The sequence below is a fragment of the Gallaecimonas pentaromativorans genome (assembly GCF_003751625.1).
GTDB classification, from domain to species: Bacteria; Pseudomonadota; Gammaproteobacteria; order Enterobacterales; family Gallaecimonadaceae; genus Gallaecimonas; species Gallaecimonas pentaromativorans.
Window position 1 is genome coordinate 282,163 of record NZ_RJUL01000001.1, and the last position, 115,343, is coordinate 397,505.

At 58.5% G+C, this 115,343-nt stretch carries 95 protein-coding genes and 1 pseudogene (2 of these 96 only partly in view); 36 read left to right on the top strand and 60 right to left on the bottom strand.

Going from position 1 to position 115,343, the window contains the following annotated elements; translation table 11 throughout:
- Nucleotides 1–92: the final stretch of a DP-EP family protein gene (locus EDC28_RS01305; protein WP_170163990.1), read on the top strand. Its footprint begins 340 nt before the window's first position; only the last 92 of its 432 coding nucleotides appear in the window; its start codon lies beyond the left edge, outside the window; the stop codon is at nucleotides 90–92.
- Between the two features lie 28 nt (nucleotides 93–120).
- Entirely contained in the window at nucleotides 121–570 is a 450-nt protein-coding gene (locus EDC28_RS01310) for a DP-EP family protein (RefSeq protein WP_244946521.1), read from the top strand.
- 37 nt (nucleotides 571–607) lie between these two features.
- On the opposite strand, the gene EDC28_RS01315 is transcribed toward EDC28_RS01310, so the two are convergent.
- Complete coding sequence (locus EDC28_RS01315) at nucleotides 608–2,674, bottom strand: TonB-dependent receptor (protein WP_244946522.1); 2,067 nt, start codon at nucleotides 2,672–2,674, stop codon at nucleotides 608–610.
- A gap of 260 nt (nucleotides 2,675–2,934) precedes the next feature.
- Here EDC28_RS01315 and EDC28_RS01320 point away from each other — a divergent pair, with 260 nt between their 5' ends.
- Nucleotides 2,935–3,888 carry a GGDEF domain-containing protein gene (locus EDC28_RS01320; RefSeq protein WP_123420408.1) on the top strand — a complete coding sequence of 318 codons (954 nt, stop codon included), beginning with the start codon at nucleotides 2,935–2,937 and terminating at the stop codon, nucleotides 3,886–3,888.
- Here EDC28_RS01320 and EDC28_RS01325 read toward each other — a convergent pair.
- Together EDC28_RS01325 and EDC28_RS01330 are read right to left on the bottom strand one after the other, a co-directional pair.
- A complete protein-coding gene (locus EDC28_RS01325) occupies nucleotides 3,872–4,216 on the bottom strand; it encodes a hypothetical protein (RefSeq protein ID WP_123420409.1) in 345 nt (114 codons plus the stop codon). The genes EDC28_RS01320 and EDC28_RS01325 overlap by 17 nt on opposite strands.
- A 2-nt stretch (nucleotides 4,217–4,218) precedes the next feature.
- Nucleotides 4,219–5,214, bottom strand: coding sequence for an LLM class flavin-dependent oxidoreductase (locus tag EDC28_RS01330; RefSeq protein WP_123420410.1), 996 nt, complete (start codon nucleotides 5,212–5,214; stop codon nucleotides 4,219–4,221).
- Nucleotides 5,215–5,419: 205 nt separating this feature from the next.
- Between EDC28_RS01330 and EDC28_RS01335 the strand changes: the two genes are divergently transcribed.
- Complete coding sequence (locus EDC28_RS01335) at nucleotides 5,420–5,842, top strand: fascin domain-containing protein (protein ID WP_123420411.1); 423 nt, start codon at nucleotides 5,420–5,422, stop codon at nucleotides 5,840–5,842.
- A gap of 27 nt (nucleotides 5,843–5,869) precedes the next feature.
- Here the strand turns inward: EDC28_RS01335 and dctM are convergent, their stop codons facing one another.
- The 3 genes from dctM to EDC28_RS01350 are packed head-to-tail and all read right to left on the bottom strand — an operon-like array spanning nucleotide 5,870 to nucleotide 8,799.
- Nucleotides 5,870–7,153, bottom strand: a complete 1,284-nt coding sequence (dctM, locus tag EDC28_RS01340; RefSeq protein ID WP_050657863.1) for a C4-dicarboxylate TRAP transporter large permease protein DctM — start codon at nucleotides 7,151–7,153, stop codon at nucleotides 5,870–5,872.
- Complete coding sequence (locus EDC28_RS01345; RefSeq protein ID WP_050657864.1) at nucleotides 7,150–7,797, bottom strand: TRAP transporter small permease; 648 nt, start codon at nucleotides 7,795–7,797, stop codon at nucleotides 7,150–7,152. The genes dctM and EDC28_RS01345 overlap by 4 nt, the downstream gene beginning before the upstream one ends.
- Before the next feature lie 9 nt (nucleotides 7,798–7,806).
- A complete protein-coding gene (locus EDC28_RS01350; protein ID WP_123420412.1) occupies nucleotides 7,807–8,799 on the bottom strand; it encodes a TRAP transporter substrate-binding protein in 993 nt (330 codons plus the stop codon).
- Nucleotides 8,800–8,985: 186 nt separating this feature from the next.
- Between EDC28_RS01350 and EDC28_RS01355 the strand changes: the two genes are divergently transcribed.
- From EDC28_RS01355 to EDC28_RS01365, 3 genes are read left to right on the top strand one after another with little or no spacing between them, the layout of a single operon-like run.
- Nucleotides 8,986–9,348, top strand: coding sequence for a winged helix-turn-helix transcriptional regulator (locus EDC28_RS01355; RefSeq protein WP_050657866.1), 363 nt, complete (start codon nucleotides 8,986–8,988; stop codon nucleotides 9,346–9,348).
- Complete coding sequence (locus EDC28_RS01360) at nucleotides 9,348–9,767, top strand: secondary thiamine-phosphate synthase enzyme YjbQ (RefSeq protein ID WP_123420413.1); 420 nt, start codon at nucleotides 9,348–9,350, stop codon at nucleotides 9,765–9,767. Before EDC28_RS01355 ends, EDC28_RS01360 begins: the two co-directional genes overlap by 1 nt.
- Nucleotides 9,768–9,772: 5 nt before the next feature.
- Complete coding sequence (locus tag EDC28_RS01365; protein ID WP_083445757.1) at nucleotides 9,773–9,970, top strand: hypothetical protein; 198 nt, start codon at nucleotides 9,773–9,775, stop codon at nucleotides 9,968–9,970.
- Here EDC28_RS01365 and EDC28_RS01370 read toward each other — a convergent pair.
- The 3 genes from EDC28_RS01370 to dnaB all read right to left on the bottom strand — a co-directional run bounded on the left by EDC28_RS01370 (nucleotide 9,967) and on the right by dnaB (nucleotide 13,381).
- Entirely contained in the window at nucleotides 9,967–10,701 is a 735-nt protein-coding gene (locus EDC28_RS01370; protein WP_148049776.1) for a hypothetical protein, read from the bottom strand. The two genes, EDC28_RS01365 and EDC28_RS01370, sit on opposite strands and share 4 nt — an antisense overlap.
- Before the next feature lie 197 nt (nucleotides 10,702–10,898).
- Complete coding sequence (gene alr, locus EDC28_RS01375; protein ID WP_050657870.1) at nucleotides 10,899–11,972, bottom strand: alanine racemase; 1,074 nt, start codon at nucleotides 11,970–11,972, stop codon at nucleotides 10,899–10,901.
- A gap of 5 nt (nucleotides 11,973–11,977) precedes the next feature.
- The gene (dnaB, locus tag EDC28_RS01380) at nucleotides 11,978–13,381 is read right to left on the bottom strand and encodes a replicative DNA helicase (RefSeq protein WP_050657871.1); all 1,404 of its coding nucleotides are present in this window, start codon (nucleotides 13,379–13,381) and stop codon (nucleotides 11,978–11,980) included.
- Nucleotides 13,382–13,458: 77 nt separating this feature from the next.
- Between dnaB and EDC28_RS01385 the strand changes: the two genes are divergently transcribed.
- From EDC28_RS01385 to EDC28_RS01405, 5 genes are all read left to right on the top strand, one after another.
- The gene (locus tag EDC28_RS01385) at nucleotides 13,459–14,442 is read left to right on the top strand and encodes a phospholipase A (RefSeq protein ID WP_050657872.1); all 984 of its coding nucleotides are present in this window, start codon (nucleotides 13,459–13,461) and stop codon (nucleotides 14,440–14,442) included.
- Between the two features lie 43 nt (nucleotides 14,443–14,485).
- Nucleotides 14,486–16,648: a S46 family peptidase gene (locus EDC28_RS01390; RefSeq protein WP_123420415.1), complete on the top strand. Its 2,163-nt coding sequence runs from the start codon at nucleotides 14,486–14,488 to the stop codon at nucleotides 16,646–16,648.
- A 159-nt stretch (nucleotides 16,649–16,807) separates the two neighbouring features.
- On the top strand, nucleotides 16,808–18,883 hold the full coding sequence (locus EDC28_RS01395) for an AsmA family protein (protein ID WP_170163991.1): 2,076 nt from the start codon (nucleotides 16,808–16,810) through the stop codon (nucleotides 18,881–18,883).
- A 126-nt stretch (nucleotides 18,884–19,009) separates the two neighbouring features.
- Nucleotides 19,010–21,331: a M48 family metallopeptidase gene (locus EDC28_RS01400; protein WP_123420417.1), complete on the top strand. Its 2,322-nt coding sequence runs from the start codon at nucleotides 19,010–19,012 to the stop codon at nucleotides 21,329–21,331.
- Between the two features lie 267 nt (nucleotides 21,332–21,598).
- Nucleotides 21,599–23,299, top strand: coding sequence for a fibronectin type III domain-containing protein (locus EDC28_RS01405; RefSeq protein WP_123420418.1), 1,701 nt, complete (start codon nucleotides 21,599–21,601; stop codon nucleotides 23,297–23,299).
- A 59-nt stretch (nucleotides 23,300–23,358) separates the two neighbouring features.
- Here the strand turns inward: EDC28_RS01405 and EDC28_RS01410 are convergent, their stop codons facing one another.
- From EDC28_RS01410 to tagH, 22 genes are all read right to left on the bottom strand, one after another.
- Nucleotides 23,359–23,847: a hypothetical protein gene (locus EDC28_RS01410; protein ID WP_123420419.1), complete on the bottom strand. Its 489-nt coding sequence runs from the start codon at nucleotides 23,845–23,847 to the stop codon at nucleotides 23,359–23,361.
- Entirely contained in the window at nucleotides 23,844–28,211 is a 4,368-nt protein-coding gene (locus EDC28_RS01415) for an RHS repeat-associated core domain-containing protein (protein WP_123420420.1), read from the bottom strand. Before EDC28_RS01415 ends, EDC28_RS01410 begins: the two co-directional genes overlap by 4 nt.
- A 1-nt stretch (nucleotide 28,212) precedes the next feature.
- Nucleotides 28,213–28,902 (bottom strand): hypothetical protein, encoded by a 690-nt coding sequence (locus tag EDC28_RS01420; protein WP_123420421.1) that lies wholly within the window; start codon nucleotides 28,900–28,902, stop codon nucleotides 28,213–28,215.
- Complete coding sequence (locus EDC28_RS01425; protein WP_123420422.1) at nucleotides 28,887–29,756, bottom strand: hypothetical protein; 870 nt, start codon at nucleotides 29,754–29,756, stop codon at nucleotides 28,887–28,889. Before EDC28_RS01425 ends, EDC28_RS01420 begins: the two co-directional genes overlap by 16 nt.
- On the bottom strand, nucleotides 29,756–31,561 hold the full coding sequence (locus EDC28_RS01430) for a type VI secretion system Vgr family protein (RefSeq protein WP_123420423.1): 1,806 nt from the start codon (nucleotides 31,559–31,561) through the stop codon (nucleotides 29,756–29,758). The genes EDC28_RS01425 and EDC28_RS01430 overlap by 1 nt, the downstream gene beginning before the upstream one ends.
- An 84-nt stretch (nucleotides 31,562–31,645) precedes the next feature.
- Nucleotides 31,646–32,125 (bottom strand): Hcp family type VI secretion system effector, encoded by a 480-nt coding sequence (locus tag EDC28_RS01435; RefSeq protein WP_050657883.1) that lies wholly within the window; start codon nucleotides 32,123–32,125, stop codon nucleotides 31,646–31,648.
- Between the two features lie 81 nt (nucleotides 32,126–32,206).
- Nucleotides 32,207–34,801, bottom strand: coding sequence for a type VI secretion system ATPase TssH (gene tssH, locus EDC28_RS01440; protein ID WP_050657884.1), 2,595 nt, complete (start codon nucleotides 34,799–34,801; stop codon nucleotides 32,207–32,209).
- 4 nt (nucleotides 34,802–34,805) lie between these two features.
- Nucleotides 34,806–35,783 carry a type VI secretion system baseplate subunit TssG gene (gene tssG / locus EDC28_RS01445; RefSeq protein WP_123420425.1) on the bottom strand — a complete coding sequence of 326 codons (978 nt, stop codon included), beginning with the start codon at nucleotides 35,781–35,783 and terminating at the stop codon, nucleotides 34,806–34,808.
- Nucleotides 35,780–37,591 carry a type VI secretion system baseplate subunit TssF gene (gene tssF / locus EDC28_RS01450; protein ID WP_050657886.1) on the bottom strand — a complete coding sequence of 604 codons (1,812 nt, stop codon included), beginning with the start codon at nucleotides 37,589–37,591 and terminating at the stop codon, nucleotides 35,780–35,782. The genes tssG and tssF overlap by 4 nt, the downstream gene beginning before the upstream one ends.
- A complete protein-coding gene (tssE, locus tag EDC28_RS01455; RefSeq protein ID WP_050657887.1) occupies nucleotides 37,588–38,049 on the bottom strand; it encodes a type VI secretion system baseplate subunit TssE in 462 nt (153 codons plus the stop codon). The genes tssF and tssE overlap by 4 nt, the downstream gene beginning before the upstream one ends.
- Nucleotides 38,039–38,818 (bottom strand): type VI secretion system accessory protein TagJ, encoded by a 780-nt coding sequence (locus EDC28_RS01460; RefSeq protein ID WP_123420426.1) that lies wholly within the window; start codon nucleotides 38,816–38,818, stop codon nucleotides 38,039–38,041. Before EDC28_RS01460 ends, tssE begins: the two co-directional genes overlap by 11 nt.
- 11 nt (nucleotides 38,819–38,829) lie before the next feature.
- The gene (gene tssC / locus EDC28_RS01465) at nucleotides 38,830–40,344 is read right to left on the bottom strand and encodes a type VI secretion system contractile sheath large subunit (RefSeq protein WP_123420427.1); all 1,515 of its coding nucleotides are present in this window, start codon (nucleotides 40,342–40,344) and stop codon (nucleotides 38,830–38,832) included.
- A gap of 39 nt (nucleotides 40,345–40,383) precedes the next feature.
- Nucleotides 40,384–41,877, bottom strand: a complete 1,494-nt coding sequence (tssC, locus tag EDC28_RS01470; RefSeq protein ID WP_050657890.1) for a type VI secretion system contractile sheath large subunit — start codon at nucleotides 41,875–41,877, stop codon at nucleotides 40,384–40,386.
- Nucleotides 41,874–42,380 (bottom strand): type VI secretion system contractile sheath small subunit, encoded by a 507-nt coding sequence (gene tssB, locus EDC28_RS01475; protein ID WP_050657891.1) that lies wholly within the window; start codon nucleotides 42,378–42,380, stop codon nucleotides 41,874–41,876. Before tssB ends, tssC (EDC28_RS01470) begins: the two co-directional genes overlap by 4 nt.
- A gap of 41 nt (nucleotides 42,381–42,421) precedes the next feature.
- On the bottom strand, nucleotides 42,422–43,546 hold the full coding sequence (tssA, locus tag EDC28_RS01480) for a type VI secretion system protein TssA (protein ID WP_123420428.1): 1,125 nt from the start codon (nucleotides 43,544–43,546) through the stop codon (nucleotides 42,422–42,424).
- 31 nt (nucleotides 43,547–43,577) lie between these two features.
- Entirely contained in the window at nucleotides 43,578–44,360 is a 783-nt protein-coding gene (locus EDC28_RS01485) for a PP2C family protein-serine/threonine phosphatase (RefSeq protein ID WP_050657893.1), read from the bottom strand.
- Nucleotides 44,361–44,364: 4 nt separating this feature from the next.
- Nucleotides 44,365–45,036 (bottom strand): type VI secretion system-associated protein TagF, encoded by a 672-nt coding sequence (tagF, locus tag EDC28_RS01490; RefSeq protein WP_050657894.1) that lies wholly within the window; start codon nucleotides 45,034–45,036, stop codon nucleotides 44,365–44,367.
- Between the two features lie 9 nt (nucleotides 45,037–45,045).
- Nucleotides 45,046–48,555: a type VI secretion system membrane subunit TssM gene (gene tssM / locus EDC28_RS01495; protein ID WP_170163992.1), complete on the bottom strand. Its 3,510-nt coding sequence runs from the start codon at nucleotides 48,553–48,555 to the stop codon at nucleotides 45,046–45,048.
- 19 nt (nucleotides 48,556–48,574) lie between these two features.
- A complete protein-coding gene (gene tssL, locus EDC28_RS01500) occupies nucleotides 48,575–49,870 on the bottom strand; it encodes a type VI secretion system protein TssL, long form (RefSeq protein ID WP_050657896.1) in 1,296 nt (431 codons plus the stop codon).
- 24 nt (nucleotides 49,871–49,894) lie between these two features.
- Nucleotides 49,895–51,217 carry a type VI secretion system baseplate subunit TssK gene (gene tssK, locus EDC28_RS01505; protein ID WP_050657897.1) on the bottom strand — a complete coding sequence of 441 codons (1,323 nt, stop codon included), beginning with the start codon at nucleotides 51,215–51,217 and terminating at the stop codon, nucleotides 49,895–49,897.
- A gap of 11 nt (nucleotides 51,218–51,228) precedes the next feature.
- Nucleotides 51,229–51,693: a type VI secretion system lipoprotein TssJ gene (gene tssJ, locus EDC28_RS01510; RefSeq protein WP_050657898.1), complete on the bottom strand. Its 465-nt coding sequence runs from the start codon at nucleotides 51,691–51,693 to the stop codon at nucleotides 51,229–51,231.
- Between the two features lie 4 nt (nucleotides 51,694–51,697).
- Nucleotides 51,698–52,873, bottom strand: coding sequence for a type VI secretion system-associated FHA domain protein TagH (tagH, locus tag EDC28_RS01515; RefSeq protein WP_123420430.1), 1,176 nt, complete (start codon nucleotides 52,871–52,873; stop codon nucleotides 51,698–51,700).
- Between the two features lie 227 nt (nucleotides 52,874–53,100).
- Here tagH and EDC28_RS01520 point away from each other — a divergent pair, with 227 nt between their 5' ends.
- Nucleotides 53,101–55,041: a serine/threonine-protein kinase gene (locus EDC28_RS01520; RefSeq protein WP_123420431.1), complete on the top strand. Its 1,941-nt coding sequence runs from the start codon at nucleotides 53,101–53,103 to the stop codon at nucleotides 55,039–55,041.
- Nucleotides 55,042–55,086: 45 nt separating this feature from the next.
- On the opposite strand, the gene EDC28_RS01525 is transcribed toward EDC28_RS01520, so the two are convergent.
- On the bottom strand, nucleotides 55,087–56,325 hold the full coding sequence (locus EDC28_RS01525) for an SO_0444 family Cu/Zn efflux transporter (RefSeq protein ID WP_050657902.1): 1,239 nt from the start codon (nucleotides 56,323–56,325) through the stop codon (nucleotides 55,087–55,089).
- A 163-nt stretch (nucleotides 56,326–56,488) separates the two neighbouring features.
- Here EDC28_RS01525 and purH point away from each other — a divergent pair, with 163 nt between their 5' ends.
- The 3 genes from purH (at nucleotide 56,489) to EDC28_RS01540 (ending at nucleotide 59,776) form a co-directional block, all read left to right on the top strand.
- Nucleotides 56,489–58,051: a bifunctional phosphoribosylaminoimidazolecarboxamide formyltransferase/IMP cyclohydrolase gene (gene purH / locus EDC28_RS01530; RefSeq protein WP_123420432.1), complete on the top strand. Its 1,563-nt coding sequence runs from the start codon at nucleotides 56,489–56,491 to the stop codon at nucleotides 58,049–58,051.
- A gap of 9 nt (nucleotides 58,052–58,060) precedes the next feature.
- A complete protein-coding gene (gene purD, locus EDC28_RS01535) occupies nucleotides 58,061–59,341 on the top strand; it encodes a phosphoribosylamine--glycine ligase (RefSeq protein ID WP_123420433.1) in 1,281 nt (426 codons plus the stop codon).
- Nucleotides 59,342–59,437: 96 nt separating this feature from the next.
- The gene (locus EDC28_RS01540) at nucleotides 59,438–59,776 is read left to right on the top strand and encodes a hypothetical protein (RefSeq protein WP_123420434.1); all 339 of its coding nucleotides are present in this window, start codon (nucleotides 59,438–59,440) and stop codon (nucleotides 59,774–59,776) included.
- Here EDC28_RS01540 and eutC read toward each other — a convergent pair.
- The 3 genes from eutC to EDC28_RS01555 form a co-directional block, all read right to left on the bottom strand.
- Nucleotides 59,773–60,522, bottom strand: a complete 750-nt coding sequence (gene eutC, locus EDC28_RS01545) for an ethanolamine ammonia-lyase subunit EutC (RefSeq protein WP_123420435.1) — start codon at nucleotides 60,520–60,522, stop codon at nucleotides 59,773–59,775. The genes EDC28_RS01540 and eutC overlap by 4 nt on opposite strands.
- A 3-nt stretch (nucleotides 60,523–60,525) precedes the next feature.
- Nucleotides 60,526–61,911 carry an ethanolamine ammonia-lyase subunit EutB gene (locus EDC28_RS01550; protein ID WP_123420436.1) on the bottom strand — a complete coding sequence of 462 codons (1,386 nt, stop codon included), beginning with the start codon at nucleotides 61,909–61,911 and terminating at the stop codon, nucleotides 60,526–60,528.
- A gap of 99 nt (nucleotides 61,912–62,010) precedes the next feature.
- Entirely contained in the window at nucleotides 62,011–62,988 is a 978-nt protein-coding gene (locus tag EDC28_RS01555) for a quinone oxidoreductase family protein (RefSeq protein WP_123420437.1), read from the bottom strand.
- Nucleotides 62,989–63,148: 160 nt separating this feature from the next.
- Here EDC28_RS01555 and EDC28_RS01560 point away from each other — a divergent pair, with 160 nt between their 5' ends.
- Nucleotides 63,149–63,835 (top strand): YebC/PmpR family DNA-binding transcriptional regulator, encoded by a 687-nt coding sequence (locus EDC28_RS01560; RefSeq protein WP_123420438.1) that lies wholly within the window; start codon nucleotides 63,149–63,151, stop codon nucleotides 63,833–63,835.
- 26 nt (nucleotides 63,836–63,861) lie between these two features.
- On the opposite strand, the gene EDC28_RS01565 is transcribed toward EDC28_RS01560, so the two are convergent.
- The 3 genes from EDC28_RS01565 to EDC28_RS01575 all read right to left on the bottom strand — a co-directional run bounded on the left by EDC28_RS01565 (nucleotide 63,862) and on the right by EDC28_RS01575 (nucleotide 66,189).
- Nucleotides 63,862–64,728 carry a lipase secretion chaperone gene (locus EDC28_RS01565; RefSeq protein ID WP_170163993.1) on the bottom strand — a complete coding sequence of 289 codons (867 nt, stop codon included), beginning with the start codon at nucleotides 64,726–64,728 and terminating at the stop codon, nucleotides 63,862–63,864.
- A gap of 1 nt (nucleotide 64,729) precedes the next feature.
- A complete protein-coding gene (locus EDC28_RS01570; protein ID WP_050657911.1) occupies nucleotides 64,730–65,656 on the bottom strand; it encodes a triacylglycerol lipase in 927 nt (308 codons plus the stop codon).
- 122 nt (nucleotides 65,657–65,778) lie between these two features.
- Entirely contained in the window at nucleotides 65,779–66,189 is a 411-nt protein-coding gene (locus EDC28_RS01575; RefSeq protein WP_050657912.1) for a hypothetical protein, read from the bottom strand.
- A 122-nt stretch (nucleotides 66,190–66,311) separates the two neighbouring features.
- On the opposite strand from EDC28_RS01575, the gene recC reads away from it, so the two are divergent.
- The 5 genes from recC (at nucleotide 66,312) to EDC28_RS19925 (ending at nucleotide 76,019) form a co-directional block, all read left to right on the top strand.
- Entirely contained in the window at nucleotides 66,312–69,575 is a 3,264-nt protein-coding gene (recC, locus tag EDC28_RS01580; protein WP_123420580.1) for an exodeoxyribonuclease V subunit gamma, read from the top strand.
- A complete protein-coding gene (gene recB / locus EDC28_RS01585) occupies nucleotides 69,572–73,180 on the top strand; it encodes an exodeoxyribonuclease V subunit beta (protein ID WP_123420440.1) in 3,609 nt (1,202 codons plus the stop codon). The genes recC and recB overlap by 4 nt, the downstream gene beginning before the upstream one ends.
- Nucleotides 73,173–75,053: an exodeoxyribonuclease V subunit alpha gene (recD, locus tag EDC28_RS01590; protein WP_123420441.1), complete on the top strand. Its 1,881-nt coding sequence runs from the start codon at nucleotides 73,173–73,175 to the stop codon at nucleotides 75,051–75,053. Before recB ends, recD begins: the two co-directional genes overlap by 8 nt.
- Before the next feature lie 51 nt (nucleotides 75,054–75,104).
- Complete coding sequence (locus tag EDC28_RS01595; RefSeq protein ID WP_123420442.1) at nucleotides 75,105–75,479, top strand: hypothetical protein; 375 nt, start codon at nucleotides 75,105–75,107, stop codon at nucleotides 75,477–75,479.
- A gap of 135 nt (nucleotides 75,480–75,614) precedes the next feature.
- A complete protein-coding gene (locus EDC28_RS19925) occupies nucleotides 75,615–76,019 on the top strand; it encodes a hypothetical protein (protein ID WP_148049778.1) in 405 nt (134 codons plus the stop codon).
- Between the two features lie 259 nt (nucleotides 76,020–76,278).
- On the opposite strand, the gene EDC28_RS01600 is transcribed toward EDC28_RS19925, so the two are convergent.
- The 6 genes from EDC28_RS01600 to EDC28_RS01625 all read right to left on the bottom strand — a co-directional run bounded on the left by EDC28_RS01600 (nucleotide 76,279) and on the right by EDC28_RS01625 (nucleotide 82,896).
- Nucleotides 76,279–76,815 carry a hypothetical protein gene (locus EDC28_RS01600; RefSeq protein ID WP_123420443.1) on the bottom strand — a complete coding sequence of 179 codons (537 nt, stop codon included), beginning with the start codon at nucleotides 76,813–76,815 and terminating at the stop codon, nucleotides 76,279–76,281.
- A 546-nt stretch (nucleotides 76,816–77,361) separates the two neighbouring features.
- A complete protein-coding gene (locus EDC28_RS19930) occupies nucleotides 77,362–79,185 on the bottom strand; it encodes a hypothetical protein (RefSeq protein WP_148049779.1) in 1,824 nt (607 codons plus the stop codon).
- 69 nt (nucleotides 79,186–79,254) lie between these two features.
- Nucleotides 79,255–79,968, bottom strand: a complete 714-nt coding sequence (locus EDC28_RS01610) for a phospholipase D family protein (protein WP_123420445.1) — start codon at nucleotides 79,966–79,968, stop codon at nucleotides 79,255–79,257.
- A gap of 856 nt (nucleotides 79,969–80,824) precedes the next feature.
- Complete coding sequence (locus tag EDC28_RS01615) at nucleotides 80,825–81,385, bottom strand: hypothetical protein (RefSeq protein ID WP_123420446.1); 561 nt, start codon at nucleotides 81,383–81,385, stop codon at nucleotides 80,825–80,827.
- A 31-nt stretch (nucleotides 81,386–81,416) separates the two neighbouring features.
- Nucleotides 81,417–82,097 carry a tetratricopeptide repeat protein gene (locus EDC28_RS01620; protein ID WP_123420447.1) on the bottom strand — a complete coding sequence of 227 codons (681 nt, stop codon included), beginning with the start codon at nucleotides 82,095–82,097 and terminating at the stop codon, nucleotides 81,417–81,419.
- Nucleotides 82,098–82,233: 136 nt separating this feature from the next.
- Nucleotides 82,234–82,896 (bottom strand): type 1 periplasmic-binding domain-containing protein, encoded by a 663-nt coding sequence (locus EDC28_RS01625; protein ID WP_123420448.1) that lies wholly within the window; start codon nucleotides 82,894–82,896, stop codon nucleotides 82,234–82,236.
- A 337-nt stretch (nucleotides 82,897–83,233) separates the two neighbouring features.
- On the opposite strand from EDC28_RS01625, the gene EDC28_RS01630 reads away from it, so the two are divergent.
- The 3 genes from EDC28_RS01630 to EDC28_RS01640 all read left to right on the top strand — a co-directional run bounded on the left by EDC28_RS01630 (nucleotide 83,234) and on the right by EDC28_RS01640 (nucleotide 86,046).
- A complete protein-coding gene (locus EDC28_RS01630; RefSeq protein WP_123420449.1) occupies nucleotides 83,234–84,784 on the top strand; it encodes a jacalin-like lectin in 1,551 nt (516 codons plus the stop codon).
- 185 nt (nucleotides 84,785–84,969) lie between these two features.
- Nucleotides 84,970–85,374, top strand: a complete 405-nt coding sequence (locus tag EDC28_RS01635) for a thiol-disulfide oxidoreductase DCC family protein (RefSeq protein ID WP_123420450.1) — start codon at nucleotides 84,970–84,972, stop codon at nucleotides 85,372–85,374.
- Nucleotides 85,375–85,779: 405 nt separating this feature from the next.
- Nucleotides 85,780–86,046: a hypothetical protein gene (locus EDC28_RS01640; protein ID WP_123420451.1), complete on the top strand. Its 267-nt coding sequence runs from the start codon at nucleotides 85,780–85,782 to the stop codon at nucleotides 86,044–86,046.
- Between the two features lie 129 nt (nucleotides 86,047–86,175).
- On the opposite strand, the pseudogene EDC28_RS01645 reads toward EDC28_RS01640, so the two are convergent.
- The 3 genes and pseudogenes from EDC28_RS01645 to EDC28_RS01655 all read right to left on the bottom strand — a co-directional run.
- A pseudogene (locus tag EDC28_RS01645) lies at nucleotides 86,176–87,468 on the bottom strand (2-hydroxycarboxylate transporter family protein); the annotation flags it as partial.
- 294 nt (nucleotides 87,469–87,762) lie between these two features.
- The gene (locus tag EDC28_RS01650) at nucleotides 87,763–88,854 is read right to left on the bottom strand and encodes an acyltransferase family protein (protein ID WP_211355708.1); all 1,092 of its coding nucleotides are present in this window, start codon (nucleotides 88,852–88,854) and stop codon (nucleotides 87,763–87,765) included.
- 209 nt (nucleotides 88,855–89,063) lie between these two features.
- Nucleotides 89,064–89,543 (bottom strand): hypothetical protein, encoded by a 480-nt coding sequence (locus tag EDC28_RS01655; protein WP_123420454.1) that lies wholly within the window; start codon nucleotides 89,541–89,543, stop codon nucleotides 89,064–89,066.
- Nucleotides 89,544–89,764: 221 nt separating this feature from the next.
- Between EDC28_RS01655 and EDC28_RS01660 the strand changes: the two genes are divergently transcribed.
- Complete coding sequence (locus tag EDC28_RS01660; RefSeq protein ID WP_050657924.1) at nucleotides 89,765–90,187, top strand: DUF3192 domain-containing protein; 423 nt, start codon at nucleotides 89,765–89,767, stop codon at nucleotides 90,185–90,187.
- A 177-nt stretch (nucleotides 90,188–90,364) separates the two neighbouring features.
- The gene (locus EDC28_RS01665; protein ID WP_123420455.1) at nucleotides 90,365–90,865 is read left to right on the top strand and encodes a lysozyme; all 501 of its coding nucleotides are present in this window, start codon (nucleotides 90,365–90,367) and stop codon (nucleotides 90,863–90,865) included.
- A 61-nt stretch (nucleotides 90,866–90,926) separates the two neighbouring features.
- Here the strand turns inward: EDC28_RS01665 and EDC28_RS01670 are convergent, their stop codons facing one another.
- Nucleotides 90,927–92,537 carry a methyl-accepting chemotaxis protein gene (locus tag EDC28_RS01670; RefSeq protein ID WP_123420456.1) on the bottom strand — a complete coding sequence of 537 codons (1,611 nt, stop codon included), beginning with the start codon at nucleotides 92,535–92,537 and terminating at the stop codon, nucleotides 90,927–90,929.
- 170 nt (nucleotides 92,538–92,707) lie between these two features.
- Here EDC28_RS01670 and EDC28_RS01675 point away from each other — a divergent pair, with 170 nt between their 5' ends.
- Nucleotides 92,708–93,196: a YgjP-like metallopeptidase domain-containing protein gene (locus EDC28_RS01675; protein WP_123420457.1), complete on the top strand. Its 489-nt coding sequence runs from the start codon at nucleotides 92,708–92,710 to the stop codon at nucleotides 93,194–93,196.
- A 23-nt stretch (nucleotides 93,197–93,219) separates the two neighbouring features.
- Here the strand turns inward: EDC28_RS01675 and EDC28_RS01680 are convergent, their stop codons facing one another.
- From EDC28_RS01680 to EDC28_RS01690, 3 genes are all read right to left on the bottom strand, one after another.
- Complete coding sequence (locus EDC28_RS01680) at nucleotides 93,220–93,855, bottom strand: DsbA family protein (RefSeq protein WP_123420458.1); 636 nt, start codon at nucleotides 93,853–93,855, stop codon at nucleotides 93,220–93,222.
- Between the two features lie 79 nt (nucleotides 93,856–93,934).
- Complete coding sequence (locus tag EDC28_RS20395) at nucleotides 93,935–95,266, bottom strand: methyl-accepting chemotaxis protein (RefSeq protein WP_123420459.1); 1,332 nt, start codon at nucleotides 95,264–95,266, stop codon at nucleotides 93,935–93,937.
- Nucleotides 95,267–95,429: 163 nt separating this feature from the next.
- Nucleotides 95,430–96,338, bottom strand: a complete 909-nt coding sequence (locus tag EDC28_RS01690; RefSeq protein ID WP_170163995.1) for a GGDEF domain-containing protein — start codon at nucleotides 96,336–96,338, stop codon at nucleotides 95,430–95,432.
- A gap of 140 nt (nucleotides 96,339–96,478) precedes the next feature.
- Here EDC28_RS01690 and dbpA point away from each other — a divergent pair, with 140 nt between their 5' ends.
- Nucleotides 96,479–97,864 (top strand): ATP-dependent RNA helicase DbpA, encoded by a 1,386-nt coding sequence (gene dbpA, locus EDC28_RS01695; protein ID WP_123420461.1) that lies wholly within the window; start codon nucleotides 96,479–96,481, stop codon nucleotides 97,862–97,864.
- A 72-nt stretch (nucleotides 97,865–97,936) separates the two neighbouring features.
- Complete coding sequence (locus tag EDC28_RS01700) at nucleotides 97,937–98,122, top strand: hypothetical protein (protein WP_050657932.1); 186 nt, start codon at nucleotides 97,937–97,939, stop codon at nucleotides 98,120–98,122.
- A 40-nt stretch (nucleotides 98,123–98,162) separates the two neighbouring features.
- On the opposite strand, the gene EDC28_RS01705 is transcribed toward EDC28_RS01700, so the two are convergent.
- From EDC28_RS01705 to sbcD, 4 genes are all read right to left on the bottom strand, one after another.
- Nucleotides 98,163–99,518 (bottom strand): DEAD/DEAH box helicase, encoded by a 1,356-nt coding sequence (locus tag EDC28_RS01705; protein WP_050657933.1) that lies wholly within the window; start codon nucleotides 99,516–99,518, stop codon nucleotides 98,163–98,165.
- A 117-nt stretch (nucleotides 99,519–99,635) separates the two neighbouring features.
- A complete protein-coding gene (tpx, locus tag EDC28_RS01710) occupies nucleotides 99,636–100,133 on the bottom strand; it encodes a thiol peroxidase (protein WP_050657934.1) in 498 nt (165 codons plus the stop codon).
- A 125-nt stretch (nucleotides 100,134–100,258) separates the two neighbouring features.
- Entirely contained in the window at nucleotides 100,259–103,588 is a 3,330-nt protein-coding gene (gene sbcC / locus EDC28_RS01715; protein ID WP_123420462.1) for an exonuclease subunit SbcC, read from the bottom strand.
- The gene (sbcD, locus tag EDC28_RS01720) at nucleotides 103,585–104,778 is read right to left on the bottom strand and encodes an exonuclease subunit SbcD (RefSeq protein ID WP_123420463.1); all 1,194 of its coding nucleotides are present in this window, start codon (nucleotides 104,776–104,778) and stop codon (nucleotides 103,585–103,587) included. Before sbcD ends, sbcC begins: the two co-directional genes overlap by 4 nt.
- 179 nt (nucleotides 104,779–104,957) lie before the next feature.
- On the opposite strand from sbcD, the gene EDC28_RS01725 reads away from it, so the two are divergent.
- The 3 genes from EDC28_RS01725 (at nucleotide 104,958) to EDC28_RS01735 (ending at nucleotide 108,461) form a co-directional block, all read left to right on the top strand.
- The gene (locus EDC28_RS01725; RefSeq protein ID WP_123420464.1) at nucleotides 104,958–107,165 is read left to right on the top strand and encodes a bifunctional diguanylate cyclase/phosphodiesterase; all 2,208 of its coding nucleotides are present in this window, start codon (nucleotides 104,958–104,960) and stop codon (nucleotides 107,163–107,165) included.
- Nucleotides 107,166–107,273: 108 nt separating this feature from the next.
- Entirely contained in the window at nucleotides 107,274–107,468 is a 195-nt protein-coding gene (locus EDC28_RS01730; protein ID WP_050657938.1) for a heavy-metal-associated domain-containing protein, read from the top strand.
- A 195-nt stretch (nucleotides 107,469–107,663) separates the two neighbouring features.
- Nucleotides 107,664–108,461 (top strand): response regulator, encoded by a 798-nt coding sequence (locus tag EDC28_RS01735; RefSeq protein ID WP_050657939.1) that lies wholly within the window; start codon nucleotides 107,664–107,666, stop codon nucleotides 108,459–108,461.
- A 382-nt stretch (nucleotides 108,462–108,843) separates the two neighbouring features.
- On the opposite strand, the gene EDC28_RS01755 is transcribed toward EDC28_RS01735, so the two are convergent.
- The 4 genes from EDC28_RS01755 to EDC28_RS01770 all read right to left on the bottom strand — a co-directional run bounded on the left by EDC28_RS01755 (nucleotide 108,844) and on the right by EDC28_RS01770 (nucleotide 112,356).
- Nucleotides 108,844–109,734 carry a DMT family transporter gene (locus EDC28_RS01755; protein ID WP_050657940.1) on the bottom strand — a complete coding sequence of 297 codons (891 nt, stop codon included), beginning with the start codon at nucleotides 109,732–109,734 and terminating at the stop codon, nucleotides 108,844–108,846.
- 59 nt (nucleotides 109,735–109,793) lie between these two features.
- Nucleotides 109,794–110,336 (bottom strand): DUF922 domain-containing protein, encoded by a 543-nt coding sequence (locus EDC28_RS01760; RefSeq protein WP_050657941.1) that lies wholly within the window; start codon nucleotides 110,334–110,336, stop codon nucleotides 109,794–109,796.
- Nucleotides 110,337–110,406: 70 nt separating this feature from the next.
- Nucleotides 110,407–111,228: an S-formylglutathione hydrolase gene (gene fghA, locus EDC28_RS01765; RefSeq protein ID WP_050657942.1), complete on the bottom strand. Its 822-nt coding sequence runs from the start codon at nucleotides 111,226–111,228 to the stop codon at nucleotides 110,407–110,409.
- Nucleotides 111,229–111,237: 9 nt separating this feature from the next.
- A complete protein-coding gene (locus tag EDC28_RS01770; RefSeq protein WP_464949434.1) occupies nucleotides 111,238–112,356 on the bottom strand; it encodes an S-(hydroxymethyl)glutathione dehydrogenase/class III alcohol dehydrogenase in 1,119 nt (372 codons plus the stop codon).
- 86 nt (nucleotides 112,357–112,442) lie between these two features.
- Here EDC28_RS01770 and EDC28_RS01775 point away from each other — a divergent pair, with 86 nt between their 5' ends.
- A complete protein-coding gene (locus tag EDC28_RS01775) occupies nucleotides 112,443–113,315 on the top strand; it encodes a LysR family transcriptional regulator (RefSeq protein WP_050657944.1) in 873 nt (290 codons plus the stop codon).
- Here the strand turns inward: EDC28_RS01775 and EDC28_RS01780 are convergent.
- A complete protein-coding gene (locus tag EDC28_RS01780; protein ID WP_211355709.1) occupies nucleotides 113,312–113,914 on the bottom strand; it encodes a hypothetical protein in 603 nt (200 codons plus the stop codon). The genes EDC28_RS01775 and EDC28_RS01780 overlap by 4 nt on opposite strands.
- 160 nt (nucleotides 113,915–114,074) lie before the next feature.
- Here EDC28_RS01780 and EDC28_RS01785 point away from each other — a divergent pair, with 160 nt between their 5' ends.
- Both EDC28_RS01785 and rsmE read left to right on the top strand, forming a co-directional pair.
- Complete coding sequence (locus EDC28_RS01785) at nucleotides 114,075–114,764, top strand: endonuclease (protein ID WP_123420581.1); 690 nt, start codon at nucleotides 114,075–114,077, stop codon at nucleotides 114,762–114,764.
- Nucleotides 114,764–115,343: the 5' portion of a 16S rRNA (uracil(1498)-N(3))-methyltransferase gene (gene rsmE / locus EDC28_RS01790; protein ID WP_123420467.1), read on the top strand. 149 nt of this gene lie beyond the right edge of the window; the window shows 580 of its 729 coding nt (coding positions 1–580); the start codon lies at nucleotides 114,764–114,766; its stop codon lies beyond the right edge, outside the window. Before EDC28_RS01785 ends, rsmE begins: the two co-directional genes overlap by 1 nt.

Consider the following 115,343-nt stretch of genomic DNA (forward strand, 5'->3'; position numbering starts at 1 on the left):
TAGATGGAGAGGAATACAATCACCTTTTACTGATAAGCTCAGACCCCGAAGTATCAAACAAAGGTGAAAACTGCCCCCCTCCTAGCCATTAATTTCATATTAAAAAGAAAAGGACTTTCCATGACCCATTTAAGAACACTGCTTGGCGCGGCTTTGTTACTGAGCGCACCGGCGATGGCTGAGGATCTGGCGCCTTGTGCGGCGGGTAGCGCCATTGACTTGGCGGTAACCATCGATAGCAGCGGCCAGCCGCAGTTTAATTATTCCCAGTTTGGGCAAAGCTGTAGCGGCGATGTGGAAGTGAGCGAGGCGGGTACCATCACCTATCGCCTCATCAACCTGGAGCAGGCCCCGCAAGGGCTGCGCTTTGTGGGCGCCGGCTTCGCCAACCCCTTTAACGGGGTGGTGGACAAAGTAGAGGTAAGCAGCGATGGCAAGACCTTGCAGCTTTATGACAGCAAGCAGGTGTCGGGCCCCGGCAAGTTCCAGTTTATTTTCAGCAGCAGCGAGAATGGGCTGCTATTGCTAAGCCCGGATCCTGAAGTTGTCAATGAAGGAATACCAACCTAAATATCAAAAAGGCGCCCTACGGCGCCTTTTTCTTTGCTTAAAAACGATAACGCGCACTAAGGTTCAGCGACCGCCCTTCCCCGTTAAGCTGGCCAAAACCATTGGCCGGGTCTTGGCGGTAATCGGCGATGCTGACGCCGCCAAGGGGCAGCTGGTAGTTTTTATCCAGCAGGTTGGTGATTGCCAGGGTCAGGGTAAGGGGCTTGAGGTCCCACTGGGAGCTGGCATTTAACAGGCCATAACCGGCGGTTTTATTTTCAAGGCGGTTGCTGTCCACCCGGTTTTTATCGCTCACCCACTGCCATTCCAGTTTGTTGCTGGCCCGGCCCCACTGCTGGCTGAGCGCCAGGCTGCCGTTAAAGGGCATGATTTGGTAAAGCGGGGTGTGGCTGCCTTGGCGCTCGCCGTGGGTGTAGCTGGCCTTGGCCGCCAGTTGCCACTGGCCAAAGGCGGTATCGGCCAGCAGCCAGGCGAGCTTGGCATCCACCCCGTAGAGGCGAGCATCGACGTTAGCAAACTCCAGGATATGGCGGGTGGCCGCGCCGCTATTAAAGCGGCCAATCACATCGGCATCGATAAAGTCATGCACCTTGGTGTAGAAGGGGCTGATGCTGCCTTGCAAGCTGTCGCCCAGGTACTGGTATTTGGCGCTTAGGGTGTAGGCGGTTTCGGGCTTGAGGTTGAGGTTGCCCACATAGCCGTTGGCGTCGCCGTTCCAGCCAATCATGGTGGTGGCCATGGTGGTGCGGCCCCAGGAGTAGCGCTCGTAAAGGTTGGGGGCGCGGTTTTTACGGGCCAGGCCAAATTGCAGCTGCTGGCGCTCGTCTAGCTGATAACTGGCGCTGGCGCTGATATCCACCAGGTTGTCGGTTTTGCGGCGGTCACTTTGGTTAAAGGCGGCAGCGGCGGCGTTGTCGGCGGCCATCATCATCGAACCGTAACCTTGCACGGCGCCGGTGTTGGTGTGCACGCGCTCAAAGCGCAGGCCGTAGTTTAGGTGCCAGGCGCTTAGCTGCTGGTCCATCTCGGCAAAGGCAGCAAGGCGCTGGCGTTTGCCGTGGTTGATATTGATGTAGGTATTGGGCCCCATCATCATCGAGCCGGGCACCGCCGGCCAGTTGTCGTCGAGGCGAAAATCGTACAACTCCTGGCCCAGTTTCAGGGTATTGCCGCTGCCAAGGGGCTGGCTCCAGTGCAGCTGGTAGCTGCGGTCTACCCCTTTGGTGTCCATGGGCATGGTGCCGGCCTTCTCGGCGGTGAAAAAGCCCATTTCATGTTTGACCCGGTGCCAGTTGAGGCGGGCGTCCAGTTGGCCGGCGCTGAACTGGCGCTGGTACTGGGCGTTGACGCCAAAGCTTTGGTTGTCGGTCATGTCCATGTACTGGTTGGGAAAGCCCTGGAAGGGAATGGACTGGTGGGTCAGCTTTACCGCCAGCAGCTGGGTGTCGTCACGGTAGGCGGCGGTCAGGGCATGGTTTTGGGCGCGGTAGAGGGTGTCCAGCACCTTGTCGCCGTTGCCGTCTTGATAGCTGTTGGCATCTTCATAGGCGCCGTCGTATTTGAGGCTCAGTTGCTTGCTGGCAAGCTCGGCGCCAGCGCCATAGGTTTGCACATTGCCGTTACTTTTATAGCCACCCGAGAGATACCCGCCCTGCCAGCCAAGCGCATCACTTTTTGAAAAGTGCGGGTTGATGGTGGTGAGGCTTATTACCCCGGCGATGTTGTCGCCGCCCATGCTCACCGGCGTTACCCCGGCCATCACCTCTACCTGGCTGATTTGGTTGCCAGACACATAAGAGAGCGGCGGGTTCATCTCGTTGGCGCAGGCGCTGGAGATGTCGGCGCCGTCAATCAGCACCTTGACCCTGTCGCTCATCATGCCGTTCAAAATGGGTAGTGCCGAGACACCGCCAGCGGCAGAAAAATCCACTCCGCTGTTAGCCAGCAGATCGTCGGTAGAACCGGCAACGCTCTGGGGCAGGCTTTGGCCATGCACTTCGATGACTTCGAGGTTGTCGTCGGCGTGGGCGCTTTGCAGCAGGCTGGCGGCAACGATAATGGCCAGCGGCGAAAGGGGGAGGATACGGGTAGCAAAAGGGCTCACGGCCAGGCTCTCTTTTTGAAATTTGCCGCGAGTATAGAGAGCCGGGCCGGGCCTGCGAATGCGACAAATTGTCGCACCCTGCCCTGCAACAAGCGCTAGAAACACCTGAAGGGCCTTGCCAAAGGGCCTAGAAGGTTAAAATAAAACCCTTTATATTCAAACAGATGAAAGAGAAGAAAGCCAGAAGGTAACAGTATAAGAAGAAACCTAGAGTTATCCCCATCAACACGGCTTGGGAAGAGCCCAGGGGAGCGAGCCAGATGCCACACTCAACCAAACCACCGGCCACAGTGACCAACGCGGACACCTTCTTCTTGTCCGCCGCCAACGAAGAAGACTTGCTGCGCATGGTAGTGCGCCAAATGCAGGAAGCCACGCTGCAGTTGGACACCGATGGCACCGTGCTTTGCGTGAATACCGCGGCAGAGGGGCTGCTGGGAAAAGACGCATCGCACTTTGTTGGCCGGCCTTGGCAGCAGTGGCTGAGCTCGCCCTGGAAAGAGCAACTAGAGGCCATCTTTGCCCAGCAAAACAATAAGCTGAACCACCAGATCATCGAACCAACAGAGATGACGGTGACGTTCGGCGACAGGGACATCCTGCCGGTTAATTTGTCGTTGTCTTTTATCCCGGCCAAGACCGCCTGCTTTTTGGTGAATTTGCAGGATCTGAGCCGCCATAAAGACGAGGTCAACGAACTGTTTCGCCTGGCCTCAACCGACAGCCTGACCGGCCTTGCCAACCGCCGCACCTTTTTGGACGTACTGGAGCAGCAGTGGCAAAGCTACACCGCCAAACGGCGGCCGGTCAGCGCCATCATGATCGACGTGGATCACTTCAAGACCTTCAACGACTGCTATGGCCATATCAACGGTGACAAGTGCTTGCAACGCATCGCCCGCGAAATAAGCCAAGCGCTGCCGGACAAGGAATGTCTGGCAGCCCGCTACGGCGGGGAAGAATTTACCGCCCTGCTGCCCGGTTACAACCGCCAGCAGGCACAAAGCGTGGCCCACCTTATTCGCCAGCGTATCAACGCCCTGGACTTTGCAGCCGCCGGATTGGGCTGCGATGTGCGGGTGAGTGTCAGCCAGGGCATCGCCACCGAGGTGAACGGCCAGTTCCGTACCGCCGAGGCCCTGCTGTTTGCCGCCGATACCGCCCTGTACAGGGCCAAGGCCGAGGGGCGAGACCGCATCAACCTTTCTTGCTAAGGGCCAGGTGCAGCGCCGCCCAGGCGCCAGCCAGCACGGCCAGTGGCACCAGCGGTTTAAGCCAGGGCCAGGGCAGCTGCCACAGTGCCCAGGCGCCTAACAGCCAAAGCACCAGCCAGCTAAGGCCGATTTTACCCAGGTGGGCCACCCCGGCCCCCATGGGCCAAGCAACCAAACCCACCAGGGCCAAAGCATTCATCATGGCGCCAGCCAGCATCGCCGGCCACCAGGCGCCGCCAAAGGGAGGCAGCGGCCAGAGCCCGGCGCCCAAAAAAGGCACCAATAGCAAGGCCAGCCAAGACAGGTGTTCCCTCACCTTATTTGCCAAGCCTACTCCTTGACCGACATCAGGATGGACAGTGCCTTGAGGCGCTGGGCCGGGTCAAACAGGTCATTGGTGAACATCAGCTCGTCGACCTCAAGCTCTTCGACAATGGCTTCGAGCCGCGCCTTGATGGTGGCGGGCCCGCCCAAAACCTGCAGGCCCAAAAAGGCGTTAACCGAGGCCTTTTCGGGCTCGCTCCACAGCCTGTCCATGCTCTCTACCGGCGGTTTGAGCCACAACGGCTGGCCGCGCATCAGCGCCAGGATGCGCTGTTGGGAACTGGTGCCGATAAAGGCCGCCTCTTCATCGGTATCGGCCGCCACCAACGGCAGCCCCAGCATCACGTAGGGTTTATCCAATACCGCAGAAGGCTGGAACTGGCTGCGATAGAGGCGAATGGCGTCATACACGAAGCGCGGCGCAAAGTGGCCGGCAAAAGCGTAAGGCAGGCCACGCTGCGCCGCCAACTGGGCGGCAAAGAGGCTGGAACCCAGCAGCCAGATAGGCACATGGGTACCTTCACCGGGAATGGCCCGTACCTGCTCGGCGCCCTGTTTGGGGCCAAGCAGGCGCTGCAACTCGGCCACCTCTTGTGGGAACTGCTCGGCCCGCATCGGGTCCCGGTTCAAAGCGCGACTGGTAACAGGGTCAGAGCCCGGTGCCCGGCCAAGGCCGAGATCGATACGCCCCGGATAGAGGCTTTCAAGGGTGCCAAACTGTTCGGCCACCACCAGCGGCGGGTGGTTGGGCAGCATGATGCCGCCGGAGCCCACCCGAATACGTTCGGTGCCGCCGGCAATATAGCCAATCAGCACCGAGGTGGCGGCGCTGGCGATGCCTTCCATGTTGTGGTGCTCGGCCAGCCAGAAGCGGTTAAAACCAAGGCACTCAGCCTGGCGTGCGTAATCAAGGCTGTGGCGCAAGGTGTCGCCCACGCTCTGGCCCTGGCGGATGGGTGCCAGCTCCAACAGGGAAAAGGGGATATCGCGAAGCAAAGACATAAGGCCTCCTGTTAACTGCCCTCAGTCTAAGCCCCTGGGCACCGCCAGAACAGTAGGCACCCGGCTGGGAACTAGGCACAAAAAGGTAACCATTGCCGTTAAAAAATAGCCAATAACAGCCACTTGCACCTGCAGAGTAACGGAAGGCTCTGGCCGGTTGCCAGATCTAGGGTTAAGGCTGTCATCTTTATTTTGAGAAAGCCAAATGAACGCAGAAAACGGCTACAACCTGGTCTCTGTGTGTTTTGCCGACAGCGTCTTAAGAACCGATGGCCATATGGTGAACTGCCAATATGGCGCCGGCCCTTGGGAACGCTGGCAGTTTCTGCCAGCCAGCCGGGCACCGGGCTATTACCTGCAATCGGTGCAGTTTTTGGGGCGTTATTTGTGCGTGCTGGGGGATAACCTGGGCATGACCAGCTCCGAGCAGGAGGCCACCGCCTTTACCCTAGTGTGCTGCGACCCGGACGACCCCAGCCTGCTGGCCCTGCAAGGCCCTAACGGCGACTTTTTAGCCATCACCAGCGGCATGGTGGCGCCTTACGGCCCCGGTGGTGGCAAGGTGCAGATGAGCTCCTTTAGCGAACTGGCGGTGCTCAGATTACAGATAGCCCAGCCCAGTGCATGAAAAAAGCCGCCCGAGGGCGGCTTTTTATCAGGGCATGCCCAGGAAGTTGGGTAGCCACAGGGATACGGCGGGGATGTAGGTCACTATCATCAAGAAGCCCAGCAGCAGCAGCAACCAGGGCAAGGCTGCCCGGATGGTCTGCCCCAAAGGCATACCGGTGACCGCCGAGGTCACAAAGAGGTTGAGCCCCACTGGCGGCGTGATAAGGCCTATCTCCATGTTCACCACCATCACTACCCCCAGGTGGATGGGGTCGATGCCGAGGTTAACGGCGATGGGGAACAGGATCGGCGCCAAAATCAGGATGATGGCCGACGGCTCCATAAAGTTACCGGCCAGCAGCAGCACGATGTTGACGATCAGCAGGAACATCCAGGGCGACAGGCCAAGGCCGGTTACCCAGGCCGCGATGGTCTGGGGAATTTGCTCTGTGGTCAGTACGAAGGCAAACACCATGGCGTTGGCGATGATAAACATCAGCATGATGGTGAGTTTGCCAGCGTCCAGCAGTACCCGGGGGCACTCGCTTATTTTCATGTCTTTGTAGACAAAGAGCGCCACAAAACCGGCGTACACCGCCGCCACGGCGGCCGCCTCGGTGGGGGTGAACATACCGGAATAGATACCGCCGAGGATGATCACCATCAGCAGCAGGCCCCAAATGGACTTGCGGCCGCTGGAGAGCCACTCGCGCAGGCTGACCCTCGGCATTGCCGGCAGGTTCTTCTTACGGGCCACCACATAAATGGCCACCATCAGCCCCAGGCCCAGCAGCAGGCCGGGGATAACCCCTGCCATAAAGAGCTTGCCTACCGAGGTTTCGGTAGCGGCGGCGTAAACCACCATCACGATGGACGGCGGAATAAGGATGCCCAGGGTACCGGCGTTACAAACGATACCGGCACCGAACTCTTTGGGGTAACCGGAGCGCACCATGCCGGCAATGGCAATGGAGCCAACCGCCGCTACCGTGGCCGGTGAAGAACCGGACAGCGCCGCAAACAGCATACAGGCCAGCACGGCGGCAATGGCCAGACCGCCACGAATGTGGCCCACCGAGGCATTGGCAAAATCAATCAGCCTTCGTGCTACGCCGCCGCTGGTCATAAAAGCGCCGGAGAGCAGGAAGAACGGAATGGCCAGCAGGGTGTAATGCTCTGAGGTTTCAAAGAGCTTGATGGTCAAAGACCGTACCGAGTCCTGGCTGAAAAAGAGGATGGTCAGCGCCCCGGACAAACCCAGGGAGATGGCGATAGGCACCCCTATCAGCATCAGCAGGAACAGCATGAAAAAGAGGAACAGGATGGTCATTTATGCTCCTCCCCGTCGACAACGTGTTTCAGGGCATCGCCGGCCTCATCGGCCAGGCCAAGCCCGGTTTGCAAACCACGAATAATGCGCACCAGCACCTCGGCAAAACGCAGCCATACCAGGGCAAAGCCCACCGGCACCACGGCACCGATATACCAGAGCTTGATGTGGATTTGCTCCAAGTCTTCGGCATAGAGGTTGGCGTTAAACAGGGTTTTTACCCAGTCAAAGCTGGCGTAAAACATCATGGAGGCGTACAGCAGGCAGGCCAGGGCCGCCACTATGGCCAGCACCTTTTGCACCGGCTTGGAGCACAGCTTCACTACGGCATCCACGCCGATATGGCCGGCAGTACGTACCCCATAGGCCATGCCCAGAAACAAAAGCCAGGCAAACAGGGCCTTGGTCAGGGCGGTGGACCAGGTCATCTCCTGGGCCAGGCCGATAAAGAAATCGCCGACCTTCAGAAAGAAATCACTGGAGGCGGTCCAGTCCTTATCCGCCAGCCAGTCTGAAAGATCGTAGAACGGGGTGTAGAGGTTATTCAGGACCACATAGACAAATGTCACCAGGGTCATGGATGCCAAAAGGAAGGCGATAGCGCCTTCCTCCAGCTTGGACCAGAACTTATAGACAGCAGCCATCAATAGACCTTATTTTGCGTCGTTGGCAGCCAGTGCAGCGTCGATGACATTGCTGCCGATCTCGCCTTCAAACTGCTTCCATACCGGCTTCATGGATTTCACCCACTTGGCGCGCTCTTCGGGAGTCAGTTCAATCACTTCAGAGGTTTTGGCGTCGATAACCGCCTGTTTGGCTTTTTGGTTCAGAGCCCAGGCCTCGGCGTTTACCTTGTCGGTGACTTCGCCCAGGATTTCGTCCAACTGGCTGCGGATATCGGCAGGCAGGCCATTCCAGAACTTGGTGTTGGTGATCACCATGTAGTCCAGCACGCCGTGGTTGGACTCGGTGATGTACTTCTGCACCTCGTTGAACTTCTGGGAATAGATATTGGACCAGGGGTTCTCCGCACCGTTAACCACGCCGGTTTGCAGGCCTTGGTACACCTCGGCAAAGCTCATTTTACGCGGGTTGGCGCGCACGGCTTTGAACTGGGCATCCAATACGTCAGAAGACTGTACGCGGAATTTCAGGCCGCGGGCATCGCGAGGCACACGCAGCGGCTTGTTGGCAGACAGCTGCTTCATGCCGTTGTGCCAGTAGGCCAGACCGGTGATGTTGTTGTTTTCCATGGATTTGAGCAGCTCTTTGCCGGTGGCGCTGTGCTGGAAACGGTCAACCGCATGGATGTCGTTGAACAGGAACGGCAGGTCAAATACCTGGAGTTTCTTGGTGTACTGGCCGAACTTGGCAAGGGAGGGGGCGATCATCTGCACGTCGCCGAGCAGCAGGGCTTCCATTTCCTTACCATCGCCATACAGGGAAGAGTTAGGGTAAACCTGTACTTCCACCTTGCCCTTCAGGCGCTCTTCCACCAGCTTTTTGAACAACAGCGCACCCTGGCCTTTAGGGGTGCTGTCCGCCACCACGTGGGAAAACTTGATGACGATAGGGTCTGCCGAGGCCATACCGGAGATACCGATAGCCAGGGCACACAGCAGTGCTTTAGCAGTGAATTTGAACATGAGGAGTCCTCTCATTGGTATGACCTGTGGGGCCACTTTTTTATCTGCAGGGCAACCAGTAAGTTACTTGGTTAACAAGATGGTAGCAGCACTTGGGAAGAGCGGATATTCGACCTTTGGTTAGCCATTTGCCATCCACGGCCATAAGGGTTTCAATATCGTCAAATCCCCGGCTGGCGGCTCCTGATGCCCAAAGAACAACCTTTTGTTTTTATCGAAACCTGCACCCCGCGCCGGGTGCTGGAATTGTTCAGCACCAAGTGGACCTCCATGGTGCTTTACGCCCTCAAAGGCGGGCGCCTTCGCACCGGCGAGCTGCAACGTTGCCTGCCCGGCATCAGCAAGAAAATGCTCACCCAGACCCTTCGCGAACTGGAAGCCGACGGCCTTATCGACCGCACCGTCTACCCCGAGGTGCCGCCCAGGGTGGAATATGACCTGACCGACACCGGCCGGCTCTTTATCGAGCCCATCGAAATGCTCTACGACTGGGGCCGGCGCCACGAGGGGCTACTGGGTAGCCTCAAGCTTCGAAGGGGCAAAAGCTGATGTGGCAGCAAAAGACCCTGGCCCTCGCCCCACGCCGACGCGGCTTTCACTTGATAACCGACGACATCCTGGCCGCCCTGCCAGAGCTTGCCCGGGTCAAAACCGGCCTGTTGCATGTGTTTATCCAGCACACCTCGGCCAGCCTGACCCTCAACGAAAACGCCGACCCAACGGTGCGGGGCGACATGGAGCGGCACATCAACGTGCTGGCCCCGGAGCGCGCCCCTTACTACCAGCACGACTACGAAGGCGACGACGACATGCCCGCCCACATCAAGGCCTCCTTGCTGGGCGCCAGCGTCAGTATTCCGGTGGCCGGAGGCCGCTTGCTGCTGGGCACCTGGCAGGGCATTTGGCTTGGGGAACACCGCGACCAGGGCGGTAGCCGCCGCCTGGTGCTGACGCTGCAAGGAGAATAAGCGCCATGGACTTTTCAAATCTCAATAAAAAGACCGCCAAGTCCTTTAATGACCAAAAGGCGCTGATTAAAAAGGTGATGGCAGGGCGCACTGTGCCCTGCCCTGTCTGCAAAGGCCCGCTGGTATTGCACCCACCGGGCAGTGCCAACCCCGGCATACGCTGCGCCAAGGGCTGCACCGATATTGCGCTGGAGTTCGATTAAATCTCTTTGCCTGCCGAATCGAGGTTGGCTCGGGAGACGTAGTAGAAAGTGCCGTCGGCAATTTTCAGGAACAGCGCCAGGTCATGGTGTTTTTCAAAACTTGCCACGGCCATTGCGTTACGACTTTGCAAAACCCCCATCTCGTTATTGCCGCCGGTGGCAATAATGGCCCGTACCGCACCCTCGTATTTTTTCAAGGCCGAGATACGCAGTTTGGCCATGTCATTGATAAGGGCCAACTGGGCAGGGGTGGCTTGGTTATCCACCGGCAGATAGGCGTCGCACAGGTTAATGCGGTACTGGCCGCATTGGCGTTTGGAGGTTTTCCCCCTGACAAACCACACATCGTCGATGCGATATTGGTCTGGCAGCCAGCGGGCAATGAGGGTAGCGCTCTGGGCATCAAAATCGCTAAACAGCGCCGTGAGAGCGGCGGCTTGATTGCTGACCCTTTGCTTTTCAGAGTCGCTGGTGGAGAAGCTGATAACGGCGGTATTGAGCGTCAATATCTGCTTTCTGGTCAGCCCATAGGCACCGTTGATAAAGCCGAAGAAGTAGTTGCGCTCGCCATCGGTTACCGGGGTGGTGTTGGACTCCAGATACATAGGTGCATAGGGGCCTTGCAGGGAAACAAAGTCGGGAAAGCTGAGCTCGTTGGCCATTTGCTCGGCCATGGGCCCCAGCCCCTGGGTGATGCGGTTCATTTCGGCCTTGTCGACCTTTGCGCCCACATTATCACCTGCGGCCTGCAACCCGAGCGACAGCCACAGCAGTGGTAAAGCCCATATCGCCTTGCTACCCATCTCGTTACTCCCTCTTCCTTGAAGACCAAGATTAATATATTGATTTAGCTTAAAAATAAAGTACTGCCGCATTTATTGGGATCAGGCTCACGCCATAAAAAAGCCCGCTTTCGCGGGCGTTTTTATTAGACGAATTCGTAGCGCACCCTTTGGGCGATATTGCATAAAAGCTCGTAGCTGATGGTGCCGGCGCACTCGGCCACTTCTTCTACCGGCACTTCTGAGCCCCACAGTTCTACTTCGTCCCCGACTTGGTCTTTGGCATTGGGGCCTAAGTCGACGGTGACCATGTCCATGGACACCCGGCCCACCAGCGGCACCTTGCGGCCACCGACAAAAAGCGGGGTGCCGCTTTTGGCGTGGCGCGGGTAGCCGTCGCCATAGCCCATGGCCACCACGCCAATCACGGTGTCTTGCGGGGCTCTCCAGGTGGCGCCGTACCCCACCGGCTCACCGGCCTTGTGGCGCTTGACCGAGATAAGGCTTGAGACCAGCCGCATGGCGGGTTTGAGCTGGTAATGGGCGGCACTCTCGCCAGCCATGGGGCTGGCGCCGTAAAGCATCAATCCGGGGCGCACCCAGTCAAAATGAGCTTGGGGCAGGCTTAAAATGGCGGCGGAAGCGGCCATGGACACCGGCCCTTGCCAGTGGCTGGCCAGCGGCAGGAACTGGTCAATCTGCTGCTGGTTAAGGGGGTGGCCTTTTTCGTCGGCACAGGCGAAATGGCTGATAAGCCCCACCGGCGGCGCCACCTTGCCGGTGGCCAGCAGGGCGTCGAGGTAGGCCGGCACCTCGGCAGGGGCCAGGCCAATACGGTGCATGCCGCTGTCGACTTTGATCCAGGCACTAATGGGCCCTGGCATCACCACCGAGCGCAGCATCTCCAATTGGGCCTGGGTGTGAAACACCGCTTGCACCCCTTCGCTGGCCATCACCGGCAGATCGGAGGCGTTAAAGCAGCCTTCAAGCATCACCAGCGGTTGGCGAATGCCGGCGGCGCGCAGCGCCAGGGCCTCGTTGAGGCGGGCTACCGCAAAGGCGTCGGCCTGGCCAAGGGCCTTGGCCACTTCCACCTGGTTATGGCCGTAGCCATTGGCTTTTAGCACCGCCAGCACCTTTGCGTTGGGGGCGTGGCGGCGCACCACAGCAAAATTGTGGCGAAGGGCCTTGGTATCAATCACAGCGGTAGCGACTTTCATGGCGCTTAGTAATCGTCCTCGAAGGCAGGGCCGGCGTAGTTGTCAAACCGCGAGAAATGGCCCGAGAAGGTCAGCCGCACCCGGCCTATGGGGCCGTTCCGCTGCTTACCGATAATGATTTCTGCCGTGCCTTTGTCGGTGGTCTCCGGGTTATAGACCTCGTCCCGGTAGATGAACATGATAAGGTCGGCGTCCTGCTCGATAGAGCCCGATTCCCGAAGGTCCGAGTTTACCGGGCGTTTGTCGGCGCGCTGCTCCAAGGAGCGGTTGAGCTGCGACAGGGCAATCACCGGGCATTCCAGCTCCTTGGCCAGGGCCTTTAACGAGCGGGAGATCTCGGCGATTTCCAGGGTCCGGTTGTCCTGCATGCCGGGCACCGTCATCAGCTGCAGGTAGTCCACCATGATAAGGGACACGCCACCGTGCTCACGGGCAATACGCCGGGCACGGGAGCGCACTTCGGTGGGGGTCAGGCCCGACGAATCATCGATGTACATGCGGCCCTTTTCCATCAGCAGCCCCATGGTGGAGCTAAGCCGCGCCCAGTCGTCGTCGTCCAGTTGGCCGGTACGGATCTTGGTCTGATCGATGCGACCCAAAGAGGCCAGCATACGCATCATGATCTGCTCGGAGGGCATCTCCAGGGAGTAGATCAACACCGGTTTGTCCTGGGTCATGGCCGCGTATTCGGCCAGGTTCATGGCAAAGGTGGTTTTACCCATGGACGGACGGGCGGCCACGATAATGAGGTCTGACGACTGAAGCCCCGCTGTCATTTTGTCGAGATCTTGGAACCCGGACGACACCCCCGTTACGCCGTCGTGGGGCTGGCCGAACAGTTTTTCGATACGGTCGACGGTTTTTTCGAGGATGCGCTTGATGTCCTGGGGGCCTTCGTTGGCGTTGGCGCGGCTCTCGGCAATCTTAAAGACCTTGCTCTCGGCCATGTCCAGCAGCTCTTCGGTGCTGCGGCCCTGGGGGTCGAACCCGGACTCGGCTATCTCATTGGCAACGCCAATCATCTCCCGCACCACCGCCCGCTCGCGGACGATCTCTGCGTAGGCGTGGATGTTGGCGGCGCTGGGGGTGTTGCGGGCAATTTCGCCCAAATAGGCAAAACCGCCGGCTTCTTCGAGGCAGTTTTCCCGCTCCATTTGCTCGGAGACGGTGATCAAATCCAGCGGCTTGTTCACCGCCATCAACTGCACCATGGCCTTGAAGATGAGCCGGTGAGCGCGGGAGTAGAAATCCTGCTCCACCACGGCTTCCGCTACCCTGTCCCAGGCCTGATTGTCCAGCAGCAGGCCGCCAAGCACGCTTTGCTCGGCCTCCAGGGAATGTGGGGGAACCTTGAGGGCGGCGACCTTGGAGTCACCTTCCTTATTGAAAGCTTTGCGCTTTTCGGCCATGACGTCAGTATCAGTTCAATCAAAGGCCCATTATTATGGGGCTAAAGCTCCTGAACCTAAAGACTCACGGAAGAACCATGATCAAAGCCTGTGTTTTTGCCCTTTTGCTGCCGGTTGCCGCCACCGCCGCCGACAACCCTAAAAACGAAACCCAGACCAAGACTCAAAAGGAACCGGCCACCACCAAACCGGTGGAAAACGAATCCGACATCGCCGTTGAGCCGCCCCAGCCTGAGTCTATCGAGGAGCGCGCCAAGAAAGATGACGGCCTGGTGGAGCAGCGGGTCAACCGCGAGAAGAGCACCGCCGAAAACCCCTTTGTCATTACCCCGCACCAGCCCAACTACATGCTGCCGGTGTACTACCGCAAAGACCCCAAGCCCAACTCCTACCCCGGTGAGCTGGAAAACGACGAAAACCTCGACGACGTGGAATTTAAATTCCAGCTCAGCCTGAAGTTCCCGCTGGCCTTCAAGATGTTTGGCGGCGACAACAGCCTGTGGGTGGCCTACACCCAGCAATCTTACTGGCAGGCTTATAACTCCGGGCTCTCCTCGCCGTTTCGCGAGACCAACTACGAGCCGGAAATTTTCATGAGCTTCAACGTCTCCGACGACTGGTTCGGCATCAAGCCCAAGTACATCAACGTTGGCGCCGTGCATCAGTCCAACGGCCACTCTGACCCTTACTCGCGCTCCTGGAACCGCATCTACGCCAGCTTTATCTTCGAGACCGACAACGCCGTGTTCCAGGTCAAACCCTGGTACCGCATCCCCGAGAACCGCGAAGACGACAACAACCCCGATATCGAAAAATACCTGGGCTACGGCGAATTTACCGGGGTCTACGTGATGGGTAACTACAGTGTCGACTTCATGCTGCGCAACAACCTGCGTGGCAGCGACAACAAAGGGGCCCTGCAACTGGGCTTTACCTTCCCCCTTTGGGGCAAATTGCGGGGCTATGTGCAGTACTTTAATGGCTATGGCGAGTCACTCATCGACTATAACCATGCAACTCAAAGCATTGGCACCGGGATCATGCTGACCAACTGGCTGTAAGCCACTACACTGGCGACATTCTGAATCAGGCAAGGATATCGCCATGAAAACCAAGCTGTTAGCGGCCAGTGCCCTGGCTCTTTTCAGCCTTTGCAGCCAGGCCAACGAAGGCCAATGGCAACCGGCCCAGTTGGCACAGCTGGGCCAACAACTGGATGCAGTGGGCATCCGCCTCGATGCCCAGCAGCTCGCCAATCCCCTGGATTTCCCCCTCAATGCGGTGATCTCCATGGGCTATTGCTCCGGCGCCTTTGTCTCCCCCAATGGCCTTATTCTCACCAACCACCACTGTGGTTACGGGATGATCCAGCACAACTCCACGGCTGCCAACAACCTGATTGAAAAGGGCTTTATTGCCAAGGCCTATGCCGAAGAGCTGCCCGGCGGCCCCCAGGAGCGGATTTACGTGACCCGCGCCATCGACGATGTCACCCAAGCGGTACTGGCCAAGGTGGGGCAGCAAACCGGCAAGGCCCGCTTTGACGCTATTGAAGAGGCCAGCAAAGCCCTTATCAAGGACTGCGAGACCGACGCCTTTACCCGCTGCCAGGTGCGAAGCTTCCACGGCGGCCTCTCCTACCAGCGCATTACCCAGACCATGTTCAAAGACGTGCGCCTGGTGTACGCGCCTCCGGAGGCCATAGGTAAATTTGGCGGCGACACCGACAACTTCGAATGGCCCCGCCACACCGGCGATTTCTCGGTGCTACGGGTCTATGTGGGCCCCGACGGCAAGCCTGCCGAATACAGCCCCGACAACAAGCCTTATCATTCCAAGCATTTCCTGCACATCAACGCCCAGGGCGTACGTGAAGGTGACGGCATTTTGCTGGCAGGCTACCCGGGCTCTACCTCCCGCTACCGCCTGGCCTCGGAAGTCAACTTTGCCAAAAACTGGACCTACCCCACCCAGGCCGCCGACTACCGCCAGACTCTGGCCATCATCAACCAGCAAAGCCAGGGCCACCCCGAATGGGCCGTGGCTTACGCCAGCACCGTGGCGAGCTTTAACAACCGCATGAAAAAGCTCGAAGGGCTGATAGACGGCTTTAAACAAACCGATATCGCCGCCATCAAGGCCCAAAAGGAAGCGGCCCTGCCCAGTAAAGCCCACCTTGAGGCCCTGGAAAGCGCCTTGAAAAAGGCCCAGCCCCAGTGGCAGCGCCAGTGGTACCAGGCCCTGAGCCACCAGTCGGCGCTGCTGGATGCCACCATACGCCTCTATCGCAACGCCCTGGAGCGCCAAAAGCCCGATGCCGACCGTAAAGCCGGCTTTCAAGACCGCGACCAGGCCATGCTCAAAGCCGGCCTTGAGCGCCTGCAAAGCCGCTTTGTGCCCCCAATCGACCAGGCCATCTGGCAAGCCAAGCTCGGCCACTATCTGGCCAGCGACTACCGCGACCCGGCTCTGGATGCCGTGCTGCCGCTAGCAAACGGCAAACCGGCTCTTGACGCCCTTTACCAGTACACCGCACTGCTTGATGCCAAGGCCCGGCTGGCGCTGCTGGATATGAACGCCGCTGCCTTTGCAAAAAGCCAGGACCCAATGGTGAAACTGGCGGTCGCCCTCACCCCGCAAGTGATCGCCGCCGAAGACCAAGAAGAGGCCCTGGACGGTGAGCTCTCGGCGCTGCGCCCGGCCTACATGCAGGACATCATTGCCTACAACGAGGCCCGCGGCCTGCCGGTGTACCCCGATGCCAACAGCACCTTGCGGGTGACCTTCGGTACCGTGGCCGGTTACCAGCCCCGCGACGCCGTCTACTACGGCCCCTTCACCTCGGTGGATGGCATCTTGCAAAAAGAGCAGGACAGCGGCGAGTTTGCGGTGCCAGAGGCCCTCAAAGCCGCCATCAAAGACCGGCGCTTTGGCCAGTTCGAGCGCGATACCCTGTCGCCCAAGCCAGCCTGGTACTGCACCTTGCTGCCCTGCCCGGCAGTTAAACCCTTTAACTCGGTGCCGGTGGCGTTTTTGTCCAGCGCCGACACCACCGGCGGCAATTCCGGCTCGCCGGTGATGGACGGCCAGGGCCGCCTGGTGGGCCTGAACTTCGACTCCACTTATGAGTCCATCACCAAGGACTGGTACTTCAACCCGCAGATAACCCGCGCCATTCACGTGGATATGCGTTACGTGCTGTGGCTGCTCGAATCGGTGTACCCGGCCCCCAACCTCTTGGACGAAATGGTGATAGAACGCGAGTAACGGCGCTGTCAACAAGCCGTTGGATAATCTATCGAAACACATTAAAGCCTTGATTCAGCCTGCTTTTGGCAGGCTCAATTGCTAACTTATATCCTAAGTTGAATGCCACAGGCTCCCGGCCGACCCCGGCGCTGGTATGAGCGGAGCAAAGGAGAACACATGAAAGCAGGCAAGATCCTGGCGATAGTGGTGGGGGTTGTTCTGGTGCTGGTTATCGCCCTGGTGGGCTTTATCCTCAGCATCGACCCCAACAGCTACAAGGGCGAGATCCAAAAGGCCGTGCAGGAAAACACCGGCCGCGAGCTCAAGCTCGATGGCGACCTGGGCTGGACCTTCTTCCCATCCATTGGCCTTTCCATCGAAAAGGCTGCCGTGTCCGAGCCTGACGGCTTTGCCAAAGGCACCACCGCCCAGATTGGCGACGCGAAAGTGTCGGTCAAACTGATGCCGCTGCTCTCAGGCAATGTGGAAGTGAACGGCGTGACCCTGAGCGACGTGGTGGTGAACATCAAGCCGGCCGACACCGCCCAGGCCACCCAGCCCGAGGCAAAACCCGACGCCCAAACCGCCCCCGGCGCCCCGGACTTAAGCGCGCTGAAAAAGCTCAACCTCGGCAGCATTGCGCTTAACAATATTCAGGTCAACATGCTGGATGCCAAGGGTAAAACCACCCAGCAACTGGTGCTGGATGAAATGACCCTGGACGGCTTTGCCCCTGGCGGCGACTCCAGCCTGCATGCCCGCTTGCACACCCTCGGTGCCCAGCAGGCCGTGGCCACCCTGGACGCCCAGGTGAAATTCAACGACCAGCTCACCGCCATTACCCTGCCGCGCCTGGCCGCCACGGTGAAGCTCTCCGGCGACGGTTTTGCCAAGCCCATCGAGACCCAATTTGCCTCCAAGGGCGAGCTGAACCTGGCCGCTGGCACCCTGACCATGGACAGCCTGCAGCTGGACCTGGGCAACCTGGTACTGACCGGCAAGCTGGCCGCCAAATCCCTGTTTGCCGACCCCATGGCAAGCGGTAGCCTGAAAATCGAGAAAACCGACCTGCGCGGCCTGGCCGAGCGCTTAGGCATTGCCCTGCCCGAACGTGCCGACAACAGTACCCTCTCGGACTTTGCCCTGGGCTTTGACTGGCAATACGGGCAGAAAAAAGCGGCCCTGACCAACCTGGCCGGTAACCTGGACCAAACCAAAATCAGTGGTTCGGCCAAGGTAGACGTGGCCACCGCCGTGCCCGATTTGGCCCTGACCCTGGCCCTGGATAAATTCGACGCCGACCGCTACCTGCCGCCAGAGGCCGACAAACCCGCTACCGCCAACGCCCCAGCCGAGACCGCCGGCCCGCAAATCGAGCCGGACCTTTCGGCCCTGCGCGGCTTTAAGGCCAGCGCCGATTTCAGCCTCGGCGCCCTGACCATCAAGCACGTCAAGATGCAGGACATCAGCCTCAAGGCCAGCAACGACCGTGGCCAGCTGGCCCTGGCCCCGCTCAGCGCCAAGCTCTACAGCGGCGCCATCAAGCTCAGCGCCCAGCTCGACGCCCGCAAACAACCGGCGCGCCTGGCGGTACAAAACGAGCTGAGCGGCGTGCAGATTGAGCCGCTGCTTAAAGACTTTATGCAGTCTGACAAGCCGCTTTTGGCCGGTACCACCAGTACCAAAGCCAGCATCACCGCCATTGGCCTGACCCCCAACAGCATCACCGAGAGCCTCAACGGCAGCGCCGACTTCCAGTTCCGCGACGGCGCCGTGTATGGCATCAACGTGGCCCATGAGCTGCGCAAAGCCGGTGCCATCCTCAAGGGCCAAAGCGCCCCGCAAGAGGACTCCAAGAAGACCGACTTTGCCGAGTTGTCCGGCTCTGCCACCTTCAAGGACGGCAAGATGAACAACCCGGATCTGCTGCTGTCTTCGCCGCTGCTGCGGGTAACCGGCGCCGGTGACATTGATCTCCCCAAGAAGACCCTGGACTACGCCGTGGCCGCCAAAGTGGTGGGCACCCTCAAGGGCCAGGACGGCAAATCCATGGATGAGCTCAACGGCATTACCCTGCCCATCAAGATCACCGGCAGCTTCGACGATCCCAAGGTCCGCCCGGACATGGACGCACTGTTAAAAGGCAAGGCCAAGGAAAAACTCGACGCAGAAAAGGACAAGGTCAAAGACAAGCTCAAGGACAAACTGGGCGAAAAGCTCGGCGACTTGTTCAAGAAAAAAGAAGGCAACTGACAAAAGGCCCCGAAAGGGGCCTTTTTTTGCTTTAGGGCCTGGGCCAGCGCGCTGTTCGCCATTCCATGCAGGCCCCGCCACTGCTAGTATTGGGCGTTATTTACTCATCCAAGGAAGGAGTCGTAGATGGCGCAGCACGCCCTCTATCCTGCCGGCCCGGCCAAGGTGCCGGCTGACCTCACCAAACCCCGCCGTTCCTACCGGCGCCAGGCCCTGCTGGCCATGCTGGGGCTGACCCTCTTTATGCTGGGCTACATCGCCCTTGGGATCTGCTTTGGCATGGTTAGTGTCAGGGGCATCGAGCACCTGATGGAGCGCTTTGACTGGGTGCGGCTGCTGGTCACGGTGTGCGCCTCGCTGCTCACCCTCTTTATGGCCAAATCCCTGCTCACAGTGCGAAAAGGCGGCAACCCCGGCGGCATCGAAGTGAGTGCCGAGCAGCAGCCGGAGCTGTTTGCTTTTGTCCATCAGTTGGCCGACGACATCGGCGCGCCCCGCCCGCACCGGGTATTTTTAACCCCTGAGGTGAACGCGGCGGTGTTTTACGACTTGTCGCTGATGAACCTGCTGCTGCCGTCGAAAAAGAACCTCATCATCGGCCTTGGGCTGGTGAACGTGCTGAGCCTGGGGGAGCTCAAAGCGGTACTGGCCCACGAGTTCGGCCACTTTGCCCAGCGCTCCATGATGGTGGGCCGCTGGGTGTACATTGCCCAGCAGATCATCGGCCATATGGTCAGCACCCGCGATTGGCTGGATAAGATCATCAGCTTTATCAGCCGCACCGATCCGCGCATCGCCTGGGTTGGCTGGCTGCTGGGGTTGGCTTTCTGGTCCATCCGAGCGGTAATGGACAGCCTGTTCCGGCTGGTGCTGATGGCCGAGCGCGCCCTCAGCCGGGAAATGGAATTTAACGCCGATCTGGTGGCGGTGTCGGTGACCGGCAGCGACGCCCTGGTCAACGCCCTGCACAAACTCCAGGCCGCCGACCACGGCTGGCAAACCGCCATTGATGTAGCCCGCAGCGAAGCCGGCAGAGGCAAACGCCTGGGGGACTTGTTCAGCGCCCAGCACATCACCCTGGACGCCATGCGCACCGTGCTGGACGACCCCGGCTACGGCAAGCCCCCCGCCGCCGAGGAAGGCTGCGACCCAGCCCAACACCGGGTCTTTGATGAAGACATGGCCCGGCCGCCACAGATGTGGGCCAGCCACCCGGCCAACCGCGACCGGGAAGACAACGCCAAGGCCTGTTATATCGCCGCCGACATCGACCATCGCTCAGCCTGGGTGCTGTTTAGCGAGCCTGAGGCGCTGCGCCAGCAGCTAAGCCGCGATTTCTACAACCCCGAAAAGCGTGACGAGCTGGAGCCGGTAGCAGAGCAAGACGCCGTGATGCGCCGCTTTAGCCGCCAGTCTCTGCACCCGCGCTACCGGGGCAACTACCTGGACCGCGACCTGATGCGCAACTTCGCCTCCCTGGACGAACTGCTGCAAACCGGCGCCGAGCCCGCTGAACCAGGCGCGGCCCTGGCCAGCCTCTACCCGCAAAGCCTGAAGGAAGATCTCGCCTCAGCCCGCAACCTGGATATCGAGATTGCCACCTTAAAGGCCTTGCAGCGGGGCGAGTTGCAGCCCTCGGGCGGGGTGATCCGCCACCGCGGCGAGGAAATCAAAAAAGACGACATCCCGCGGGTGCTAAAAGCCCTGGCCGCCGAGCACCAGCAGTTGGCCCACGGCCTCAAGGAGCACGATGCCCTGTGCCACCGCTCACACCTGCAAGCCGCCGCCAGCCTTGGCCAGGGCTGGGAGCCCTACCTCAAGGGCCTGTTGGGGCTGCTGCACGCCTGCGAGCACATGGCGGCGGTGGTGCGTAACGAACAAGCCCTGCTGGCCAATACCTGGCTGGTGATCACCGCCGACGGCCAGGTGGGGTATTTTGAGAAAAAACGCATGCTCAAGGTGGCCACCAGCGTTGGCGCCGTAATGGAAACCATCAACCAGGCCATGGCCGAGATGGTGCCCACCCAAAAGCTGCTGGCCCACTTCGAGATTGAGAACTGGCGCGACTCCTTCCCCGAATTTGGGCTAGTGGCCGTGGACAAACACAACTGGGGCGAGTGGTGCCCAGCGGCCCATGAGCGCATGGACAGCATCGCCGGGGCGCTGGAATACATTCGCGACCTGCTGCTGGACGACCTTATCGAGGCCGAAGGCCAAGTAGAACAAATGGCAGCCGGCGAGCTTGAGAGTAGAGCCGCGCCAACAGCTCCGGCAGCGCCGCCCAGCTACCCGGTGCTGATGCCGGGCAGCGAACACCAGTTGCAGCGGCGCCTGGACCTTTGGAACCGCTTCCAGTTGGCCCATGGCACCCTGCCTACCCTGGCAAGGCTGTTGGTGTCCATCGCCATTGTGGGCGGCACCCTCTATGGCGGCTGGGTACTTGCCTGAGTGAAAACGGCGGCCCAGGCCGCCGTTTTTTATCCCCTCCCCACCCTCGGCAGAGACAAATTATTCAGATGCGGCACCTTTGGCCATCTTGCCCCTGCTCATTCAGACAGGCTGACAAAAGTTCATACAATAACCAGCCGTATTCTCCTTCTGGCACCCCAAGGTGCCCGCCGCGCGGACAAGGAAACCGCGACGCCGAACATTGATGTTGTCTGCCCGGCCCCTGCCAGGAGGGTCACAGGCCTGGGCGAACTGAAGGAGAATTCCATGGGAACCCGTATCTGCGTGCTGGCCCTGGGGCTGATTGCCCTGTCGGCCCAGGCCGCTACCAACAGGCCAGACGGCTACACCACCATTTGTAAAAGCGACGAGAGCTGCTCGGTAAGCCAGGCCACCAACGTTGCCTTTGGCGCATCGGGGCAGTTTGTCTACAAGGTGCTTAATGGCAGCTTTGTGTGCAGCGTTGCCACCTTCGGCAGCGACCCCATTCCCAGCAAGAGCGTCAAGGAATGCTCAATACCCAGCGGCGGCTCCAGCGGTGGCGGTAGTGATGGCGGCAGCGCTGATGCCAGCATTACCTTAAGCGGCAGCGCCGGCGACGGCCAGGTGACACTCAACTGGACAGACCCAGGCAACGGCTCAAGCTACCAGGTGTATTACGACACCGACAGCGATCCGGCCGGGCGCACCCGCTTAGCTACCCTCGCCTCCACCGTACACAGCTACACCGCCACCAATCTGGCCAACCAGACCCCTTACTGGTTCTGGATAAAATTCACCCAGAGCGACGGCAGCAGCGACAACTCCAATGCCTTTAGCGCCACCCCCAGCGCCTCGGCGCCGGTAGACCCGGACGCCACCGTGGTCAATAGCGCCAGCGCCCTGCTCTCGGCTATCGCCTCGGCCTCGGCTGGCGACACCATCTATCTTCGCGGCGGCACCTATGCCTTTGGCGACCCCATCGACCTTGACCAAAGCGGCACCGCCTCAAGCCCCATCACCTTGAGTAAATACCCCGGTGACAGCCGGCCCCGGCTCAACTTCTCGGCCATGGCAGAAAGCGGCAGCAACCGCGGCATTGAGCTTCGCGGCAACTACTGGAGCATCTACGGTATCGACGTGGAGTACGCCGGCGACAACGGCATGCACATCACCGGCTCCTACAACACCGTGGAGTTCGCCACCTTCTCCCATAACGCCGACACCGGCCTGCAACTGGACAGCGGCGCCAGCCACAACCTCATTAAAAACGTGGACTCGTTCTACAACGCCGACTCGTCATTGGAAAACGCCGACGGCTTTGCCGCCAAACTGGGGGTGGGTGACGGCAACAAGTTCTACGGCTGCCGTGCCTGGAACAACCTCGACGACGGTTACGACGGCTATCTGCGCGGCGCCGACAATGTCACCACCACCTACGAGAACTCCTGGGCCATCCGTAACGGCTACCAGGAAAACGGCTCGGCCAGCGGCGGCGACGGCAACGGCTTTAAAACCGGCGGCAGCGACGACAAGGCCCTCAAGCACAACGCCGTCTATATCAACGCCATTGCCGCCGGTAACGCCGTGGACGGCTTCGACCACAACTCCAACCGCGGCGACATCACCATCTACAACAGCATCGGTTACGCCAACGGCCGCAACTTCGGCTTCTCGAGCACCAATGCCGCCAACAAGCTCACTATCAAAAACAGCATCTCGCTGGACGGCAACTCGTCTGACAGCCTTAAAGCCAGCAGCACCAACATCAGCTACAACAGCTGGCAAAACAACCTGTCGGCCAGTTCCAGTGATTTTCACAGCATGGATATCGACGAATTGATCGGCCCCCGCAAAGCCGACGGCAGCCTGCCCGACGTGCAGTTCTTCCACTTGGTAAACGGCTCCGACCTTATCGACGCCGGCACCAACGTCGGCCAGGACTACCAAGGCAGCGCCCCGGATATCGGCGCGTTTGAAGCGCAGTAATTTATATAAAAATCCCCACGACCATATCACCATGTCGTGGGGATTTTTCATCTGAGACATTAGGGAATTTTAATTCCCCAATCAACACCATAGTCTCTTTCCAATATTCTCATTCCAGAGACCGTAAGTTTATATGATTTATCATAGAGAAGATCACCCTTGTCAATTTCCAAAGAGTGCAAATCATCACCATTTAACAAAAAACTATTACCTAAATCCTTGGAGATAGAATCTATTGCGATAAAAACATCAGTCTCTTTATTTTTCTCATTTATCACATGAACATAAAAACATTGAATTGCACAAAATAGCCCAAGTGAATTTTCATTAGCGACTTTTACAAGTTCATGTTCAAAGATGCTTTTAAAGTAAACACCATGCTCTCTAATTAAAGGATAAATATATTTTATGAGTAGTTGATCGTGATCTGTCGGTCGCATCTCTGAATTTATATCAATTGGCGTAGCAATTGGAAAAAGTTCTCCACGCAGAACCTTTCCAAGTTCACCTTTAATAGCCAAATTATAAATATCTTCTTTTATACTCATTGATATATATCCACAATATCACTATTACTGGGAGATGGAATTGGATCCATTATCATTTCAGGCATACCTTTACCACCTTTCGTGTTCAAAGTGTACCCTCCAGGCACCCACAGAGGGTTTGCACCGCTCTCTCTGCCGGTAGCAAATCTCAAATTTAAACTTTCCGGATCCTTAACTACCGTTCTGACCATTCCACCTTGGGACGCAAATGTTCCTGAGTCAAAGCCCAGTGTAGACTCCATTACTTTGGGATCGTTGGTAGCATGCAAATCATCGATAAGTCCTCCTGGTGACATAAAGACACCATCCGGACGACCAAATGGGAGACCAGCATCGATGTTTCTTTTGTTATATTTTTCGAAGCTATTTTTCGCATCAACTCTAGCGCTTTCCGGAAGAAACATGCTTTTATGAGATTCAGCAAAGTCAGGATTTAGATAAGTCGATGGTTCAGGTCTTGAGTTTTTCTCTGATAAATAAACTTCATTATAAATATCCTCAACTGGTTTATTAAATGCGTTTGAGAGATTATTGTTCTCAACATGTTCGATGAACTGTTCTTTAGTGACGGGCCGTGCATAGTCATTCCAATGGCTATCCACACCATTTGGCAAAGGTGAATATACACCACCAATCTGTTTCTCAAATTCCTCATAGGATGGAGTTTTGAAATCTTTTAATGTTCGATCAGCTTTACCTAACTTACCAAGTTTTCCGGCTTTGCCACCTGGCATCAAATCAAGTGCGCTGGTTGGAGCAACGGCAGCTACAACCGCATAGGTCACGCCTAGCAACGGTATCTTCCAATCTTGACCTTCGGCGACAGCATCTGCCCCCATATCATCTAGTTTTGACTGAACTTCACTTTGTAACTCAGCTAAAGGCGGGATAGTTGTCTTATCGTCGACCCAAGCAAGAGCTTCAAGAGCCCCGTCCTTCATTTCTCCCAGAGCATCCATAACTGGGGATTCATCACAGAGTCCCAATATATCAACGAAGTCAACCGGATTGCGGGTATAACGATAGCTATTCAGGCCGCCTTTTAAACCCAAAGGATCGGGGGTGAGGTAGCGGCCGGTCTTGGGGTCGTAATCGCGAAAGCGGTTGAAGTAAAGGCCGGTAAGCTCGTCTTCAAACTGGCCGGGCAGACGCAGGGGTTGGTGGATATCCCCTTCGCACTGGTAGTTACCCCAGGCATCGCTTTGGGCCTTCCAGGCGCACTGGCCTTGGCTGTCCCAAAGGCGGATGGGGGCTTTGCGCCAGTCCAGTTCGTAAAAATACACCTCGCCGTTATGGATGGTCAGCAGCGGCTCTTGGGTTTGCGGGTCGCGGATAAACCACTGCCAGCGGCCATTACGCTGCTCGCCAAGGAGGTTGTCTCCTTGCCAGAGGTAATTAACGGTGCCGTCTGGCCCTTTGCGCCAGGCCCGGCGATTAAGGGCGTCGTAGCCGTAGCGAAGCTGCAAGCCGCCCCGGTTAAAGGCAATAAGGCCACCTTCGGCGTCGAAGTAGCGCGATTCGTCCCGCTCGCCGCGCAGCTCTACCTCGGCGCCCAGGGCGTCGTAGCGGCGCCAGGCGCTCTCGGTGCGCAGCAGCCGGTCTTTACCCAGTTGGTCTTGGTCGCTGCGGCGGTTGCCCCCTTCGTCGTAACGAAAGTGGATATCGCCGTCGCTTATCAACTGGCCAACGCTGTCGCGCTCAAAGCGGGTTTCCCCGGTGTCGGAGTCTTCCAACTCTTCAAGGCGCGATTCGGCGTCCCAGCTGTAGCGGCGTAGGTGGCTTTGCTGGCCCTGCCAGCGGCGGTTTACCAGCCGGTCGTGGCGGTCAAACACCTGGCTTTGCTGGTTGTTGAGCGCCTGGCGATTTTGCTCGCGGCCGCTGTCGTCAAAGCTGCGGGTTAGCACCGTTTCGCCGTTTACCTGCACCTGGCACCAGCGCTCGCCTTCAAAGGCAAAGGCGATTTGGGTGCCGTCCGGCAGGCTAAGGCGTTGCAACTGGTTACCATGACCATAACCAAAGCCGACGCTGTGGCCGTCTTGGTCGTGGCGCACCATGCGCCCCTGGCTGTCGTAGCGCCAGGCCAGGCGCCGCCCTTCACAAGCGGCGGTGACCATGCGGCCAAGGTGGTCGTAACGGAATTGCTTGGCCACCGGCTGGCGGCCCTTGCCTTGGGAATTTTGGCGAGTGACCCGGCCACCGGCGTCCCGTTTTAAGTGCTGGACCCAGTCACCACTTTGCTCGCGGTGGACGATTTGGCCGTTGGCGTCATAGCGAAAACGAATGTCTCGGCCATCCGGCGCTGCCACCCGGTCAACCTGGCCGAGGGCGTCGTAGCCCAGCTGCCAGCGGCCACCGTCGGGGCGCACCAAGTCCACCAGGCGGCGGGCCTTGTCGTAGCTGTAGTGCACGGTTTTGCCGTCGGGGCGGATGTAACGCAGCGGCCGTTCGCGGCCGTCGTATTCAAAGCGGTGCACCTGGCCGAGGGCGTTTTCAAAGCGGCTTAAGCGCCCGGCGCTGTCGTAACCAAAGTGCCAGCTTTGTTGCTGGGCAGGGGCGTTCTCGGGGAACTGATGGCTAGCCACCAGCTTGTCGCCGTCGTACTGGTATTGGGTGACCAGATCGTGCACTAGTTGGCCGGCAGGGCGGCCCAAATCGTCATAGGCAAAGCGGCGCAGGTGGCGGTTTTTCTCGACCGCCAGGGGCTGGCCCTTGGCATCCAAACCATAGCGCTCCACCCGGCCATCGTCGCACTGGGCTTGTTGCAGCCAACCGGCGTCGTTGTAGTGATATTGCCATTGGCTGCCGTCGGGGCGGCGCTCGCTTAAAAGGCGCCCGATACCGTCGACTTTGCGCTCGATAAAGCGGCCGTCCGGCAAGGTTTCGGCGATGCAGATGCCCAGGCCGTTAAAGACCCGGCGATGGCGGCGGCCATCGGGCTGCCAGTCACACACCGGCAGCCCGCGGCGGTCAAAGTCGTAACGCCAGGCGCGGCCGTCCGGCAGGCGGTGGCGGCGCAGCCGACCTTGGGTGTCGTAGGTCCATTGATGTTCGCCGCCATCAGGGCCACGGCGGGCGGTGATGCGCCCGGCGTTGTCGTAGCGGTACAGCCATTGGTGGCCAAAGGCATCGGTGACGCGGGTCTGGCGATTAAGGGTGTCGTATTCGAAGGCGTAATCGTCGGAGCCGTCTTCGCCGCGGGTACGGATGCAGCGGGCGCCAGGGCCGGTGCCCTGCCAGTCCAGCAAGAAGCGGTAACCAGAGGCGAGGCGACGCTCGCTCAACAAATGCCCACGGTACCGGTACTGCTCGCTGAGCTTTTGGCTGCGCGCTTCGCTGAGATTGGCGTTGTCGTCGTAATGGTAATGGGCCAGAGCCAGGGTTTTCTTGCCCTGTTTAAGGCCAATGCTGGCCAGGTGGCTATCTTGCCAGCCCAGCACCAGACGCCGCTCCGGGGCTACGTCGATGGCCGACAACCGGCCTTTGTTGTCGTAATAAAACAGCCAGCAATGGCCTTGCAGGTTGTGGATGGCATCCACCCGCCATTGCCCTCGGCCGTGGGGCAAGAATACCCACACCAGGCCGCCGGGCTCGGTCAGCACCATGCGCCCGTCGGCCTTGTGCTCAAGACGATGGCCGGTGGCGGCCTGCCAGCCCACTTCCTTGGGTTTTAAATGCGGGAATCGCAGCTGACGGCCTTCGTGGTCGAGCAGGTAGGCGTGGTCGTCGTCCTGCCACAAGGGGCGCAGCAGATCGCAATACCAGCCATAGCCCAGGCCGCTGTCGCGCTCGCAAAGGCTGGAGCGGTACCAGCGCTTCAGCGCCAGTGGCATCGGCCCTTGGATCTCAAAATCAATCAGTTGCAGCAGCTCTTCGCCGCTGGCCGGGGCCACCGGATCGCCCAGGGTCTGGGCATCGGCGGCATCAGGGGCCGGGGCATCGCCACTGGCACCTTTGGACTGCGCCGCGCCGCCATTGCTGCCGGCACCGGCCTGGCTGGCACCGCTATTGGCGCGGGAGCTGTCGGAGCCGCCGTCGGCATCGGCGCCAGCCGGGGCTTCGGGTACATTGGGCAGGGGCAGGCGCCAGGCTTCCAACTCGCCTTGGGCCAGGGCATTGGCCAGCACCGAATAAGCCTGGGAAGGAGACTGGGCGCTCTTGTCGAGCTTGAGCATCTTCATCACCTTCGAGAAATCGTCCAGATTCTCGTCGGCGGTGATCATGAAGGTGGTGTGCAGCCAATCCATCCAGGCCAGGACGTCATCGTCCGGCACCATGACCTGGTTGCCCACGCCACCGTTGCCGGGCAGTGCCAGCATCACATCACAGCCGTGAGCCTGGATTTCGACGGAACTGATCGTACTCATGCTATCCTTCGCTACCTTGCCACCGCACTACGGCCAACCCCATCATGGGGCTGTCATCCAATTCCACGACAACAGCATCTCCCTGCCATTGCCCCCAAGCCAGCCCCTGCGCCATCCAGGCCCAGGTAAAAAGCGCGCCGGCGGTTTCAAGCGCCATGCCCGCCTCGGCAAACTGCCAGGGCACGTCGCTACCGGTCCAGCCCGCCATCTCGCCGAAAAACGGCATCAACCGCTCCAGGCGATTGTCGGCCCCCGAGCCCGGCATCAGCACCGCCGCCGGTTGCGGGCAATGCTGGCGAGCCCGGCGCAGCACCGGGCCAAAATCCGGGTTGGCGTCCCAGCGCCCGTCCATCAGCAGCTCCCGGCAAACAATGCCTTCGGCCGCCGGGGTGATATCGAGCGCCAAGACTCCTTGCCGGTGCGGGGCGATAACCCTGGCCCCTTCGCCGGATTTTTGTAGTTGGCTAAGCACCAGCGCCAACCCGGCCCGGCCCCGGGCCAATTGCGCCTGGGGCGGCACCGGCCTTTGGTCGCCATAGGCCAGCAGATACCAGTTGAGCTTGTCAGCGCAAAGCAGCGACTCGGGCGCCGTTGGCGCCGGGGCATCCTCTGGCATGGGCGCCATGCCGGCCAGCAGCGCCTCGGCGCTCACGCCGGCCAGCTCGCCACTGAGGCTCAGTTGCCAAGGCATAACCGCCCCCCAAACAGCGACCAAGGCGCGCCCCGGCCGTCTCGCCCCACCAGAGCCCACAGCCGCTGGCGAAACTTCAAGGTCAATTGCGCCGGCGCCAGTTTCAGCCAGTCCCCTTCCAGGGCCTGGCCCCAACATTGGCGCTCGGCAATACGTTTGTTGTCACCGCCGGTGAGATACAGCTGATTTTCCATAACCACCTCACTCAGTTGCGGTTGGCGAAGGGTGCCAAGCCAGGGCAGGAACCGGCCCAGATGGCTGCGCCCCATCAGCTCCACCAGGGTGACTTCGTCCACCTGCGGCGCCAGGGCATTGATGCTGGCCACCACTTCGGCCTCGCTGGCCTGCTGCCACAGCGGCGGCAGCCAGTATTGCCACTGGTGCCCGGCGCAAAGCGCCCAGAGCGCAGGGACCAACTTGCCCAGCTGTTCGCCCCGGGTGGCCAGCAGCCAATCCTGCCAGGGCCCTTCCAGGGGCTTTTGCCTGAGCCAACAGGCTCTGGCCTGTAACCAGCCGCCATCGCCCTTGGGCATCGGCAGGGCCGGGTAACAGGCTGCCAGCCACCAGGCCAGCGGTTGCCCTTGGTCAATAGCGCACAGGGCTTGATGCAGCCGCGAAAGCTCGCCGGGCCAGAGGCAATCTCGCCCCTCAACCACCACCATCGCCTCCAGCGGGTCTGCCGCCTCGGCCAACAGCGTTGCCGCACTGAGCCCCGGCAAGCTCACCGGCCCCAGCTGCCCCTGGGCCAACTCGCCCAAAAAACGCCGGTCCAGTTGTTTTAATACCCCCAGATCGGCTTCGTGACTGGCCAGAACGGCTTTTCTCTGGGCAAAGAAACGGGCCAGGGCTTCCATCAGTTGAGCTTGATCTGCGAGCCTTTGAGGGTGATCACCGAGCCCTTGATGCTGATCTCACCAGAGCTTTTCATCTCGATTTTGGCGCCGCCGCACTTGAGGGTAATGGAGGTGCCGCCGTCCAAGGTGATGGTCTTGGCCACGGTGATTTTCTGGTCGCCGTCGATTTTCACGGTCTGGTTGTTGGTAACGTTCAGGCTGTCGTCGTTCAGTACCTTGCCGCTGCGATCGTTTTTGATCTCAAAAATTTGATCGTTCTTGATCAGCAGCTTCATGTCCTTTTCGGCCTGGACGTTGACCAGCTCCTTGCCCTTGGTGTCGTCGAACTGCAACTCGTTGTAGTTGCTGGCGCCACCTTTGACGGTCTGGGTCTTGATGCCGTAACGGTTTTTGCCGTCACCGTCGGTGCTGTACGGCAGGTTATGGGTGCCGTTGTAGACGGCGCCGGTGACCAAAGGCTGGTCCGGGTCGCCGTTTAAAAAGGCGATCACCACCTCTTCGCCGACCCGCGGGATAAACTGGGCACCGAAACCGGCGCCGGCCCATGGGTGGGCAACCCGCACGTAGCAGGAGCTTTCGTCGTTGTTCTTGCCTTCACGGTCCCAGTGGAACTGCACCTTGATGCGCCCGTCCTTGTCGACGTGAATTTCCTCGCCGCTCTTGCCGGTAACGGTGGCGGTTTGGATGCCGGGGATCAGCGGCTTGGCGCGGCGTTTGGGCACGATGTCCTTGTCGCCGGGCATGCACTGGAAGGCGTTGGCAAACTGGAAGGCGTTGGCACCGCTGGCGCCGTCGCTGTTGAGCGGCACCCGGGCGGTGAGGGTCATCTCGACGATGTTGAACTCGTTGGGCGAGGGGATTTTGTCCTCGTGCTCTTTAAAGCCGAAGCTAAGGCCCACACCCAAAGAGCGCAGGTCGCTACGCGCCTCGATAAGGCTGGTGTCGTTGATTTGCGCGCTAAGATGCTGCTTGGCGCGGCTTTTACTCTCCAGGGCGCGGTTTTCCTCGCCGTGGTAGTAGAAGGCCTCTTGCTTGCCAAACTTGTCGCCGGCCGGTTTGCCGTCGGTCTTTTCATCCACCCGGTCATTAGGGGCCGAGTAGTTATAGGCGCGGTCCAGCCACTTGGCGGTGGCGGCCTGGCTGCTCACCAGCCAGCGGCTGATGTGGGCTTCGCCTTTTTTCTTGGTGCGAAAAATCACTTCTTTTTCCGCCGCCGGCTCAAAGGCCTTGGCGGAGCTGGCGATCACCAGCTTGTGGCTGCCCTTTGCGTGCTTGAAGAAGAAAAACAGGCCGTCGTTGGCCAGAATGCGGCACACAAAGTCCCAGTCCGACTCCTGGTACTGCACGCAGTACGGCAGGGTGTAGGGGGAAAAAGACTTCAATGACTCTTCGATGGCCTGGCTGTGTTCACCCAGCACCTTCTTGGCAATATCCACCGAGGTCATGTTCTGAAATACCCGGCAGTTGACGCGGCGGGTGGCGGACCAGGCGCGGGGTACTATAACCGCCTGATAACGCTGGCCTTCGTCGCTGTGCTGGGCTTTGCCAAGCTCGCTGATGCTGAGCACATGGCCGTTGAAATAGCGCTCTTTGGCCCCCGCTTTATCGCCAAGGCCGAGGCTGACAGTCACATTCTCTCCGACCAGGCTATCGAGATCGCTGATACGGGAGTTTGCAAAAAAGCCCACCTGGATGTTGAACAGTCGCGAGAGTCCCTCGCTGACATCAAGTCGTTCCAACACCAGGGCGTCCTGCCCAAGCGGTGACTGGATCTTAAGAAAATGATGTTGCAGTTCCTTGCCCATGTTTCTCTACACCATCCAAGTGTTTGAAAATCAAAGATGGGGAGGGCCTGAACCCTCCCCAAGGGGACATCAGGGCAGTAAGCCTTACAGCTTCTGACCTTTGACGCCGCTGTAGCCATAGACCAGAGGGGCCTGGGCAGCGTTTTTGTCGTCGGTAGGAGTCACGGTCATTACCATTTCGGTGTAGGAAATGGTCACGGTTTCAACCGGACGGTCACCAGCAACAGACAGGGAGTAGTTGGAGATCATGGCGTCGGTCAGTTCGATCTTCATGATCTCTTCGATCTTCTCGCCCTGCTTGGTCATGTGGAAAACGGCTTTTTTGCCTTTACCGATGGTGGCTTCTTTGAAGAAGTCAGGGGAAGCTTTGTCCTGCAGTTTGGTGATGGTGATATCGCCCAGACGGGTAGCAGAAGCTTCACGGTCCATGGCGGTACCGGTGTAAGCGCTGATTTCACGGTGTACGTTGAAGTCCATAGACAGGACAGTGACCATGTCCTTGTACTGTTCTGCTGTGGCTTCGCCCTTGATACCTTCGTAGTTCAGGTAAGTATTGGCTTGCATGGTATAGCTCCTTTCGATTGCGAGTTACGTCCTGTAACGAGGACAAGTTTACCCAGCCCGGCCCTCCCGGGCAGGGTTGGGTCACACTGCGGCGCCCTCGACGTCCACTGTCAGCTCGCCGTCGACGACGGACAGCCTGACACCGGCCACCGGAGTTTCCGAGGCCAGGCAGCGCAGTATTTGCTCCGACATTTGCGGCAGAACCTGCCGCTGTAGAATTTGCTGGATGTTGCGGGCACCAGAGCTGGCTTCGGTGCAGCGCTCGACGATGGTGTCTACCACTTCGTCGCCGTAACTAAACGGCACCTTGTGGTGGCGCGCGATACGGTCGCTGACCCGGCCCAGCTGCAGGCGAGTGATCTCACTCAGCTGCTCGGCGCCAAGGGGCTTGTAGGGCAAGACGCTACAGCGGCCCAGAAACGCTGGTTTGAAGATGCCCAGCAGATCGTCCCAGATGGCCTCTTTGACCTTGCCCATGTCGTCAGGGGCGGTCAGCTCGTCGGCGAACAGATCGGTGATGCTGTCGGTGGCGGCGTTGGAGGTCATCAGGATGACGGTGTTTTTGAAGTCCACGTCACGGCCTTCACCGTCACGCAGCATGCCTTTGTCAAAGACCTGATAGAAGATGTCCTGCACCCCGGGATGGGCTTTTTCCATCTCGTCGAGGAGCACAACGCTGTACGGTTTACGGCGCACGGCTTCGGTAAGAACGCCGCCTTCGCCATAACCGACATAACCTGGAGGGGAACCCAGAAGTTGTGACACTTTATGTTCTTCCTTGAACTCAGACATGTTAATCACAGTCACGTTGGCTTCACTGCCATAAACCTGTTCCGCCAGGGTAAGGGCGGTTTCGGTTTTACCTACCCCGCTAGGCCCTACCAGCAGGAAGACCCCAAGGGGTTTCTTCTCGTCAGCCAGGTTGGCCCGCGCGATGCGTACGGTACGGGCGATATCATCAAGAGCGTGGTCCTGCCCTTTCACCCGTGCTTTGAGGCGCTCGTCCAGGGCCAAAATCCCTTGGACCTCGTCGGCCTGCATGCGTCCCAGCGGGATGCCTGTCCAGTCCGACAGCACCTCCGCTACCAGTTGCTCGTCAACCTGCCAGTGCACCAAAGGTTCGACCCGGGCACCCAGTTGGCTGCGAAGCGCGTTCAATTCGTCCAGTAGCGCAGCGTCGTCACTTTCGCTCAACTGCTCGCCAAGAGACAGAGCATTGGCCACCATCTGCTGCTCGTATTGCCAAGTGCTACTTAACTGTTCAACGGATTGCTGAAGTAACGCCATCTCGGTGCCGAGCTCGTCACGGCGCTTGCCGTGGTCAAAACCCTTGCGCTGTTCCTTGTCGAGGATGGCCGCTTCGGTTTCCAGGGCGGTCAGCCGCGCCTGGGCCCGCTCCAAGGCGGCCGGCAGGCTGGCCTGGCTCATGGCCACCCGGGCACAGGCGGTGTCTAAGAGCGCCACCGATTTATCGGGCTGCTGGCGGCCGGCAAGATAACGGCTCGACAGCACCACGGCGCCGCGAGCGGCTGAATCGGTGATGTGCACCCCGTGGTGTTTTTCCAGCACCGGCATCAGGCCACGCAGAATTTGAATCGCTACCTCTTCGGTGGGCTCTTCTACTTTCACGACCTGGAAGCGGCGGGCAAGGGCGGCGTCTTTTTCAAAGAATTTCTTGTACTCGGCCCAGGTGGTGGCGGCAATGGTGCGAAGCTCACCCCGTGCCAGCGCCGGTTTTAACAGGTTGGCGGCATCGCCCTGCCCGGCCTGGCCACCGGCGCCAATCATGTTGTGGGCTTCGTCGATAAACACCAGCACCGGCTCGGGGGAGGCCTTAACCTCGGCTATCACCTGCTTTAAGCGGTTCTCAAATTCCCCTTTGACCCCAGCGCCCGCTTGCAGCAGGGCCAAGTCCAGGGTCAGCAGCCGGCAGCGCTTGAGGGCGTCGGGCACGGTGCCTTCGGCAATACGCTGAGCCAGGCCTTCGACAACCGCCGTTTTACCGACCCCGGCTTCACCGGTGAGGATGGGGTTGTTCTGGCGGCGGCGAGTGAGGATATCCACCATCTGGCGAATTTCATCGTCACGGCCTAATACCGGGTCCAGCTTGCCTTCGCGGGCCTGGGCGGTGAGGTCGATGCAGTATTGGCCAAGGGCCTCTTCTTTCATCGGCCCTTTACGAGCCGGGTTGGGCTGGCTGTTGCCGAGGCTGTCACGCAGGCTGGGCCAGTCGGCCAGCAGCCGGGCCGGGTCCAGTTTGTCCAGTTCCTTGGCGTGGCGAGTGCCAAGGGCGGCCATGGCATCGTCGTTCAGCAGCGCATAGAGCAAGGTGGCGCCGCGGATCTGCTGCTCGCCAAACTCGATGGAGCTGTCCATCCAGCATTGGCGCAGCAGCTCTACCAGCCGGGGAGACAGCGCCGGGGTGGCGCCGTTGCCGGATTTAAAGCTCTCCAGGGCCTGGTTGAGCTCGCTGCTGAGGCGATCGGCCGAGAGGCCATAATGGCTCAGTACCGCCAGCACGTCGCTGTTTTCGGTTTCCAGCAGCGCCTTTAGCAGGTGTTCGACTTCGACACTGTGGTGGGTACGTTGGTAACACAGGCCCACGGCCTTCTCCAGCGCCTGGTGGCAACCGGGTTCCATGCGCTCGACCAGCGCTTTTAAGGTCATAGAAGACATGACTTCATCCTTTCCTTGGCGTAAAGCCCACAGTCAGTGTCCTGTCGGGCTGGGTAACGGCTTGTAAAAAACTGTCGGCACCGAGGCGGCCCTGGCTGCCCAGGCGTGCGCCGGGCAGGTAACCGGCCTTGGTGGTCATCTGGTACTGCACCTTGACCCGGCTGCCGGCAAAGCTTCGGCTCAAACGGGTAATGGTGGCGCTGTAGCGGCCATCGGGCAGCAGGCTCAAGGCCTGCTCTTTGGTGCTGGGTGTAAAAGCCAGCACCATGCCCCGGTCGGCCACCCAGGTCTTGCTGCCCAGCACCGCCTCACCGAGGCGGGCAAAGCGCCCCTGTGGCTGGGCCTTGCTGGGCATGGCGCTCTGTTCATCGGGGGCAATGGCTTCCCAGCCCCCTTGCAGCGGCTGGTGGCTGACCGCGCTGCCGGTAAGGTCGCTCAGCACTTGGCACAACACCGCGCCGCTTTTGGGGCCGCGCATCATGGCGGCGCCGTAATACAGCTGGCTCTGGTCGCTAACCCCGGTCAGCGCCTGCATGATGGCGCTAAACGGGTCCTGGCCGTGGCGCTCTTGCTCCACCGCTGGCTGGGTGCGGGCCCAGCTGCGGTAAAAAAGCGACAGCAGCCGGTGGTTAAAGAGGTCCAGAAAGTCTTGCAGCGCCGGGGATTTCCCCTTTAGCTGCTGCAGCACCAGCTCGCTGTAATGGCCCGGTAATACGCCGCGAGCGCCGGTCAGGCTCATAAAATCCACGTCCAGCACGGCACGGGTCTTGCCATCGCTGGTGCGGTCATGACGAGCGCGCACCACGTCCTGGCCAGCGAAGCCCTGGTGCTGGCGGGCACGAAACTTCACCAGTTCTTTTTCGGGCCAGCCGTCTTCGCCAACCCGGTGCCAGCTGTCCTTATCGCTTTTGATCTGCCGCTCGATGCGCCAGATCTCCCGGTACAGGGCGCCGTTGTCCAGAGGGTCGCGATGGCCGGTCATAGCAGCTCCCGCTCCCCGACCCGGGTCGGCCAGACGTGGTAGTCCTGGTTATGGCCGGTAAGCTTGATGCGCAGCCGGGTAAAGGTGTTGAGCTGGGCGAACTGGGCAAAGAAACGGTCCAGCACCGCCGAAAACAGATACACGCTGGCACCGGCATAGCGGGGCTTGGAGAAACGAATGCTGATGTCGTTACCCTGGCAAAGACCCTTGCGTACGCCACTACCCACCCGCGCCACTGCCGGTTTGATGCTGACCGCTTCAATACCTTCGATAAGGGCCCGCGACTCCGGGGTTTGCTTGAAGTCATGCAGGTGCAGCACCGCTTTCAAGCGGTCGAGGGCGTCGGGGCCGGCAAAGTGTTCCAAGGAGAGATGGCGGATAAACTGCCAGCGGGTGGCGTCGCCAAGCTCCGGGCGCACCGTCGGGCTGGGAGCCAGCAGCACTTTTACGTCATGGATATAGGCGTCTTCCGAGCGCATCTTCGGCTGGCCACCGCCAAAGGGCAGCTGCGCCGGGGCGTTGCGGTTACAGGCCAATACCTTGACCCGCAAAAAGCGGTCGCGGGGCAGCTCGTCTTCGTCTTGGTGCTCAAAATCTTTGTTCACCAGCGACAGGTAAGTCTCGGTGCCGGGCTCATATTGGCCGCCGGCCCAGTCGTTGTAGCGGCGCCGGGCATGCCAGTAGAGGCTGACGCTGTCTTGCCAGCGGGGGTGGTGCAGGCCGTAATAAGGCGCCAGCGGCAGCACTTCGTCGGACTTGACCAGCTCAACCCCCATGATCCGTACCACTTCGCCGGAATCGGCGTTGCGGTAGTTGGGCACCAAGCGGTATTCCAGGGCCTCTTCTTCAAAGCGCAGGGTTTCGCAGAGGGTCTCGAAGGTGTTGACCATGGGCACGCAGCCCAAGCGCAGGTGGTCGGGCACCAGGCTCTTTTCTTGCTCGGCCGAACCTTCGGCCAAGTAGATATAGATATCCAGCTCTTTGTCGTCGGGCCAATCGGGGTCGAGGTCGGCAAGGTCGGCGAAGAGGAATTTCTCGGCAAAAAGAAAATGCTCCACCAGCAGCCGGTAGCCGTCGAAGCTGCGTTTGCTGTAGGGCACCACCGCATCTTCAGCGCCAAAACCCACCGCCTTGATGTGCTCTTTGCCGTAAAAGCGCAGCTGGCGGCTGTCGCTGGCCGGGGCGATGGCAAAGCCCAGGGCCGAGCGGTGGATAAGCTCGTAAAGCTCGTGGCTGTGGTGGGTCTGGCCGTGCAGGTAAAAGCGCAGGTACGGCAGCTTTATCTCGGAGAAATTCAGCGGCGCCGACAGCCGCAGCTTGATAACCGCCTGGGCGCCGCTGCTGCCCTGGGGGCGCGGCGCATCAAAGGGCGCGTTCTCGAAATTGGCGCTGTCGACACTGACATTGGCCAGCACATGGTTGCCCACGGCGCTGAAATAGCACTCGGGCATGTTCTCCACCAAGGTGGTGAAGTTGAGCCCGGCTTTGACATCCATATGGGACGACAGCGCCGGCGCCGGCTTGAGCTGGGCCACGGTCATGGACGGAATGGGCGACTGGTAATCGGGGTAGAGGCTGCCCAAGAGCACATCGGCCAGCTCGGGAAAGTGGCCGTCCAGGCGCTGGCGAATTTGCGCGGTCATAAAGGCCACGCCTTCCAAAAGGCGCGAGACATGGGGGTCTTCCACCGCCTCTTCGCTGATGCGAAGGCGCCCCGCCACCTTGGGGTATTGTTTGGCGAACTCGGCGCCCTGGCGGCGCAGGTAGGCCAGCTCCCGGTTGTAGTACTTGAGCAGTGCTTCACTCATCGCAAACTTTCCTGCAAGGTCACAGACAGGTTGATGGGCTCCATCTCCGAGTCAAAAGCCACCGGCAGCGGCACCGGATCGGCCAGCAGCACGGCGTCGATGCGTAGCCTGAGCACCCTGTCTTCCGGGGTGTCCTTGTCTCTGAGGCTCACTTCCACCTGGGTCAGCCGGGGCTCAAAGCGATTGATGGTCTTTTTGACCTCTTCGCACAGCCACAGCCGGCTCTCTTCGGTAGACAGTTCCATCACCGTAAAATCGGGCAGGCCAAAGCCCAGCACCGAGGTGTCCAGCTCGTTGAGGCTCTCGTCCCAGGGCAGCCAGCTGCGCCGGGCGTTCATCAACCACTCGAGATCCCGGCGCACCGACTGGCGCAGCTGGCTGACCGAGAAGCGCTGGGGCTCCCCTTCATCCAGCAGCCGGTCAAGCACGCTGAGCTGGGCCAGGGTTTCAGCCGGCATGGCTGGTCTCGGCGATATCGCTGGTGGCCAGTTCCAGCAGGGTCATGGCCTCATCCCCGACCAGGAACAATTTGAGGCCAAGGCCGGTAACCAGTTGCCCTTGCTCCTGCCAGTCGGTTTCGCGGCCCAGTTTTTGGCGGCTATCGCTGCTGGCGGCGTAGGTGAGCGGAATAAAGACTTCGCCTTCGCGGCCGTCGTTGAGGATCACCTGGGCGCGGCGCCAGATAGTCTCGATAGGAGAGGTAGCCCCGTGCAGCTGGATGGCGGCGATTTCATCAAAGCGCCACAGGTAGAATTTGCCGTCGGTGCCCAGGCACTCAAGGTAGGGGCCGAGGCTGTCGTCGCAGTCACGCACCTCGGCAAAGGGGCCGTCGCCGCCACGGGTGGCTTCCAGGCGCTCGGCAGCCTTGGTGGCGCCTTCCACATCACCGGCAAACAACTTGGCTTTGAGATCCACCAGCGCTTCGAGGGCTTCGCCGGGGGCGGCTACGACGTCGTCGGCCAGTTGGCCTTGGTGAAAAGCCACCCGGGCCTGCTGGGCACGCAGCAACTGGCGCAGGTTGGCGGCGCCGCCCAGCCATTCGGGCTGGCGTTTTACCAGGCTGGCCAGGGAGTCGTCGGCCCGCTCCAGTTGCCCGTCCAGGCACAAAAGCTCAATCAGCTTGGCCCGCAGATCCAGATTTGCCGGGTCGTCTTTGACCAGGCTCTGGGCCTGGTCGATGGCGTCTTGGAGTTGGCCGGCGGCCAGTGCGTCGATGATCCCTTTCATTTAATCGTCCTTCAGGCCCCGTTGACCGGGGTCAGTTCAGTGATGAGCTTGACCCCGGTGACCAGCTGGTCGAGCTGGAAGTGGGGTTGTAAGCGAATAATGGAGTAGTAGCGGCCCGGCTCGCCGGGGCGTTCCCTGACCGTGACCTTGGCTTCGCGCAGCGGGAAGCGGGCGCGCATTTCGTCCGACGCCCCTTCCGAGGCCATGGTGTAGCCGTGCAGCCAGCGTTGCAGGAACGACTCGCACTCCTCGGGAGTGCTGTAACCGCCGACCCGATCGCGGCCCATGACCTTGAGAAAATGGGCAAAGCGCGACACGCACAGGGTGTAGTGGAGCATGGTGGAGAGGCGGGCGCTGAGCTGGGCGGTGGTGTTGTCGTAATGGCGCGGTGCCTGCACCGAGGCGGCCGAGTGCAGCACCAGCATCTCGGTATTGGTAAGCGGCAGCAGCGGCAAAAAGCCCTCTTCGGCCAACATCCGTTCAAGGCGGTCTGACACCTGCCACTCCACCGGGGTGCGGGTCTGGTAAATGGCGCCGCTGCGGGTGAGGTTTTGAATAGCCGGCAGGTTGTCGATGGCGCCAAAGGTGACTCGGCCACGCTGGTAGCCGCGAATATTGGCAAACCAGCCAGACTCGCAAAAGGCGCGAATGATCACGGTGCCAGCGGCAAAGGAAGCGGGCCCCCACAGAAAATCGCGCTGCGGGTTGGCCCGCGATTCGATAAAACGAAACGCCTCGGGGCCCTCCCCTTCGCCCCGGTAGGGCGGGCGCATCATCACCCTGGGCATGGCCAGGGCCAAAAACCGTGAGTCGTCCATCTCCCGAAGGGCCCGCCACTTGGCAAGCTCGGGGGAGGCAAAATAGCTGGACAGCTCGCGCATGCCGGTAAGATCGGCAAATTCGTCGACACCGAAAAAGCTCGGCTCGGCATTGAGCACCACAGGGGCAAAAGCGGCAGCTGATACCCGGCTCAGTTCCTTGAGGGTATCGAGGTTGCTCTGGCCGCCTTTGCTGCGGTGGCTGAGGCTGTAAGCCCCAATAAGCACGCCGAAGGGTTCGCCCCCCGGCATACCGAATTCGTTGGAGTAAATCTTTTGAAAGAGCCGGGACTGATCGAATTCGATAGCCCGGGTCAAATCTTTGGAGAGCTCAGCCCAGTTCAGATCCAATACCCGGATCTTCACCAGGCCTTCGCTGTCGTCGTGGGCAGCCTGCTCGGTGAGCAGCCACAAGCCACGCCAGTTGGCCTCGACGGCCTGTAACTCGGGATGATGCAAAATGGCATTGAGCTGGGCGTTGATAAGCTCGTCCAGCTTGACCAGCGTCTTGGTCAACAAAGCCTTGACGCTGTTATCGGTCCAGTTTTTTTCGGGATTGACCCGGCCAAGCCACATCAACAGCGCCTTGAGCTCATCGGGCTCGGCCGCCACCCTGGCCATGAAACCCATGGGCAACAGGGGGCTGGCCTTAACCGGCTCAGGCTGCTCGAGATAGTCCTTGGCGACAAACTGCAATGCCATGTTCATACGCATCCTTGCGGGGCGGCCAGGCCGCCCCAGGCATTATCAGCCGCCGATCTCGGGGATCTTGGCCACCAGGCGCAACGAGGTGGTCAGCTCTTCCATCTGCAGCCAGGGGCGCAGCCAGGCCACCGCGTTGTAAGAGCCAGGGCGACCGGGGATCTCCTTGACCTGTACCTTGGCGTCGGCCAGGGGGTACTTGGCACGGATCTCCTGGCCACCGCCCTCGGAGGCGTTGACGTAGGTGAGGATCCAGCGGTTAAGCCAGGACTCCACATCCGCCGCTTCCATAAAGGAGCCAATCTTGTCGCGGGCCATTACCTTCAGGTAGTGGGCGAAACGCGAGGTGGCCATCATGTAAGGCAGGCGTGCCGAAATGGCGGCGTTGGCGGTGGCATCCGGGTTGTCGTAGATCTTGGGTTTCTGGCAGGTCTGGGCACCGAAGAACACGGCGTAGTCGGTGTTCTTGTAGTGGCACAGCGGCAGGAAACCGAGCTTGGACAGCTCCGCCTCGCGGCGATCGGTAATACCGATCTCGGTGGGGCATTTCAAATCCGGGTCGCCATCGTCACTGGTGAAGATGTGGGTAGGCAGGCCTTCCACTTTACCGCCACCCTCGGCGCCGCGGATGGCGGTGCAGAAGCCGTATTTGGCAAAGGCGTCGGTCATGCGCGTGCCCAGCACGTAGGACGCGTTCATCCAGCAGTACTTGTCGTGCTCGGTGGTACCGGCGCGGCCGGTGGTCGGGTCCACGTCGAACTCTTCGTAGCCGAACTCTTCGATGGGTTTGGTGTTGGCGCCATAAGGCAGGCGCGCCAGCACCCGCGGCATGGACAGGGTCACAAAGCGCGCGTCTTCAGAGTCGCGGAAGGAGCGCCACTTGGTGTACTCCAAAGACTCGAACACTTTTTCCAGATCCCGCGGCTTGGTCAGCTCGGTCCAGTTGTCAAAACCGAACAGTGACGGGGACGCCGCCGACAGGAAGGGGCAGAAACCGGCTGCGGCCACGTTGGACATCAGGCTCAAGGTTTCCATGTCGTTGGGGTGGTTAGTGAACTCGTAGTCGCCAATGATGGCGCCGTAGGGCTCGCCGCCCGGGGTGCCGAACTCGGACTCGTAAATCTTCTTGAAAACCTGGGACTGGTCGAACTCCACCGCCTTGGACAAGTCCTTGTGCAGCTCCTTTTTCGGCAGGTTCATCACCCGCAGCTTCATGGCGGCACTGGTTTCGGTGTTCATCACCAGGTGGTGCAGGCCACGCCAGGAACCTTCGAGCTTCTGGAATTCGTCGCTGTGCATCACTTCAGCCAACTGGCTGGAGATAAGCTGGTCCAGGGCGTTGATGGCCTGGTTGAAGGTGACCGTCAGGTTTTTATTCCAGGTGACGGTGCCCTTCATAGCCTCTTCGGTGAGGGTACGGATAAGCTCTTCGGCGCGGCTGGACTCGGTTTGCTTGGTAGCACCGATGGCCTGCTCCAAAAGCGACAGGGAAATTTCTTCTTCCGTAGCGACGGCGGCGCTTTGCTGTTCGGCACTCATTGCTTGTCCTCCCCGTTACCCAGTTCGGTGGCCAGCTTTTGCAGGTCGTCCGAATTGTTCAGTACCCGCTCGAGCAGCACTTCGAGCTCTTCGGAGCGGTCGACCTTGGTCATCAGATCGCGCAGCTTGTTGCGGGTTTCCATCAGTTGGCGCAGCGGCTCAACCTGGTTAACCACCGCAGCCGGCTCGAAATCGGCCATGGAGTTGAAGGCCAGTTCCACACTCATCTGTGTACCGTCGTCACTCAGCTTGTTGTCCACCTTCAGCTTGATTTTCGGGCTCATCCGACGCATTACGTCGTCAAAGTTGTCCCGGTCAATCTGGATGAAACGGCGATCCTTGAGGGGTTTGATATCGGTATTGTTGTTACCGGAAAAATCCCCCATTACGCCGACCACGAAGGGCAGTTCCTTCTTGACCATGGCGCCTTCGGTTTCGACGTCGTAGGTGATGTGAACGCGGGGTTTGCGGACCCGGTTCAGTTTCTGGTGAATGCTATCCATGTCATGGTCTCCTGAGGCAATTCACGGTTTAAGGGCCCGAGCTACTCCTGGGATCCGGAACCCGGCACGCCCGTTAACCGGCAGAAACCGGCGCGGGCACCATCGTCACTGATGAGCTCTTGCATCAGCTCGGGAAGCGTCAGCTTGCTCCAGCGGATGGCCTGCTCGATGGCGTAGGACACGGGAGAGTGGGGTTCGGTCTGGCGGAAAAAGTCCGCCAGTCGAGCCAATTGTTTCACCGCCTGCTCGCGGCCATGGATGGCAACCTCGATAGGATCGCCGCCCCTGGCTACTGCCGGTGCGTCGGCGTCGCCGACGGCGGCGTCTTCATCTAGCGCCACTGGCTCTGCCTGGGCGCGGGCCTTTTCAATGACCTCGCCGGCGTGGAACCAGAGGGTGTCACGGCAGCGTTGCAGCGCCTTGGTGATCTGGGTAGTGGGCTGGGGTTCCTGGCTGGCGTTGTCCATGGCATCGGACAACCGCTTGAACGCCGCCTGGGCACCTTCAATATGGTCGGCAAGGGCCGCCAGCTCGCTGGCCGGCATTTCCTTGACCGTTTGGTTTATCTGCTCGAACGAGGCCGCGCCTGCCTTTATCTTCTGCTCGGCTTTGTCTTTATCCAGCCGGTTTATTTCGGCGGCCTGCTCGCAATGCCAGGTGGCAAAGGGGCCGAAGCTCTGGCCGAAAAAGAGCGGAATAGACAGCAGCGGCTGAATCAGGGCGCCCTCGGCGTCCAGGCCGTTAAGCCCCACCAGGGGCGCCAGCCGGGTGGCGATGCCCTCTTCGTCGGGCATGGGGTAGAGCTGGTCCCAGTACTGCTCGATAAGGTTGGCGGCCAGCAAGAAGCCGTCTTTGAGGCCCAAAAAGCCGTACTCGCGGCACCAGGCTTCAATCAGCCAGGTCACCAGTTCCAAGTCTTTGGACTGGCCGGAGACGATATCGGGGATCTGTTGGCTCAGATCGCGCCACTGGCTGGGGGGCTGGTAGTCTTCTTCCAGCACCGCCTGGCGCTCAATGGCCCGGGCCTGGCTGCGAATGTCTTTGAGGGTAAAATAGGGAGAGACCGGTGACTCGTCCTCACGGAGATCGACACCGCACGGACTATCCTCGGAAATAGACGCCATCAGTGCGTCAAAATCAAAGAGAGAAATGGTAATTTCGCTCACAAGCTATCCCTAGCAATTTAATTCCAGACACCTAGCGAGAGTAAATTGGGATGGTTACATCATCACCGTTTTCGCTAGAAAATCCAGCATAGCAATCCTGCTGTGCCTTCACAAGAACACAGGTAATATTATCTTTTGATTTTTTAACTAAAGCTGAATGCATCATGGCCATTCCGGCTTCTTCTAATTCACCGACGGACAAAAAGGCATTTAGCTCTTCCTGATTAAATTCCTTGCTAATACCGTCACTGCAAATAAGGAAGATATCCCCGTCTTTGACCTCGCCATTGAGGTACTCGGCGGCCAGTTCGTCATCTACCCCAACCGCCCTGGTGATCACGTGCGCCAAGGGATGAGACTCGGCATCCGCCTCATCAAGGAGGCCTTGCTCAACCATTTCAGCCACTTGCGAATGGTCGCGGGAAACTTGCCGAAGCTGGCCGTCGCGGGCTAAATAGCAGCGGCTGTCACCCACCCAAAAAAGGTGAAATTGATTACCCACAACCATTAATGCCACCACAGTGGAACCTATGGTTTGATCATCCAAAAAACGGGCGCCGTAATCACGTATCTTTTGATTCGAAAGGGATAAAGCCTTTTCCAAATCATTTACCGTGAATTTGCCTACATCTTTTTTTCTGATCTCGCTATCAACGGTGTCACAAATTAATTGGCTGGCCACATCGCCGGCTTGATATCCCCCCATGCCATCGGCCACTACCCAGATGCCCCTGTCGGTCACATCCAGGTAGGCGTCCTCGTTATGGTTACGGGTGCCACCTCTGTGGGTAAAACCGGAAGAAAGATAACGCATTGTCTTATTGCTCCATCAAGGTCGCGGTCTGCCATCCCTGTTCCTGCCATTGTCCGGCCAGGAGTGCCGCGAACTGTCCCACCTGGGGAAGGCCCCGGGTGGACAGCCAGCAGGGTTCGACATAGGCCGAGCCCTGGGTCCACCAGAGGGTCTTTTCTTCTTCTTTATTCAAAAGGGCCGCCAGCAATTGCCGCTCCGACACTTCGCCGGGCAGCACCAAGTTGCCTTCTTCGTTGGGCAGTCGCAGCCGGCCGGGGGTTGGCGCCGGGGGTTTTATCTCCCCCAGCCCCTGTTGCCAGGCCGCCTCATCCCAGTGGTCGTCCAGCACCGCCAGCACTTTTTCTTCCAACTGGCCGGCCCATTGCGGGTCACGCCAGGCATCGAGGGCGCGGCCCGGATACTGGCCAATCACCATAAACGGAAAGTGCCGCCCTACCCTGTCCACCGACGGGATAAAGGTGCCCACCAGCCCGCTTTCACTCAGGGTGTCGGGGCTGGCCGCAAAGTGCCAGATGGGCGCCGTGAGGTAGGCGTCCAGCCAATTCTCGCCCAGTTGTTCGCGGCTGACCGCCAGGCCCGCCTGGCACCACTCGAAAAACAGGTCGCGAATGGCGGGGGGCAGCTGGTGGCTGATGAAATCCCCGCGGTTTGGCACCTTACCGAAATATCCCCACATCAGTCCGTCCTACAAGGTTCTGGGTAACTGGAAGCTCTCCAGCATGCTGGTATTAAAGGGTTGTTTGACCGAGTTGGTGACCAGCTCCAACTTGGCCTGGTATTCACCGAGGCTGATTTCCACCAGCTCGTGGCGGTCCTGGGTGGACAGCCGCGCCGATTCTTGCAACAGCTTGAAGATGGCCCAGGGCCCCTGGTAGCTGGCCGCCAGCGGTGACGAGCTGCCAGTGGGGGTAAACACCACCCGGGTCAGCTGGGCGCCGGTGCGCTCGGGCCAGTTGAAGCTGATAAAGCGCGGCGGATCGTGGCGGTAGATGAGATCCTGGCCGTCAATTTCCAGCATGAACTGGCTGACCCTTGAGTCCAGGAACACCGGCTTGAGGCTAAAGCCCAGGCGCGGCTCGCCGGAACCGCGCGGGAAGAACACGTCGCGGATCTGCTGGGCCTTTTCAAAGAGCGCCAGGCTGCTTTGGCTGATGCCAATGTCCTTGGTGAGGGTCCAGGGGCTGCGCTGGGTGTCTACATAGGGCTTGAGCTGGTCGTTAAAGAAGCTGTCCAGGGTACCGCCGTAACCGAAGAATCCGGCAAAGTCCTGCAAGGCCACTTCCGAGTCGGCCTGACGGCGGAAGGGGTATTTGCCGGCAATGGCGCTGCGATAATCGCGGTACACGCTGGAGCGCCAAATCTCGTTTATGGAGCGGCTCACCGACTGGCGCACCACCTTCTTGGCATCGACGATAAAGTCGCCCATCAGGCCGTCCAGCTGATCGGTCTCGGAGTCCGCCAAGGCGGTGTAGAAATCCTTGAGGGCATCGTCAAACTGGCTGCGATTGACGGTGGCAATGGCGTGGGGGCGCGACAGCCCGCCCTGCTCCTCAAAGTAACGGGCCGCCACCTTGATATCGCCTTGCATCTGCGCCACCAGTTCGTCGGACACCGCGTTAAGGCGCTCGAAGGATTTTTCCACCGGGGTAGCCTCGGGCTCGTCCTGGGCGATGGTGGAAGCCACCAGGCCGGAGAGCTGGCGCTTACGCTCGGACAGACGGGCGTTGGCGATGTCTTTTGCCTGATCGGCGGCAGCATCAAACTTGCCAGCCTGTTTGGGCTCGGACAAATCGGTGTTTTTCTTCACCGCCGACAACAACCGGCTCACCGGCGCCTCGGGGCCTGACAACAGGTTGGCGATACGGGCACCGTCGCGGGCGTTATCGAAGGGCTTGATGCGCAAGTCCTTGATGAACTCTTCCCAGACATAGACGTAATCGCGGAAATAACGCTCGGCCACGCCTTTTTGGATGGCGTTTTCGTCGAGGTTTCTAAAGTCGTTGTCTTCCTGGCCGTAGACCCAGGAGTCTTCTACCAGGCGTTTGACGATCTTGTCTTTTTCCGGCAAGAACACGCCGTTGTAGCCGTTGCGGGTATAAAGCCCGGGAATGCCGGCGTTGAGATCGGTCCCGGAGCGGCGCTCAAAGACCCCGTCAGCCACCGAGCCCAAAATGAGCGGCAGGCGGAAATCGGGCAGCCGCGAGTTCTGGGCGTCGAGCTTCATGCGGTGATAGGCGCGCTCGGCAAGGGGCATGGCGGTGAGCTCGGCCTGGGCATTGGCCACCAGTTGGTTGTCTACCGGCAAGGCCTGGCCCAGGGCCAGTAACCGGCCCAGGTGATTGTTCAAAGACTCACGGGTAGCGCGGTTAACCTCGCCTGGCAGCTGGCGCTCGAGCATCAGCTCGAACCAGGCGTGGACCTGGTCGGCATCCAGATGGGCGCGCTCGTGCAGCATCAGGTAGGTCTTGAGGGTCTCGTAGAGGTACTCAAGGTTATCGAGGTTGGAGCCAATCTCGGACTCAAGGCTCGAGGTCAGCGCCTTACCCAAACGCATCTGCAGCAGGCGGCCATAGGCGCCTTCGGCGGCCTGGCCCAATTTATTACCCTGGAACAGACCCAACTGCTGCGGGCCGCCGGCCGGCATCGGCTGGCCTTCTACCCCCGGCATGGACGACACCGCCGTCAGCAGGCCGTCGAGCTTGACCCAGTCTAAGTCCTGCTCGTCCAGGGTGGGTTGCAGCTCTTTGAGGGTTTTGTCATAACCGGCCACCAGGTTGCTGTTCCACTGGAAGGAAAGGTACCAGCTCACCCCCAGTGCCACGGTGCAAACGGCAGCGGCCGCCAGGGCCACCCGGCGTACCCACACGAAACGTTTTTCGTGGGCGACATCGGTGCTGGCCAGGTTGTGCTCGGAGAAGATGATGTCTTCAAAGAGGCGGCGCAAAAAGAAGCCGTCGCGGGTGCGGGCCACTGCCGGCGCGGCCGGGGCCTTGACCTTGAACTGGCTGTCCACCAGCTTGGAGACCTTGTCCTTGGCCTGACCGCCCTGCTCGGACGACACCAAATAGATGCCCCGCAGCAGCGGCACTTCTTCATAGGCAGAGGGGAAGAACACCTCTTTGAGCATGTCCCACAGCGGCGCCTGCAACAGTGCCAGTTGCTTGGAGAACTGGTAGATGCGGCGCTGGGCGTTGGCGTTGCGCTCTTGCTGCAAGCGGTGCAGGGCGAACTTGTCTACCCGTTGCAGCATATTGATAAATTCCGCTTCGAAGGCGCCGGGCAGGCTCTTAGGGTCGCGCACCGATTGCAGTGGGAAAGTCATGCCGAACACTTCTTCGCGCTCTTTTTCAGAGAGCTGGGCGAAGACGTCGTTAAAGCCTTCCAAGAGGTCAAACTTGGTGAGCAGCACATAGACCGGGAAGATAAGCCCCAGGCGGTTTTTCAGCTCTTGGACCCGCTGCTTGAGGGCGCGGGCATGGAGCATACGCTCGGTGGGGGTCTGCTCCAGCAGATCGGCCACGCTCACCGACAGCAGAACACCATTGATGGGGCGGCGCGGGCGGTTTTTCTTCAACAGCCCCAAAAAGGAGTTCCAGCCGCGGGCGTCGCGCTTGTCGGCGCTGTCCTGGGTGGTGTAGCGGCCAGCGGTATCAATCAGCACTGCCTTGTTGGTAAACCACCAGTCGCAGTGGCGAGTACCGCCAACGCCTTTGACCGAGTCGATGCCCATTTGCTCTTTTAACGGGAATTCGAGCCCGGATGAGAGCAGCGCCGTGGATTTACCACAGCCGGGGGCACCGATGATCATGTACCAGGGCAGCTCGTACACCGAGCGAAAACGCCCCGGCTTCCATTTTTTCACCAGCGCCAGGGCTTCGCGCATCCGCTCGCGCAGGGTCTCTACTTCTTCTTTAAGGAGCTCATCGTCGGTGTTGGCGCCGCTGAGCATTTCGTTGACGACCTGCTCGTTGGCCTTTTTCTCGCGCTTCATGCGCAGCAGGTATACACCTACCCACACCAGGGCGATCAGCAGCAGGAAGATCACTCGCGCCGCCACCGAGGCCAGGGGCTCCCAGCCGGCGATGGCTAAAAGCGGGCCGCCAAACCAAATAATAAGGGCCAGGGCCAGAGCCCCCAGCACGATAACGGTGTAACGGGAGGTCAGTATCGCTCCGAGGCGACGGATCCATGTCATGCCTTTCATCTATCTAGCCTCAGGGGATCAAATCAATTTCCACCCGCCGGTTAAGGGCGCGGTGTTCGTTACTGTCATTGGGGTACAAAGGTTCGGCTTCGCCGCGACCTTCCGGCCAGAGCCGCCCGTCAAGCTTGCCGCCGCTGGCCAGCACATTGGCCACCGCATTGGCGCGAGCCAGGGACAAATGCCAGTTGGACGGGTACTTGCTGGTGAAGATGGGCTGGTCGTCGGTGTGGCCGGTAACCAGCACCTTGCCGTGGGTGGATTCCAGCGCCCGGGCAATTTTGTTGAGCACCGGGGTCATGTCCTCGCGCACCGTGGCCGAGCCGGAGCCGAACAGCGCCTCGTTGCCGATACGCAGGCGAATGCGATCCGGCAGGTACACCATCTCCAGCAAACCTTTGTCTATTTCGGTTTGCAGGATCTGGCGCAGGTATTTGGCGTCGGCCGAGTCTTTCAGGTCGCCCTGCTCGTCCCCTGCCACCGGCTGGGACGCCACCGACACCTTGGAGAAGTTCAAGAAGGTGGTCTGGGACCTTTGGTTGATGTTGTAGACAAAGCCCATGTACAGCAGCAGCAACACCACCCCGCACAGGGCAAAGGCCACCCACAGCGGGAAGCGCTGGGCCAGCTCGTCACCGGGCACCAGCTTTTGCTCCCAATCCCCTTCAAAGGGGGTGGCGTAGCGGCCCTTGTCGGCACAGATTTGCTGGTAGATGCGATCTTTTAAGCCATCCAGGGCTTCCTGCCCCAGGTTCTCGACCCGGTATTTGCCCTTAAAACCCAGGCTCAGGCACAAGAACTGCAGCGTCAGCAGCGGCACGTCGTTGGTGCGCTGGGCCTTTTCCACCAGTTCGAAAAAGTGGATACCGGCCAGGGTCTCGGAGTGAAACTCCGACAGCAACGAACTGGCGGCCCATTGGCCGCTGCCGCCCCAGGGGCTGTTGAGTACGATTTCGTCCAGCAGCGCGCACAGGCAGTAAGACGCCATGTTGACGGTGTCTGGCGCCACCTGCTGGCCCTGTAATGCGCGCAGGTATTCACGGATAAGATCCATGCTCTGGCGCTTGAGGGCGCTGATGTCGTCAACGCTGCTGGCCTGGCCGAGGCGGTCGGCCAGAGACAAAATCTTGGACGCCTCGTCCACCAGCACATCCAGGTGGGTGGCGGGGAGCCGAAACCGGCCGCGCTGAAACTCATCGCTGACCGAGGCCAGGGCGGTTTTGTCGTCATGGCCAACCGGCTCTTGGGCCGGGCGCGGGGGCGCCTGGCGAGCGCCGGGGCGCGGCTTGATTATGGTGCTGTCATTCATACTCACATCCCTGTGGGTGCTGGTTTACTGCCTGATGGCCCAAAGCTCCAGGGCCAGGCCCGGGTAGTTACCGGACACGTGCAATGCCAGGCCGCCGCTTTGCTTGAGCTGCTGCCAGCGCTCCGACTGGCTGTCGAGCAGGAAGTAGTGGTAACCGGCATGGTAGGGGATCTGCCGCGGCGCGACCGGCAAGGCGCTGACGCCGATACCGGGCAGATGGTTGTTGACCAGGTCGCGGATATGCTCCACCGGTCCCAGCTTGATCTGGGTAGGCAGGCGGCGGCGAATGTCTTCGGTGGTCAAATCGGCCTTCACCGCCAGCACCAGCTGGGCACTGGCCAGCATGGATTTGTCGGTGAGCGGCGCCACCTTGATACCAAACTGCGCTTCCTCAAGTTTGAGGGCCACGGCGGTTTGCTCCAGCACCGTCGACAGCGATTGGCTGATCACCGCCATCAAATCACCAAAAGTCTCGGTGAGGCGGTCGTGCTGATAAGACGGCAGGGCCGGCGGGCGCTTCTCGGCGCGGGTAAAGGTGGCCATTTCACCGGCCAGGGTCACCAGCAGGCTGTAGAGCCGCTCGGGGTGCACCTGGGGGCTGTCTTTGAGGTGTTCGAGATTGGGCTGCCAGCGGTTAAGGGCTTGAAGCATCAGCACATCCAGCAAGGTGGTGGACTGCTCGGCGCCCTTTTGCATGCGCATGGCCAGCGCCTGGGCCCGCTGCTTGACCATGGCCAGCACTTCGCGCAGCAAAGAGGCCAGCGGGGTGATGGCGTTGATATCCAGGCACGGCGCCATGTAGCTGCGATCGAGCTTCACTTCTTTTTCGTTGATCACTTCAATGATGCGCGCCAGCGGCAAGGTGGCAAAGCCAGCCATGTCTTCCCGCTCCAGCTTGAGGCTGGGATTGAGGTAGGCAAGGCTCAAGTCTTCTTCGTCGCCATCGTCCAAGGACTCGTCCAGCACCTTGACGTCGCGCATCACAAATCGGCCGATGTGGTGGGAGTCGGCGGCCACGATATTGGCGCCGGCCAGCTTTTCCAGGGGAATGGCCAGGTACACCAGTTCGTCGCGGGCATCGGCCGGCACTTCTAAAAGCAGGTTGTCCTGCTGGTCAAACTCGAACGGCAGGCCGTCGGGGAAGAGCCCAGCGCCTTTAATGACGCTGACCTGGCCCAGCGGCAGGGCTTGCTCGTCCAGGGTCAGTTGGTTGACCCCATAACCGAACGGGAAGATGCGGCTGTGGCGAAGCCTTGCGGCGTGATAGTGAAAACGGTCTTGTTGCTGAAAATGCTGCGGGCGCAGCAGCATGCCTTCTGACCAGGCGACCTTTGCCAAACGTTCCATGTTGCCTCTCGTTATCCCTTGGTGCTGATAGCCAGCGCATCCAGTTTCAGACTGACATCCTTGTAACCGGTGGGATCGGCATCCAGCACCAGGCGCCATTGGGCGTTCTCGATATCGCGGTAAGCCACCACCACGCCGATAAAGCGGGTTTTGCCACTGAGGCGCAGTTTGATGTCGCGTTTCTCGCCCGGTTGCAGCTCAAAGTCGTCCACTTTGACCAACTCGTTGCCAAGGGCACTGGCGGCGTCGCCGTAAAGATTGAAAAAGTCGCTGGCATCAAAGGCGCTGCGGCCATTGAGCTGGTAGACCTTCATCACCACCGGTGAAGGCCGGCCGGTGTAATCGGGGTTGAGGTTGTCTACGGCACTGACATTGAGATCGGTGCTCGGCTCGTAAACGGCGTTAGCCACCACGCAACCGGCCAGCATTACCAGCACGGCAGACATAAACAAAGGACGCAGCCACTTGGCGTACATCGGATCACTCCTGTTTCAAAGTACGGATAGCGTTTTCGTAGGCATCAACAAAGAGATCGGAACGCATCATGCGTTCGGCATCGCCATATTCATGCTTGAGGTGGTCTTGCTGGCGCTGCCAGCGTTCAAAGGCGCGGGCCTTGCCAATCACCGGCATTTTGTCCAGGGCGCTGTCTTCCACCACCGCGTCGGTTTCCAACAGCGACACCACCACTTTTTCCACGGCTGCCATCAGGGCTTGCTCGTGGTGGCGGATATCGGCAAAAGCTTCTTCAATGGCCTCCTGGGGGCCAAGGAAGGAGTTGTGGCGGCGGATAATCAAGGATTCCAGAGCATCTTGGGCAGTGGCAGAGAATTTCAGGGGGTTGTTTTCCTGGCGGCGGAAGGTGGTTTGCTGCACCCGCAGCTTCTGTTTTTGCTCGGCGCGCATGTGCAGCAGATCCAGCAGCCTTTCGAGCATGATGCGGGTGAGGTTGCCCAACTCCTTCATCAGCGCCGCATCCGGCGCTTTGTCAGTAAACTGCTTTTGCATGCCCAGGCCTTCGAGTAGGGCCTCTACCAGCTCGGGCTTGGCCTGGGGCTTGGGCGCCTCTTCCTTGGCAGGCTCCTTGTTGCCCCAGTTCCACTCGGTGGGAATACCATCGGCGCCGGTGCTTTTGGGCATGTCCACATGGCTGTCGGCCGAGCCGGGTTCGGCCAGGGAAGAGGCCAGGCTGCCAAAGCTCAAACTGGGCTCAGGCGCCGGTGCCGGTTCGGCTGGCATGGGTGAAATAGGCGCAGAAGCTAATTCAGCATTTTCTGAAAAAGAATTAACTGAAGCCGTTGAATGCGTTACCGGTTCTGGCTTGTCATTATTTTGACTTACCAGCTTCACGGCAATTTCATAATCACCGATACGAAGCACGTCACCGTCATTAAGTTTGGAGGGGTTTTCTTTACCCAACGGCTGGGTGGAATTATTCACAAAGACACCGTTGGTCGAAATATCTTTCAACCAGTAGGCATTATCTTTTTTTACGATTTCAGCGTGCTTAGAAGAGATAACCCGATCCGGGTCAGGCAGCTGCCAATCACATTGCTCAGATCGACCAAGCAATTGATTTTCATTGGAAAAACGCTTAACAGACTGAATAGAGGGAGACAGCCTGTGGTAGCTTGTTATTTCAAGCTCCAGTTCCATGGCACTTTACCTTTCCTTGATGACAAACCTGCCTATTTGCCTTTCTCCTGAAAGACAACGGCTCAAGATTACGGATCCCCTAATGGACTGTCAACGCGATCCATTTCATGTTTCACTTAACTTTGTGGAAAATAAAATCACCGTTATAGTACAGTTCATGTTGAAAGTTCAGGATGTGAACTTTACTTTTGCCCCCTCTTAATTAATGAAACAAAGGATGTTTCAGCATGGAAGCCAGCGCCCAGACTCACACCACTGTGTCCGGTCAACTTGAGCCCGTTGCCAACCACAACGAGCATCAGTGGACCGACAAAACCCTCAAGCAGCGTTACCGTATTGAATCCCTGATTGGCTCTGGGGGCATGAGTGACGTCTACAAGGCAACGGACCTGCACCTGGAAGAAGCCGGTGCCCGCGACGCCCAGGTGGCGGTGAAAATCCTGCGCGCCGAGCTAACCAAAGACAGCTCGGCCCTGAGCCTGCTGGCCAGAGAAGCGGCCAAATCCAAGCGCCTTTCCCACCCCAATATCATCCGCGTGTACGATCTGGACCACGACGGCGACACCTGGTTTATGGTGATGGAGCTGCTGGAAGGGGAGCCCCTGTCCAAGGTTATCCAGCGGGCCAAGCCCCAGGGCCTCAAATGGAAGGGCGCCGCCAAGGTGCTGGAGCAAATCCTTTCGGCCCTGGCCTTTTCCCATGCCCAGGGCATCGTCCATGCCGACCTCAAGCCGTCCAACATCTTTGTGACCAGCCAGGGCAGCATCAAGATCCTCGATTACGGCGTCGCCCAGGCTCTCAAGCCCACCGGCCACGAAGACTTCCTGAACGAGCAGCAAAGCGACGAAACCACCGTTTACGGCTACACCCCGGCCTATGCCTCCACTTCGCTCATTGCCGGTAAAGAACCGACGGTGTGTGACGACCTCTACGCCATGGCCTGCGTGTCTTACGAGCTGCTGAGCTCGCGCCACCCCTTTGACCGCAAAAAGCTCAGCGAAGAAGAGCGCCGCCAGTTCAAGCTGACCAAACCGGCCAACATGCCTGGGCGCCTCTGGCAGCCGGTGCGCAAGCTCTTAAAAGAAGAAAAACCGCAGCCGACCCTGCGCCGCCTGCAAAAGGTGATAGAGCCGCTGCGCGTTGGCAACATCCTCTACCCGGTGGCCCTGGTCGCGTCGGTGGTGGTGGCATTCAGCCTGTGGAGCCACGGCAAGGATCAGGTGGCAAGCCTGCAGGCGCAGCTTGACGCCATCAACGGTCACCAGCAGAACCTCGAAGCCATCAACCTGATGCCGGTTGAAGATCTGCTGGCCAAGCTGCCCAGCCTCTCCCCCCAGGAGCAAGCCGGTATCTTGCGGGTTAACCGCAACCGTATCCTTGACCACTACGAGCAGCGTATCGACAGCGCCTTAAAAGAAGCGGACCGCCCGGATCTCCCCAACTTCCCGGCCGCCGCCCTGGTACTCAAAGAGCTGCTTAATATCTTCCCCAACGATGACGAGGTACGAAACCTCGACCTGCGCCTCGAGCAGCGCCGCCAGTCCTTGCTGAGCGCCCTGACCGAAGAATACAAGGCCCGCCTGGAACAGGCCGCCTACAGCGATAAAGCCGCCATTGAAGAGTTGGACGCCCTCAAGGCCGACCTGCACTTTTTGAACCCGGCGCCCATCGTGCCCTCCGAGGCTGCCCAACAAAAACTGGCCGAGAACCTGAACCAGGCCATGGCCAACGAAGACGCCCCCGCCATCAGCCGCCTGATGGATGTGGCCGGGCGTTTCTTCCCCACCTCCGACACCCTGGCCGAACCGCTGGCCAAGGCCGGCGCCCTCAAAGACGCCATCGGCCAGTTGGCCGATTACCAGCAGCAAGTGGATAACGGCCAGACCCCGCAATACCCGGTGCAGGCCGCCGAAGCCTTTTACCAAACCAAGCTGGCGGCCTGGCAGCAGCGGATAACCGACGCCAAAGAGCCCAAGGAATTGGACGCCGTTTATAACGAGCTGAGCGCCTTTGAAACCGCCCTGCCAGCCAAGCTGCCGAGCGTAACGGCATTGAAAAAGCAGCTGGCCAACGCCTACCTGGCCCAGGCCAACGAGCTATTGAGCCATCGCCGGGTGGTAGCGGCTCAGCCGTTGATGGAAAGAGCCAACCAGCTGATGTCCCAATAAAAAACCGAGTTAAAGGTGATAAAAAGCGGCCCTCTGGCCGCTTTTTTAATGGCTGTGACTGTGCCCTGCCCCCGGCTTTAACTGCCGGTAAAGGCTCGCCAGCATCAACAATGCCAGCACCAGCGCCGAGCCGATGCTGAGCCACTGGGGCAGCAAGGCATGGCTGCCGCCTTGGGCGGCGATGCCGGCCGGCCAGAGCCCGGCCAGATAGTTGGTAAGAAAACCAAAGCCGATGGCCGGCACTATCACCCCGGCGAGATAAGCCAGCAGCGCCCGGTTGCCCAGCTCTTGGCGCACCAGGCCAATGGCGGCGGCGTTGGTGGCGGGGCCCGCCAGCAAAAACACCAGCACCGCCCCCGGCGATACGCCCCCCAATAACAGCCCGGCGGCAATAGGGGTGCTGGCGGTGGCACAGATATACATGGGGATGCCAATCAGCACCATCACCACCATGGCAGTGAGCCCGCCGCCCCAGCGGGTCAGAAAGTCGGTGGGTACATAGGTGACCACCAGCGCGGCAAATACCAGGCCGATAAGCAGCCATTTAACTGAGTCGTCCACCAGATCATGGGTGACAAAATCCCAGCCCTGGCGCCACTTGCTTTTGCTGCTGTCCACCGGCGCGCAGCAGCTGTCAGCTGTGCAATCACTCGCCTTGGCCGCCACGCTTTCGCCAGCGCAGCAGCTGGTGGTTTTCGGCGCCTCGCTAGCACAGCAACTGCTGGCCTCTTTTGGCTTGTCGCCGCAGCAGCTCGTTTTTGCTGGCGCTGCGGCGTTACCACCACAGGCGGCCTCGGCTTTGGGGCCAGAGCCGCTGGCAGGCGCCACTGCCTCTTTGGGGCCGCAGCAACTGGCCAGCTGTGGGGTAAAAGATGCAAACACCGGCGCTTTGGCGCGCCCGGCCAAAAGCCCGGCCAGCAGCGCCGAGGTGATGGCAGCGATGGGCCGCACTATGGCCAGCAAGGGGCCGAGCAGACCATAGGATACCGCCACCGAGTCCACACCGGTTTCCGGGGTCGATACCAAAAATGACACGGTGGCGCCCTTGGAGGCCCCGGCCCGGCGCAGGCCCATGGCCGCCGGCAGTACCCCGCATGAGCACAGCGGCAGCGGCGCACCAAACAGGGCTGCCTTGGCCACCGGTTTAACCCCTTCGCCGCCCAGGTGGCGGCCCAGCCAATCGGCCGGCAGCCACACCTTGATGGCGGCGGCGGTAATAAAGCCCAGCAGCAGCCAGGGGGCTGCGTCCATAAAGAGTGCTAAAAAGTGCGTCAGTAATGTCATATCCACCTTGTCCGCTTCGAGACATGGAACAAGCTTAACCTTTGACTCTACTCTAGGGTCAAGAGGCTGGGGAATTTCCCTGCCGCTCCCCCTTCGGAAACGTTTTCGTGTAGAATGGCGCCCGCTTTTTCCTATTCTTATTGCCAGCCATAGAGACCAACTGATGCAAGACGCTCGCCCCATCCGTCGCGCCCTTATCAGCGTATCTGACAAAACCGGTATTACCGACTTCGCCAAGGCCCTCACCCAACGTGGCGTGGAGATCCTGTCCACCGGCGGCACCTACCGCCTGCTCAAAGACAACGGCATCAATGTCACCGAAGTGTCCGAGTATACGGGCTTTGCGGAGATGATGGACGGCCGGGTGAAAACCCTGCATCCCAAAATTCATGGCGGTATCCTGGGCCGCCGCGGCGTAGACGATGGCGTGATGAACCAGCACGGCATCAACCCCATCGACCTGGTAGTCGTGAACCTCTACCCCTTTGCCGCTACCGTTGCCAAACCTGATTGCAAGTTTGAAGACGCGGTTGAGAACATCGACATCGGCGGCCCCACCATGGTCCGCTCCGCCGCCAAAAACCACAAAGACGTGGCCATCGTGGTGAACGCCGGTGACTACGGCCGGGTTATCGACGAGATGGACCAACAAAGCGGCAGCCTCTCTTTCGAGACCCGCTTTGATTTTGCCATTCGCGCCTTCGAGCACACCGCTGCCTACGACGGCATGATTGCCAACCATTTCGGCGCCCTGTTTGGCGAAAGCAAGTTCCCGCGCACCTTCAACAGCCAGTTTGTGAAGAAGCAGGACCTTCGCTACGGCGAAAACAGCCACCAGCAGGCGGCTTTCTACGCTGAAGCCGAGCCCAAAGAGGCCTCCATTGCCACCGCCGTGCAGCTGCAAGGCAAGGAACTGTCCTACAACAACATCGCCGACACCGATGCGGCGCTGGAATGCGTGAAGGAATTCGATACGCCTGCCTGCGTTATCGTCAAGCACGCCAACCCCTGTGGCGTGGCCGTGGGTGCCAGCATCCTCGAGGCTTACGACCGCGCCTTTAAAACCGACCCCACCAGCGCCTTTGGCGGCATTATTGCCTTCAACCAAGAGCTGGACGGCGACACCGCCAAGGCCATTATCGAGCGCCAGTTCGTGGAAGTGATCATCGCCCCCAAAGTCTCCGCCAGCGCCCGTGAAGTGTGCAGCGCCAAGACCAATGTGCGGGTACTGGAATGCGGCGAGTGGACAGCGCGCCCGGCCGCGCTGGACATCAAGCGCGTTAACGGTGGCCTGCTGGTGCAAGACAAAGACCAGGGCATGGTGAGCGAGAGCGACCTGAAAGTGGTTACCCAACGCGCTCCCACCAGCGACGAAATGAAAGACTTGCTGTTCGCCTGGAAGGTAGCCAAGTTCGTGAAATCCAATGCCATCGTCTACGTGAAAAACGAGATGACCATCGGCGTCGGCGCCGGCCAGATGAGCCGCGTATATTCGGCCAAAATAGCGGGCATCAAGGCCGAAGACGAAGGCCTGGAAGTGCCCGGCTCGGTGATGGCCTCTGACGCCTTCTTCCCGTTCCGCGACGGCATCGACGCCGCCGCCAAGGCCGGTATCACCGCCGTTATCCAACCGGGCGGCTCTATCCGTGACGACGAAGTCATCAAAGCGGCTGATGAAGCCGGCATCGCCATGGTGTTCACCAATATGCGCCACTTCCGCCACTAAGGAGTCAGCATGAAAGTTCTGGTTATCGGCGGCGGCGGCCGCGAACATGCCCTGGCCTGGAAAGCGGCGCAGAGCGAAGAAGTTGAAGTCGTCTTTGTGGCGCCGGGTAACGCCGGCACCGCCTTGGAGCCCAAGCTCAAGAACGTCGATGTGACCGGCAATACCGCCCTGGTGCAATTTGCCAAGGACAATAACGTTGAGCTGACCATTGTTGGCCCCGAAGCGCCGCTGGTTGCAGGGGTGGTGGACGCCTTTCGCGCTGAAGGTTTGGCCATTTTCGGCCCCACTGCCGCTGCGGCTCAACTGGAAGGCTCCAAGGCTTTCAGTAAAGATTTCCTGGCCCGCCACGCCATTCCTACCGCCCAGTACCGCACCTTCACCGAAGTAGCGCCAGCCCTGGCTTACCTTGAAGAGCGCGGCGCGCCTATCGTGGTCAAGGCCGACGGCCTGGCCGCCGGCAAAGGCGTGATTGTGGCCATGACCTTGGATGAAGCCAAAGACGCGGTAAACGACATGCTCTCTGGCAACGCCTTTGGCGACGCCGGTGCCCGGGTGGTGATTGAAGACTTCCTAGACGGCGAAGAAGCCAGCTTTATCGTCATGGTGGACGGCAACAACGTCACCCCCATGGCCACCAGCCAGGACCACAAGCGGGTTGGCGACGGCGACACCGGCCCCAACACCGGCGGCATGGGCGCCTACAGCCCGGCCCCTGTGGTAACTACCGAAGTCTACCGGCGCATCATGGACGAAGTGATCTACCCGACCGTGGAAGGCATGAAGGCCGACGGCATCCCGTACACCGGCTTTTTGTACGCCGGCCTGATGATCGACCAGCAAGGCGCCCCCAAGGTTATCGAGTTCAACTGCCGCTTCGGTGACCCGGAAACCCAGCCGATCATGATGCGTCTGAAATCCGACCTGGTGAAACTGTGCCTGGCCGCCACCGCGGGCCAATTGGACAAGTTCCCCGAAGCCCATTGGGACGAGCGCCCGGCAGTTGGCGTGGTAATGGCCGCCGCCAACTACCCCGACACGCCCCGTAAGGGCGATGCCATTTCCGGCCTCGACGAAGTACCAGAAGGGGTTAAGGTGTTCCACGCTGGCACCGCCGAGCAGCACGGCCAAGTGGTCACCAACGGTGGCCGGGTGCTGTGCGTAACCGCCCTTGGCGACAAGGTGGTTTCTGCTCAGCAGAGCGCCTACCAAGGGGTAAGGGCCATCCACTGGGACGGCGCCTTCTTCCGCACCGACATCGCCTACCGGGCTATCGCTCGGGAAATGGACTAAAAAAAGCCGGCACAAGCCGGCTTTTTTATCCGCCATCTTGCACCAAAGGGCGCTTTCTCTTAGGGTTGGCGCCTGTTTTTTATGGGGTTTTCGATAATGCATGTTCCCGGCTGGTTACGCTATCGCCTCTACGCCATCCTGGTGGCCTGCCTGATTGGCGGCGCCTTTATTCCCGAATTTGGGGAGCTGGCCGGCAGCTGGCACACGCCGCTGCACCTGCTGACCTTCGCCCTGGTGGCGCTGATGGGTTGCTGGGCCTGGCCCAGCCTCAAATGGTACTGGCAACTGGTGCCAGCGTTGCTGCTGCCGGTTATTCAGGAAGTGTGCGAAATGTATGGCTACGGCCATGGCCTGGAATGGCGCGACATCCTGGTGGATATGGCCGGTGGCTTGATTGGCATTGCCATAGCCGCCCTGCTGCTACGCCGCCGTTAACCCAGCAAGAAATTGCCTTGCTGGGTGAGCGCCGTGTCCATGGCGCTTTCGTCTTTTAAATCCACGCCGCTTATTCCCCGGCGCCAGGCCTCGCTCATCAAGTAGCCCTGGCGTTTGGCCGCCTCTTGGTAACTGAGCCCTGCTGGCCGCACGTTGGAGATGCAATTGCGCCGCTCGTCGGTACCGCCCACCTCTGGCCCGTAAGTAAAATAGAGCCCCAGGCTGTCCGGGGCGCTAAGCCCTGGGCGCTCACCAATCAGCACCAATACCATCCGCGCCCCTAAAAGGCTCGCTACCTCATCCCCTATGGCGACCCGCCCCTGGGTTACCACGCTAAGAGGCGCCAGGGACCAATCTTTCAGCTCAGGCCTTAAGGCCGCCAGAAAAGCAGCGGCGTTTTCTTCGATGGCCAGGGCCGAAAGGCCATCCACTATCACCAGCGCCAGATCGTATTCGCCCTGATGGCGCTCGGCGATTTGCCGCGACGGTGCGTCCAGGCGCCGGCCCCAGTCGGGGCGCTTGAGGTAACTGGCGCGGTCCGGCGCCTGGCTGGTCAAAAAGAGCACCGGCTCGGGTAATTGGCCCTCGATTTTTGCTACATCCAGCGCCTTGTGCACCGCATCGCGGGCCCGGGCGTGGTCAAGCCCAAAGGCCAGCTGCTTTGCGGTGGGCAGGCTCACCCCAGCCCGCCCTTGGCCAATGCGGGCGGCGGTAAATTTTTGAAGTTGTTGCCAGGCATCACTCATGGCTTAGCCCTCCAGGCGTTTGATGGCAGGGGCAAAAAGCGGCGGTACCCCTTTGGGTAGCCGAAATTCCCTATCCAGGATCTGCATTTTCTCCAGCCAGGTTTCAAACTCCGGGGCCGGGCGCAGCCCCAGCACCCGGCGCAAATACAGGGCGTCGTGAAAGGAGGTGCTCTGGTAGCCGAGCATGATGTCATCCGAGCCTGGAATGCCCATGATGTAGTTGCAACCGGCCACCCCCAGCAAGGTCAGCAGGTTGTCCATGTCGTTCTGGTCGGCCTCGCAGTGGTTGGTGTAACAAACGTCCACCCCCATGGGCAGCCCCAGCAGCTTGCCGCAAAAGTGATCTTCAAGACCGGCGCGGGTGATTTGCTTGCCGTCAAAAAGGTATTCGGGGCCGATAAAACCCACCACGGTGTTCACCAGCAGCGGCTCAAAGGCGCGGGCCACGGCGTAGGCGCGGGCCTCCAGGGTTTGCTGGTCTACCCCAAAATGGGCGTTGGCCGAGAGCGCACTGCCCTGGCCGGTCTCGAAGTACATGACGTTGCTGCCCACCGTGCCGCGTTTGAGGCTAAGGGCCGCCGAGCGGGCCTCGGCCAACAAGTCCAGGGTGACCCCAAAGCTCTGGTTGGCCTTTTGGGTACCGGCGATGGACTGAAATACCAGATCCAGCGGCGCCCCCTGCTCCATCACCTTGAGGCTGGTGGTGACATGGGTCAGCACGCAGGACTGGGTAGGAATGTGGTACTGCTGAATCACCCCGTCCAGCAGCTCTAACAGGCGGCGCACCTGGCCGACGTTGTCGGTGGCTGGATTGATGCCTATTACCGCGTCGCCGTTGGCGTAGAGCAGGCCGTCGAGAATACTGGCGGCAATGCCGGTAGCGTCATCGGTTGGGTGGTTGGGCTGCAACCGGGTGGCAAGGCGCCCCGGCAGGCCCAAGCGGTTACGAAAGGCGGTTTCGACCCGGCATTTTTTGGCGACCAGGATAAGGTCTTGATTGCGCATAATTTTACTGACCGCCGCCGCCATTTCCGGGGTAATGCCGGGGGCGATGGCCAGCAAATGCTGGCTGTCTGCTTCGTCGCTTAGCAGCCAGTTGCGAAAATCCCCTACCGTCAGGTGGCTGATGGCAGCAAAGGCGCGAGCGTCGTGGCTGTCGATAATAAGGCGGCTGACATCATCTTCTTCATAGGGCACCACCAGCTCGCTTAAAAAGGCCTTGAGCGGCACTTCGCTCAGCGCCAACTGAGCCAGGGCCCGCTCCTCATCGCCGGCAGCCGCCAGCCCGGCCAGCTCATCTCCCGAGCGCAGCGGCGTGGCCTTGGCCAGCAGGGTTTTAAGATCAGGAAAAACAACCGATTGGCTGCCGAGTTGGTAGCGAAAAGCCATGGCAGGCTCCCGAAAATGGCGTTCTTTTAACCATCCCGGTCGCCGCCGGCGCCGTCAAGCGCCGCCATCAAAAAACCGGCCACAGGGCCGGTTTCGTTATCAGGGCAGCAGCACCGTCGAGCCCGTGGTTTGGCGGCTGGCTAGGGCGATATGGGCCTTGGCGGCGTCTTTGAGGGCAAAGCGCTGGCCTATCTGCACTTTTACGTCGCCATTGGCCACCACACTGAACAGGTCTTGGCACATGGCCTTGAGCCGCTCGGGGGTGTCGGCGTAACCATTGAGGCTGGGGCGGGTCACGAACAACGAGCCCTTTTGGTTCAAAATAGCCAGGTTCACCCCTTCCACCGGGCCGGAGGAGTTGCCAAAGCTCACCATCAGGCCGCGGGACTTAAGGCAGTCCAGCGATGTCAGCCAGGTGTCTTTGCCCACCGAGTCGTATACCACATCACACATGGCGCCGCCGGTCAGCTCTTTGACCCGCTCAACCACGTCTTCTTTGCTGTAGTTAATGACTTCCCAGGCGCCGTTGGCACGGGCCAGCGCCGCCTTTTCTTCGGTGGAAACAGTACCGATGAGTTTTACCCCCAGGGCCTTGGCCCATTGGCAGGCAAAGGTGCCCACGCCACCGGCGGCGGCATGAAAGAGCACCACGTCACCGGCTTTAAGCTCGGCGGTTTGGCGCAGTAGATACTGGCAGGTCAGGCCCTTTAGCATCATGGCGGCGGCGGTTTCAAAATCGATGCTGCCTGGCAGCAATACCACCTTGGCGGCGGGCAGCACGTGGTATTCGCTGTAGGAGCCCAGCGGGCCCTGGGCGTAGGCCACCCGGTCGCCGACGCTAAGGCCAGTGACGCCTTCGCCTACCGCATCAATCACCCCGGCGCCTTCGGTGCCAAGGCTGGTGGGCATGGCGGGGGCCTTGTAGAGGCCGTCGCGAAAGTAGATGTCGATGAAATTCACGCCCACGGCGTGGTTTTTTACCCGCACTTCACCGGCTTTGGGTTCGGCCGGGGTAACCTCGGCCCATTGCAGGGCCTCTGGGCCACCGTTTTGTTCGATTTGAATACGCTTTGCCATTGCTAACTCCTTATTGGCGTTGGCCTAGTGATACCACTTTGCCGCCCTTGCGATCCATTGCACTTTAGCAGGAGCCAGGCGCTTTTCGGCCCCTTTGGCGCCGCCTATAATGGCCGAACCCGGGGCCCGGCAGGACCATTACCACGCAGCGAGACAACCCATGGGCGCTCAATGGAAGGCCAAGCACAAAAGCGCGGCGGCCAATGCAAAAGGCAAAATTTTCACCAAACTGACCCGCGAGATCATGGTGGCGGCCCGTAGCGGCGCCGACCCAGACATGAATCCTCGGCTGCGCATGGCCATCGAGGCGGCCCGCAAGGCGTCCATGACCCGTGACACCCTGGAGCGTGCCATCAAAAAAGGCGCTGGCCTGCTGGACGAAGTGGTCAACTATGAGCTGGTCACCTACGAAGGCTTTGCCCCCCATCAGGTGCCGGTGATTGTCGAGTGCCTGACCGACAACAAAAACCGCACCGCCTCCGGTATGCGAGTGGCTTTTCGCGGTGGCCAGTTGGGTAACTCCGGCTCGGTAAGCTGGGACTTTGATTATCTTGGGCTGATTGAGGCCGAAGGCAGCGCCAATGCCGAAGAAGCCGCCATTGAAGCCGGCGCCCAGGATTTGGAAGAACACGACGAAGGCGTGACCTTCTACACCGACCCAAAAGATCTGGACGCAGTCAGCCGCGCCCTGCCGGCATTCGGTTTCGAGGTGCTCTCTGCCAAGCTCGGTTACAAAGCCAAAAACCCCCTTAGCCTCGGCAGTGACGCCCTGGCAGACGTTGAAGCCTGGCTTGAAAAGCTCGACGAGGACGACGACGTGCAGGAGATTTACGTCGGCCTAGCCTGATGAAAAAGCGCCCCGCAGGGCGCTTTTTATTGCATGCCGTTACTGAGCCACACCCGCAAGCGCTTTAACTCGTTGGCCGAGAAGTGGCGCGCCTGGTATTCGGCCAGGGCCTGGGCCTTCTCGGCGCTGGGTAGCGCCGACAGGCTTTTTACCTTGTCACGGTAGGCTGCCACCTTGCCCTGCCACGCCTGCTGCTGCGCCTTGGCGGCCATCAGCCGGTCGGCGGCGCCGTCGCCATACTGGGCTGCCAGTTGGTCACGGCTGGCCCCGCTCATCTGCTGCAACTGCTGCAACTGCGCCAGCTTCAGGCTGGGGCCGTAGGCCTGCTGCACCGTTGCCGGCGCCTGGGCCAGGGCGTCTTCCTCCCATTTGAGCTGTTCGCTTTCGCTCAGCCCGAGACTCTGGATCTCCAGGCGGCGCAGGGTGAAATCCTCCACCGCCGCCTCGTCGCCCCACAGCTGATTGATCTCAGCTTCCGAGTAAAACTGGCGGCGCAGGGCGTCCCGCTCGGTCCAGGCTGCCTTTAGCTCGGCGGCCGTAGCCGCCTGGGGCTTGGCAACCTCACTTAAGGCGTCCAGATACTGCTGGTAGTGGGCAAAGGCGGCCAGCGCCGCGTTGATATCCGCCTCGGCCCAACCATCCTGGCGCAGCGACTGGGCCAGCTTGCCTGGCAGCGCCGAGAGCGGCAATTCGCCCACGGCGCTCAGCCAGTAGTCAAAGCGGGCTTTTAGAGCGGCGCTCATGCGGTAGCGGCTGCCCACGGCGCCATCAACCTGGGTGTCAGCCAGGCTGGCGGCAGCCTTTACCGGCGCCATGGGGTGGCGCTCGGGAAACACCAGATACAAGAGGCCGGCCACCGCCAATACCGGCACCATGATCGTGAAGGGCTTCATGTTAAAGCCCCAGGTTTTTGAGCCTGTTTGCCTGGTTGCGATAAAGCGTCTTGGGGTTGGTTTCAAACAGGCTGACCAGGCCGAAGGTCTGGTTAACCTCATCGAGGTGGTTCATGGCGTAGTCGTCACGGATCACCTTACCCAAATGGCTTGAGCAGCTGGACACCAGGCCGTCGTTGCTTTCGCCAAACACCAGGGAAGTGAGGCCCAGGGCGGCGTCGGTAACGTCCAGCACATTGGTGAGCGGGCTGGCGCCACTCCAGGAGAAGTAGTAAACGCCGTTGGCCGCCTGCATCTGGCCCTGGCCGCAATATTGGCTGGGCATGCCTTCGGGGTAGCTGGCGTTAAAGGCCAGCGAGCCTGCGGTGGTCAGGGCATTGAGCGCCGCCACCGAGTCTTGCGGGTCAGCCGGAGTGCCAGAGAGGAACTCGATAATGCTCGAAAAGGCGTTGGCGGCGGCGCCAATCACGCTTTCCGACACGCTACCGGGCGCAATGGTGCCGCGCAGGGCATCGGCAAAGCGCGAGCCCCAGTTAACGCCGCCAACAGAAGTGACCGACGCCACCTTGCCCGGGCTGATGGACGCCGCATACCGGGCAGTGGGGCCGCCGTGGGAATGGCCAATCAGGTTGACCTTCTTGGCGCCGGTAAGCGCCAGGATGTTATCGATTTGCACCAGCAACTGTTCGCCCCGCACTTCGGTGCTGTTGGCCGCCGACACGTTCACCACATAGACCGTGGCGCCGTCTTGGCTAAGGGCCTGCGGTATGCCGTACCAATAATCGACCCCAGCCAGTGAATCAAACCCAAAAAGGCCGTGAACCAGAACGATAGGGTATTTGGTTTGGGTATAGCCGCTGGCAGCGGCCGGTTGGACAGGCAAGGCGCACAGCAGCGCCAGCCCCAAAAACAGAGACTTGAGTGACATAACTCCCCCTTGTTGTGCTGCATATCCGTTGTGGGTCGGCCTGCCTTATTGATTGGCTGCAACAGGTCCGCCCAGTGAATAAAAGTTGCACAACAGTTTCACTCTGGCAACTGTAGAAATGCTCAGGAGGGGCAACGCAACTCGGTTTTGTTGTATTTGCGGCGCACCCAGTTCACCGCCTTGAGCACCGAGCTTTGGCCAATCACCGCCCGCTCCAGGCGGTATTTTCCGGGGAAATCCGACACCACCAGGGCGATCAGAATGGTCAGCAGCCCCTGGCCGGGTAAAAACAGCATCAAAAAACCGGCCACAAACAGCACCAGCGCCAGCAGGTTGCGCAGCAGCCACCAGATGACGGTCCATACCGTCCAATGGCGCTGGTGGCGCTCACGGACAAAGTAATCGGCCGGCATTTTGACGATAAGAAAGGGGATCACCACCATGGACGCCAGCATCATCACCAAGCCACCAATACCGATGGCCGGCAGATAAGGGCTAATGGCGTCAATCAGGGTGTCCAACCAGGCGGGCATAACGGGCTTTCCTTAAAAGAGGGCCCTTGCAGTTGACGGCATTTTGCCTTTTCGGGCAAGTGCTTGGCGCTTTGGGGCCATTCACCGTTAAGATAAGGCAAAGCTTTTACGCCAGGGACTCCATGCAAAGCGGCCTCTCCATTATTCAGGGCAATAAACTCGACGATCTGCGCGATCTGTTGGTGGCCTTCCTGGCCCAAAGCCCCCTTTCCCCCTTGGAAAACGAAACCTTTTTGGTGCAATCCAACGGCATGGCCCAGTGGCTCAAATTAGGCCTGGCCGAGAGCGCCGGCATTTGCGCCGCCGTGGACATGCAGATGCCGGTGCGCTTTCTCTGGCAGGCCTACCGCGCCGTGTTGGGCGCCCACAACGTGCCCCGCCACAGCCCCTTTGATAAACCCCGGCTGCGCTGGCGCCTGCTGCGGCTGTTGCCGGGCCTTGACGGCGACACCTACGCGCCCCTTAAACGCTTTTTGGAAGGCGATGCCGACCAGCGCAAGGCCTGGCAACTGGCCCAGAAAATCGCCGATATCTTCGACCAATACCAAATGTACCGCGCCGACTGGCTGGCGGACTGGGAAGCGGGCTTTGACCGGGTGCTAAGCCCCCGTGGCAAGGTTGAAGAGCTAGGCAGCGAGCACCGCTGGCAACCGGCGCTGTGGCGGGCCTTGATGGCCGATATGCAAAGCGAGCAGACCGGCATTTCCCGCTCGGCGCTGCACCAGCGCTTCTTGGCCGCCGCCAAGGCGTTGCAAAGCCGCCCGGCGGGGCTGCCCAAACGGTTGATTGTCTTTGGCATTTCCTCCCTGCCAAGCCAAGTGCTCGAAGCCTTGGACGCCATCAGCCAGCACTGCCAGGTATTGCTGTTTGTGGCCAACCCCTGCCAGCATTTTTGGGGCGATATCGTCGATGGTCGCGATTTGCTGCGCCTTGAGCAAAAGCGCCAGCAGCGCAAACCCGGCCTGCCGCTAGAGCCCAGCGACGACGAGCTGCACGCCAGCGCCAACCCGCTGCTGGCCTCCTGGGGCAAGCAGGGCCGCGACTACATTGGGCTGTTATCTCGCTACGACGAGCCGGACCACTACCGCGCCGACTTCCAGCAAATTGACTTGTTCAGCGGTTACGGCGATTCAGTACTAGGGCAAATCCAGCAAGACATTCTCGATCTCAACCCGCTGCCCACCGAAAAGCGTGCCAGTACCGACGATTCCATTCGCCTAGTCTCGGCCCACAGCCGCCAGCGGGAAGTGGAAGTGCTGCAAGACTTTCTGCTCACCCAGATGGAAAAGGGCCTGAAACCGCGGGACATCATCGTGATGACCCCGGACATCCAGGCCTACGCGCCCCATATTGAGGCGGTGTTCGGCCAACTGGAATGGCGCGACCCGCGCTTTATTCCCTTTACCCTGTCTGACCGCACCGAGCGCGACGTCAACCCGCTGCTGGTGGCGCTGGATAAACTGCTGACCCTGCCCCAGTGGCGCTTTGCAGTAAGCGATCTGTCCGATCTTCTAGACCTGGCGGCGGTGCGGGCCCGCTTTGGTCTTAGCGAAGCCGATTTGCCGCAACTCAAAGACTGGATAGCCGGCGCCGGTATCCGCTGGGGCCTTAACGGCCAGCAGCGCGCCGCCTTGGGCCTGCCGGCCCTGGAGCAAAACAGCTGGCAGTTTGGCCTTAAACGCTGGCTGCTGGGCTATGCCCAAGGCAACGCCGGCCGCTTTGCCGGCATCGAACCCTATGACGAAGTGGCGGGCCTTGCCGCTGGCGCCGCCGGGAGTCTGGCCGACTTAATTGCGCTGCTGGAAGGTTACTGGCAAGCCTTTGCCCAGCCCCACAGCCCCGAAGATTGGGCGGCGCTGCTGCGCCAGCTCCTTAGCGACCTTTTTACCGCCCAAGACAGCGACGAACGCCTCACCTTAGAGCAGCTCAGCCTGGCCCTGGACGCCTGGCTGGAGCACTGCAGCGAGGCCCATTTTGACAGCGCCATCGAGCTGCACCTGGTGCGCGACGCCTGGCTTGGCATGCTGGACGACGGCGGCCTGGCCCAGCGCTTTTTGGCAGGCTCGGTGAACTTTGCCACCCTGATGCCGATGCGCGCCATTCCCTTTAGGCTGGTGTGCATTTTGGGCCTCAATGACGGCGACTACCCGCGCTCAGTGGCGCCGGTGGATTTCGATTTGATGAGCCTGCCCGGCCAATACCGGCCCGGGGACCGCTCTCGCCGCGAAGACGACCGTTATCTCTTTTTAGAAGCGCTGCTGTCGGCCAGGGATGCGCTCTATCTGTCTTGGGTGGGGCGAAGCGTGCAAGACAACACCGAGCGGCCGCCGTCGGTGCTGCTCGGGCAATTGCTCGATTATTTAGAAGGGGGCTGGCAGCAGCCACCGGCCATTATCCAGCACCCCTTGCAGCCCTTTAGCCGCCGCTACTTTGAGGGCGGCGCGCTCACCAGCTTTGCCCGGGAATGGCGCCAGGTGCTGGATACCCCCGAGCTTGAAGCCAGCCACAGCGTAGCGCCGCTCACCGAAACGCCAGCAGCCGATCTCAAGCTGTTGGCCAAGTTGTTGCGCTCCCCCTGCCAGCTGTTTTTTAACGAACGGCTCAAAATTTACTTGGGCAACGAGCAACAAGTGCTGGCCGAAGACGAGCCCTTTACCTTAAACGCCCTGGAGCAATACCAGCTTACCGACCAACTGCTGGCCGCCAGCCTGGACGGCACTTTAGATAGGGAACTCGAGCGCCTCAAAGGCAGCGGCACCCTGCCCCTGGCCGGTTTTGCCGAACCGGCCATAGGTGGCGTGGTGGAAGCAGCCACCGAGCTTGCCGCCAAGGCGCAAGGGCTGCTGGCCAGCTACCACCCGGCCAAGGCCCTGGAGCTGGCCACCGGCGGCTTTGCCGACTGGCTGGAAGTAAGGCAGAGCAACAGCGGCGATAAGCTGCAATTACAATTGCGCCCCACCAGCGTGTTGGCTGGCAACAAGGTGAAATACCACGCCCTGCTGCGGCTCTGGGCCGGGCATTTGTTGGCAAACGGCACCGGCCACCTGGTGGACAGCAAGCTCTTGGCCCCCGACGCCGAGCTGCACCTGGCCCGTGGGCCCTTGAACGCCGCCCCCATTCTGGCCGCCTTTAAAGCCGCCCTTAACGGCCCGTTGCCGGTGGCGCCCCGCACCGCCTTTGCCTATCTGGCAGCGCTGGATAAAGGCGAAGAGGCCGCCATCGCTGCCGCCCAAAAGGCTTATGACGGCGACGATTTCAGCCCCGGCGAGCGAGAGCAAGACCTTTACTGCGCCCGCGCTTACCCAAGCTTTGCCGATATGGACACAGACCACTTCAAGGCCCTGGCCCAAAGCCTGTACGCGCCGCTGACGGAGGCCGTGCAATGAGCCAGCACCTTAACCCCCTGACCTTTCCGCTGTTTGGCACCCGGCTTATTGAAGCCAGCGCCGGTACCGGCAAAACCTTCACCATTGCCGCCCTTTACTTGCGGCTGGTGCTTGAAGGGCTGACCCCGCCACAAATTCTGGTGGTGACCTTCACCGACGCCGCCACCAAAGAGCTCAAAGACCGTATTCGTGCCCGGCTGGTGGAAGCGGCCAAGGTGTTTCGCGGCACCTTGGCGGGCGACCCTTTGGTCTCGGCCCTTAAAAGCCAATATCCAGAGGAGCAGTGGCCGGGCTGCGCCCGCCGCCTGGAGCTGGCCGCCCAGTGGATGGACGAAGCCGCCGTGTACACCATTCACGGCTGGTGCAACCGCATGCTGGCCACCCACGCCTTTGCCGCCGACAGCCTCTTTGAGCTGACCCTGGAAACCGACCAGCGCCACCTCTTTGAGCAGGTACTGGCCGATTACTGGCGCAGCCAGTATTACCCCCTGGCCGATGTGTCGGTGGTGGCAGAGCTGTGGAACAGCCCTGCCAAGCTCCATGCCGCCATTCGCCCCTGGCTGCCCTGGGCCGAGCCACCGGTGGTGAGCGCCAGCGATGTGCTGCTAGAGCTTAGCGAGCGCCAGCAGGCTTTGCTGGCGCCGGTGAAAGACCTGTGGCGCAATTTGCTGGACGACTTTAGTGCCGCCATGCTGGCCGCCCACGCCAATAAGGATTTCAACGGCAACAAGGTCCGTCTCGCCACCTTGGAAGGCTGGTTGGCGGCCCTGAAAGCCTGGGTAGACTCCGACGCCCTGCTGCCCGAGATCTCCGACAAGCACTGGGAGCGCTTTAGCCCGGCGGGGCTCGCGGACGCCGCCAAGGCCAATGTGGCCATCATCAACCACCCCGGCATCGACGCCCTGGGGGCCATCCTTGCTGCCCGCGCCAAGCTGCCCAAGGCCGATATCGATTTGGCCAAACACGCCGCTGGCTGGATAAAGGCCCGGCTGGAACAAGAAAAACACCAGCGCGCCACCTTGGGCTTTGACGATCTCCTTACCCGCCTCGACCAGGCCCTGCAAAAAGGCCCGGAGCTTAGCGAGGTGATCCGCCGCCAATACCCCATCGCCCTGATTGATGAATTCCAAGACACCGACCCAACCCAGCTGCGGATCTTCGCCAACATCTATGACCTTGAGAATGCCGGGGAAGAAGGGGACTTTTTAGACGAACAAAAAAGCCGTTCTGGCGTGATGAGCGAAGCCGAGGCGCTTAACGCCGCCAGCACCAGCGCAGCAGGCAGAACCGGGCTGTTTTTGATTGGGGACCCCAAACAAGCCATCTACGGGTTTAGGGGTGCCGACATCTTTACCTATCTCAAAGCCCGCCGCGCCACCGCTGGCCGCCACTACCACCTGGACACCAACTACCGCTCCACCCAGGGGCTGGTCAGCGCCGTCAACCAGGTATTTAGCCACCAGCCCAACAGCTTTTTGTTTGACGAAATTCCCTTTGAGGCCGTCAAGGCCAATGGCCGCAAAGAGCAGCTGGTGATGAACGGCGCGCCGGTACCGGCCATGACCGGCTGGCATTTGGCGCTGGATAGCGCCGTGTCGGGCGGCCAATACCGCAAGCTGATGGCCGAGCGCTGTGCCAGCCAGATGGTGGCCATGCTCAATAGCGACGCTGCCTTTAAAAGTGAAGACACACTCACCCCGCTTCGCCCGGCCGATATGGCGGTGCTGGTACGGGGCCGGGGCGAAGCCGACGCCATTCGCGCCGCCCTGTTTGCCCGAGGCGTGGCGTCGGTGTACCTGTCGGACAAAGAATCGGTGTTTGCCTCCGGCGAGGCGCGGGATTTGCTGGCGCTGCTGGCCGCCTGCGCCGAACCCGAAGACGGCCGCTTGCTGCGCGCTGCCCTGGCGGCACCGGTGTTGGCGCTGAGCCTTGGCTGGCTCGATACCCTCAACCAAGACGAGCTGCTGTTTGAGCAGCAAGTGGAGCGCTTTAAAGGCTACCAGTTGCGCTGGCACCAGCGCGGGGTGCTGCCGATGCTGCGCCAACTTTTAAGCGATTTTTCGATTCCGGCGCGGCTCCTGGCAAGCCCAGGCGGTGAGCGGTCCCTTACCAACCTGTTGCATCTGGCGGAACTGCTGCAAGGGGCGGCGGCCAAGCTCGACGGCGAGCAGGCGCTTATTCGTTATCTAAGTGAGGCGGTGGCCGACCCGGCGGCGGGCGACGAAGACATTCTGCGCCTGGAATCGGACGCCGATCTCGTCAAAGTCATCACCATCCATAAATCCAAGGGCCTGGAATACCCGCTGGTGTTCCTGCCCTTTGTGATGGGTTACCGGGAAGAAGACCGCCAGGGCCCTTACATCCGCTACCACGACGACAGCGGCAAGGCGGTGCTGGACGTAGAGAAAACCGACGGCGCCTACGCCATAGCCGAAAAAGAGCGCCTGGCCGAAGATATGCGGCTTTTATATGTGGCGCTCACCCGCCCCCGCCACGCCTGCTTTTTGGGGCTGGCGCCGGTGAAAATGCAGCGCCACGGCAAGAAGGGCGAGAACGATTTGCACCGGGGCGCCTTCGGATATCTGTTGACCGGCGGCAACCCCATCGACAACGGCGCTGTGGGCGAGGCATTTGCCAGGCTCGCCGCCGGTTGCAGCGATATGGTGCTAAGCGCCGCGCCTGACGTAACCGATGCTCAGTACCAGCCGAAAACCCAGCCCTTGGCCCTGGTGGCGGCCCGCGAATTTAAGGCGCCACCGGCCGAGCGCTGGTATATCGCCTCTTACTCGGCGCTGCGCACCCAGGACTGGCAAAGCGATATCGCCACCCCCTTGGCGGAAAACCTCAATAACCCCGACGAGGAACAAGAAGCCCAAAGCAAGGCGCTGTCAGACTCCATCCACCAGTTTCCCCGTGGCCCCGGCCCCGGCACCTTTTTGCATGGCCTGTTTGAATGGGCCGCCGACGAAGGCTTTGGCAAGGTTACCGAGCCCCAGGCGCAAAAGCTGCTGGCCCAGCGCCTCACCCAAAGAGGCTGGGAGCAGTGGCTGACGCCCCTGGTTAACTGGTTTGTGGCGCTTATCAATAAACCGCTGCCGCTGCCAAACGGCGAGGCGGTGGCCCTAGGCGCCCTTAACAGCTACCAGGCGGAGATGGAGTTTTGGTTCTCGGCCAAGCATGTGGATTTGCAGAAAATGGACATGCTGGTACACCGCCACATCCTCGGCGGCCACGGCCGGCCCATGCTCAGCCCCGGCGAGCTGAACGGCATGCTCAAGGGCTTTATCGACTTGGTGTTCGAGCACAATGGCCGCTACTACGTGCTGGATTACAAATCCAACCACCTAGGGGACGGCGACAGCGCCTACAGCCAGCAGGCCATGAGCGAGGCCATTCGCGAAAAACGCTACGATCTCCAATACGTGATTTATCTGTTGGCCCTGCACCGCCTGTTAAAATCGCGCATCCCCGATTACGACTACGACCAGCACCTGGGCGGCGCCGTGTATTTATTCCTGCGCGGCGGCCACTGTTACTTAGACCGCCCCCAGCGCGAACTTATCGAGGGCTTAGACGCCATGTTCGAGGGAGACACCCATGCTTGAGTTACTGGATGCCTGGGTAGAACGGGGCTGGCTGCGCCGCATCGACCGCGCCTTGGTGCGCTGGCTTAAAGAGCTGGAGCCCAGCACCCCAGAGCCGCTGCTGCTGGCCGCCGCCCTTTGCTCCCACCAATATGGCCGTGGCCATATCTGCCTGGATTTAAGCGCCACCTTATTGGATGCCGACGCCACCCTCTCCTTGCCGCCCGAGGGCGATGTGGGGGAAGAGATGCCCACCAAGCCGTCGGAGCTTTTAGAGGGCAGCCAGCTTGAAAGCTGGCTGGCGGCCATCAAGGGATCGCCACTGGTGAACAGCGAGGCAAGCCCCCTGGTGCTGGTGGAAAACCGCCTCTACCTGCGCCGCAATTACCGCTTTGAGCAAGCGGTGGCTGGCCATATCAGCAGCCGCCTTGCGCCCATGGAAGTGAGCCCCGAGCTTAAACCACAGCTGGACGCCCTCTTTAGCGCGCCGGGGCTCGATTGGCAAAAGCTCGCCTGCGGCCTTGCCTTTCGCATGCCCTTTACCATCATCACCGGCGGCCCCGGTACCGGTAAAACCACCACTGTGGTGCGCCTGTTGGGCCTTAAGCAGCAGTTGGCCCTGGCCAGCGGCCAAAAGCTGCGTATTGGTCTTGCGGCCCCCACCGGCAAGGCAGCGGCAAGGCTGACCGAATCCATTCGCGGCGCCGTAGAAAAGCTGGCGCTGCCTCAGGATGTGAAAGCAGCCATTCCGGTGGAAGTGACCACCCTGCATAAACTGCTGGGCGTTATTCCCCAAAGCCGCCACTTTCGCCACCACCACCAAAACCCGCTGCATCTTGATTTACTGGTAGTGGACGAAGCCTCGATGGTGGACTTGGAGATGATGAGCGCCCTTTTAGACGCCCTGCCCGCCTCGGCCCAGCTCATTTTGCTGGGGGATAAAGACCAGCTTGCCTCGGTAGAAGCCGGCTCGGTGCTCGGGGACTTGTGCCAAGGGGCCGATCTGGGTGGTTACGACACCGACACCCAGCGCTTTCTAGAAAGCCTTTGCGGCGAAAGCCTGGCGGCCTTTACCCAAGGGCAAAGTGCCCTCGCCCAATGCCGGGCCATGCTCAGGGTCAGCCACCGCTTTGGTAGCGATTCCGGTATAGGCCAACTGGCGCGGGCGGTAAACCTCGGCCAAAGCGAAGCGGCGCTCAAGCTGCTGCGTGAGAACCGCGACGATTTAAAGCTCTTGCCCATCAAAGACGACGGCGTGGCCCTGTCTCGCCTCGCTATCGAAGGTTACCGGGGTTACTTGCAGGTGCTGAGTGCCGAGCGCGGCAGCGAGCGCGATACTTGGGCCGCCAAGGTGCTGGCTGCCTTTGGCCGCTTTCAAATGCTCTGCGCCCTAAGAAAAGGCCCCTTTGGGGTGGAAGGGTTAAACCAAGAAATTGCCGAGGCCTTAAAAGCCAACGGCCAGTTGGAGGCCGACCACGGCTGGTACGAGGGCCGCCCGGTACTGGTAACCCGCAATAACTACACCCTGGAACTGATGAACGGCGACGTGGGCATTTGCCTGCGGGTAGTAGAAGCCGACGGCAGCCAGCGGCTACGGGTCGCCTTCCCGGTGGTGGGCGGCATCAAGTGGGTACTGCCCTCGCGCCTTAGCGACGTGGAAACCGTGTTTGCCATGACGGTGCATAAATCCCAAGGCTCGGAGTTTGACCACACCGTGCTGGTGCTGCCCGACACCCTAAGCCCGGTACTCACCCGCGAGCTGGTTTATACCGGCATTACCCGCGCTAAGCGTTGTTTTACCCTGGCGGCGCCGAAGTTGGGATTATTGGCGGCGGCGGTGGAGAGGAAGGTTGAGAGGGCTTCAGGCCTTCGAGAAGCATTCAGCCAAGGCTGAATGCTTCTCGGTGTAACAGTACATGGAACCAAGAAAACAGAAGGATAGAGCGTGGACTTCAAAGAAGAAAACCCTTCAAGGCCGACGCAGCGTTTTCTGATGGCCAGTTTCATTCCCTTAGTCATCATAACCTTTTTGTTAAAATTGGAGTTCCCTTACGTCGATACCGGTTATTGTGTGGTGGTGCTCTTTTCAGTTTGGCTGTCTTACAAGATACCTGCGCTGGACAAACCCAACAGCCATACTCTTTGGGTATCAAGAGTTGTACTGCTGATCATGTGCCTGCTGTTATTGCTGACAAGCTACCTGTTTCGTATCCATGCCTACCCCTTCTACCAGATGACAGGGCTCGTCTACATCGCCTTTTATATAGGTACCCTGGTCAATACCTCTTTTGGCGATGATGACCTTGATACCTTTGACTGATGTTTGAATAGCTTAGAGGCTTTAGGCCCACCAACGCCGCCCCAGTAAAAGTGGCTGAAGAACGGAATCTTTTATTATCGTTGTGATTTAATTTATAACGAAAACGATATTGTCTATTTATCAAGGATGATTGTGGTGGAAATGAAACGGATAGGTTGGAAAGTTCTTTTCTTTATTATGCTTGCAACTACCCTTGCTGGCACGTTTTCTGACTTAACTTCGCCAGATATTTTGAAGCCTACACATCCGATATGGATATCCATATTGGTTATGGTTAGCGATTACTTCCTATTAGTTTCAAGTTATTGCTATGCATTTGAAAAATATATAATAAGAAGCATTAATTTCTGGAAGGTAATGTTGTCTATTTCGATATTTTCAAATCTTACCGTCTTTTATTATGCCTATTCTCGACCTGGCGCTTACCAGCTTGACGAAGTGGCTGTATCACTGCCTATTTCAATTGCTACCCTTATTATTTTCTCACTACCAACTTATCTTTATTTCTCTCAAGATCTAAAAAAGGGAGTGGTGAGATGAGAAGCCCGGCCGCAACCGGGCTTTTCACATAACCTGTAATAAACTCATCCAACCTATGGCCATTTCACCGCACTTACTACAATCGTGCTAAGCCTCGACCGCCCAAACGCTCAACCAAGTTGGCCGCTCGCACTAGCTCTATCGTGCGAGAAAGCACGGAGGTTGCTATTCGTTCGCAGCCTTCGTTCCAACACTTTGACTTTATATTCAAAGTGACTGCCTTCTATAACTAGTTGGAAAAATCCAACGGATATATTTCTTAAGATCCCTTGTCATTACCATACATAGCAACCTGGTAAGTCTCACTGAAATTGTTAATTAACCTATCCAGAAAAACCAAGTTGATTTCGTTAGGCTTTATTTTAGCCCCGGTACTGACTTCATTTCTGTATCGAACCAGCTTATCTTTGTCTCTTTCCCAAAACCCAATGTTTGCCTCTACGAAATCATTCCACTTTATTGGAAACTTCGCTTGCATTTCAGAAGAAACCAGGCTCAATTTAGCATTATTAATTGCAGACTGATAGTCTCCAGACAAGGCTCTCATTTGAGCTAAATGCCACCTTAGAGATATTTCTTTATTCTGGGTTTCTTTTATATAAAAGCTAATCAGATTAGCGGCCTCAAGAAAGCACTTCTCCTTTTCAAGAGCCCTGAATCCTTCACCCATGGTTTGGTCAAATTTTTCATAAGTCAGCTTTGCATCAGTCGCTAAGTGCTGCTCATAGAGATTAGAACAATTGTCAGCCAGTGCATTAAATGAGATGAAAAGCAGAGCGAAAAACACTCTCAACATATAGAACCCCTTGTTTTGTCACTCAGTTTATATTGACTAGTCACATCATAAATTAAATTATTAGGCCATAAGAAGTTGATTTATCTAGACACCGAATTTTTATAAATACCCCATCCGCAGAGCCTACCCACCGGACAATGAACTCCCCATATCTCCAACTAATTTATTGGCAAAATACAGCGAATAAGTTGTCAACCATCCCTGGCGGCTCATTCCGGCTCGTACTTCCTGTACTCGCACTCAGCAGCCCCCAAATAACTGTTCCTAATTGTGAGCCACCCTATATAGCTACAGCCCGCGAAAACATGGGCTTCGTAGGCTGCCCAAGGTGATCTACTATTTGGCACAGCTATTTAGGCAGCCACCTCACATCCTGTCTCGGCTGTCCCTCCACTCCCTCCCGCGAGGCGCTGCACTTAACGGGCGGAAGAGCTACACCAAGAGCCTGGAGATTGCTTTTCGTTCTCGGCCTTATCTATAAATTTTTTATTTTTAAAAAAGATTAAAGTTTGGTGTCCTCTATAAATCCCAATAAGTAAAAATAGTTCATTCGCTACCAACAACATAAAAATCCGCAGACAAACCATTAATAGCATTTTTTGCATTAACCAATACAGCGTCTAATTGCTTTCGTATTTTAGTATCAAATCCATCATTATATGAATTTTTAGTTATATGGGGCTGGATTACTATAACCTTATACTTCGTTTGAGACTCTTTAATTGTATTCAACTCTAACAAAAAGTCCTCAGGATTCATTTCCTGATTATCAAACCAACACTTCTTCTTAGATAGACTACCTCGTCCCTTTAATTCTTCATATAGATTCTTTCTTCTAACATGACGCATATTCTTCACCGCTTGTGCAACAACAGTGTCAAAAACACCAACTGAAAGTTTTCTTTCTTTCCTATCTGAACCGGCTGCCTTCACATGAATCAAGCTAATATAATAAACATCATCCTTCTTTCTCATATGTATAAAATCTGCGATCTCTCCACTTCCATCGTCACAAAAGAACCATCCCTTTTGATTGTCACTGAAGCAACCATTTTTCTCCATCCATGCACTATTCCAATTAAGCCGAACCCAAGAAAATAACGAGTCATCTCTTCCTATCAGACTAAAATCAGGTCGTCTTGGATCGCTGCCAGGCTTTTCCTTAATTACACTATAGCGAGAGAAACCGTGCCAAATAAATCCATCAAAAACAACATCTCGATATTCATTTTCAAAGGCTAGGCCACCAATGATTGAATGACCAGACTCATACCAACATTTAATCAAGTGAGGATAATGAGAAAATAGCCTTTCAACCCTTCTGAACTTATTTTTATTTTTATTTTTAGATAACTCTGTTACAGAAATCTTTGTGAAACTTATTGAGTAGTCTTCTATTTCAGGATACGCAGTCAAGACCGCAACTTTATTACTACTTTCAAGAATATCAATAGATACAACACAGCCATTTAATATCGAACTTGGCGAGGTTGACGGAACAATAACAAACTCACTTTCAATATTTTCTATTAGCTCCCTATCTTGAACACACTCTTCAGGAATAAAATCTTTATCGATTAAAGAAAAATCATAATAACCTTGTAGATCTGTAATATCATCGATGGGATAAGCAAGTATACTTATCGGCTTTTTTCTTCTGGTCACACTCCGATTAAGCTTGTCCAATATTTCAACAACTTGGTTCTCAAAACTACTCCAACTACCACACTTACCTTTCCATATAACTGACTTAAAAGGATTTATACCTACAGATGTTTCATTCTCACTTTTAGTTCGAACGGCAGACATCATAAAGAATTGGTCAACGATTGGATCAAGTTTATCAGCAAGCTCTTCACCTCCAATTGTTTTGGATTTTGGCATGAACGGACTATTACCAGATACACTTTGCATCCAAAGAGTTCTAATATCCTCTTCATTAATAAATAGATCATTCAAAGTAGCAAGAGAAACTGGTCTTAGATTTGAGAAATAATTTGTCTTGATTAAAGCCTTTCTTAATTTCTCTTTTAATTCACCCTGAGAAAAATGAATGGCAACAAACGAACCATATTGAATAAAGATTGCAACGTGCTGCTCTAAATTACTATTTGGAGATAACTGCCACCAAGAAGGTTTCTTATCTAACTGATATGTATATAGACGAACCATCAATGATTCGACATCACCATTTGATTCATAATATTGCGAGTTTTCACTATAGTTACTTCCGTCTTTGAAATCATCTATCCAGTTCCAAAACTGAATAACTGTATCATCTAAAGCATAGCTTTTATTTTTAGTTTCACAGAGCAAGACAGACATATATGGAGATATTTGACTCAAAGAAATTATTTTATCATCTTGCATCTAATGAACCTTTTCAATTATAAGAAAACTGACAACTTCCATTTCTAAAATAAATATAAAAAGCAATACTCACATATATATTTCATCCGGCCACAAAAAATACCCGCCAAAGCGCTTACTCATGCGGAACTCACCACCCGCTTCTTTACCTTTTTCGGTGATGAAGTGCTTATCGCCTTTGAGTTCCAGGTAACCGGCGGTTATCAGTTTGTCGAGCATCTCGGCAGTTTTCAGGCCGTGTTTCTGGGCGAGCTTGGAGGTGGTGAGTTTGCTGTGTTGTTCTTCGTCTTCGCCCTCTTCGCTGGCTTCTTCGGCTTTGGGGGGCTCTTGGGCCACCACCTTTTCCAGAGACATGCGCACTTCATCGCTGATGCGGATAATGCGCTGGGCTTCTTCATAGGCGTCTTTGAACAGCTCGGCGTCGTCATCCCGCTCGATGAGGATGCCCATCTCGTTGTTGTTGATCTGGCTGAACTCGTAGAGGTTAAGGCTGGTAACGATGCACATCTGCTCGTTGAGGTAGCACTTGGCGTGAAGGTTCTTGCAGAAGCTGGTGCGCACAAAGTCGAGCTTGTTAAGCCAGCTGATCTCTTCTGGTTGCAGCTCCACCTTGCCATAGACAATGCGCACATCAATCTTGAGGCGGTTCTTGTCTTCCAACAGCTCTTTAATGCGGTCGTTGAGCTTGAGGTAGGGGCTAATGAGGATCAGGCGATCACGGGCGCCTTTGATCAGCTCTTCCAGAAAGTAATTGGTGGCACTGGTATTGAGAAACTTGGCCATAGCGTCTTCCACTGACTTGGCCCGGGGCGGGTGAGTACGGCAGCCTGTCCCTGGCACTTGTTCACTAGGCATTAAGGTGACAAGGCGAGAACTAAAATGCAAGAAAAATGCACGGAAACTGACCTGTCATCTTATACGGCTACCCGAACAGCCGAAAAGCCACAAAGCTATCGACGGAATATAGCTATCGCGCTAACATTTCAAAGCACCTAAAGTGCAGAAACAACCTTTCTTCTTGTTGGTAAATTAACATGCAACTAGTATTCAACTATTCATGGATGAATAGTGAGATATTTAAAGAAGACCTACTAATAAAGAACTATTATAACTTCATCAATCCCGACACCCAGATGCCGTTTAAAATGAGTAGAAGAAAAATTCAATATAAAAATACTTATCTGGCTGAGTAAATTATCATGGGTAAATTAGTTTTTTACGCCTCTGTGCTGCTCCTTACGGGGTGCCTTTACCAAGGTGAAGGCATTGCTGTTTTTGGCATAGAGAATAACACTCCTTATCCAGCTCACTATACCGTTACCTGGGATAACACTTCTACACTGTCACAAGGCAAACTTGGCCAGGGCGAACATATTGAATGGACATCGGGAATGCGGTCACATAGCCAGAGCGACTCAATGGTAAAATCGGTCTCTTCCGTACAGATAGACTTCCCAAATAGCTGCACAGTTACGCTTGGCCAAGGAGAGATTTACCAAAGCACAATCCAAAGCCAATACACGCTTTTGTTTTCAGAGGCGTTGAAAAAGTGCCAGTGAAAAATATCAAAGAGTTAAGTGACGACCGCCACTAAAAGATGTACTCGCACCAGTTCGTTATCAAGTTTGGGAAATAATGCCTACTCTCTATTCTGGCGACGGATGTATTGGTTAACCTCTTCCACTTCTTGATGACTACCTCTACCTAAGATCCGAGCAACACTGGGATCATCACAGTAATAGATATCTTGCATCCATGCGGTGTAATGGATCCGGTTTATCAACAAAGTCATAGAAGGGCAACGCGTATAACCTGCTTCTTCCGCTTTTGTTTCCCAGTATTGTGTTAGTGCCAAAGGCCCGAAGAACAAAGAGGCAAGAGAAACTAAACACACACCTACCATTATTTTATTAAAGAACTGTGCCACTTTGTGGTCTTCCAATCCCTTAATCTTGAAATAGGCACTAAACGGTACAAAAAATAATCCTGGTAAAAAAACTAAGACAGCTGAGAGACAATAGTCAACAGTGCTATCGATGACAATTAAAGATCCTTTTTCTGCTAGCAGTTTATTTATGAAGGCATTCTCGAAAAAAAGGTACCAGCCGCAAAAAGCCAGCAGTAAAAAAAATAAAGGCATTAGAAAAATGACTGCGAGTATAGTTTTAGTATTCTGATTCAACTTAATAAAAAACACCATCTGAAAACCCTAAGAACTCATCTATGTAAGATTAGTTTTCACAAATCCCAAAACTATCAAAGCCATGCTGGTTGTTAGCAATACATTCCCATTCCTCACTGGCTTTTTTATCAGCTGGCACGTTAAAACCCTGGCCCACAATACGCGCGAGCGTCAGCTGTGCGACTTTGTTGTTTTGCTCAGCGGCGCGCCTTAACCAATAGTAAGCTTGAAGATTATCTTGTTTAATGCCGTCATCACCATGCAGATAAAAAGTACCAAGCAAGTATTGCGATGTTTCCAACCCTGCGCTTGCACTCTCTGTAAGTAATTTAACACCTTTATCTGTATCCAATGGCACAGCCCCCGGTGCAGACTCTTGCAGGTAAATCAACGCCAGTAATTCTTTGCTTCTTGGCTCTTTGTCTTTTGATTCATTTAGTAGAATAAGAGCTTTTGATATATCTTTCTTAGTACCAGTCCCTTTTAACAATATTTCACCATATCGATATTGAGCTATCGGATAGTGAAGTTCTGATGATTTTTCTAGCAAACTTAAAAACTGGTTATATTCATCAGTGCCCGGTGTAACATTGTCTTGCATCCGGACAGCTTTTTCGAAAATAGCTTCTCCATTTTCAGGACCACTACTATCACTGCAAGCAGTGATAAAAATGCTTGCAACGATTATCGACATTATCAAATAGATATTTAACTTATTTTTGGCACTCATACTTAGAAATCCACTTTCAAATAAAGTAAAGCCGTACTATACATACCGCTGCTGTTAAGTTTATCTGAGTCTAGAATTGTGATTCCAACTTTCTCTTTCGATAATTGGGGATGACAATAGTTAATAACGAGATCATTTACTTTTTTACTGCGGAGAAGTAGTCATCAGGATCAAGCTTTTCTTCAAGATACGCACCTATTATTTTAGGGGCGCGGCCGTAATCAGTACTGATCCGTAAGTAGTCCAATCGAACAATAACTAAAGCCGATTTCATACCTTTGTCTGAATCCTTGATTTTCAGATCTAAACTTTCAACGAGGTCTCTTACTCCACGAAATAACGCTATTTCACTGCCTTCTTGAATAAGAAGACCTAACAAATACGCGCCTGACGCTCTGCCTATATTACGGCTATTTATCCCACTCACAGGCTGTATTGGTGCCATAGCCTTGGACACGCCCTGAGGATAAACTGGCTTTCCCTTCCAAGCAGCCCTCTCCGCACTGACAGCCATACCATGTGCGAAGCCACGATCTAATGACTCTAAAGCCGCCTGCTTTTTCTGCGCACCAACAGGCTTAGTTGCATTACTGCTTAATGGCCCAGCAAAGCGATTAGGATTTTTATTTAATAGTGTTGCTGGAAGCCCTTTATCCATCCCTTGATTTAAAACTTCACTGTCTATTTTTATGCAATACTTCTTTATTTGGTCAACAGGGAATAAATAATTAGAGAAATCTCTACTAAAAGGTATGATTTCTTTATCAGTCACTATAGAAATATTTTTAACACTGGACATTAGCATATCCTTATGCTTAGCTTCAGATAACTGTCATGATAAGTATCAAAATGAAAAAAATAAAGTTTCTCGCCTAACTTAGTAAAACCATGAACACTAATTTTCGCTTTACTGATGAAGTTAGAAGAGAACCTCTTCACATAAAACGACACCGACTCTGCTGTTGAAGCCTGCTCATTTTGAACCACTCTATAGGCCCACAGCGACTGGCTTACGGGAACCGCTACAACAGAGCTTCACTCATGAATGATTTTCAACCAAATGTCATGGAAACCTGCAGGGATTTATCCCATGGTTAGCGAGCACATTTAGGTGCAACACATTCAAGGAGTGAACCATGTCCAGCCAATTATCCCCTTCTTCGGCCAAGACAACCGCCGAAGTCTCTGTAAAATCTGCCGTTTTCGCCTCGCCGCCCATGGCCCTGTTTCAGGGCTACAACAGCGTGCTGGGCTCTGGCCTTTCCACAGCGGTAGAAGGCCAGTTCACCAACACCGGCGGGCAAAGTGAAGTGAGCTGCTCGGTCTGTATGACCACAGAGGAGTTGGCAAAATCGTTGTCTATCGATCAATCGCTCTCGGTGGGCTTTGGGCCGATGGGTAGCGTTGACCAGAAGCTCGAATTTATGTCGCAACTGAAGGTAACCACCCACAGCGTTTCGGTCACCGTCTACGCCAGCCATGAAATAGGTAGCGAGAGTATTACCGATGTAGCCTTCAAAAAAGGCATTGAGATCCCCACCAACGACCAGCAGGCCAATGAGTTTGTGCAGTATTACGGCGACTCTTTTGTTTCACGCCTGGCCAGCGGCGGCGAATACATGGCGGTTTACACCTTCTTTTCTGAGACCCGGGAAGAACAAACCTCCGTGGTAAGCAGCCTTAAAGCCAACGGGGTCTTTGATGGCGTGACCGTCGGCGGCAGCTTGCAGGTGGCCATGTCTAACTTCCTGAAAACCACCAATGTGAACTACTCCTTCCATCAGCGCATTACCGGGCATCGCAATCCGCAGTTGCCCAAGCCTGAAGAATTTATCGATTTTGCCGTGAAGTTCCCTTCTGTTCCGGTTGATGCGCCGGTGATCATCGGCATCTCGTCCAATGGCTATGAAAACGTACCGGGCGCTGGCAGCGGCTTTGCGAAAGTGCGTAAAAACCGGCTCTACTTTACCGGCTCCGGGATCCAGCAAGGCCTGACCGATAGCCTGGTGAAAATTACCGAAGCCAAAAACCAAATGAGCTGGCTGGCCGGCGTTTATGAGGTGTACGGGAATTTTAACGACGAGGCGCTCAAGGCCAATACCAAAACGGCTACCCATGATATCGACATCATCCAGACGCAGATGAGCGAGTACGCCACCGACCCCACCGCCGATTTTCAGCCGCCCACGCTGCCTTCACTGCAAAACGGCAGCCCGGAACTGAGCTTCGATGTGATGTATAGCCCGCAATGGGGTGGCAGCGGTGGTGGCCCCTTTGACGACGTAAACATCAACACCTACATCCGCAACAAGACCCGCATCAGCTCAATTGGCTTGCGAACCGGCGCCCGCACCGATCAGCTGCGCACCACTTATGCCAGCGACAACGCCAGCGATGAAACTAAAGTGCACGGTGGCAACGGCGGCGGTGACCAAGGCACCCTGCAATTACTGCCAGGGCAGTTTGTCACCAAGGTTTGGGGCCGCAGCGGTTCTAGGGTTGACCAACTTCATATCCAAATCACTGGCGGCAATCAAATCGGTGGTAGTGGCGGCGGTGGCGGCCCTTACGATTGGACACCTCCCGCTGGTGCTTTTGTGCTGGGGTTTGCCGGCAGGTCGGGAGCAGAGATAGATGCCATCAAAGTGAGCTACGCCAAGTTCAATCCGGCTAAATGGAATAAATAACTCATCATGCCGCCGGTTGTTTCAAGCCGGCGGCTTTTTGCATCTGGTACAACCAACTTGCAAAAAAGCTTTCAAATCCAACCAATTAAAACTGATATCCAAGCGGCCTTTCTTGCTGGAACCTAGCCACCTGCCAAACCTAACGCCGCGCCTTTGCGTATACCCTGCGCAAAAGGAGGTTCACTTTGCCAACCCTTATTCTCTTCTTTGACGGCTATTGCCCGCTTTGCGTTAACGAGGTGCGGCATTTGCGCCGCCTGGACAGGCGCGGCGCTTTGCGGTTTGAAGATATTCAGCACCCGGATTTTGCCAAGCACTGGCCGCAGATTGATAAAACCGAGGCCAGCCGCATTTTGTTGGGGCTGGATAATGGGACACTTATCAAAGGCCTGGATGTGACCCACAGGGCCTGGTCTTTGGTGGGGCGAGGTTGGTTGACGGCGCCGCTGCGCTGGCCATTGCTGCGCGGCCTGGCTGACCGGCTTTATCTGTGGTTTGCCGCCAATCGCTACCGAGTGTCGGGTTGGTTGCTGCCTGGCGCTGGCTGCACCGATGGCCGTTGCCAGCCGCCACGCCGCCCCGAGAAATAATGCCCTGCCGGTAAATGCAGGGCGCTTTTATCGAGCCCAACAGTCACCCAAGGCTCACCAGTGTGAGCCGCCAGAACCGCTCACAGTATCTCTTCATCACCCCACCACTATCTATTCATGGTCCACCAAGAATCAGACTTAAAAAATTGATATTTAAAGAAATAATTCGATAAAAATCTATTCAAGTATCTATTCACGAATCTCGTCACCCCCTACATTTGGCATGTCTATTCCTCTCAACTGCCTTGGAAGACGCCCTTGAGCGCATGGCATAGGGCGGCCAATCCACTCCCTAGCGACAGCTCACCAAAGCCCAGCTAATCAACTGCTTACAAAACGGCGCTACCGGTTAGCACTCGCTGCCGATAAGCTGGCGCTAAAACTGATTGTGAAGAGAAGCCAAGGATGAAGTGCCCTAAGTGCCAGGTTGAGGTGAAGCATTACTTTGCGGTGTTATCGGGCCCTGGCCGATTCCCCTGCCCCCACTGCGCCAGCACCGTGGCGCGGCGCGTCAATATGATTAAGGTACTGCTGATAGGCTTGCCGCTGTTGCTGGTCTATATCTTTTTGCTCAACCCACTGCTAAGCGCGGCGGGCATCGAGTTTCGCTACGCCACGCCTTTTATTGTGGCCTTTGCAAGCCTGGTCAGTGTTGAGCTAAAGCACTATTAGGTTCCTGGTAAGCAGCCAGTAAAGAGACCCGTCACCTCACAACACCGCCACCCTCGGTAAAGCGCGGCACGTTGCGGCCAGGGTGCTGAACAGGCAGCCGGTGAAAGCAGGCACGGGCCGCCACTTCTTTTAGCCCAGAAAATAATTCAGCAGCGCCAGCGCCACCGACACATTAATGGCGCCGCCAATGCGGGTGGCTATTTGCGCGAAGGGCATCAGCACCATGCGGTTGCCGGAACTTAAAATGGCCACATCACCAGTGCCGCCCTGGCCGCTTTGGCAGCACGAGACAATGGCCACGTCGATGGGGTACATGCCCATCTTGCGGCCTACCACAAAACCGGTGGCCACCAGCGACAGTACCGTCACCACAATGACCAGCAGGTTGGAGAGGGTGAAGGCCGCCATCAAGGATTGCCAAGGGGTAATGGCCACGCCGACGGCAAAGAGGATGGGGTAGGTGACGGCTTGTTGGAAGAAGCGATACACCATGCGCGAGCCTTCCAGCATTTTGGGCGACACCCCCTGGCACAGCTTGATAAGCACCGCGGCAAACAGCATGGCCACCGGCGCCGGCAGGCCAGTCCATTTCTGGGCCAGCATCCCTACCATATACAGCAAAATGGCCAGCAGCGCCCCGGCGGCGATGGTAGACACATCAAACACCGGGTTGCCCTGGTCGTTGAGGTTGGCTGCGGTGTCATGCCTATCGCCCGGCAGCAACCGGCCTTCGCCGGTCAGGTGCGGGTAGCGCTTGCCCAGTTGGTTCAGTACCCCGGCGGTGATAATGGCCACCAGGCTGCCCAGCATCACCATCGGCAGAATTTGGCCAAAGGCCACGCCCTGCTCCATGTGCAGCACTGTGGCATAACCGATGGAAAGCGGTATCGCCCCCTCCCCTACGCCGCCAGCCATGATGGGTAGCACGATAAAGAAAAAGGTGTGGAAAGGGTCCATGCCAAGGGCCAGCCCCGCCAGCATGCCCAGCGCCATGCCCACCACTTCGCCACAGGCCATGGGCACGAAGATCCGCAAAAAGCCTTGAATCAGCACGGTGCGATTCATGCTCATGATGCTGCCGACGATGATGCAGCAAATGTAGAGATACAGAATGTTGGTGGATTTGAAGTAGTGGGTAACCGAGCTCACCATGGCGTCGGGCAGCAACTGGTAAAAAACCAGCGCCGAGGGGATAAAAGTGGCGCAGATGGCCGCCGCCCCCAGTTTACCCAGCAGTGGCAGGCGCTTGCCGAACTCGCCGCAGGCAAAGCCGAAGAAGGCCAGTACCGCCGTCATTACCACCATGTTGCTGGGGAACTCGCCGTCCAGGCCATCGATGAGGATAAGCACCCCGGCCAGCACAAAGATGGGCAAGGGGATGATGCCGACTTTCCAGTTATCGAGAATATGCCACCACTTCTGGGCCCAGCCGTTGCCGGGCGCAGAAGCCTGCGTAGAACTGTTGGGAATGCTCACTGCGAAAGCTCCACTGCCGTAAAATTGACTATTTTTATAGGTTATCGGCAATCTAGAATTTAAATTCCCGGCCGACAATTCGACTAATAGCTAGTGGTATAAATCTATTTTTCGGCGATTAAAAGCCAATAAATTTAATGCACAAAATAAAGAAAATGCACTTAAATAAAATAAAAACATCCCATAAACAAAAGCCGCCACATTTAAAAACGTGGCGGCTTTTTTATATACCTGGTGACGTTAGCAGCCGATGATCATCCGGCTTTTATCGCCCAGCAGTGGTTTGAGCACGTTAATCAGCAGCACGGTACCGTAGAGTAGGAACAGAAACAGCAGCAGCGACAACCCAAGGCTGGCCAGCACGGTTTGGTGCTCGCCCAGGTAGCCGTGCTTGACCAGATAATAGTGGCCGTTGCCCCAGGCCAAGGCCAGCAGAGGGTGCAGGAAGAAAATGGCAAAACTGAGGTTGGCCAGCATGCAAAGGTGGTCCGATATTTTTTGCCAGGTCAGCCGCTCGCAAAGGCCGATAAGCACAATGCACAGCCCCATCTTCTGGATAAATTGCAGGTCTACCCCGCCGTATTTAAAGGGCGCCTTATGGTAATTACCCAGGTGTACCCAGACTTCGGATTGCAACCAGACGGTGGCCACCAACGCCAGCAGCGACAGCGCAAACAAGTAACGGTAATACTGGCGAAACCAGGGCAGGTATTGGGAATAAAGCATGCCCAGCAAATAAAAGGGGGTGAAATACACCAAGGACTGCAGCGGATCGACATTGCCCAGCGGCCGGTGCATAAAAATAGCGACCAGAGAAAACACCAGCAAGGTAGCGACCTGCGCCGATGTTTGCAGCCGAATGTAATGCATGTGCAGGGGCGAGCACAAAAAAGTGAGCATGATAAAGGGGATGTACCAGTGCGGGAAAAGCACATAGCCGTTTTTCACCTGCTCCCAGCCACGGCCTACAGCCACCTGCCAGGTGCTGCCGTCAATCAGCATTGACCCCGCCAGCCCCACCAGCAGCCCCACCAGAGACACGCATAAAAAGGGTAAAAAGACGTTTTGGGCCTTTTTCACCATGAAGTCTTTGTATTCAAAGCGCTTGTAAAAAATGCGGTGGAAAAAGAAGCCGGAAATAAACACAAAAACACCGGTGCCGCCGCGCACCAGGTTTTCCAACCACACCGGGAAACCGTGGTTGGAATTAACCACCGAGTGGCCCAGCAAAATCACCACAATGGCCAGACCCCGCAACAGATCGAACTCGATCAAACGGCCGCTTGGGGGTGCCGCCACTTTGGCAGCATTTTCAGAAGGAGGGGTGATCACAACAGCGCCATTCACAGTTGACACATCCAGGACCCACAGAAAAAAGAGGCTTAATACTACTCTTTAGCGCACTCGCCACCAGTGGTGCGCCAAGAATATTTTTAAATTTAGAGAGTCTTATCAGACGCACCGCCAAAAAACGCCGCGCCAGCCAGCCACCGTTAAGCAATACCTACAAAGATTTAACGATTTCAGCAGCTTGCAGCCTCTTATGGTGAAGGAGCAACTCCGTCCAGCAGCGCCTGATATTGCCCGCATACCCGGTTACGCTCCGCCACCTTGCTTTTGTCGGCCATGGCCTGGACCCGTAAGTCGCCACATTGGCGCTTCAGGGTTGCCACCTGGCCGGCGCCGTAATCGCTGATCTGCGCCACCACCGGCCGGTAACTGGCCGCCGCCTGGCAAAACATGTTTTTATGGCGCTGCTCTTCCACCTGCTGGCAGAGTTCGTCAAAAAGGGCTTTGGCGTTTTGGGTGCAGCGACTGTAATCGCTGGTGCGTTGCTGCTGGTCAAAACACACCGAACGGCTATCGACGCGCCAAAACAGGTGGTTAAAACGCACGGTTTCGCCCCGGTAGATTACGGCTTCACTGACCACGGTGCTGTTCATGCCGTTTTGTATATAGCGGGTCAGCCATTCGGCGGGCAATTGCAATACGGATGTTAATGCCAATAAGGCTAAAGTCATGGCGTTCCTCCTTGAACAATGAGCTGGGTCTGGCTAAACACCCAGGGAGCCACCCACAGCTTAAAATCATTTAATGGTTTAATTTCAAAGCTTTGCGCCACAAACAGGCAAGCAGGCCAGGCATTGTCAAATACCCGCTTACAAAGCTGCGGTTTACAGCCAGCAGCTGCTGATGTTTCATAACAGGCTCATTAATGAAGCGCAAATGTTAAGGGATGACCATGAAAAGCAAAATGCCTTGGGTGGTAGCCGCCATTGTGCTGGCTTACGCTGCCTACGTTGGCATGGTGCTGATCTTCTATCAGCCGTCGGTGGACAACATGAGCTGGGAAGACCGCCAGGCCTACAACCAGCGCAAATTAGCTGAGTTGCAGCTGGGCCTGAGTGCTGAGCATATCCACCAGTTGATGGGCAGCGCCGATTTCAGTGAAGCCAAGTTCAGCCAGGGCAAAGCCCTGACCATTCTGTTTTATCGCACCCACCAGACCAAATCCGATGGCATTACCACCAGGGATGAATGCACGCCGCTGCTGTTCAGCGACGACAAACTGATTGGCTGGGGCCAAGACACTTACCAGCAATACCTGACCGCCACCGTCGACCAACCCGCCGAGGCCGATGCCGGTCTAACCGCCAGCCACTAGCGGTTTTACTGAAAGAGCGGTTGGCCAGCGGCAGGTAACCGCCATGTGCTTCTCAAACAAACCTCCAAAACGGGCTATTAATTAGTCAACCAGGCCCCAGGACGGGGAAGGCCTTCCCCTTACCGAGCAATACCGCGCTGCGGTTTGCTAAGGGCCTGTCACAACGGAGGTGAATTGATGAACGCCTTATCCCTAAGCCCTCAAGGCCTTGACCTTCTCAAAAGCATCGAGACCCTGGCTCTCAAACCCTACGACGACCAAAGTGGTAACGTGATCCACCAATGGCTGCCTGGCGCCACCATCGGCTACGGGCATCTTATCAGCGAAGCGCAGTGGCCCCTTTACGCAGACGGCTTGAATGTGGCCGGCGCCGAGGCCCTTTTTAAAAGTGACCTGGCCCCCTTTGAACAAGCCGTAAACCGCCTGGTGACCCGCACCCTCACCCAGTACAAGTTCGATGCCTTGGTAATATTGATGTTTAACATCGGCATTGGCGCCTTTAGCAGCTCGTCGGTACTGAAATTGGTGAACGACCCCGCCACACCAACCCCTTATGCGGATTTAGAAGAAGCGTGGAAAGCCTGGGATAAATCCCAAGGCAAGTTCAACCAGGGCCTTGCCAACCGCCGCGCTGCCGAGTGGAACCTCTACAGCAAGGGCATTTACCAGCGCTGGTAAATGAGGCGAAAAGCCAGCGGCCCGGCACTGCGCCGGGCCACAGCTATTCAAACGAGAGGGGTTAGACGGAGAAGCGTTTGACCTGCCCTGCCAACTGGTTGGAATTACTCAGGGTTTGCTGCACCGACTGGCTGACCTTGCTGGAGATCTCTTTGATCCGCCCGGACATCTGCGCCAGTTCGCTGAGGTTTTCATTGATGGTCTCGGCTACCTTGCTTTGCTCTTCGACGGCGCTGGCGGTCTGGGCGCTAAGGTCATAGATGCGCTCCGAAGCCCCTTGCACCCGCTCCAGAGCCGCTTTGGCGGCTTCGGTATGCTCTACCGTCTCCCTGGCCATGGTGACATTGGCGGAAATGGCGCTGACCGCCTTGCCAACGCCGTTTTGCAGCTCGTTGATCATGGCCTGGATATCGGTGGTAGACGCCTGGGTGCGGCTGGCCAAGGTGCGCACTTCATCGGCCACCACAGCAAAACCCCGGCCCTGCTCGCCGGCCCGGGCCGCTTCAATGGCGGCATTGAGAGCCAAGAGATTGGTCTGCTCGGCAATGCCGACAATCACGTCCAGCACCGAGATAATGCGCTCGGAACTTGCCGACAGTGCATTGATCACCTCGGCGGCGTCGCTTATCTGCAGTGACAGTTCCTGCAGCTGGCTGGTGGAGTTGTCCAAAGACGCCATGCCGCTGCGGGTCATGCTGGCCAGTTGTTCCACTTCGGTTACGGTACTGGTGGCGTTTTGAGCCACTTCGCGGGTAGCGGCGCTCATCTGTTCGATGGCGGTAACGATAAGCTCCAAAGACTGGTTTTGCTTGTCGCTAAGGTCGGCGGATTGGTCGGCCCCTTTGCCGATATCGCCCATTTCGCTGCGGATACCGTCGCAACCGGCTTTAACCTGCATGATGAGCCCGGCCAGCTTGCCGACAAACTCGTCCACCTCGCGGCTCAGCTCACCGGTTTCGTCGCGGGCTTTGTTGTTGATACGCCGGCTAAGGTCGCCGTCCCCTGAGCTTATCTCCCGCACCCCACGGGTAACCTTGTTGATGGCCCTGGAAATGTTGCGCGGTGCCAGCCAGGCCAGGGAGATACTGCTCAGCAGCACCAGGCAAGCCAGTACCAGCACCACCTTTTTAAAGTTGTCGGCATAGGCGTTGCTTTGTGCCTTTTCATCGCTGGCAATGGCGGTTATCAGCTCTTCGGATTGGTCGTAAAGGCCGCGCAGGCGCGAAAAATGCTGGCTGTTGGCTCCGGCCAACAGCGCCGAGGCTTTTGCAGGGTCAGTGTCTTGCAGCGCCATCACCTCTTCGCTGCTTTGCTGCCAGGCACGGTAAAAGGCGTCAAAGTCTCCCAACAGCTGCTGCACCTCTGGCAGGCCGGCGGCCATCTGGCGAAAGCTGTCCATCCGCTCAAAAGCCTGGCGAGCATTGCTGCGGGCATCTTCGGCCAGGGCCGGGCTGGGAGATGGGTCATAGACCAGGTTGCTCAGTGCCAGACGCGACTGGTATAAATCCCGGTCCGCATTCTGGATAAGACTCACCCCAAGGCTGTAGCGCCCAACATTGTGCTGAAGGTAGGACACCAGCAGGTAGGTGCCCACAACCACAACCAAAAACACGGCACTCATTACCGAGAATGCCAGGGTGTACTTGCCTCTGATGGTGGTAAAAAGCCCCATGATGAAAGATCCTTTTTCCGTGATTGTATGGCAGGTGGTGCCGGTGGCAGGATAGGGGCCTTTTTCATGGGCCCTGATGGTTAAATAGACAATCCCATGTTTAATTCAAGGCGATATGCCAAATATGGCGCCCAAAGTGCGGATTTACGGCAGAGGAACGACAACAAGCCATGCTGAAATACCTGCAGGGGTATCCCGAATCTATTCAAGTTCAAGCCCAAGATCTCATCGATAACGACAAGCTCGGGCTCTACCTTGAGCGAAAATACCCCGAGCGCCACCAGGTGCAGAGCGACAAGGCCCTTTACCAACTGGCGCGGGAGCTAAAAGAGCAGTACATGCGTAACGCCCCGCCGCTGGCCTCGGCGCGCTTTGATGCCAAGCTAAGCCCGGTCAAACACACCCTGGGGCTGCACACCTACCAGGCCCAGGTGCAGGGCAGCAAGCTCAAAACCCGCAACAGCCTGACCATCGCCGCTCTGTTCAGAGAAGGGCCGCCACAGTTTTTAAGCATGATATTGGCCCACGAGTTGGCCCATTTTCAGGAAAAGGACCACAACAAGCGCTTCTACCAGCTGTGCTGCCATATCGAACCGGCTTATCACCAGTTGGAGCTGGACACCCGGCTGTGGTTAACCTGGCGCGACAGCCAAAAATAAAGCCCCGCATTGCGGGGCTTTTTTCAACCTTTCTTCAAAAGGTAATCAATCAGCTCGAAGTAGCGTTTGATCGCATCGCCCTCACCTTCCGCGGGCGCCAGCAACTTGTACTTACCGGCCACCACAACGGTAGGCACCGCAGTCAGGTTGATGCTTTGCTCTTCTTTGAGGGTGCGCTGCAGGTTGTTCATGGTTTCGAAGCTGGTCATGGCTTCGTTGAAACGCTTCTGGTCGATATTGTGGCTCTTCAAAAAGCCGTTGATATCGTTTTGGTCGGGCAGGCGCCGCTCTTTGGTCTCCAGGTTGTGGTAGAAGTCCATCAACGGGGCAAACAGCTTACCGTTACCGGTTTCATAGAGTGCGAAAAAGATATGGGCATCCAGCACCCAGCGCTTGGGGCCGATACCGGGCTTGCGCACGATCTCCACATTGGGATGGTCTTTCTCGTACTGGAGCATATAGGGGTTAAGGGCCTGACAGTGCGGGCAACCGAGCCACAGATACTCAATCAAAAACGGCTTATCGGTATCGGCGGTGATGGGGGTCTTCAGCACCTCATAATCGGTACCTTCCTTGAAGTCCCCCCCGGCAGCAAAGGCCTGGCTCATGGCGGTCAATACCAGCACCAAGCCGGCCATTAGCATCTGATGACGTTTCATAACAGCTTCCGATGACAAAAATCTTATGCTGCCCAATAGTGCCGGCAGATACCAGTTTTTGTTCGCCGGGGCTGCCAGGTCAGTCTTGGCGCCGCACCTGGCTGGCCAGCCGCTCCACCGCTTCTACCGCCCGCTGGGCGCCGCCGCGAATACCGAGGATCATGGCATCGGCCTGGCGGGCCAGCTCGGCGCCCTGGGTGGCGTTTTCCAGGCAACCTTCCATATCGACAATTGCGCCGTCGGTGCCGCGTTGAATTTGGGTGATCATCTGGGCAATTTGCGCCGTGGACTCGGAAGTGCGCTTGGCCAGCTTGCGCACTTCATCGGCCACCACCGCAAAGCCCCGGCCTTGCTCGCCGGCCCTGGCGGCCTCGATGGCGGCGTTGAGGGCTAAAAGGTTGGTCTGGGCGGCGATATCGCCGATGGTCTCGATGATGGAGGTTATCTGCCGAGACTGCTGGCCAAGCTCCCCCAAAGACTGGGACGATTGCCCAAGGCGGGCGGCGATGTGCTGCATCTGCGCGGCGGCCTCTTGGATGATGCCGGTGCCCTTTACCGCCATTTGCTCGGTTTCTACCGAGATATCAAAAGCCTGGGAGGCTTGTTCGGCTTCTTGCTGGTGGCGCCGTACCTGATTGGTGACATCGGAGGCAAACTTGACGACTCGGGTGACCTTACCTTTGTCGTCGACGATAGGGTTGTAGCTCGCTTCCAGCCACACCGCGTCGCCACGGGCGTTGCGCCGCTCAAACTGGCCGGAGATAAACTGGCCGCGCTTGAGTTTGTCCCAAAAGGCGCGGTATTCGGCGCTGCGGGCATAGCCCGGCTCGCAAAAGAGGCTGTGGTGCTGACCCTGAACCTGCTCCAGGCGATAGCCCATGGTGGCCAGGAAGTTGTCGTTGGCGTCGGTGACTCGCCCTTCGGTGTCAAAGGAAATAACCGCCATCGCCTTATGCAGGGCCGACAACTGGCTGCGGGCCACCTGGCCGCTACGAACCTTATCGGTGACATCAAAGGCCAGCTTGACGATGCGCTGCACCCGGCCGTTTTTATCCAGCAAGGGGTTATAGGAAGCTTCAAGCCACAAGCTTTCACCGGCCCGGTTGCGCCGCTCAAAGCGCCCGGCGGCAAACTCGCCCCGGGCCAGCTTGTCCCAAAATTGGCGGTATTCGGTGCTGGTGGCAAAGGCCGGCTGGCAGAACATGCGGTGGTGCTGGCCCTCTATTTCTTCCAGCCGGTAGCCCATCAGGTTCAGGAAGTTGTCGTTGGCCTGCAATACCCGCCCGTCAGGGGTAAAGCTGATCAGCGCCTGGGCGCGGCTCAGGGCGGTGATGATGGCCTCCTTGTCTGCCAGTGACCGCTCCATGGTCTCGACCTTTTCTTGCAGTAAACGTGAGCGACGGAGCAGCATGGCAGGGGCCCTCGAAGTTAAGGAGGCGGAATTGTAGAGAAAACAGGCGGGTTTACAGCTGGTTTTATTTTGTTCTGCGATCAACCTGGCATTTTGAAAACAGTCAATATTACATACGCCTTAAAGATGATTGAGCTCAATACGTCTGCCAGCGCAATAAGGATCATCGCCCTTGCCGCCACAGCGGCGGCTCCTCGCGTTGCGCCAGAGCCACCTGGTTGCGGCCGCCATGCTTGGCCATATACAGCGCTTTGTCGGTGCGGCTCAGCAGCCCGTCCAGCCCCTCACCGGGGAGCAAGGTAGCCGCGCCGATACTCACCGTCAGCTCAAGCTGGGGCGCCAACCGCTTGGCTACCGCCAGCCTCAGCGCCTCGGCATAATGCAGCAGCTCGTCCTCTGCCATGGCCGGCAGCAACACCGCAAACTCCTCGCCCCCCAGGCGTACCGGGTAACCGGGGGCGCTGCTTCTGCCGAGCAGTGCGCCAAGGTCACGCAGCACCGCATCGCCGGCGCTGTGGCCAAGGTTGTCGTTCACCGCCTTGAAATGGTCGAGATCCAGCATCAACAGCGATAGCCCCTCATCCTGCATCCGCTCAGCCTGCATCTGGAAGAAGCGGCGATTGCCGAGCTGGGTAAGGGGGTCAAAATGGGCCAATTGCTCCAGCTGCCCCTGCACCCGGACAAAATGCTCAAGCAACCGGAAAAAGCCCAGGGCGGTAATGGCCATGCCTACCACCCGCACCATGTCTTCGCCCCAGGTGGCCAGCCACAACGGCTGGCGGGTGATTTCGTCCATCACGTCCACACCGGCGCTCATCACCCACAGGCTAAAGCCCAGGGTCAGCAGCAAATAAATGGGTTTGGGCAGGTCCACCATCTGGGTAAAGACCAGGGTGACCAGGATGATAAGAAACACCAGCAGCTCGGCAATGCCGCTTGGCATCCACAATTGGCGAATGGGCAGATGGGCCAGCCACCACCAATGGGCCGCCGCCAGCAGCACCAGGCAGCAAAACAGCGAGGCCAGGTAGAGGCAGCGGCGCGGGGTCAGGGATTTTCGGGATAACAGCATTGCCAATTCCATAGCGGCAGATGCCTGCAAGCATTGTCCCGGCCGGGTTCTTATGCAAGTCGGGCGCTCTTTACTTTGCTATTGGCACAAAGCTGTATACTATCCGCGCGCCCCTTCGCCCCGCCAACCCAGGAACCGCCGTGAGCCATAACGATTTCTCCACCCTGCCTTTAAACGACGCCCTGGTGGCCAACCTGGTCGGCCTTGGCTACCAGTCCATGACCGCCATCCAGGCCCAGAGCCTGCCGCCCATTCTGGCCGGCAAGGACGTAATAGCCCAGGGCAAGACCGGCTCCGGCAAGACCGCCGCCTTTGGCCTCGGCCTTTTGCATCACCTGGACGTTAAGCAGTTTCGCATTCAAGCACTGGTGCTGTGCCCCACCCGCGAGCTGGCCGACCAAGTGGCCAGCGAGATCCGCAAACTGGCCCGCGCCATTCACAACATCAAGGTGCTGACCCTCTGCGGCGGCATGCCTTTTGGCCCGCAGGTCGGTTCCTTGGAGCACGGCGCCCATATTATTGTCGGCACCCCGGGCCGGGTGGACGACCATCTGCGCCGCGGCACCTTGCAGCTCAATCACCTGCGCACCCTGGTGCTGGACGAAGCCGACCGCATGCTGGACATGGGCTTTAGCGAGGTGATTGACGGCATCATCCAGCAGACCCCGGCCAGCCGCCAGACCCTGATGTTCAGCGCCACCTTCCCGGCCGAAATTGAAGCCATTGCCCGGCGGGTAATGCAAAACCCCGAGCGGGTGGAAGTTAAAGCCGGCCACACCCCGCTTAGCATCAGCCAGCAATTTTTCCTGGTGGCGGACGACACCCAGCGCCGCCAGGCGGTGCAGCTGCTTATTCAGCAATATCGCCCGGCCTCGGCGGTGGTGTTTTGCAACACCAAGCGCGAAACCCAGGACTTGGCCCAAGCCCTCAGTAGCCGCGGTTTTAGCGCCCTGGCCCTGCATGGCGACCTGGAACAAAAAGACCGCGACCAAGCCATGGTGCGCTTTGCCAATAAAAGCGCCACTGTGCTGGTAGCCACCGATGTGGCGGCCCGGGGCCTTGATGTGGAAGCGCTGGATCTGGTGATCAACTACCACCTGGCCTTCGAGCCTGAAGTGCACGTGCACCGGGTGGGCCGCACCGGCCGCGCCGGCAACCAGGGGGTGGCCTGTACCTTGTTCAGTGCCAAAGAGAGCCACCGGCTGATGGCCCTGGAAGAAAAGCTGGGCATCGAAGTGGCAGAATCGCCGCTGCCCGACGCCGAGCTGCTGCGCCAGCCGCCCTACAGCGCCGAGATGGTGACAGTGCAAATTGACGGCGGCAAACGCCAGAAACTGCGCCCCGGCGATATCGTTGGCGCCCTCACCCGCGACAAGGCCCTGGAGGGCGATCAGGTGGGCAAAATCCAGGTATTCGAAGACTGGGCCTTTGTGGCGGTGCCGCCGGCCAAGGCCCAGGTGGCGCTCAAGCAGCTTGGCCACAGCATCAAGGGCAAGCGCTTTCGGGCACGGCTTATTACCAGCTAAGGCTTTGTTAATACAAGGCCCCCATGCTGGGTTTCTGGCAGCCGTGCCAGACACCATTAACGGGTACGCCTTATGAATATCAACGCAACCAATAATGCCCAGGTTCAACAACTGGCCACGCAGCAAGCCCAAGCACAGGCGCCGGTGCAGCCACAGCAAAGCGCCGCGCCTGACAACGATGGCGACCAAGACGACGGCGTTATCACCAGCTCCCGCCCCCAGGGGCCGCTGGGTAACACCATCGATGTCGAAGCCTGATTGGCTTTAGCCACAAAAAAAGCGCCCTAAGGCGCTTTTTTTATTGGGGTTTCGGGCCGGAAGGCCGGCGCCGACGGCGCTTTTGCTGGCCTTCACCGGCCGGGCTTTGCTGACCCTGACGCTGGCCACGGTGCTGGCCCTGAGTCGGGGCGTCGCTCTTGGGCGAGCGCTGGCCGTCTTGATGGGCCTTGGGCTTTTTCGGCTTTTTGGGGCGCTGCGGCCGGGTATCGAGGCTGGTCTCGGGCAGCGGGTTTATCGGCTCGAATTGTGGCAACTTCTCGCGCGGCAGCACCTGCCCTATCAGCCGCTCAATGGCCTTGAGCTCTTTCGTCTCATCGCTGCACACCAGGGAAACCGCATGGCCGCTGGCCCCGGCCCGGCCGGTGCGGCCGATACGGTGCACGTAATCTTCGGCGACGTTGGGCAGGTCAAAGTTCACCACTTGGGGCAGTTGGTCGATGTCCAGACCCCGGGCGGCGATATCGGTAGCCACCAAGGCCCGCACGGCGCCAGCTTTAAAATCGGCCAGGGCTTTGGTACGGGCGCTCTGGCTCTTGTTGCCGTGGATGGCGGCAGCGGTGATCTGGGCGCTTTCCAATTGCTTGGCCAGGCGGTTGGCACCGTGCTTGGTGCGGGTAAACACCAGCACCTGCTGCCAGTTACCGTCTTTGATGAGCTTGCACAGCAACGAGGCTTTGCTGTTCTTGTCTACCGGATAAATGGCCTGCTCGACCCGCTCGGCGGTACTGTTGGGCGGGGTAACGGAGATCTCTACCGGGTTGTTCACCAACCCCTTGGCCAGGGCCCGGATCTCATCGGAGAAGGTGGCGGAGAACAGCAGGTTCTGACGTTTCGCCGGTAGCAAGGCCAGAATTTTTTTGATGTCGTGGATAAAGCCCATATCCAGCATGCGGTCGGCTTCGTCCAGCACCAGCACTTCAAGCTGCTTAAAGCGCACCGCGTTCTGCTGGTACAAATCCAACAGGCGGCCCGGAGTGGCCACCAGCACGTCGGCGCCGCGGCGCAGGCCCATCATCTGCGGGTTGATTTTAACGCCGCCAAATACTACCTGGCTGCGCAGCGGCAAGTTCTTACCGTAAGTTGCCACACTCTCGCCCACCTGGGCGGCCAGTTCCCGGGTGGGGGTCAGTACCAGGGCGCGTACCTGGTTGCCCTGCACCTTGTTGCCGCCAGCCAGCAGGTGCAGCAGCGGCAGGGTGAAACCGGCCGTCTTGCCGGTACCGGTTTGGGCCGCTGCCATCACGTCCTTGCCTTCAAGAACGGCAGGAATGGCCTGGGCCTGGATCGGGGAGGGGTGCTGATAGCCTTGCTCGGCTACCGCATCAAGAAGAGCCGGGTTCAATCCCAGATCAGCAAAAGTGAGGCTTTGGGTCATCAAACAGCCAGGACGATAAAAAGGATGGCGGATAGTAACACCAAGGGCACCAATAACCTAAATAACGGGTAGAAAAAAGGCAGCCTGAAGGCTGCCTTTTGCGCTGACCAAACCGGCTTACAATACAGCCAGGGCTGCTTCGTAGTTGGGCTCGTCGGCGATTTCGCCCACCAGTTCGGTGTGCAGCACCTTGTTGTTTTCGTCCAGCACCACCACAGCACGGGCAGCCAGGCCTGCCAGGGGGCCGTCAGCCAGCTCGACACCGTAGTCTTTGAGAAACTCAACGCCGCGCAGGGTAGACAGGCTCACCACACCTTCGATGCCTTCGGCGCCGCAGAAACGGGCTTGGGCGAAAGGCAGGTCGGCGCTGATGCACAGCACCACGGTGTTGGAAAGACTGGCGGCCTGTTCGTTGAACTTACGCACGGAAGTGGCGCAAGTGGGGGTGTCGACGCTTGGGAAGATGTTGAGGATCTTGCGTTTACCGGCGAAGGCTTCCAGGCCTTTGTCGGACAGGTCGCCCGCGACCAGCTTGAACGCCGGGGCGCTGGCACCCTTGGCGGGCAATTCGCCATTCACAGAAACCGGGTTGCCTTTAAGAGTAACGGTTGCCATAAAAACTCCTTGATTGATTCTGACCTTGTAAGGGGAACCAATGCCCCCTTGCTGCCGTGCCAGTCTGGGCCAGAGTGCTCCACTCCACAAGCCCCGAGACGTAAAAAACTTATCGCAATAATCGATTATCCGGTAACCGCGAAGCGGCTGTCGAGCCGCGAGTAGCCCATACCGGCGCCCTTATGCACCTTCAGCTGCACCGGGATGCGCTCCTTAAGGGCCTCAACGTGGCTGATAACGCCAATCATCTTGCCGTCGGCATTGAGGTTATCCAGGGCGTCCAGGGCCAGCTCCAGGGTGTCGGCGTCGAGGGTGCCAAAGCCCTCGTCAAGGAACAGCGAATCGATGGCGCTTTTTTGGCTGACCAAATCCGATAGCGCCAGGGCCAGTGCCAGGCTCACCAAAAAGCTTTCGCCGCCGGAAAGGGTGCGGGTGTCGCGGGCCACATCGGCCTGCCAGCTGTCCAGCACTTCCAAGTCCAGCTCGGCGCCGGCCTTGCGGCGCAGGCCATAGCGGCCGTGGAGCCGGTCGAGGCGCTGGTTGGCAAGATGCACCAAATGATCCAGGGTCAGGCCCTGGGCAAAGCGGCGGAACTTGGCGCCATCGGCCGAGCCAATCAAGCCATTGAGGTGCTGCTGGATATCGAGCTCGGCTTGTTGCGCTTGTAAGGTGGCAGCCAGCCCGCCCAGTTCCTGGCGGGCTTTGGCGTCACTTTTAAGGCGGGTGTCCAGGGCGCCGTCCTGGCTGGCGAGTTCTCGCAGCTGCTCGCGAAGCTTAAGCTCCTCGGCCTGCAAAGCCTCCAGGGTGGCGCCATCGGCTTTGTCTTTACCCAGTACCTGCAAGCGCGCTTTTAAATCCTGCACCCGGCTTTGGGCGGTGATAAGGGCGTCGTGCAGCCGCTGCTCCAGCTCCGTAAGGCGCTGCTGCTCGTCAAGGGGCAACAGGGCGTCGTGAAAGGCCGCTTCGTCCTTGAAGGGGCTTTCTTTAAGGCCTTGCTGCCACTGGCCCAGGGCCTCGCTCTGCTGGCTATCAAGCTCCTTGAGGCGATGGATAAGCGCCTGATGCTCGGCGGCCAGCATCTTTTGGCTATCAAGGAGCGCCGCATAGCGCGGCTCCAGCTCGCCAAGCTCTATATCGGCGGGAGGCGCATCCAAGGCTGGCCGCTCACCCAAGCGCTGGCGCCAGCGACCAAGGGCTTCGTCCAGACGCTCCTGGCGGGCGCCGTGCTGCTGCACTGCTTTATCCAGTTGCTGCTGGCGGGCCAGGGCTTCTTGATAGGCGCCGATGCGCTGCTCGCAGCTCTGTTGCCACTGGCCATCGGCCACCAGACCCTTGGCTTCAAGGCTGTTGGCAAAGCGCTGCTGGCTATCAGCAAGGGCCTTGCCTTCTTGCTCAAGCTGCCGGGCGCTGTCGTCCAGTTGGCGCTGCTGCTCCTCAACACTTTTCTGGGCAAAGATCAGCTGATCCTGGGCTTTGTCGGCGTCGAATTTGGCTTGTTGCCAGGCTTGCTGGGCGGCATCGGCGGCGCTGGCGGCGACCTTGATGGCGGCCATGGTGCCGTCCAGCTCTTCAAGGGTCTTGTTAAGGGCCGCCAGGCTTTGGCCGCCCAGTTGCTGCTGGCCTTCGGCAAGGCTCGCCGCCAGTTGCGCGCTTTCTTGTTGCCGCAGTTCTTGCCCCTTTTGGTGCTGCTCTATCTGCACTACCAGGCTGGCGCCATGGCTTTTCACTTCTTCGAGTTCGTCACTGAGCGCCTTTAAACGTGCAGCGGTGTCCGATTGGCTCAGGGCGCTGTAGTCGCTGATACCGGGGTGCTGGGCGCTGCCGCACAGCGGGCAGGGTTCGCCCGCTTGAAGGTGCTGGCGATAATGGGCCAGCTCGCCAATGAGTTTTTCCTGCTCGAGGAGCTTTTCCTTGTCTTTGACCTGCTCGCGCAGCACCTTGTAGCGCTCGCGCAGCTGCTCGCGCTGCTGGCTCAATGCCTGGATGCTGCGCTCGGTATCCGCCATGTTTTGGCGCAGTTGCTGCTGGCGCGCCTCGCCCTGCTGCTGGGCCTGGGCCAGCGGCAGCAGCCACTGCTGGGCCTGCCAGTGGCTTTGCCATTGATCAAGGCTGTGGCCGTCCAGGCGCTGGGCCAGGTGGTGCTGAGCTTGCTGGAGCTGCTGCTCGGCCTGCGTTGCCTGCTGCTGGGCCTCGCCAAGGCGCTGCTGCTGGCCAATAAGGGCCTGGCGGCCGGCGTCCACTTGCTGGGCCAGGTGCTGCTGGCGGGCTTGGCCTTGCTCAAAACGTTGCTGCTCAAGGCCAAGCTGCTGCTGCCATTGGCGCCAGCTGCCGAGCTCGGCGGCCAGGGCGCTGTCTTGCTGATGCTCGCCAAGCCAGGTTGCAAGGCGGCTAAGTTCTTGCTGGCAACTGGCCAATTCACTGGCAGCGGCGCCGAGCTGCTGGCGGGCCAGGCATTCGCCTTGCTGGGCCAGTTGCTGCTCTTGCTGGCCCATGTCTGCCAATGCGCGGCCAAGCTCTTGCTCGCGCTCGCGGCCGGCAGAGAGTTCCTGGCCCAACTGCTGCCAGTGGCGGTAAAGGGGCCGCAATGCCTCGGCGGGTTTGGCGGCTTTGAGTTTTTTAAGGGCCGGTTCGGCCTGTTGCCACTGCGTTTGAGCCACTTCCAGTTGCGCACTGGCCTGGGCCATCTCGGCGGTGGCGCCGTCCAGCTGTTTGCGCCAATCCAGTTGGGTGCTCACTTTACGCAGCTGCTCGTTAAGGCCCTGCTCCTGGGTGCGAAGGGCCGCCAAGGCCTCGCCCAGCTGCTGGCGCTCGTCATCAGTGAGCACCGCGATTTGCCCGGCGCGGGCTTCCAGCACCTTGACCTCTTCGGCCAGGGCGCGGGTGTCGTCGAACACTTTTTGGGAGAGCTGGCCGTAGATGTCGGTGCCGGTCAACTCCTCTAAAAGCTCGGCGCGCTTGTTGGCGTCGGCGTTCAAGAAGGCGGCAAAGCCACCCTGTGCCAGCAGCATGGACATGGTAAAACGGCCGAAATCGAGGCCGGTCAGCTGCTCGGTGAGCTTGAGCTTGTCGCTTATTTTGTCGGTAAGGATCTCGCCGTCGAGGCGGGCCAGCTCTACCTTGGGGGGCTGCAACTTGCCGTCAGGGTTGTCGCGGGCGCGGCGCTGCTGCCAAAAGGCCCGGTAGCCCTGGCCTTTGACCTCGAACTCCACCTCCGCTAGCGCTTCGCTGGTGTGGCGAGTCATCAGTTCGTTGCTGGACTGAGACACCGTCTTCATGCGCGGCGTCTCGTGGTAAAGGGCGAGACAAATGGCGTCCAGCAAGGTGGTTTTGCCGGCGCCGGTGGGGCCGGTGATGGCAAACAGGCCGTTGCTGGCAAAGGGCTCGGCGCTGAAATCGATTTTCCACTCCCCCTTGAGGGAGTTGAGGTTTTTAAGGCGCAGGCTGAGGATCTTCATTTGGCCTCCCTAAGGGCGGCCAGGGTGGCCTGGTAACGCTCGGTCAGTGCCAGGTTAAGCTCGCCGCTCAGGCCCTCGTTGGCCAGACGCCGGGCAAAGACTTCTTCGGGGTTAAGCTCATCGAGGGTTTCGCGGTGCTCTCGCACTATGCCCTGCTGCTGTTGGCGCTCGCGGCGAAGGCGCAGCAGATCCACCGGCAAGCCGTCCAGCTGCTCGGCCACCCGGGCTTGCAGGTCACTAAGATACTGCTGGCTAGAGAGCACCACTTCCAGCCACAGCCGCTCGCCATCGGCCAGGGTCTCAGTCAAGGGCTGCACCTGGGCCCGGATGCCTTCCAGCTCACAGCGTACGCTGGCCAGTTGCTGAAAACGGGGCACGGCGATGGGGGTAACAGAGCGCAGGGCGCCGTCCAGCTCCACCAGTAGCATTTCTTTTTGTTGACGCGCTTCGTCAAAGCTCAAGGGGATGGGCGAGCCGCTGTAGCGAATGTGCTCAAAGCCGCCCACCTTCTGGGGCCTGTGGATATGGCCAAGGGCAATGTAGTCGGCGGCCGGGAAGGCATTGGTGGGAAAAGCCTCCAGGCTGCCCACGTAAATCTCCCGTACCGACTCCGAGGCGCTGGCGCCGACCGTGGTGAGGTGGCCTGTCATCACCACCGGCAGGCCGCGGGCTTTGGCCTTGTCATAAAGCCCCTGGTAATGGGCCTGGATGGCCTGCTGCATGCCCAGCAATTTGGCCTGACCGTCTTGCCCCGCTTCGCTTTGCAGCAGTTCGCGAGGCCGCAAAAAAGGAATGGCGCAAAGGGTGGCCGCTGCCTCGCCGGTGGCGCCATGCAGGGTAAGCAGTTGGTTGGTAGCGTCCTCCCCCACCGAGGCCACCACCTGGGTGCCCAGCGCCCCCAGCAGCGCCTGGGATTCTTCCAGCACCGCCACCGAGTCGTGGTTACCCGCCAGAACAACGAGTTGACACCCTTGTTCCTTCATCCCCAGCACCAGGCTGTTATAAAGTTCTCTTGCATAACTGGGCGGGGTGCCGGTATCAAAGATATCGCCCGCAATAACAACCACATCCACCTGGTTGGCGGCAACGGTGTCGAGCAGCCATGCGATGAGGGCGCCATGCTCGGCCTGGCGGGTTTTACCCATAAAGTGCTGGCCCAAGTGCCAGTCGGAGGTGTGAAGGATCCGCATCGATTTAAGATTGCCTGAAGTTTGGTCGCTACTTTACTGGGGTTTCTCTGCCGTTGCAGCCGCCAAGGCTGCAACGCGGGTTGTAGGGCGCCCGGTTCGTCAGCAAACATCTCAATTTAAACAATACCTTATCACCACCCGCCGCTACAGTGTGGGCCTTTGATGTGTGAGAGAAGTGGATGCTCAAACAGCTGTTGTACCTCAATGACGAGCAAGGCGACCTGCCCATCAGCCCCTGGCGCATCAGCGTGCTGCGGATCCTGACCCTCTCGGGGCTGCTGTTGGTGCTCGGCATTGCCGTGCACAGTAGCTACAAGGCCTGGCAACTGGGGGCCTACCATGTGCTGTACATCGTGCTGGGCTTCTATGTGGTGCTGTTGGGCGCCGCCCTTTTTGCCCGGCGCCGTTACCGGCTGGGGCGTATGTTGCTGGCCCTATGCGTTGTCGGCGCCGGTGCCACCATGCAGTTTTTCATCAAGGATTTTGACGACGCCAAGCTTGGCGCCATTTTCCTTTACTCGCTGCCCATCGCCATGCTGATGCTGTGGGGCAAGAAGGCGGCGGTAGCTGCCATGGCCTTTAACCTGCTGCCCTTTGCCTATCTGGTGTATAACAAACCGCTGCTGCATTGGGACACCTTTAACATCGACCTGCCCAGCACCCCCATTTACCTCAATCTGCTGCTGTTTATTTTCTTTAACCTTTGCCTGCCCCTGGCCCTGATGCGGATGCTAAGCGCTTTGCAATGGACCCACGGCCGCCAGCAAGACCTTAACCGCCAACTGCAATTGTCGATGCTGCTGTATCGGGATCTGTTTGATAACGACAACCACCCGGCCCTTATCATCAACCACGGCCAAAAAGTGATGCGCCAGAACAAGGCCCTTGCCCGCTGGCTTAAAAAGCATCGCCTGAGCATTAACGCGCTACTGCCGGCACTGTCGTTGCCACCGGAGAACTGCAAACACCTGCCTCGACTGCTGCCCACTGGAAGTGGCCAGCAGCGCTTGGTGGAACTCACTAAAAGCCGCATGGCCAATCCGCAGTATCACCTGCTGCTGCTTGAAGACGTCACCGAAGCCTCGCAGCTGAAAATGCAGTTGGCCGACGAACGGGTACAAAACCGGCGCCTGCGCTGGCATGACACCAGCACCGGAATGCTCAACGAGCAGGGAGTTGAACATTGGCTGGCCCGAAAACCAAGGGCGGCGGTGGCCATCATGCAGCTGTGTAACGGCCCTGGCATCCGCTTCAAGTACGGCAAGCCGGTCAAAGATCAGGTGCTCAACAAGATTGCCGCCCACGTAAAGGCGCTGCTTCCCAAAGGGGCCATTGCCGGGCGCATCGGCCGTTGCACCTTGGTGTTTTGTCATCCAACGATGCGCAGGGATGCTTTGCAAGCCATGGTGCAGGGCATCGAGATGCAGCTAGGCAGCACGGTTCGCCTCGATGACGGCGCCCTTTGTGAAACCGAACGCCACTGGAAGATAGCCTCCCACCCTGGGTTGCTGCCGCCCGGGCATCACATCAGCAGCCTGGCAGTGCACCTGTATGGTCAGCTTCTTACCGCTGGTGACGTGACCTTGTTGGACACCAACGCCCTGCAACGCTTCGACTCCCAGCACCAGTTGGTGGAAGATCTGCGTACCGCCCTTGCCAGCCGCGACCAGCTCTACCTGGATTACCAACCTCAGTGCGATACCGAAGGCAACATCGTGGCCGCCGAAGCGCTGCTGCGCTGGCGCCACCCCAAGGAGGGCAACATCAGCCCGGCGGTCTTTATTCCCCTGGCCGAGCAAAGTGGCAATATCGGCCGCCTGACCCGCTGGGTGGTGACCCAAGCCTGCGCCCAGCTAAAAAGCTGGCAGCAACAAGGCATCAACCTGCGCCTGAGCGTCAACCTCTCGGTGCTGGATTTGATAGACGAGCGTTTCACCCACTGGCTTATCGAGCATTGCCGGGAGCAGCAAATTGATAACGCCATGCTGGAGCTGGAGATCACCGAGACCGCCCTGGCCGACCTTCGCCAGACCAGCCAATCGTTAAAGATACTGAGCCAGGCCGGCTTTCCCCTGGCCATTGACGACTTTGGTACCGGCCACTCGTCGCTAACCCGGCTGACCAACCTCGATGCCAACATCATCAAAATTGACCGCGATTTTCTGCGCGCGGTGCCGGGCCAGGCGCGCAGCGAACGCATGCTCAAAGCCATTCTCGAGCTATGCCGCTCCACCGGCGCGGAGCCCTTGGTAGAAGGGGTGGAAACCCGCCAGCAGTTGGATTGGCTATTAGCCCAAGGCTGCAAATTCTTCCAGGGGTTTTACCTTTACCGGCCCATGCCCCCCCGCACTTTGGCGCAACTATTAAAGGCCATCAGCACCGCCTGACACATAAAATTCATTAGAAGAAAAACAATTATTTCTGCCTTTCGGTTGATATTTGCACGAAAAAACGCTGAAATAGATAGGGCACTAACAATATTTAGGAGCCTTGTTTTGTATACCTTCAAAGTTCGCAACATCCTGGGTAACCACTGCGTGTCGCGCATTCAGCAAGCCATCATGACCGGTGATGCCGAAGCACAAGTGCGTATTGATCGCGATGAGAACCGTATTACCATCATCAGCAACCAAAGCCGCAACCAGTTGGCCCAAGCCCTGCGTGGTACCGGTTTTCCTGCTCTGCCCTGATGTGAGAGCTATGGTTAGCCTTCTATAGATCAAAAATCATTAGAAGCCTGATAATAGCTATTACCGACCGCCCTCCGGGGCGGTTTTTCATACCGACCGCTTGGCAAATAAACTTTAAAAAACAAAGCACTTGCCTTGGTGCCTAAAGTAACGACAATGCAGTTATAGGTTTGTAAACAACAAGGCGGAATAACGATGCATTCGCTGGTACCCAGTGACCTGTCCCTGCTGCTGGTCGAGCCCTCAGACACCCAACGCAAAGTGATACTGCGCCACCTGGCGGGTGAAGGCATCGAGACCGTCGATGAAGCCAGCAACCTGGCTCAGGCACTGACAAGCATTCGCGCCAACAAGCCAGATTTGGTGCTAAGCGCCCTGCACTTCACCGATGGCACGGCACTTGAACTGGTACGCACGATGCGCAGCGAAGCCGAGATCAAGGACACGCCTTTTGTGCTGGTGTCCAGCGAGCGCCGCCCCGACGAATTGGAAGCCTTCAAGCAGTGCGGAGTGGCGGCCATCCTGCCCAAGCCTTTTACCCATGCGCAGCTCGGGCTCGCCATTAACGCCACATTGGACCTGCTCTCTCCTCAAGAGTTGGAGCTGACCCACTTTGATACCCATTCACTGCGAGTATTGGTGGTAGACGACAGCCGCATGGCCCGGCGCCATATTCAGCGGGTGCTGGAAAACCTGGGTATCAGCCACATCACCGAAGCGGTGGACGGTGAAGACGCCATTGCCAAGCTGCAAAACCAGATGTTCGATTTGGTGGTCACCGACTACAACATGCCCAACGTTAACGGCCGTGAGCTGACCGAACACATTCGCCAGCATTCCGATCAGTCCCACCTGCCGGTGCTGATGGTAACCAGCGAAGCCAGCGGTGCTCACCTGGCCAACATTGCGCAGTCAGGGGTAGATGCCATCTGCGACAAACCCTTTGAACCTGCCGAAGTGCGAGCCATGCTCTACCGACTGTTGGAGCAGTAACACCCGTTGGCCTGGCCAACATTGCCCTCAAACTCGGGGGTCGATGCCATCTGCGACAAGCCTTTTGAACCTGCCGAAGTGCGAGCCATGCTCTACCGACTGTTGGAGCAGTAACACCCGTTGGCCTGGCCAACATTGCTCTCAAACTCCGGGGTCGATGCCATCTGCGACAAACCCTTTGAACCTGCCGAAGTGCGAACCATGCTCTACCGATTGTTGGAGCAGTAACACCCGTTGGCCTGGCCAACATTGCCCTCAAACTCCGGGGGCGATGCCATCTGCGACAAACCCTTTGAACCTGCCGACGTGCGAGCCATGCTCTACCGGTTATTGGAGCAGTAAAAGACAGACCGAAAAGCCCGCCCATTGGCGGGCTTTTCGGTTAGCGGCTAACGATAAGCATGGTGCCTATCACCGTCACCATGGCCCCCAGCCAGGCGCCTTTAGCCGGCGCCCTTTTTTGCACCAGCCACAAAAGCGGCAGAATAAGCACCGGGCTTACCGAGCTCAGCATCGCTACCAGCCCCACTTCGCCGTAGCGAAGGGCGTACAGGATGAGGGTCATGCCCACCCCCATGGACAAAAAGCCGTTGATGGCCACCTTGCCCAGCACCGCCCAATTGATGGGTAGCCTGGCTTTGGCGATGGCGGCGCCGCTCCAAAGCAGCAACAGATGCAGGCCAAGGGCGGTGCTCATGCGTACCGCCGAGGCCGACACCGCATCAATATCCCCGGCCATCACCGGTTTGACCATCAAGGTGGCGCTGGCTTGGCAAAGGGCAGAAAGCAGCCCAAGGGCCACCCCTACTGCCAGCTTGCCGTTGTCTTGCTCCCAGTGGTGGTTCTCCCCTTCGCGGCGGCCAAACAGCACCGCCCCCATAACGCCGCTGGCCACCAACATGCATCCCACCAGCGTCAGGCCCTTGAGGGTTTCTCCCAGCACCAGGTACCCCAGCAGCACCGAAAACAGCGAATGGCAGGCAAAAAGTACCACCGCCCGGCGCGGCCCCAGGCAATTCATGGCGGCAAAAAGGGCGGTGTCACCGATAAAAATTCCCACCAGCCCTGACAGCGCCATCACCTCAATACTGCCGCTATTAAGGCTCTGCCAGCCGCCACTTACCAGCGACACCGACCACAGCATCAAACTGACACAAGCCATGCGCCAGCGCGAAAAGGCAAAGGCCCCTAAGTGACGGGCGGCGGACGCAGAAAAGAGACTGGCAACAGCCCAGCAGCAGGCCGCCGCCAGGGCAAGGGATTCAAACAGCAAGGGGAGTGTCCACTAAAAGGTAAAGGCGCCAGTGTAGCCGAAAAGGCCCACGGCCAGGGTCAGTCCGTTGCTTGTTGCTGCTCAGATATTTGCCACAGCCGGTCTTGCTCGTCGAGTTTGGTGTCCTGCTGCTCGCGCTTTTGTTCAAGCTCGGTCTTGATACGCAGGTACCCGGCCTTGATGGCGCCGCAATCGGGGCCGGGTGGCAGGGCCATGGCGCGGCTGCGAAGGGCCTTTATCATGTCGATGACATGTTGGCGATGGCGGTATTCGTGGCGGTGGATGTGCTCGTAGAACGCCTCCCAGCGGGGTTTGAGCGCTTTGGGGGTGTCGAGCCAGCGGGGCAGGCTGATGGTGACTTTGAGCGTCACCTCCATGGCGCTTATCCAGCAGCGGCGCTGGTCGCTGGCAAAGGCCACTTTGTATGAGGCATTCCAGGCAGTTTGGGCCCAGGCCTTGTTGCCCTTGCCGGGGCGGCGGCGCACCACTTCAAGCAAAGCGTCCCAGCTGTCGGCCTTGATGGGGTAATAGGCAACCTGCTCATGGTAGTGAACATCGGGGTCTTGGAAGGGCGAGGCAGCCAGCAGCAATAACGACAGCATCACAGGGCCTTTGTTGAGAGCACGCCTTCACCTTAGCAGCAAAGAAAAAGGCCGCAAACGCGGCCTTGAGTCATTTGAGCTGGGCGGCATGGAAGCGAAGGTGCGCCTCCATGAAGCTGGCCACAAAAAAGTAGGAGTGGTCGTAACCGCTCTGGCGATGCACGGTCAGCTCGGAGCCGCTTTGCGCGGCGGCGGCTTCCAGGGCTTCTACCCGCAGCTGCTCCTCAAGGAAGTTATCCTTGAGGCCCACGTCTACCCGCACCGGCCAGGGCGCCTTGGCGTCAGCCAGCAGCAGCGAGGCGTCGTAAGACTCCCAGTCTGCCGGGTTATCCCCCAGATACGCACCAAAGGCCTTTTTGCCCCAGGGGCAATTGACCGGATTGCTGATGGGCGAAAACGCCGACACCGAGCCGTAAAAATCGCGGTTACGCAGGGCCAGCACCAGGGCGCCGTGGCCGCCCATGGAGTGGCCGCTGATGCCGCGCCGGCTGCCAAGGCCCAGGGCCTCGATAAGGGGCGGTAGTTCCTTGACGATGTAATCGTCCATCCGGTAGTGGCTGGCCCAAGGCGCCTGGGTGGCGTTGACATAAAAGCCGGCGCCTTTGCCCAGGTCATAGCCTTCATCGTCGGCCACCGCTTCGCCACGGGGGCTGGTATCCGGCGCCACGATGGCCAGGCCCAATTCGGCGGCCAGGCGCTGGGCGCCGGCTTTTTGCACGAAGTTCTCGTCGGTGCAGGTCAACCCCGACAGCCAATAGAGCACCGGGGTGTGGCTGCCAAAATCCGGCGGCAGGAAGACCGACACCGTCATCTCGCAGCCCAGCACCGCTGAGCCATGTTTATAGCGGCGCTGCTCGCCGCCAAAACACAGATGGCTTTCAATCAGTTCCATAACGGCTCCTTAGAACAGGATAACGGAGCGGATGCTCTTACCCTCGTGCATCAGGTCGAAGGCCTTGTTGATGTCTTCCAGGCCCATGGTGTGGGTCACGAAGTCATCCATGGGGATCTCGCCCTTGAGGTAACGCTCCACCAGGCCCGGCAGTTGGCTGCGCCCTTTTACGCCGCCAAAGGCGCTACCGCGCCAGACGCGGCCGGTCACCAGTTGGAAGGGGCGGGTGCGAATTTCCTGGCCGGCGCCAGCCACACCGATGATCACCGACTCGCCCCAGCCTTTGTGGCAGCACTCGAGGGCGGCGCGCATTACGTCAACATTACCAATACATTCAAAGGAATAGTCGACGCCGCCGTCGGTCAGATCGACGATCACCTGCTGGATGGGGTCGCTGTAGTCTTTGGGGTTGATGCAGTCGGTAGCCCCCAGTTTCTTGGCCATCTCGAACTTGTCGGGGTTCAAGTCGATACCGATGATGCGGCCAGCGCCGGCCATCTTGGCACCGATAATGGCGCTAAGGCCGATACCGCCCAGGCCGAAAATGGCCACGGTGGCACCCGGCTCTACCTTGGCGGTGTTAAGCACGGCGCCAATACCGGTGGTCACGCCACAGCCCAGCAGGCACACCTTGTCCAGCGGCGCTTCTTTGCTGATAACGGCCACGGAAATTTCCGGCAGCACGGTGTATTCGCTAAAGGTGCTGGTGCCCATGTAATGGAAGATGGGCTTGCCGTCCAGGCTGAAACGGCTGGTGCCGTCTGGCATCAGGCCCTGGCCCTGGGTGGCACGCACCGCCTGGCACAGGTTGGTTTTGCCAGACAGGCAGAACTTACACTTGCCGCATTCGGCGGTGTACAGCGGAATCACGTGGTCGCCCACTTTTACCGAGGTCACGCCGGGGCCGACCGCTTCGACGATACCGGCGCCTTCATGGCCGAGGATGGACGGGAAGATACCTTCCGGGTCGGCGCCGCTCAGGGTAAAGGCGTCGGTGTGGCAAACACCGGTGGCCACTAGCCGCACCAGCACTTCGCCTTCTTTGGGCGGCGCCACATTTACGGTTACCAGTTCCAGGGGCTTTCCGGCGGCAACCGCCAGCGCAGCACGGGATTTGATCATGGACAACTCCTTATTGGTTTGTGGCCATTGTATTGTGGTCTGGTGCTGAGATAATCACCTCAACTACAAAACAGATTTTCAGTATGGTAAAAATGAGCCGATTTGATGGCCTTGAAGCCCTGGTGGCGGTGGTAGAGCAGCAAAGCCTCTCTGGGGCAGCGCGGATGCTGGGGGTGTCGGTGGCCCATGTCAGCCGGCAGTTAAAGGCGCTGGAAAAGCGCCTGGGCAGCCAGCTTATCAAGCGCACCACCCGCCAGTTGATGGTAACCGACTCAGGAGAGCTTTATTACCAGCATGCCCGGGCGCTGCTGGACGGCCTTGAGCAAGCCGAAGACGCCGTCTCCACCCTAGAGGGGCACTTACAAGGCCGGCTTCGCATTACCGCCTCTACCGCCTTTGGCGAGCGCTATGTGGCGCCGGCGGTGATGAGCTTTCTGAGCCAATACCCGGAGCTGAAAATCGACCTCATCCTCAGTAACGCCAACCTGGATCTGGTGGCCGATGGTATAGACCTGGCCATTCGTCTGGGCAAGCTGGAAGACTCCAGCCACATTGCCCGCAAGTTGGCGCCGCGCCGGCTCTATATCTGTGCCAGCCCCGCTTATCTTGCCGCCCACGGCACGCCTCAAAGCCTTGATGAGTTGCACCAGCACAGCTGCCTGTTAGGCACCCTGGGTTACTGGCAGGGCCGAACCGGGCCTATTCAGCCCGACGCGCGGCTGCGCATCAACTCGGGGCAAGTGCTGCTGGAGGCGGCGCTAGACGGCCTGGGGCTGGTGCAACTGCCTGATTACTACGTGCTAGAGCACTTTAAAAACGGCACCTTAGTGGAGCTTTTACCGCAACTGAAACCGAGAGAAAGCGCGGTGTGGGCCCTGTACCCGGCGCGCCTGGCCCAAACCCCGAGGGTGGCGCGTTTTATCGCCCATCTTGAAGCGCACCTACAGGCGGTGCTGCCCGGTTAATCGGCCTCATCTTCGGCCTCGGCGAGCTGGTGAAAACGTAAATAAGCGTGCAGCAGCACCGTCATGCACACCGCCAGCAGCGCCAGGTCGAGATGAAAGAGGCCCTCATAATGCTCACGGGACACCGCCGGCAGTAGCGGTAAAAAAGCCATCAGCGCCAGGGCCGCCACCGACAGGTAAAAGCTGCCGATGGCAGGGTAGCTCAACATGCGCCGGCCAATCAGCGCCATCATCAAAACCGTGATGGACTCGGTCAGCAGCACCAGCGCCAGCCACAGATTGGCGATGCAGCCAAGCATCAGAACCAAGATAAGAAAGCGCAGCAGGCTATGGCAATTAAACTGCCAGGCCACCAAGCCCACCAGCAGCGGCATCGCCAGGTTTTCTCCCAGCTCCATCAACACCTGGTGCTTGAACCCCAGATCCAGCCAGCCGGCAAATCCCAATAAAGCGATGCAGGCGCTTAGGGCCAGCGCCGCCAGCAAAGCCAGGTACAAAGGCTTTATAACGCGGTGCAAAGGCGCGCCGCGCAAGGTGATAACGCAGCTCACCAAGGCGGCAATCAGCAGCAGTTCTGACAGTAAGGCGTAGAGTTTCATGAAGATTTTCAGCACTCAAGCGGCGCCTGTGGCCCTAGCTAAGGTGTAGCAATGCTGGCTGGGCGGCGCAAAAAGCTTGAGTCGACTCTGGCTGTTACCGGACAATGCCCGGCAACCATAACGATGACAAAAACAGGCCCAAGACGTAATGCGCCTTTTGATGCTGTTTGTGCTGCTGGCCCTTGCCAGCGGCCAGAGCCTGGCTGTAGAAAGTTTCAGCAAGGCCAAACGACTGGCAACCGAGCTGTACCAGTCCCACCCCGAAACCTTCTATTGCGGTTGCGACATCGACTGGCACGGCAAAAAAGGCGTGCCGGCGCTAGGCAGCTGCGGTTATCAGGTTCGCAAACAACCCAAACGCGCCAACCGCATCGAGTGGGAACACATCATGCCGGCCTGGGAATTTGGCCATCAGCTGCAATGCTGGCAAAAAGGGGGCCGCAAAGCCTGTAAAAAAGATAAGCGTTTCGAGCGCATGGAAGGGGACCTTCACAACCTGGCACCGGCTATCGGTGAAGTGAACGGCGACCGTTCCAACTATCGCTACGCCGCCCTTACCGGCAAACCCAACCAGTACGGCGCCTGCACCATGCTGGTGGACTTCAAGGGCGGCCGCGCCATGCCCCCGGAGCGGGCCCGAGGCAGCATCGCCCGCACCTATTTTTACATGGAAAAAGCCTACGGCATTCGCATCTCCCGCCAGCAGCGGCAGCTGTTCACGGCTTGGAACAACCTCTACCCTGTGAACAGCTGGGAGTGCCAGCGCAACCAGAAGATCAAAGCGGTGCAGGGTAACGACAACCCCTTTGTTACCCAGGCTTGCCTCAAACTCGCCCGCAAGGAGCAATAATGCGAAACCCGCGCATTTATGAACCCCAGCCCTTGAGCCAGGGCCAGACCCTGGCCTTGAGTGAAGACGGCGCCAACCATGTGGGCCGGGTGCTGCGCATGCAGCCGGGCCAGGTGCTGCGCCTTTTTAACGGTGACGGCAACGACTACCACGCCACCATTACCGAGGCTGGCAAAAAGCAGGTGCAGGTCACTATCACCGGCGCCGAGGCGCTGGCCAACGAATCGCCGCTGCGCATCCATTTGGGCCAAGTGATCTCCCGGGGCGATCGCATGGAGTTTGTCATTCAAAAGGCGGTAGAGCTGGGGGTAAGCGAAATTACTCCGCTCTTTTCCGAGCGCTGCGGCGTTAAGCTCCAGGGCGAGCGGCTGGACAAAAAGGTCGGCCAGTGGCAAAAGGTAGCCATCAGCGCCTGCGAGCAATGCGGCCGTGCCACCGTGCCGGTGATAAACGAGGTGGCCATGCTGAGCGACTGGGTGGCAGCGCCCTTTGACGGCCACAGCCTGACCTTGAGCCCCTACGCCAAAGGCGGCATCGCCAGTCTTGCCAAGGCTGGCGGCGCCCGGCTGCTCATCGGCC

Bases quoted from the DNA above. Each gene is read 5' to 3' on its own strand.
- EDC28_RS01310 (WP_244946521.1), top strand. From the start codon at position 121: ATGACCCATTTAAGAACACTGCTTGGCGCGGCTTTGTTACTGAGCGCA.
- EDC28_RS01320 (WP_123420408.1), top strand. From the start codon at position 2,935: ATGCCACACTCAACCAAACCACCGGCCACAGTGACCAACGCGGACACC.
- EDC28_RS01330 (WP_123420410.1), bottom strand. From the start codon at position 5,214: ATGTCTTTGCTTCGCGATATCCCCTTTTCCCTGTTGGAGCTGGCACCC.
- EDC28_RS01335 (WP_123420411.1), top strand. From the start codon at position 5,420: ATGAACGCAGAAAACGGCTACAACCTGGTCTCTGTGTGTTTTGCCGAC.
- dctM (WP_050657863.1), bottom strand. From the start codon at position 7,153: ATGACCATCCTGTTCCTCTTTTTCATGCTGTTCCTGCTGATGCTGATA.
- EDC28_RS01345 (WP_050657864.1), bottom strand. From the start codon at position 7,797: ATGGCTGCTGTCTATAAGTTCTGGTCCAAGCTGGAGGAAGGCGCTATC.
- EDC28_RS01350 (WP_123420412.1), bottom strand. From the start codon at position 8,799: ATGTTCAAATTCACTGCTAAAGCACTGCTGTGTGCCCTGGCTATCGGT.
- EDC28_RS01355 (WP_050657866.1), top strand. From the start codon at position 8,986: ATGCCCAAAGAACAACCTTTTGTTTTTATCGAAACCTGCACCCCGCGC.
- EDC28_RS01360 (WP_123420413.1), top strand. From the start codon at position 9,348: ATGTGGCAGCAAAAGACCCTGGCCCTCGCCCCACGCCGACGCGGCTTT.
- EDC28_RS01365 (WP_083445757.1), top strand. From the start codon at position 9,773: ATGGACTTTTCAAATCTCAATAAAAAGACCGCCAAGTCCTTTAATGAC.
- alr (WP_050657870.1), bottom strand. From the start codon at position 11,972: ATGAAAGTCGCTACCGCTGTGATTGATACCAAGGCCCTTCGCCACAAT.
- dnaB (WP_050657871.1), bottom strand. From the start codon at position 13,381: ATGGCCGAAAAGCGCAAAGCTTTCAATAAGGAAGGTGACTCCAAGGTC.
- EDC28_RS01385 (WP_050657872.1), top strand. From the start codon at position 13,459: ATGATCAAAGCCTGTGTTTTTGCCCTTTTGCTGCCGGTTGCCGCCACC.
- EDC28_RS01390 (WP_123420415.1), top strand. From the start codon at position 14,486: ATGAAAACCAAGCTGTTAGCGGCCAGTGCCCTGGCTCTTTTCAGCCTT.
- EDC28_RS01395 (WP_170163991.1), top strand. From the start codon at position 16,808: ATGAAAGCAGGCAAGATCCTGGCGATAGTGGTGGGGGTTGTTCTGGTG.
- EDC28_RS01400 (WP_123420417.1), top strand. From the start codon at position 19,010: ATGGCGCAGCACGCCCTCTATCCTGCCGGCCCGGCCAAGGTGCCGGCT.
- EDC28_RS01405 (WP_123420418.1), top strand. From the start codon at position 21,599: ATGGGAACCCGTATCTGCGTGCTGGCCCTGGGGCTGATTGCCCTGTCG.
- EDC28_RS01410 (WP_123420419.1), bottom strand. From the start codon at position 23,847: ATGAGTATAAAAGAAGATATTTATAATTTGGCTATTAAAGGTGAACTT.
- EDC28_RS01415 (WP_123420420.1), bottom strand. From the start codon at position 28,211: ATGAGTACGATCAGTTCCGTCGAAATCCAGGCTCACGGCTGTGATGTG.
- EDC28_RS01420 (WP_123420421.1), bottom strand. From the start codon at position 28,902: ATGCCTTGGCAACTGAGCCTCAGTGGCGAGCTGGCCGGCGTGAGCGCC.
- EDC28_RS01425 (WP_123420422.1), bottom strand. From the start codon at position 29,756: ATGGAAGCCCTGGCCCGTTTCTTTGCCCAGAGAAAAGCCGTTCTGGCC.
- EDC28_RS01430 (WP_123420423.1), bottom strand. From the start codon at position 31,561: ATGGGCAAGGAACTGCAACATCATTTTCTTAAGATCCAGTCACCGCTT.
- EDC28_RS01435 (WP_050657883.1), bottom strand. From the start codon at position 32,125: ATGCAAGCCAATACTTACCTGAACTACGAAGGTATCAAGGGCGAAGCC.
- tssH (WP_050657884.1), bottom strand. From the start codon at position 34,801: ATGTCTTCTATGACCTTAAAAGCGCTGGTCGAGCGCATGGAACCCGGT.
- tssG (WP_123420425.1), bottom strand. From the start codon at position 35,783: ATGACCGGCCATCGCGACCCTCTGGACAACGGCGCCCTGTACCGGGAG.
- tssF (WP_050657886.1), bottom strand. From the start codon at position 37,591: ATGAGTGAAGCACTGCTCAAGTACTACAACCGGGAGCTGGCCTACCTG.
- tssE (WP_050657887.1), bottom strand. From the start codon at position 38,049: ATGCCGGCTGAAACCCTGGCCCAGCTCAGCGTGCTTGACCGGCTGCTG.
- EDC28_RS01460 (WP_123420426.1), bottom strand. From the start codon at position 38,818: ATGAAAGGGATCATCGACGCACTGGCCGCCGGCCAACTCCAAGACGCC.
- tssC (WP_123420427.1), bottom strand. From the start codon at position 40,344: ATGAACATGGCATTGCAGTTTGTCGCCAAGGACTATCTCGAGCAGCCT.
- tssC (WP_050657890.1), bottom strand. From the start codon at position 41,877: ATGAGTGCCGAACAGCAAAGCGCCGCCGTCGCTACGGAAGAAGAAATT.
- tssB (WP_050657891.1), bottom strand. From the start codon at position 42,380: ATGGATAGCATTCACCAGAAACTGAACCGGGTCCGCAAACCCCGCGTT.
- EDC28_RS01485 (WP_050657893.1), bottom strand. From the start codon at position 44,360: ATGCGTTATCTTTCTTCCGGTTTTACCCACAGAGGTGGCACCCGTAAC.
- tagF (WP_050657894.1), bottom strand. From the start codon at position 45,036: ATGTGGGGATATTTCGGTAAGGTGCCAAACCGCGGGGATTTCATCAGC.
- tssM (WP_170163992.1), bottom strand. From the start codon at position 48,555: ATGACATGGATCCGTCGCCTCGGAGCGATACTGACCTCCCGTTACACC.
- tssL (WP_050657896.1), bottom strand. From the start codon at position 49,870: ATGAATGACAGCACCATAATCAAGCCGCGCCCCGGCGCTCGCCAGGCG.
- tssK (WP_050657897.1), bottom strand. From the start codon at position 51,217: ATGGAACGTTTGGCAAAGGTCGCCTGGTCAGAAGGCATGCTGCTGCGC.
- tssJ (WP_050657898.1), bottom strand. From the start codon at position 51,693: ATGTACGCCAAGTGGCTGCGTCCTTTGTTTATGTCTGCCGTGCTGGTA.
- tagH (WP_123420430.1), bottom strand. From the start codon at position 52,873: ATGGAACTGGAGCTTGAAATAACAAGCTACCACAGGCTGTCTCCCTCT.
- EDC28_RS01520 (WP_123420431.1), top strand. From the start codon at position 53,101: ATGGAAGCCAGCGCCCAGACTCACACCACTGTGTCCGGTCAACTTGAG.
- EDC28_RS01525 (WP_050657902.1), bottom strand. From the start codon at position 56,325: ATGACATTACTGACGCACTTTTTAGCACTCTTTATGGACGCAGCCCCC.
- purH (WP_123420432.1), top strand. From the start codon at position 56,489: ATGCAAGACGCTCGCCCCATCCGTCGCGCCCTTATCAGCGTATCTGAC.
- purD (WP_123420433.1), top strand. From the start codon at position 58,061: ATGAAAGTTCTGGTTATCGGCGGCGGCGGCCGCGAACATGCCCTGGCC.
- EDC28_RS01540 (WP_123420434.1), top strand. From the start codon at position 59,438: ATGCATGTTCCCGGCTGGTTACGCTATCGCCTCTACGCCATCCTGGTG.
- eutC (WP_123420435.1), bottom strand. From the start codon at position 60,522: ATGAGTGATGCCTGGCAACAACTTCAAAAATTTACCGCCGCCCGCATT.
- EDC28_RS01550 (WP_123420436.1), bottom strand. From the start codon at position 61,911: ATGGCTTTTCGCTACCAACTCGGCAGCCAATCGGTTGTTTTTCCTGAT.
- EDC28_RS01555 (WP_123420437.1), bottom strand. From the start codon at position 62,988: ATGGCAAAGCGTATTCAAATCGAACAAAACGGTGGCCCAGAGGCCCTG.
- EDC28_RS01560 (WP_123420438.1), top strand. From the start codon at position 63,149: ATGGGCGCTCAATGGAAGGCCAAGCACAAAAGCGCGGCGGCCAATGCA.
- EDC28_RS01565 (WP_170163993.1), bottom strand. From the start codon at position 64,728: ATGAAGCCCTTCACGATCATGGTGCCGGTATTGGCGGTGGCCGGCCTC.
- EDC28_RS01570 (WP_050657911.1), bottom strand. From the start codon at position 65,656: ATGTCACTCAAGTCTCTGTTTTTGGGGCTGGCGCTGCTGTGCGCCTTG.
- EDC28_RS01575 (WP_050657912.1), bottom strand. From the start codon at position 66,189: ATGCCCGCCTGGTTGGACACCCTGATTGACGCCATTAGCCCTTATCTG.
- recC (WP_123420580.1), top strand. From the start codon at position 66,312: ATGCAAAGCGGCCTCTCCATTATTCAGGGCAATAAACTCGACGATCTG.
- recB (WP_123420440.1), top strand. From the start codon at position 69,572: ATGAGCCAGCACCTTAACCCCCTGACCTTTCCGCTGTTTGGCACCCGG.
- recD (WP_123420441.1), top strand. From the start codon at position 73,173: ATGCTTGAGTTACTGGATGCCTGGGTAGAACGGGGCTGGCTGCGCCGC.
- EDC28_RS01600 (WP_123420443.1), bottom strand. From the start codon at position 76,815: ATGTTGAGAGTGTTTTTCGCTCTGCTTTTCATCTCATTTAATGCACTG.
- EDC28_RS19930 (WP_148049779.1), bottom strand. From the start codon at position 79,185: ATGCAAGATGATAAAATAATTTCTTTGAGTCAAATATCTCCATATATG.
- EDC28_RS01610 (WP_123420445.1), bottom strand. From the start codon at position 79,968: ATGGCCAAGTTTCTCAATACCAGTGCCACCAATTACTTTCTGGAAGAG.
- EDC28_RS01615 (WP_123420446.1), bottom strand. From the start codon at position 81,385: ATGGTGTTTTTTATTAAGTTGAATCAGAATACTAAAACTATACTCGCA.
- EDC28_RS01620 (WP_123420447.1), bottom strand. From the start codon at position 82,097: ATGAGTGCCAAAAATAAGTTAAATATCTATTTGATAATGTCGATAATC.
- EDC28_RS01625 (WP_123420448.1), bottom strand. From the start codon at position 82,896: ATGTCCAGTGTTAAAAATATTTCTATAGTGACTGATAAAGAAATCATA.
- EDC28_RS01630 (WP_123420449.1), top strand. From the start codon at position 83,234: ATGTCCAGCCAATTATCCCCTTCTTCGGCCAAGACAACCGCCGAAGTC.
- EDC28_RS01640 (WP_123420451.1), top strand. From the start codon at position 85,780: ATGAAGTGCCCTAAGTGCCAGGTTGAGGTGAAGCATTACTTTGCGGTG.
- EDC28_RS01655 (WP_123420454.1), bottom strand. From the start codon at position 89,543: ATGACTTTAGCCTTATTGGCATTAACATCCGTATTGCAATTGCCCGCC.
- EDC28_RS01660 (WP_050657924.1), top strand. From the start codon at position 89,765: ATGAAAAGCAAAATGCCTTGGGTGGTAGCCGCCATTGTGCTGGCTTAC.
- EDC28_RS01665 (WP_123420455.1), top strand. From the start codon at position 90,365: ATGAACGCCTTATCCCTAAGCCCTCAAGGCCTTGACCTTCTCAAAAGC.
- EDC28_RS01670 (WP_123420456.1), bottom strand. From the start codon at position 92,537: ATGGGGCTTTTTACCACCATCAGAGGCAAGTACACCCTGGCATTCTCG.
- EDC28_RS01675 (WP_123420457.1), top strand. From the start codon at position 92,708: ATGCTGAAATACCTGCAGGGGTATCCCGAATCTATTCAAGTTCAAGCC.
- EDC28_RS01680 (WP_123420458.1), bottom strand. From the start codon at position 93,855: ATGAAACGTCATCAGATGCTAATGGCCGGCTTGGTGCTGGTATTGACC.
- EDC28_RS20395 (WP_123420459.1), bottom strand. From the start codon at position 95,266: ATGCTGCTCCGTCGCTCACGTTTACTGCAAGAAAAGGTCGAGACCATG.
- EDC28_RS01690 (WP_170163995.1), bottom strand. From the start codon at position 96,338: ATGCTGTTATCCCGAAAATCCCTGACCCCGCGCCGCTGCCTCTACCTG.
- EDC28_RS01700 (WP_050657932.1), top strand. From the start codon at position 97,937: ATGAATATCAACGCAACCAATAATGCCCAGGTTCAACAACTGGCCACG.
- EDC28_RS01705 (WP_050657933.1), bottom strand. From the start codon at position 99,518: ATGACCCAAAGCCTCACTTTTGCTGATCTGGGATTGAACCCGGCTCTT.
- tpx (WP_050657934.1), bottom strand. From the start codon at position 100,133: ATGGCAACCGTTACTCTTAAAGGCAACCCGGTTTCTGTGAATGGCGAA.
- sbcC (WP_123420462.1), bottom strand. From the start codon at position 103,588: ATGAAGATCCTCAGCCTGCGCCTTAAAAACCTCAACTCCCTCAAGGGG.
- sbcD (WP_123420463.1), bottom strand. From the start codon at position 104,778: ATGCGGATCCTTCACACCTCCGACTGGCACTTGGGCCAGCACTTTATG.
- EDC28_RS01725 (WP_123420464.1), top strand. From the start codon at position 104,958: ATGCTCAAACAGCTGTTGTACCTCAATGACGAGCAAGGCGACCTGCCC.
- EDC28_RS01735 (WP_050657939.1), top strand. From the start codon at position 107,664: ATGCATTCGCTGGTACCCAGTGACCTGTCCCTGCTGCTGGTCGAGCCC.
- EDC28_RS01760 (WP_050657941.1), bottom strand. From the start codon at position 110,336: ATGCTGTCGTTATTGCTGCTGGCTGCCTCGCCCTTCCAAGACCCCGAT.
- fghA (WP_050657942.1), bottom strand. From the start codon at position 111,228: ATGGAACTGATTGAAAGCCATCTGTGTTTTGGCGGCGAGCAGCGCCGC.
- EDC28_RS01775 (WP_050657944.1), top strand. From the start codon at position 112,443: ATGAGCCGATTTGATGGCCTTGAAGCCCTGGTGGCGGTGGTAGAGCAG.
- EDC28_RS01780 (WP_211355709.1), bottom strand. From the start codon at position 113,914: ATGAAACTCTACGCCTTACTGTCAGAACTGCTGCTGATTGCCGCCTTG.
- EDC28_RS01785 (WP_123420581.1), top strand. From the start codon at position 114,075: ATGCTGTTTGTGCTGCTGGCCCTTGCCAGCGGCCAGAGCCTGGCTGTA.